The organism is Mycobacterium sp. NPDC006124 (genome assembly GCF_040614235.1).
Lineage (GTDB): Bacteria > Actinomycetota > Actinomycetes > Mycobacteriales > Mycobacteriaceae > Mycobacterium.
The window spans coordinates 445594-559415 of sequence record NZ_JBEXUA010000002.1; the positions used below are offsets into that span (position 1 = coordinate 445594).

Genomic DNA, 113822 nt, shown 5'->3' on the forward strand with positions numbered 1-113822 from the left:
CGGTGCGGCTGCCGCGCCAGATCCCGTACACGATTGCGTGCGACCTGCTGCTGACCGGCCGCCACATCACTGCCGCCGAGGCACTGTCCTACGGGTTGATCGGCTACGTGGTGCCCGACGGGTCGGCGCTCGACAAGGCACTCGAGATCGCCGAGTTGGTCAACGCGAACGGGCCGCTGGCCGTCCAAGCCATCCTGAAGTCCATCCACGACACCGAGGGCATGCACGAGCTCGACGCGTTCCAGGTCGACACCAAGCTCGGCATCGGGGTGTTCATGTCCGCCGATGCCAAGGAAGGTCCGCTGGCGTTCAAGGAGAAGCGGGCGCCCAACTTCCAGATGAAGTAGCAAGATGAGCGCGTGGCCCAGACGAACGACGCGCTACTCGCCGACATCGGTCAACGCCTCGACGACCTCTCGGTCGGTCCGATGCATCGCAGGGTGGTCCTCGCCGTCGGTCTCGGCCTGTTCTTCGAGATCTACGAGATCTTCCTCTCGAGCACCATCAGCACGACCCTCAAGACGCAGTACGACCTCGGCGGCACGGAGCTCAAGCTGCTGCTGGCGTCGACGTTCCTCGGCATGTTCATCGGTTCGGCGGCGCTCGGCGGGCTCGCCGACCGCATCGGCCGCCGCCGCGCGTTCCTGTTCAACCTGACCTGGTTCTCCGTGTGGACGCTGATCGGCGCGTTCTCCCTCAACCCCGCAATGCTGGTCGCCACTCGGTTCCTGGCCGGCCTCGGCATCGGCGCCGAATACCCCGTCGCCGACGCCTACCTGTCCGACGTGCTGCCGAAGTCGGACCGCGGCCGACTGGCGGCGTGGGCGTACACCTGCTCGTTCGTCGCGGTGCCGGTGCTGGGGTTCATGTCGCTGGGCCTCACCGAACACGGACTGCTTGGCGTACCCGGCTGGCGCTTGCTGCTCGTGATCGGCTCGATCGGCGCCGTGGCGGTGGCGCTCCTGCGGCGCGGACTCCCGGAGTCGCCGCGCTGGCTCGCCGGGGTCGGGAGGTCCGACGACGCCATGGCCGCCCTTCGGCGGTTCGAGACGGACCCGACGACGGCGCCCGTCGCCGCGACCCGCGAGCCGGATTCGCCCCCGCCCGCGGTGGTCACCAAACCACTGCAGCGGCTCGGCATCTCGCCCTACCGCCAACGACTGGGCATGCTCGCGGTGTTCCACGTCTTCCAGTCGTTCGGCTACTACGGCTTCGGCACGCTGGCCGCGCTGGTCCTGGTGAGCCGCGGCTACGACGTCACCACGTCACTGCTCTACACGTCGCTGTCCTACCTCGGCTACCCCATCGGATCGGTGCTGGCGATTCCGCTGCTGAGGTGGTTCGAACGCAAGTACCTCGTCATGGGGTCGATCGGCGCCCTGGCGGCCTTCGGTCTGCTGTTCGCCACCGTGCACCAGACGGCCCTGATCGTCGTGTTCGGCTTCCTGACCACGGCGACGAGCAACGTGTTCTCGAACTGCTATCACGTGTACCAGGCCGAGATCTTCCCGACCGACGTGCGGGCGACGGCCGTCGGGTGGACCTACTCGCTGTCGCGGTTGTCCAGCGCGGCACTGCCGTTCGTGCTGATTCCCGTGCTCGACGAGTACGGCGCCACGGCGATGTTCACCGTCGTGCTCGTCGCGCTGGCGATTGCCACCGCCGCTGTCGCCTGGGTCGGTCCGAAGACCTCACGACGCAACCTCGAGGAGATCAACCCCGTGTGACGGGTCTGTCCTCGTGAATCCTCTGCGATTTGACGGCCCTTTCGCCGCGGAGAGTTCACAACCGACGGCTGTCGGTACCCCTCGGCAGACTCCGGCCATGAATCAGCCGTTCATTGGTCGTGAAGCGCTCGATGCGGGCCGGCTCACGTCGCACCGACTGCGCACCGGTCATGTGATCCTCTTCCCCGGCGTGTACGTCGAGTCAGGCGTCCCGGTCACGGCGCACACGAAGGCGCGGGCGGCGTACCTGTGGTCCCGACGTCGCGGCATCGTCGCCGGCCGGTCGGCGGCGGCGTTGCTCGGAGCCAAGTGGGTGGACGCCGCCGCACCGGCGCAGTTGATCCATCCCAACCGGCACCGACCCGCGAACGTTCAGACCTGGGCGGATCGCATTGGCGACGACGAGATCGAGGTCGTCGACGGGATGCGCGTGACGAGCGCAGCGCGCACGGCCCTCGACATCGCGAGCCGTCAACCGCCCGACCGAGCCGTACCCGCAATCGACGCGTTGGCCAGAGCCACCCGCCTCACGATGGCCGACGTCGGCCTGCTGGTGAACCGCTACCCGGGGCGCAACGGGATACGACGCGCGAGAGCGACGCTCGAGCTCGTCGACGCCGGCGCCGAGTCACCGCGCGAAACGTGGTTGCGGCTGCTCATCGTCCGATCGGGGCTACCCCGTCCGCAGACTCAGATCCCGGTGCTCGACGAGTACCGCCAAGTCGTCGCGCGCGTCGACGTGGGCTGGGAGGACTGGAAGATCGCCGTCGAGTACGACGGCGAGCATCACTGGACCGACCGCCGACAGATGACCCGCGACATTCGGCGCACCGAACAGCTCGCCGAGCTTGGGTGGATCGTCATCCGGGTTACCGCCGAGGACCCTCCGGGAGCCATCTTGCACCGGATTGGCAAGGCCGTGGCTCGCCGGTCGTGAATCCTCGGCGGTTCAGCCACCCATTTTCCGCAGAGGGTTCACGCCGCAAGAGGCCATGGTCAACCGAGCACGCGGGCGGTCGGCGTGAAGACCACCGGCATCGCCTCGGGCCCGCTCACGAAGTTGGCCGGCCGCAGCGGTACCGCGGCGTCGTCGGCCAGCCGCAAATCGGGCAACCGCTCCAGCACGCGCTTGGTCATCATCGACAGCTCGAGACGGGCCAGTTGGTTGCCGAGGCAGAAGTGGGAACCAAAGCCAAAGGCCAGGTGGCTGTTGGGGTTTCGGTCGATGCGAAAGTTCTCCGGGTCACCGAAGACGGCTTCGTCGAAGTTCGCGGACTCGAACATCAGCATGATCTTCTCGCCCGCGCGCAGATCCGTGCCGTGAAAGGTGGTGTCCGCGGTGAGCGTGCGGCACATGTTCTTCACCGGGGAGGTCCAGCGCAGCATCTCCTCGATCGCCCCGGACAGCAGATCGCCGTTCGCCACCAGCGCCTCCCACTGATCACGATGCCGCAGAAGCTGTTCCGTGCCGCCGGAGAGCGTGTGCCGGGTGGTCTCGTCGCCGCCGATGAGGATCAGCAGGGTCTCCATGACGATCTCGTCGTCGGCCATCCGCTGACCCTCGACCTCGGCGTTGACCAGGATCGAGAACAGGTCCTCGGTCGGCTCGGCCCGTCGCTTGCCGATGATGTCCATCGTGAACGCGGTGTAGCCGGCGAACGCCGCCATCATGGCCTGGGCGGAGGTCTCGTCGATGTGCGAGCTAAGACCCGTGACCAGGTCGTCGGACCATTCCAGTAGCAGGCTGCGCTCCTCGGGCAGCACACCGAGCATGTCGCCGATGACGGCCATGGGCAGCGGCGCGGCGATGTCGCGGACGAAGTCGCACTCCCCCGCCTCGCACACCGAGTCGATCAGGGTGTCGCACAGCGCAGCGATCGACGGCACCTTGTCCATGACCCGCTTACGGGTGAAGCCGGCGTTGACGAGCTTGCGCCGCAACACGTGTGCGGGATCGTCCATGTCGATCATGTACGGCATGCCTGGCGTCTCGGGCCGGATGCCGCCGGTGTTGGAGAACAGTTCGGGTTTGCGTTCCGCGTCGAGCACGGCCTGGTAGCTAGCGGCGGCGGCCAACCCGTTGCGGTCGCGGAACACCGGTTGGTTGGCCCGCATCCACCGGTATGCCTCTCGCGCGCCACCGTCGGCGTAGAAGGTGCCGTCGGTGAAGTCGACGTCGGGTCTGGTGCTCACGACCTGGGTCATCGAATCTCCTTGGCATCGGCGAAAGTCATCTCGACGTTGGCGGCGGAACTCGAGATCATGGCGCGTTTGGGAAACCCTAGCGACGCCAACTCCTTGGCGTAGGGGTGTTGGCCCAAACGGACCCGCACCCCACCCGGCCGGTAGCGGACCCCGGAAGTCGTCATCTCCCCTGCGGTCTCCCGCGTCACGCCGTCGAGGTGCGAGTAGGTCGGATGCACCTGGGTCTTGGAGGTCAGGGCCGACGGCACCGCCAGCCCGGGGCGGAAGTCCATGCCGACCGCGAACTGACCGTCGATGGTGACGTCGAAGCCGAACCGGTGGCCGTCTCTAATCGTGAAGTCCGCCAACACCTTCGGATAACCCCAGATGCTGCGCCCCGCCTCGCACGTGAACGCCCCGTCGACGGGCAGGTGATGGATGAACGCGCCTGCGGACTGCAATGCCTTGAACCCGGTGGCCGACGACCCCGGCGGGTTGACCATCACGTTGGTGCCGTATTCGAGGTACTGCCCGAGATCGCCGTCGACGTAGTGCATGAGCATCAACACGACGACGGCGCGCCGCGGCCGGTAGCGGCACACCTGCAGGCCGCTGTAGTCGATCATCCGTTGCGCGGCGTCGGCGTCGACCGAGAACATCGCCATGTGCTGCGTCGCCGCTCGGATCCGAACGGGCATGGTCACGACGGATCCTGCGATGGTGTGATCGGTCACACGCCAAATCTAGAACGCGTTCTAGACAGTTTGCAAGAAGTGTCTACACCAGCGCGGCGAGATCCTTGATCTGCTCCGACGAGCGGGCGCCCACCACCATCATGGTGACGCCCGAGGCCTCCCACGCCGTGATCTGCTCGCGCACGTAGTCGAGGTTGCCCACTATGGCCGAATCGTCGACCAGTTCGTCGGGAATGATCTTCGCCGCCTCGTCCTTGCGGTCTGCGCGGAACAGCTTCGTCACGTCGTCGACCACCTCGGAATAGCCCATCCGCCGGTAGACGTCGGCGTGGAAGTTGGTGTCTTCGGCGCCCATTCCACCCATGTAGAGCGCCAGGTGCGGCTTCATCAACTCCATCACCTCTGGCCGGTCGTCGGTCACCACGACCTGCGCCGTCGCGCAGATCTCGAAGGTCTCCCGCGTGCGACGGGCACCCGGCCGGGCGAAGCCCTCGTCGAGCCACTCGTTGTACATGGCACCTATCCGGGGCGAGTAGAAGATCGGCAGCCAGCCGTCGCAGATCTCGGCGGCCAGCGCGACGTTCTTGGGACCCTCGGCGCCAAGCATGACCGGGATGTCCGCGCGCAGCGGATGGGTGATCGGCTTGAGGTTCTTGCCAAGACCGGTGGTGCCCTCACCGGTCAGCGGCAGTGGGTAGTGCGGGCCGTCGCTGTGCACCGGGGCTTCGCGCGCCCACACCTGGCGCAGGATGTCCACGTACTCGCGGGTGCGAGCCAGGGGCTTGGGGAACTTGGCCCCGTACCAGCCCTCCACCACCTGCGGACCCGAGACGCCGAGCCCGAGGATGTGCCGCCCGCCGGAGAGGTGGTCGAGGGTCAACGCCGCCATCGCGCACGCGGTGGGGGTGCGGGCCGACAGCTGGACGACCGACGTGCCCAGCCGCATCCGGCTCGTCTCGCGACCCCACCACGCCAACGGGGTGTAGGCGTCCGAACCCCAGGCCTCGGCGGTGAAGACGGTGTCGAAACCCGCTTCCTCGGCCGTGGCGACGAGTTCGGCGTGGTTGGTCGGCGCCTGCGCGCCCCAGTATCCGAGCTGGAGTCCGAGTTTCACGAGGCCACCTTTCGGGACATTCTTGCGACGATTGTTAGAACCTGTTCTACTCGATGCGTGAGCGCCAGCCAAAGTAGCCCGGCCAGTATCGATGAGCACGAGCCGCCTCTTTCGGCTCCTCTGAAACTGTCATTCGACTACACCCGTTCAGTAGGCACCGTGCTCGGTCGATTCTTCACCGAACTGCGCGGGCAACATGTCGTCGGCGTGCGCGGGTCGGACGGTCGAGTGCTGGTGCCGCCCGCCGAGTTCGACCCCGTCACCTACGAGCGGCTGTCGGAGATCGTACCGGTGGCCAGCGTCGGAACGGTGTTGTCGTGGACGTGGCAGCCGGAACCGTTGGACGGGCAGCCGCTGGACCGCCCGTTCGCGTGGGCGCTGGTGAAGCTGGACGGCGCGGACACGCCACTGATCCACGCCGTGGACACCGGAGACGCCGGTTCCGCCGGCATCGAGACCGGCGCGCGGGTGCACGTGCACTGGGCCGACGAGCCCGTCGGCTCGATCACCGACATCGCGTACTTCGCACTCGGTGACTCCGAGGAGGACCTACCGGAGGTCGCCGACGCGCCCGATCCCAGAGACCCGGTCACCATGATCGTCGTCCCGACGTCGATGGAGATTCAGCACACCGCGTCCCATCCCGAGAGCACCTTCCTGCGGGCGCTCGAGGAGGGCAGGCTGGTCGGCGCCAGGACGGCCGGCGGCAAGGTGTACTTCCCTGCGCGTGAGGCGGATCCGGCGACCGGCCAGCAGCTGACCGAGTACGTCGAGCTACCCGACAAGGGCACGGTCACCACGTTCGCCATCATCAACATTCCGTTCGCCGGACAGCGCATCAAGCCGCCCTACGTCGCCGCCTACGTGTTGCTCGACGGTGCCGACATCCCCTTCCTGCACCTCGTCACCGAGATCGACGCGGCCGAGGTCCGAATGGGCATGCGGGTGGAGGCGGTGTGGAAGCCCCGCGAGGAGTGGGGACTTGGCATCGACAACATCGACTACTTCCGGCCGACGGGTGAGCCCGATGCCGACTACGACACCTACAAGCACCACCAGTGAGGCGGGCTCGATTCAATGACTGAGGTAGCAGTGGTCGGATTCGCGCATGCTCCGCATGTTCGCCGCACCGAGGGCACCACCAACGGCGTCGAGATGCTGATGCCGTGCTTCGCCGAGTTGTACGCCGACCTGGGCATCGAGCAGACCGACATCGGGTTCTGGTGCTCGGGTTCTTCGGATTACCTTGCCGGACGCGCATTCTCGTTCCTCTCGGCGATCGACTCGATCGGGGCCGTGCCGCCGATCAACGAGTCGCACGTGGAGATGGACGCCGCGTGGGCGTTGTACGAGGCGTACATCAAGATCTTGACGGGGTCAGTCGAAACGGCCCTGGTCTACGGCTTCGGCAAGTCCTCGGCCGGCGTGCTGCGCCGGGTGCTGGCGCTGCAGACCGATCCGTACACCGTCGCTCCGCTGATGCCGGACGCCGTCTCGACCGCCGGCTTGCAAGCGCGGCTCGGACTGGACTCCGGCAAGTGGACGGCCGAGCAGATGGCGCAGGTGGCGCTGGAGTCCCTGGCCGCCTCGCCCCGCAACGATCGCTTCGAACCCGGCACGACGATCGAAGAACTCCTGGATCAGCCGTACTTCGCAGATCCGTTGCGCCGCCACGACATCGCGCCGATCACCGACGGCGCGTCGGCCATCGTGCTGGCCTCCGGCGACAAGGCGCGCGAGCTTCGCGAGAACCCAGCGTGGATAACGGGTTTCGAGCATCGCATCGAAACCCCCGTCCTGGGTGCCCGCGACCTCACCACCTCCCCGTCGACCGCGGCCTCCGCGGCGGCGGCCACCGGTGGCGACGTGGGTTCGATCGACGTGGCCGAGCTCTACGCCCCGTTCACCCATCAGCAGCTGATCCTCACCGAGGCGATCGGTCTGAACGGCTCGACGAAGGTCAATCCGTCGGGCGGTGCGCTCGCCGCCAACCCGATGTTCTCGACCGGCTTGGAGCGCATCGGCTTCGCCGCCCGGCACATCTTCGACGGCGGTGCCCAGCGGGTGCTCGCTCACGCGACCAGTGGCGCTGCGCTGCAACAGAATCTCGTGGCAGTCATGGAAGGGAAGAGCTAGTGGCAGGCACTCTCGCCGCGGTGCTCGGCACCGGGCAGACCAAGTACGTGGCCAAGCGCAAGGACGTCTCGATGAACGGCCTCGTTCGCGAGGCCATCGACAAGGCACTCGAGGACTCCGGCTCGACCTTCGACGACATCGACGCCGTCGTAGTCGGCAAGGCGCCCGACTTCTTCGAGGGCGTCATGATGCCCGAGCTGTTCATGGCCGACGCCGTGGGAGCGACCGGCAAGCCCCTGATCCGGGTGCACACCGCCGGTTCGGTCGGTGGGTCGACGGCCATCGTGGCGGCCAGCCTGGTGCAGTCGGGCAAGTACAAACGCGTGCTGACGATGGCCTGGGAGAAGCAGTCGGAGTCGAATGCCATGTGGGCGTTGAGCATTCCGGTACCGTTCACCAAACCGGTCGGCGCGGGCGCAGGCGGCTACTTCGCGCCGCACATCCGTTCCTACATCCGCCGCTCGGGCGCCCCGAACCACATCGGCGCCATGGTGGCAGTCAAGGACCGGCTCAACGGCGCCAAGAATCCCCTGGCCCACCTGCATCAGCCCGACATCACCCTGGAGAAGGTGATGGCCTCGCAGATGCTGTGGGACCCGATCCGCTTCGACGAGACCTGCCCGTCGTCCGACGGTGCCTGTGCGCTCGTGATCGGGGACGAGGAGGTCGCCGACCGTCGCGTCGCCGACGGTCACCCGGTGGCATGGATCCACGCCACCGCGCTGCGCACCGAACCGCTCGCCTACTCCGGGCGCGACCAGGTCAACCCGCAGGCGGGCCGGGACGCGTCCGCCGCACTGTGGCGTGACGCCGGCATCACCTCGCCCATCGACGAGATCGACGTCGCGGAGGTCTACGTCCCGTTCTCCTGGTTCGAGCCGATGTGGTTGGAGAATCTCGGATTCGCGGCCGAGGGCGAAGGCTGGAAGCTCACCGAGGCGGGCGAGACCGCGATCGGCGGCCGCATCCCGTTCAACCCGTCCGGCGGGGTGCTGTCGAGCAACCCGATCGGGGCCTCGGGCATGATCCGGTTCGCCGAGTCGGCCATCCAGGTGATGGGCAAGGCGGGTGACCATCAGGTCGAGGGCGCCCGCAAGGCGATGGGGCATGCGTACGGCGGAGGGTCGCAGTACTACTCCATGTGGGTGGTGTCGGCCGACAAGCGGTGACGCGTCGCCCGTGAGGGCGTCGCGTACGTTGGAGGGGATTCCTCGTTCTCCAACCCCTTCACATTGATGACTCTTAGACACTTCATGCCCAAAACGTTCGTCACACCCAAAACGCTCGTCGCCGCCCTCTCCACCGTGCTCGTCGTCGGAACCAGCGGCTGTACGCCGCCCGACGGCAGCAGCGGCACCACCGCGCAGAGCAGCAGCGCACCGACCCTGCCGACCATCCCCTATGCGCCGTCCACGACCAAGACCTCCGAGGCGCCCGCGGCCGTCGACTACCGCGGCCTGCTGTTGTCGGCCGCCGACCTCACCGACGCCGAGGACACCTTCGTGGAGCGCTCCCGCGAGTCGCAGCCCGACGGCAGCCCGGGAGCCAGCGCGTTCTTCGTCAACGACGAGGACAGCCGGGCGATCGTCGACACGTTCATGGTCTATCCCGACGCCGCGACGGCCACCGCCACGCTGAAGCAGGCGGCCGGCACCCTGCCCACCCTGGTGACGGGTGGCCAACCGCAACCCTTCCCCGTCGGCACCGACGGCGTGGTCGTGTCGGGCACGGCCCCCGACGAGGACAAGGCCGTCACCCTGGTCTTCTTCGCCGAGGGCCGGGCGTTGGTCCGGCTGGAGTTTCAGAGCGCGGTCGGAGACAACACGACCAGTCAGTTCGTGACCAACGTCGCGAAGATGCAGCAGATTGCCCTGCGGGTCGGGTTGCCCGACGCGAAATAGGGGCTACTCGCCGACGGGCTCCAGGCCTTTCAGGTAGCGCTGCGCCAGTTCTCGATAGGCGGCCGGGTTGGCGTCGACCCACATCTGGGCGCCCGTGCCGGCGATCGGACCGCGGACCTTCGCCGGGGAACCGGTGACGAACACCTCGTCGGGAATCTTGGTGCCGCCGGTGACCAGCGAGTGCGCGGCGACCAGGCTGCGCCTGCCGACCACGGCCCCATCCAGCACGGTGGCGTGGTTGGCGATCACCGCCTCCTGGCCGACGTGCACGCCGTGGATGACGCAGGCATGGGCAATCGTCGCCCCGGGTCCGATGTCGACCGGGATCCCGGGCGGAGCATGCAGAACGCTGCAATCCTGAACGTTGGCGCCCTCGCGGACGATGATCGGCGCGAAGTCGGCCCTCAGCACGGCGTTGAACCACACCGACGCGCCTGCCGCCACGTGGACGTCGCCGATCAGGGTGGCGGTCGGGGCGACGAAGGCACCCGGGTCGACGACGGGTGATCGACCCTCGAACGCGAACAGCGGCATCGTCTAGATATACCGCAGCCGAGAACGGCCACATTGCGCGCACGACGGGAAAAACTGTAACGTGTTCTAGTTAGAGGGCAATCGAACGGAAGGCCGACCGTGAGTACCGAGACAACCGCGGTATCTGCGAGCATTCGCGAGATCGACACCGGAGCACTGCCGGACCGCTACGCGCGGGGCTGGCACTGCCTCGGACCGGTCGCGAACTTCGCCGACGGCACACCGCACTCGGTGGAGATCTTCGGCACCAAGCTGGTCGTCTTCGCCGACTCCCACGGAGACCTGAAGATCCTCGACGGCTACTGCCGGCACATGGGTGGTGACCTGTCTCAAGGCACGGTCAAGGGCGACGAGGTCGCCTGCCCCTTCCACGACTGGCGCTGGGGTGGCGACGGCAAGTGCAAGCTGGTGCCCTATGCCAAGCGCACTCCGCGACTGGCGCGCACGCGCGCCTGGGAGACCGACGTCCGCAACGGGCTGCTCTACGTCTGGCACGACCACGAGGGCAATCCGCCGCCGCCGGAACTGCGCATCCCCGAGCTTCCCGAATACGGCAGCGACGACTGGACCGAGTGGCGCTGGAATTCGATGCTCATCGAAGGCTCCAACTGCCGCGAGATCATCGACAACGTGACCGACATGGCGCACTTCTTCTACATCCACTTCGGCTTGCCGACGTACTTCAAGAACGTCTTCGAAGGCCACGTCGCCTCGCAGTATCTGCACAACGTCGGCAGGCCCGACGTCGACGACCTCGGCACCGCCTACGGCGAGGCACACCTCGACTCCGAGGCGTCCTACTTCGGCCCGTCGTTCATGATCAACTGGCTGCACAACAACTATGGCGGATTCAAGGCCGAGTCGATCCTGATCAACTGCCACTACCCCGTCACGCAGGACTCGTTCGTGTTGCAGTGGGGCGTCATCGTCGAGAAGCCCAAGGGCATGGACGAGAAGATGACCGAGAAGCTGTCCAAGGCGTTCACCGAGGGCGTGAGCAAGGGCTTCCTGCAGGACGTGGAGATCTGGAAGCACAAGACCCGGATCGACAACCCACTGCTGGTGGAGGAGGACGGTGCGGTCTACCAGATGCGCCGTTGGTATCAGCAGTTCTACGTCGACGTCGCCGACGTGACACCGGACATGACCGACCGCTTCGAGATCGAGGTCGACACCACGGCGGCCAACGAGAAGTGGGCCGTCGAAGTCGAGGAGAATCTGCGCAAGCGCGCGGAGGAACAGCCGGCGACATGAGTGGCGCGCCAGATGCCGATCGGCTGGCGCGCTCGATGCTGGCCCTCCTCGGTCACGACGACGACGAACATCCCGCCGCCACGCGCGAGGCCTCTGGAACCTGGTCCAAGGCACCGGACTTCGCCTCCGACCCCGAGCGGGCGGCTGCGGTCAAGGCAGCCTCGGCACGAGATCGCGAGCGCTACCTGACCGCGGGACTGACGCCCGTGGACTGCCGCTTCTGCCACGTCACCGTCGCGGTCAAGAAGCTCGGCGCGGGACACACTGCCGTGCAATGGAGTTCCGACGCCACGCAGCGCTGCGCGACGTTCGCCGAGGTACGGGCGAACGGCGGTGACAGCAGCAGGAGCAAGTCGTGCCCCCGGCTCTCCGACAGCATCCGACATGCCGTCGCCGAGGGCTGTCTGGAGGAGGAGTCGAGCGCGCCGTCACCCGGTGACGGCTAGCGCGTGCGCAGCTTGGGGGCGATCCTGGTCGTCGGGTTGCTGCTGTGCGGGTGTACGCGGACCATCGACGACGCCCGACCTCAGAGGGCGCGTCCGGTCGCTCCCATCGCCGCCAGTCAAGTCGAGGACTTGCTGAGCACCAATGCCGATCCCACCGAGTTCCCCAGCCCGTATGTCTCAGCCGAACCCGCCGAATGTGCCGCCCTCGCCCAGGAACGCCAGGCGCCCTTGATCTTCGATCCCAAGCCGGTAGCCCACAGCGGCGGGTACTGGCTCGACGAAGCAGGACCCCGGGCCAACGTCATCGAAATGGTCGGCGTCTATCACGACGACTACGACCCCAGGGCAGCGGTGGACGACGTACGGCGCACCGTCGACGCCTGCCGGGACCGCCCATTGAAGGCGGCCGGTGAGGACGGCACGGCCGACGAATTTCGTCTCCAACCGTCGAAGGACTCCGGCTCACCCCAGATCGCACTCTGGTCCATGGCAGATCCCGGCGACGCCTGGAACTGTGAGAACGCCTTCATCTCCGCGCACAACGCAGCCGTTGAGATCACGGCCTGCTCGGAGAACACCGGCTACGACACGCTCACGTTGGCCAAGGGCGCCCTGACACGCATCGAGGCACTTGCCAACGTGACGCACTGACGCCTCACAGCCCCCTGAAACGCTCCTTGACCACGTCGTCGGTCAACCCGTAGTCGGCCAGCGAGTAGGTGTGCTTGGGCGCCCGCGGCCCCTGCTGACTCTCGGCGTGCATCGCGGTCATCGAATCCCTTGCCGCGTCGGTGAATTCGATGCCAAACTGCTCGTAGACCTTCTGGACGACCGGGATCGGGTCCTTGATGAACTCGAAGTAGTCCAGATCGTAGAACTGCGCCGGATCATGCTTGGCGCGTTCGGCGTTGAACAACTCCAGCCCGCGCGACCAGGTCTCCAGCGAGTCCTGCCCGATGACGTCACCGGTGAAGACGGTCGACCAGCCCTCGGTGGTGTGCTGCGCCAGCGAGCACATCGAGGCCATGATCGTCTCGGGCGGGCGGTGACACTGCACCACCAGCGCGTCGGGATACGTGGCGAACAGCGCGTCGAGGGCGAACAGGTGGCTGGGGTTCTTGAGCACCCAACGCTTCTCGGCGTCGTCGAGCCCAATCAACTGCAGGTTCTTGCGATGGCGCTCATAGGGTTTCGTCCAGTCCTGCTCCGACAGCCACCTCGAGTACGTCGGCACGTGCGCCAGCGTCTCGTAGGACACCGAGTGCAGCGACTGGCGTAGCAGTTGCCAGCACTCCTCCACCTCGTCGGCGGTCATGTAGTGCAGCCCGGTGTAGTCGGGGTTCTCCTCGTGCGCCTTGCTGAACTGCGCGTCGATCCGCTGAAAGACCGGGTTCTGCGACCAGGTGTCGCGCGGCGGACGCGGTTGCGGGAACTCCGCCAGCCACAGCTCGAGCCCCTGGTGGGCCGGATCGGCAGTGAGCAGTCGGTGGATGGCGGTAGTCCCGGTGCGCGGTAGACCGGTCACGAAGATCGGCCGCTGGATCGCCACGTCCACGTGCTGCGGGTACTGCTTGAAGGCCGCTTCCGAGACGAGCCGGGCGACGAGAGCATTGCGGACGAAGAATCGTTGCATCTTGCTGCCGAACTCCGTGAGCTCGGCGTCGCGGCCGAACGAGTCGAGCAATACCCCGAGAGCCTCGCGGTAGTTGTCGTCGTCGACCCCGAAATCGTCGAGCCCACAGGCCTTCGTCGCCGAGGCATGCAGGTCGTCGACGGTTCCTACGTTGGTCCTCATGCCTTGTACTCTCCGCAGTTGACGTCGAGGGCTTGCCCGGTGATGCCACTGGACAGATCGCTCGCCATGAAGAGAATGGCCGAGGCGACCTCGTCCTCGGTGGGCAGCCGCTTGAGGTCGCTGTTGACCGCGGCGGCCTCGTAGATGTCGTCGACGGAGGTGCCGTACTTGCCCGCCTGGTGTTCGAAGTAGCTTTTCAACGTTCCGCCCCAGATGTAGCCGGGAAGAATCGAATTGACGCGAATTCCCGCTTCGCCGAGCTCGGTCGCCAAGGACTGCGACATCGCCAGCAGCGCCGACTTGGCCATCTTGTACGCCCCGTACTTGGCCTGCGAGTGCCGGACCACCATCGAGTTCACGTTGACGATCGACCCGTTCGCCTCGGCCAACGCCGGAGTGAAGCCCTGAATCATGCGCAACGCGCCGAACACCGTCAGCTCGATGGCGTCGCGCATGTGCTCGAAGGTGGTGTCGGCGAGCGGCCTCATCGAGGGCACCCGAAAGGCGTTGTTGACCAAAACGTCTACCTTGCCGAACGCCTCGAGCGACTCCTCGACGAGGTTGTGCACCTGAGCCTCGTCGGTGATGTCGGTACCCACCGAGAGGGCTCGACGGCCCAGGTCGGTGACCTGCTTGGCGACGTCGTCGAGTCGCTCCACGGTACGGGCGGCCAACACCAGGTCGGCGCCCTGCTCGGCGCACCGCCTTGCGAGCGTCGTTCCCAATGCCGGTCCGACGCCGCTGATGACGACGACCTTGTCCTCCAGAAGTCCGGCCATGCTATCCCACCATTCTTTCGCCAATTTGCCGTTGCCGGAGAGCAATCCGTGCTCGCCAGTCGTCATCGGAGATGAGGTTCGACTCGTAGTACGGGAGCGCGCCGGCGACGTCGCCGACGTCCACCAACTCGACGGTCGGACCATCGGCCTCGGTCAGTTGCCGCGACACCCGCTGCCATCGGAACTGGAAATATCCCTTGCGATGGCCGAGCGTCTCCACCCAGTTGGTGACGCCGGGGTTGCGGTCGGCGACCACGATGCGGATCTTGCCGTCCGGATCAGCCTGCGCCTGAGTGCCGTTCAGGGAGGTCTGGTGGTTGATGTAGTCCAGCGAGATGTACCAGAGGCTGCCCAGCTGGAAGCCAAGGTAGGGCGCGTCGGTGACGGGCAGGGTGATGACCAGCGCCCGGTCTTCGGTCAGGTCGAATTGGCCGGCCGAGGAGTACTGCGTCGCCAGCCCACCGGGAGTCAGCCGGGGCGAGACCATGGTGTTGGCCGGCGCGTCGGTGTAGAACCACTGCGGAAACTGCAGCCACGTCTTCACGCGCTGCACGAGTTGCTTGCCTGCGACGGCGTAGCGCTTCTCGATCAATTCCTTGGTCAGTGCCGGTGGTGCCGTGCCCTCGGTGTCAGTGCGGGCGATGGCGAAGGTGCCCCGCTGCGCGGACCAGTCGTTGTATACCTCGCGAATCACCAACTGCGCCGGCACGGTTGGCGTGAATCGCCACTCGAAGCTGCCGTCGTCGGCGATGTCGAGCTTGCGGTCGTCGAACGCAGTCTCGCTGTCGGGCACGTTGTCGTCGGTGTACTCACCGCCCAGCAACTGGAAGCTGACGTCGGTGGTGGTGCCACGTGAGCCAGTGACGACGTACTCGTGTCCGGGCTGGACGCGAGTGCCGAAGTACATGGTGTCGGGATTGTCGAGGCCCATCTTGGTGAACGGCCCGGTGCCACTGTGCAGGAATGGGTGGTCCCTGTCGTAGTCGAAGGCCACGTGCGTGCAGCCCGAGATGCAGCCGGCGAGGTACTGCAGCCCCTCGAGCAGATCCGCGTCGGATTCGATGAACGGTGCTGCGGCGACGAGCTTCTCGGCTTCGGCGATCGCGTCGGCCAACGGCTGTGAATACATGTGGACTGCGGCCTCCCGGTGATCCAAACCCGCCCAGCGCGGTCCATTATTGGACCGCGCTGGTACATTTACCGACCTGACACTAGAACGTGTTCTAATTCGAGTCAACGTCGGCGGAGGAGGCGCGATGACCGACAGAGCCTCGCCGCCAACTCAGCGGGTCGTCGCGATCCTCGACTTCCTGGCCCGCCATCCGCACGACCGATTCGGACTGTCCGACCTGGCCCGACGCGTCGAGCTGAGCAAGCCCACGTGTCTCGGCATCCTGACCACTCTCGCCGATTCGGACTACCTGATTCGCGACGCGCAGGACAAGACCTACCGGCTTGGACCGCGCCTCATCTCGCTCGGACACACCGCGCAGGAGTCGATGCGCGTCAGCCCCACTGCCCGCGAGGAACTGGCTCGTCTGGCCGGGGCCTACGACACCACCGCGGCGCTGTCGGCGGTGATCGAGGACCGAATCACCCTGCTGGAGCTGGTCGGTCCGCAGAGCGCCGACGTCGGAGTGCGGGTGGGTCAGAGTTATCCGTTCGCGCCACCCGTCGGCTTGATGTTCGTGCTGTGGGACGACGAGGCGCTGCGCAGTTGGCTGGGCAAGGAGCCGACGATCCCGCTGCGCACCGATTCCGAACGCCTCGACCGGGTGGTGGCCGAATGTCGCCGGGAGGGGTACCTCGTCGAGCGACTGACTCCCAGCGGGCGCCGGCTCTACGCGCTGATGGCGGGCATGTCGAGCACCCTTCCACAGGAGTTGCGCGCACTGCTGGGCGAGATGATCTCCGACATCGGTGAACGGGTCTACCTCAGCAGCGAGGTGGCGACGGGTGCGGGACGGTCGAAGAAGCGTCAGGACATCAGCGTCATCTCCGCACCGGTCTTCGATCATCATCGCAGGCAAGCGATGGTGATGTCGTTGCAGATCGGGCGGGCGCTCACCGACGCCGAGATCGCCAAGCGGGCACGCAGCCTGGTGGCGAGTTCCCGGGTCCTCACCGCGCAGCTTGGCGGGCGGGCCTAGCACTCCCGTCCGACATTTTCAGCGGCATGGGCCTGGTTGTCCACAGACTGACGTGTTATCCACAGAACGCTTGTAGCAGAACGCTTTTCGTCAGACCCGCGCCATAGACTGGACTCATGTTCGATCAGTTGGTGGACGCCACGACCGGCACCCGCGGGGCAGGAGCCCTGTCGGCGTGGGCCCGGGTGGAGAACGCGGCGTGCGCCCGTCGGGTGGCGACGATGGCGGCCATGCTCGACGAGGCCCATGCCGCGTCGGGATCCGCGGATCGCGACCAATGGTGCCTGGACGATTTCGACGCCGTCGCCGCGCATATCGGCGCCGCCCAACGCATCACCCCCGGCGCAGCGGGCAATCAACTGCTGATCGCGGTCGCACTGCACGAACGCTTCCCTCGCGTCGCCGCGGTCTTCGCCGACGGGCTCATCACCTACCAGCTGGTCCGCACCGTGGTGACGCGGGCCGCTCTGGTCGTCGACCCCGACGCCCTACGGACGTTGGACGCTTTACTGGCCGAGGCGTTCGGTTCATGGGAGCCGATGTCGGTGGACAAGACCGAGAAGGCGATTGACGCGCTGGTGGCGCAGGTTGACCCGCTGGCGGTGCGGCGGACCGAGACCAAGGCGCGGAGTCGATCGGTGGAGATCTCCATCGACGAGGACGGCAGCGGTATGGCCACCCTGTACGCCACCCTGTTCGCCCATGATGCGAAGGCGTTGCAGGCCCGACTGCGAGCCCTGGCCGCCACCGTGTGCCCCGCCGACCCGCGGACCGCCGACCAACTCCGCGCCGACGCCTTCGGCGCTGGTGGGAACGACCGCATGGCCTGCCTCTGCGGCACCGACGACTGCCCCGCCGCCCAGAACCCACCCGCCACCGGAGTGGTGGTCTACGTCATCGCCAGCGAAGAGACACTGACCGATCCGGCACCCGAATACGAGACGCCCGCACCGCCACCGCCGGCGCCGCCGGCGCCGCCGGCGCCCGAGACGCCCGCACCGCCACCGGAAGTACCCGCCGCCGAGGCCGCACCAGAACCCGACGTCGCATCGGAGCCCGACGAAGCTGCGCCACACGACGACTCGAGGCCGACCACGACTCCGACGCCCACCGACGAATCCGCCGCCCTCGACGGCGACCACCCACCGCTTATCGACACGCCCCTACGCGACCTCACCCTCACCGAGGCCCTCACCCCGACACCCGGCACGCTGGCCAACCTGCGCCCCGCGGCCTTGATGGGCGGTCAATTCCTCCCCGGGGCGATCGCCCGCCGCGCCACCATCGGAGCCACCCTCACCCCGATCGTGCACCCCGGGCAAGCCCCACCCGAACAGCGGTACCGACCATCCAAGAAGCTGGCCGACTTCATCCGCTGCCGCGACATGACCTGCCGCTTCCCCGGCTGCCGCATGCCCGCCACGAATTGCGATGTGGATCATACGATTGCGTGGCCACACGGACCGACCACCGCATCCAACCTCAAATGCCTATGCCGTCGACACCACTTGCTCAAGACGTTCTGGGGTGGCGAGAATGGTTGGCGCGACAGACAACTCGACGACGGCACCGTTCTGTGGACTGCACCGGATGGCCAGGAATTCATCACCACACCGGGCAGCCGACTGCTCTTCCCCGAACTGTCCAGACCCACTGCCACGGTGACGACGACCGGCCGACCCACACCGCACACCGCGGGACTCACCATGCCGCGCCGGGCGACCACCCGCGCCCAAGACCACGCACACCGCATTCAGCGGGAACGTGAGCCGGACGCGTACTAGCTGGTGCTGGCAAGAGCGAACGGCAGCACCTCCGGCGCACCGGCAGCGGCGACCACGCGCGCCGCCATGGTGATCGTCCAGCCGGTGTCGGTCATGTCGTCGACCAGCAGCACCGGCCCACCGGCGCCCGCTATGACGGCCGGATCTGGCGCGAGCCAACCACCCTCGAGCGAGGCGACCCGGTAGGCGGAGTTGGCCGCCGTCACCGGTCGACGTTCCGGTGCGTACTGAAGCGTCCCGAGATCGGTCAGCCGTCCGAGTCGCGCCAGCTCGCGCGCCAACGAACCGATGAGCACGGGATGGCGGGCGGAGTCCATCGCGAGCACGGCGGTCGGCCTGGTCGCCCAGTCCCACGACGCCAGCACCTTCACCGCCGCCTGGACGACCTCGTCGGGTACCTCGGCGTCCGGCTCGTCGAGCAGTCTCCGCAGCCGCGCTCCCCAGCCCAGGTCGGTCAGCCGGCCGATCACCCGACCGGCCGCAGGTCCGTCGCCGATCTTGCCGCTGAGGCTGACTCCGAGCTTCACCAACCCCGAGGGCCACTGCCTTCGAGGGGCGATCTCGACACCCGGCCGCATCAGCCGCTGGCGGGTGTCCTCGGCCGAGGACGGATCGACCGACGCGTCGTACCGTGTGCCGGTGCAGTTGTCGCAGCGCCCGCACCGCTCACCCTCGGCGAGCTCCGGGTCGTCGAGCTGCCCGCGCAGGAACGCCATCCGGCATCCCTCGGTGACCTGGTAGTCGAGCATCGCCTGCTGCTCGCGCTTGCGGGCCTCGTCGAGCTTTCGGTACCGCGCCTCGTCGTACTCCCACGGCACCCCGGTGCCGACCCAGCCGCCCTTCACCCGCCGCACCGCCCCGTCGACGTCGAGCACCTTCAGCACCATCTCCAGCCGGGTCCGCCCCAGATCCACCAGCGGCTCCAGCCCAGGCGTCGACTGCGGCCGCTCGGACTCGAGGGCGTCGATCACGTTGCGCACCATGGCCTCCGACGGAAACGCCACCGACGAGAAGTAGCGCCAGACGTCCTGGTCCTCGTGGCCCGGCAACAGCACCACTTCGGCACTCGCCGTCGACCGGCCCGCGCGACCGACCTGCTGGTAGTAGGCGATCGGTGACGACGGCGCGCCCAGGTGGACGACGAACCCGAGGTCGGGCTTGTCGAACCCCATCCCGAGTGCGGAGGTGGCGATCAGCGCCTTGACGCGGTTGCCCAAGAGGTCGGCCTCGAGTTGTTCGCGCTCGGAGGTCTCGGTCGCTCCGGTGTAGGCCGCCACCGGATGCCCCTGATCGCGCAACAACGCCGCGACGTCGTTGGCCTGCGCCACGGTCAGCGTGTAGACGATGCCCGACCCCGGCAGCGAATCGATGTGCGCGGCGAGCCAGGCCGCGCGCTGGGCCGGGTTGCCCGCCTTGACCACCGACAGCCTCAACGACTCGCGATCCAAGCCGCCGCGCAGCACCAGCGTGTCCTGACCGCCGACGCCGAGCTGGCTCGCCACGTCGTCGACGACGCGGTCGTTGGCGGTGGCGGTGGTCGCCAGCACCGGAACGTCGGTGCCCAGTTCGGCGATCAGCGTGCGAATGCGTCGATAGTCCGGCCGGAAGTCGTGGCCCCAGTCCGACACGCAGTGCGCTTCGTCGACGACGACCAGGCCAGCGTCATGGGCGAGAGCGGGCAGTACCTGATCGCGAAAGTCGGGATTGTTCAGTCGTTCCGGACTCACCAGCAGGACGTCGAGGTCTCCGCCGCGCACCCGCTCGTGGATCTCGGACCAGTCGGTGACGTTGCTCGAGTTGATGGTGGCCGCACGGACACCGGCCCGGTCGGCGGCCTGCACCTGGTTGCGCATCAGTGCCAGCAGGGGCGAGACGATGACCGTCGGACCGTGCCCGCTGGCACGCAGCAGCTTGGCCGCGATGAAGTACACCGCCGACTTGCCCCACCCGGTGCGTTGCACGACCAACGCGCGACGCCGCTGCACCACCAGCGCCTCGATCGCGATCCACTGGTCGTCGCGCAGCACCGCCTCGGGTCCGGCCAGCTGCTCGAGGATGGTCTGCGCCTGCTCGCGGGTGGCCTCCATGCCCTACATCGTGCCGGTACGGTCCGACGAGCTAGAGACCGAGGCAGCGTCTCAGCGCCGCGGTCAGGTCGTTCGCGCGATGATCACGCGGCGCGATGAGGTTGTTGACGTAGCCAAAGCCCGTCCCGCTGTCGGCGTCGGCGAACCCCAGGCTGCCGCTGGCACCGTCGTGCCCGAACGACGACGCCGACAGCAGTGGCCTGAACGGTATGCCGTCGACCAGGAACCCCGTCGAGAACCGGATCCCCGGCGGGCTGAGCGCACCGGACCAGCCGTCCCCCGCCGAGCGCACCGTGACCGCGTCGGCGATCGACGCGGCGGAGAGCAGCGGTTCACCGGTAATGGGTGCGACCGCCGAGGCGTACATCGTCGCCAACGCGCGGGCGTCGAGGATGCCGTTGGCGGCCGGGATCTGCGCGGTGTGCACGGCAGAGGTGTTGAAGTCGCCCGCGCACCCGTCGATCAACGAAAAGGGAAACGCCGATCCCAGCGTGACGGCGCGAACCGCAGACGCCTTCCCGATGCGTCGCAGGATCGCGGGCATCGCGCGGTAACCGGTCCGCAGTAGCCGCGAGCGCGGAGCGTGCATCCGGGCCACCCGATGCTCGATCCCCGACGGCACGCCGATCCACGCGTCGACCCCGAGTGGTTCGGTCAGGTACGCGCTCAGCAGGGCCCCCGGCATCATGCCGGTGGTACGGCGCAGGATCTCTCCGGTGAGCCAACCGAACGTCAGCGGGTGATAGGCGAAGGCCGTCCCCGGTGTCCAGAGCGGACGCTGCGCCTCGATGGCGCGGATCACCGGATCCCACGCCAGGACGTCGTCGAGGGTCAGATCGGCGTCCAGCGCCATCAGGCCGGCCCGGTGGGCGAACACGTCGCGAATCACGATGTCCTGCTTGCCTTCTGCGGCGAACTCCGGCCACACCGATGCCACGGGCGCGTCGAAGCCGAGCAGTCCGCGCTGCTGCGCGAGGTATCCGCACAGCGCCATCAGACCCTTGGTGACCGAGAAGCCCACGGTCAGGGTGTCGGCCGTCCACCGCCGGCCCGTGGTCGCATCGGCGACGCCGCCGTACACGTCCACCACCAGCCGGCCGTCATGGTGCACCGCGCACGCCGCACCCATCTCCGAGCCGCGTCGGAAGTTGTCGGCGAACGCGTCCGCGACGGGACCGAAGCCCTCGTCGGCGAACCCCGAGACGTCAGTAGGCATACGTGTTGGCCGGCTTGTCGATTGGCGTGACGCTGGTGACCGTCATGGTCGGGATGTACCCGTCATTCGCGTGTGAGGACCCGGGCACGATCTGACCTTCGATCTTGAGCCAGGTGTCCTCCGGGCGCTCGGCCGCGGTCGGTGCGGCGGGACCAGTCAGGTGGACGCGGGCGAGCTGCGCGTCGGCCGCGCAGCACACGATGACGACGCGCCCGAGGTCGACGCCGCCCGCCTGGTGCAGGGTGAAGCCGGTGAGCGTGATCGACCTTCCCGCAAGGGAATTCGTCGAATCGGCGGCAGCCCGCATCACCACCTCGGGTAGCGACACCGTCGGCGCGTCCCCCGGGGGCAGGGGCGGGAACGCGCGCCGTTGCGGTGCGCTGACCGCCGCCGGTGTGGCACCGCGGGCATCCAGCGCCGGCGGGACGACGAAGGCCACCATCGCAATGGGGATCAACAGCAGCCAGCCCAGCCACGGCTGGTGCCGGTGCCCGTGGTCGTCGTCGCCGTGCGGGTGCGCATGGCGACTCGACCGTAGATCTCGCACGACGGCCACCAGACCGAGGGCCACCAGCGCGGCCGCCGCGAGCGCGAGCCAGGGCAGCAGGCCCGGCCTCACGTAGTTCAGGTAGGTGCCCTTCACCAGCATCACCGCGGTGCTCAACCCGACGAGCAGCAACATCAGGTTCTGCGTGCTGCGGCTCACGACCCACCCCCGAGGATGGCCACGCCGACGACGGTCGCGACGACGCTGGCCACCACCAACGTGGCCGGGCCGAAGCGCATCGCGAACGGGCGGCCGAACATGCCCGCCTGCATCGCGGACAACTTCACGTCGAACGCCGGGCCCACCACCAGGAAGACCAACCGCGGCACCAACGGAACCATCGTCAAACTCGCGACGACGAACGCGTCGGCCTCCGAACACAGCGCCAGCACCGCGGCCAGCAGCGCCATCGTCACGACCCCGACGACGAGGTTGCCAGCCAGGTGCTCGAACACCCACGCGGGCACCAGCACGTGCAGCGCCGCCGCGGCTGCCGCTCCCACCACGAGGTAGGACGCCGCCTGCAGGAAGTCGTGCCGGGCCGCCTCGGTGAACACGACCCATCGCGACGACCCGTCGGGCGCGGACGCGGGCAGATCCCTGGTCACCCACTCGTCCTTGCCGAACCGCGACCACAGCAGCCCCATGACGACCGCGGTGACGAGGGAGGCCACGCACCGTGCGAGCACCATCGCCGGCTGGCCGGGAAACGCGACGGCGGTCGCGACCAACACCACCGGGTTGATCGCCGGCGCCGACAGCATGAAGGTCAGGGCAGCCGCGCCGTTGGTGCCCGGGCCAAAGAGCCTGCGCGCCACGGGCACCGAACCGCATTCGCACCCCGGGAGGGCTGCGCCGCCCACGCCGGCCACCGCCACCGCGAGGGCCGGCCGCCGCGGCAGCCAACGCTGCAACCGCTCGGCGCTGACGAAGGCGGCGATCAGCCCGCTGACCACCACCCCGAGAACCAGGAACGGCAGCGCTTGGACGAACACCCCGCAGAACACCGTCGCCGCGGTCCGCAACGCCGAGCTGTCGGCGACGAAACCGCTGACCAGCCCCGCCGAGGACGCCAAGCCAATCAGACCGAGCAGCAGGACCTCGAGGGAACCGACGCGTCGCCTGGTGTGGGCTGGGGCAGCGGTCACCCGGGCCATGATGCCCCGCCCGACTGTGAATCCGGCGTCAGGCCGTGGCGGCGGCCGCGTCCATTTCGCGTTTGATCTCCAGCGCGATGTCGATGAGTTGGTCTTCTTGGCCGCCGATGAGTTTGCGTTGACCGGCGCGGTGAAGAAGTTGATGTGCGGGCACGCCGTACCGCTCGGACTGCCGGATGGCGTGCTTGAGGAAGCTGGAGTACACCCCCGAATACCCCATCACCAGTGCGTTGCGGTCGAGGAGACACTCGGCGGGCATGGCCGGGCGCACCACGTCCTCGGCGGCGTCGGCGATCTCGAAGAAGTCGATCCCGGTCTTGACCCCGATCTTGTCGAACACCCCGATCATCGCCTCGACCGGCGCGTTACCCGCACCCGCGCCGAAACGCCGGGTGGACCCGTCGATCTGCTTGGCCCCCGCCCGCACCGCGGTCACCGAATTCGCCACCCCCAGACCGAGGTTCTCGTGACCATGAAAACCCACCTGCGCGTCGCCACCGAGTTCGGCGACCAACGCCCCCACCCGGTCGGCCACCCCTTCCAACACCAACGCACCCGCCGAATCCACCACGTACACGCATTGGCAGCCCGCATCGGCCATGATCCGCGCTTGGGCGGCGAGCTTCTCCGGGGAGATGGTGTGGGCCATCATCAGGAACCCGACGGTCTCCAACCCCAGGTCGCGAGCGAACCCGAAATGCTGGACCGACACGTCGGCCTCGGTGCAGTGCGTGGCGACGCGGCAGATCGAGCCACCGTTGCCCTGCGCCTCCTTGATGTCGTCCTTGGTGCCCAGACCCGGCAGCATGAGGAACGCGATCTTGGATTCGGTGACCGTCTCGGCGGCCAGCTTGATCAGCTCCTGCTCCGGGGTCTTGGAGAATCCGTAGTTGAAGCTCGACCCGCCGAGCCCGTCGCCATGGGTGACCTCGATGACCGGCACGCCCGCGGCATCCAGCGCGGCCACGATCGACCGCACCTCCTCGGCGGTGAACTGGTGGCGTTTGTGATGAGACCCGTCACGCAACGACGTGTCGGTCATCCGGACATCCCAGACCGGGTTGAAGAAGACGCCCTCGCTGACGCTCATGCGTGACCTCCCGACCGGACCGTCTGCTCTTCGCGCAAGCGCTCATCGCCGCAGCCAGCAATTTCCTTGGCGATCTCCTCGCCCACCTTCGTCGCCGCGGCGGTCATGATGTCCAGATTCCCCGCGTACGGCGGCAGGTAGTCCCCGGCACCCTCGACTTCGACGAAGACCGTCACCAACGCCTGACCGCCCGAGTGCACCGACGGCGGGTCGAACTGCGGTTCGTTGAGCAACCGGTAGCCGGGCACGTAGGTCTGCACCTGCGCTGCGACGTCCTTGATCGACGCCGTGATCGCGTCCTGGTCGGCGTCTTCGGGGATGGCGCAGAAGATGGTGTCGCGCATGATCATCGGTGGTTCCGCCGGATTCAGGATGATGATCGCCTTGCCGCGCCGGGCACCACCGATCACCTCGATGCCCCTGCTGGTGGTCTTGGTGAATTCGTCGATGTTGGCCCGCGTCCCCGGTCCCGCCGACGCCGAGGACACCGACGCCACGATCTCGGCATAGGGCACCTCCACGACGCGACTCACCGCGTAGACCATCGGAATGGTGGCCTGCCCACCACAGGTCACCATGTTGACGTTCGGAGCGTCCAGATGCTCACGCAGATTCGCCGGCGGAATCACCCCCGGCCCCACCGCGGCCGGCGTCAGATCGATCGCCCGGATCCCGGCGGCCGCGTACTTCGGTGCGGCGTCGCGGTGCACGTACGCACTGGTCGCCTCGAACACCAGGTCCGGTTTCTCGTCTCGGGCCAGCAGCCAATCCACGCCTTCGTGCGAGGTCTCCAACCCCAACGTCCGAGCCCGCGCCAACCCCTCACTGTCGGGGTCGATGCCGATCATCCAGCGCGGCTCCAGCCAGTCCGACCTGAGCAGTTTGTACAGCAGGTCGGTGCTGATGTTGCCCGACCCCACGATCGCGACGGTTGCCTTGTCCGGCATGCCTTCTCCTTATTCGAATGACAGTCGGACTGAACCCAGCCCGATGAAGTCCGCGACGAAGTCGTCGCCGGGGCGGGCGTCGATCGCCCGCGTGCACGACCCCGGCAACACGACGTCCCCCGCCCGCAACCGCACCCCGAACTGGTCGACCTTGCGGGCCAACCACGCCACCGCGGTCACCGGGTTGCCCAACACCGCGTCGCTGCGCCCCTCGGCCACCACCTCACCGTTGCGGGTCAACACCGCCTCGATCGCCCGGACGTCGACGTCCTTCGGCGACACCCGATCGGCACCCAGCACCCACCCCGCCGAGGACGCGTTGTCGGCGATCGTGTCGCACAACTTGATCTTCCAGTCGGTGATCCGCGTGTCGATCAACTCGATCGACGGGGCGAACGCCGCCGTCGCCGCCAGCACGTCGTCCTCGGTGCACCCCGCACCAGGCAGGTCGTCGGCGAGGATGAACCCGACCTCGACCTCCACCCGCGGATACAGGAACGTCCCCGCCGGCACCGGCCGGTCCTCGAAGACCTCCATGTCGTCGAGCAAATGACCGTAATCCGGCTCGTCGACGCCCATCATCTGCTGCATCGCCTCCGACGACAAACCCACCTTGTGCCCGATCACTCGGGCCCCGTCAGCCACCCGCGCCCGGATGTTGACCAACTGAATCTCGTAGGCGTCGACCACGTCGATCTCGGCAAACCGATCGGTCAACGGCGTGATCGCAACCTTGCTGCGCTCAGCCTCAGCCAACTCGGCAGCCAACTCGGCACGCGCTGCAGACGACAACATCGGTGAAGTCCCCTCGTTTCGTCGACCGGCACAGTTGTGGGTCGGCCGGGCAATTCTATAACGTGTTCTACATGACTCAACAGGAGTACGACGTCGTCGTGGTCGGAAGCGGCGCCGCCGGCATGGTGGCCGCACTCACCGCCGCCCACCAGGGACTCTCGACAGTAGTCGTCGAGAAGGCTCCGCACTATGGAGGTTCCACCGCCCGATCGGGAGGTGGCGTCTGGATTCCGAACAACGAAGTGCTCAAACGTGACGGGGTCAAGGACACCGCCGAGGCCGCGCGCACCTACCTGCGCACGATCATCGGCGACGTCGTCGAGCCGGAGAAGATCGACACCTATCTGGACCGTGGACCGGAGATGCTGTCGTTCGTGCTCGAGCACTCGCCGCTGAAGCTGTGCTGGGTGCCCGGGTACTCCGACTACTACCCGGAGGCCGCCGGCGGCAAGCCGACCGGGCGATCGGTCGAGCCCAAGCCGTTCGACGCCAAGAAACTCGGACCGGACGAGTCGGGCCTCGAGCCGCCGTACGGCAAGGTCCCCATGAACATGGTGGTGATGCAGCAGGACTACGTGCGGCTCAATCAGCTCAAGCGCCATCCTCGAGGAGTGCTGCGCAGCCTCAAGGTCGGCATCCGTGCGACGTGGGCGAAGGCCACCGGCAAGAATCTCGTCGGCATGGGCCGCGCCTTGATCGCACCGATGCGCATTGGCCTCCAGAAGGCCGGGGTGCCAGTGCAACTCAACACCGCGCTGACCGATCTGTACGTCGAGGACGGTGTCGTCCGCGGCGTCTGGGTGCGCGACACCACCGAACCGGAGAGCGCCGAGCCCCGGCTCATCAAGGCCCGCCGCGGCGTCATCCTCGGCAGCGGTGGCTTCGAGCACAACGAGCAGATGCGGCGCAAGTATCAGCGCGCCCCCATCACCACCGAGTGGACCGTCGGCGCAGTCGCCAACACCGGCGACGGCATCGTCGCCGCCGAGAAACTCGGGGCGGCACTGGAATTGATGGAGGATTCCTGGTGGGGTCCGACGGTCCCGCTGGTGGGGGCACCGTGGTTCGCCCTGTCCGAGCGCAACTCCCCCGGCTCGATCATCGTCAACACCTCGGGCAAGCGATTCATGAACGAGTCGATGCCCTACGTCGAGGCCTGCCACTGGATGTACGGCGGCGAGTTCGGCCAGGGTGACGGCCCCGGTGAGAACGTGCCCTCCTGGCTGGTGTTCGACCAGCAGTACCGCGACCGCTACATCTTCGCGGGACTTCAACCGGGACAGCGCATTCCGAAGCGATGGCTGGAGTCCGGCGTCGTCGTCAAGGCCGACACCATCGAGGAGCTGGCCGAGAAGACCGGTCTGCCGCTCGGTGAGTTCAACGACACCGTGGAGCGGTTCAACGGCTTCGCCCGCACGGGCGTCGACGAGGACTTCCATCGCGGCGAGAGCGCCTATGACCGCTACTACGGCGATCCGACCAACAAGCCCAACCCCAATCTCGGCGAGATCAGTCACGGGCCGTTCTATGCGGCCAAGTTGGTGCCCGGCGACCTGGGCACCAAGGGCGGCGTCCGCACCGACGTCCACGGCCGTGCGCTGCGCGACGACGGTTCGGTGATCGACGGGCTCTACGCGGCGGGCAACGTCAGCTCGCCGGTGATGGGTCACACCTATCCGGGTCCCGGCGGAACCATCGGCCCCGCCATGACGTTCGGCTACCTCGCCGCGCTGCACCTGGCCGGAACGGCCTGACGTGCCGATCGACCTCGACGAGGCAATCGGCGCCGAACTCCCGCCGGTCGAATTCTCCTGGAGCAGCAGCGACGTACAGCTCTACCACCTCGGTCTCGGAGCAGGGGCCGACCCGATGGATCCGCGCGAGTTGCGCTACCTCGCCGACGACGTGCCCCAGGTGCTGCCGACGTTCGGCTGCGTCGCGCAGACGTTCCACGCGACCGAGGCGCCGACGGTCAAGTTCCCCGGCATCGACGTCGAGCTGTCGAAGGTGCTGCACGCCAGCGAGACCGTCACCGTTCCCGGGCCCATCCCGGCCTCGGGGTCCGGCCGGGCAGCCACCCGCATCACCGACGTGTGGGACAAGGGCAAGGCAGCGGTCATCTGGTCGGAGACGACGGTGACCACGCCCGACGGCAAGCCGTTGTGGACCCAGCGGCGCTCCATCTTCGCTCGTGGCGAGGGCGGCTTCGGCGGAGAACGTGGTGCGTCGACCTCGGTGGAACCGCCGAACCGCGCTCCGGACGTCGAGCTGACGATCCCGACGCTGCCGCAACAGGCGCTGTTGTATCGGCTCTGCGGTGACCGCAACCCGCTGCACTCCGATCCCGACTTCGCTGCGGCGGCAGGCTTTCCGAAGCCCATCCTGCACGGGTTGTGCACCTACGGCATCGGCGCCAAGGCTCTGGTGGACCGATTCCTAGACGGCGACGCGTCCCGCGTTGGTTCCTACGGCGCCCGTTTCGCCGGCGTCCTGTTTCCCGGCGAGACCCTCGTCGCACGCGTGTGGGAGGAGGGCGGCCGACTGCTCGCCGTCTTCGTGGCACCCGGGCGCGACGACGCGGTGGTGCTCTCGGGAGTGGAGCTGACGCCGGCCTGAATCCGGCGCCGTCACACGCCGTCGAATTGGTGTCCGGCCCGCCCCCCCGGCAGCTGATAGCTTCGATGCACGACTGTTTCCGTAGGGGGGACGTCGCAGTCTGGACTTACTGGGAGGCACGTCACGTGAAGATCACCTCAGCCTTGGTGGCAGCTGCCGCCGCTGCCGCGGTCGGTTCCATTGGTTTCATCGGCGCGCCCATCGCCGCCGCCGACGACCTGACCACCACCACGTTCGGCAACGAGGGCAGGCTGACGAACGGAGACGTGGTCCAGGGCTGGACGATCAGCAACCTCAAGCCCAGCACCGACGTCATCCCCCACCCGGTCACCGGCACGCTGTGGGAGGCCACGGCGACGGATCAGGCCATCGAGGGCAACGTCACCCCGATCGTCTCGAACCTCAACGCGCGCGCCAAGAGTGGCGAGACCTACCGCGTGTTGTTCGGAGCTGCGACCCCGCAGGGCGTCAACCCGGCGACCATCGCCCAAGGCGAGAAGACCAGCGGCAAGGTCTACTTCGACGTCACCGGCGACGTCCCCGACAGCGTCGTCTACAACGCCGTCGGCCAAGACCTGCTGGTGTGGGTGCAGCCGCCGCCGCAACTTCCCACGCAGCGCGGCGGCGGAAGCTACTCCTCGTCGTCGCCTGCCTCCACCGCCACGCCCGCGACCCCGGGAGCAGTTCCCGGCGCGCCGGTCGGCGCCGAGGCCGTGCCGGGCGCCGTCCTGCCGGCTGGCAGCGCGGGCACGCCGATTCCCGCCGGCAGCCAGGGAACCCCGCTTGCGCCGGGTAGCCAGGGCACGCCGGTCCCGGGTGCCACTCCGATGGCCCCCGCTCCCGCCGGAACCGAGGGTGCGCCGCTACCCGCCAGCGTTCAGGGGGGCTCCGCGCCCACCGGCAGCCAGGGCACGCCGTTGCCCGCTGGCGCTCCGTCAGCCGCACCAGCCGCCGCAGCCGCGCCGACCGCGGCAGGCACGCCGGCCGTGGCGCCTGCCGCACCGACGACGACTCTGATCGCTCCGCCGCCGGCCTGACCCGATCAGGAGTGGCTCGACCACCACACGTAGAGCTGGTCGAGGTTGGGGCCACTCTGCGCGCCGTCGACGGAGGCCAGCGTCAGCTTGCCGGTGTCCGTCCAGGCCAGGGTCGGCACGTCGTCACGGTAACCGCAGACGAGCGTGCCGCTGACCAACTGTGGCGTGGCGTTGCGGCGCCACGCCCCTGGTGACTGAATGTTGCCGGGACAGTTGACCACTCGCATGTCGCCGACCACCGCGCCGAACGCCGCCTGCAATCCCGTGACGTCTGCGAACGAGGTGAACGTCGACGCCGGCGGGCCACCGGCATCGGTGTTCTGCGTGCATCCGAACTTCGCCAGGGCGGCCTGCGGCACGTCCACCGCCGTGCACGCCGCGGAGGGGTAACCCGGGGGTAGCGCACTTCGAAGACGTTGCTGCGCAGCGGCATTCACTGATGACGTCGTGGTCGACACCGACTCCGTCGAGGAGGATTCGGTGCGATCGGACGACGGCCACAACGCCCACACCGCCAGCGCGATCACCGCCACTCCCGCCACGCCCGCCGCCCCCACCGGTCCGACGGGGAACTGCTTGCGCTTAGGTCTGGGCGCCCGGGGGTCGACCGTCAACGGCTCGGTGTAGAGATTGGCGAAGGTGTCCCCCACGGGCGCCGGACCGTAGTTCGGCGGCGCGACCGCCGACCGCGGACCCATCGCCTCGATCTTCTCGGTGAGAGCTCGCGCGAAGTCCGAGCAACGTGCGAAACGACTTTCGGGCCGCTTGGACAGCGCCACCGTCAGAACGGGGTCCAGGGCGGCGAGTTCCGGTTGCCGCGCCCCCAGCGTCGGCGGCTTCGAGTTGAGGTGGTCGTGGATCACCTCGGCGGGATCCGGGCTGGGGAACGGCGGTTCGCCGGTCAGGAGCTGATACGCCGTCGCCGCGAGCGCATACTGGTCGGCCCGCGGGCCGACTTCGTCGCCCGACAACTGCTCCGGTGCGCAGTAGGCGACCGTGCCGATCGCCGTCGTCGACGCGGAGACGTCGTCGACTTCGTTGATGTCGCGGGCGATGCCGAAGTCGGTCAACAGGATTCGCTGTTCACCGTCGTCGTCGAGGTGGGTCAGCATGATGTTGGCCGGCTTGACGTCACGGTGCAGCAGACCACGCTTGTGAGCGCTGTCGAGGGCACTGGCGACGGCGGTGACGATGCGGGCCACGTCGTCGGCGGGCATGCCGGCGGGGTGTCGTTCGGCGATCAGCCGGGACGCGTCGAGTCCGTCGACGTAGTCCATCGAGATCCACAGCTGGCCGTCGGCCTCACCGCGATCGTGAACCCCGACGATGTTGGGGTGCCACAACGTCGAGGCAAGGTCGGCTTCGCGGTTGAAGCGAGCGCGGTACTCGGTATCCGCCGACCACGCCGAGGGAAGCAACTTGAGTGCGTCACGTCTCGGCAGCCGGGGATGCTGGGCGAGATAGACCCGGCCCATTCCACCGGATCCCAACAGGGCGATGATCTCGTAACCGGCGAAGGTCTGACCGATCGTCAGCTCGTCGTCCGGCAAGGGCGGGAGAGAAGGCCACTCATCGGGCGGTGGCGAACTCATTGCCGTACCTCCGAGTCGCTCAGTCTGACCTCGTGATGCTCACGCGTCGCCAATGAGCGTAGTGCTCGGCGCCGCCCGAGGTCGCGTACGCCTCGGCGCGGGATCACATGTTTCGTTCGACGCCGTCTGCGCGCTGCGGCGGTGCGACGGGCGCGGGACCGGCGCCGTGCGGCGCCGGACCGGCGACGGCATGATCGAGCGGCGGCCGCGCCTCCCTGGTCTCGCGTTCGCGTTCCCGGTCGTCGCGTTCCCTCTGCTCCGGTGACTGCTCCTGGCTCGTCGACGCGTCGTCCCGGGCCTGCTGCGGTGGTGCCGCCGCGCCCGAGCCGCCGGCGCCCTGGGCACCTGCCGACTGACCGCCCGCCGGCTGACCGGACCCGCCATGCGAGCCGCCACCGCCCTGAGCCGATCCCATGGCCTGCTGAATCATCTGACCGAATTGGCCTGCCTGCTGGCCGAGCTGCTGGGCGGGCCCGCCCGCCTGCTGCGCCATCTGGCCGAGCTGTCCCAGCATCTGGCCGAACTGACCGACGGACTGCCCGCCCTGATCGTCGGCGTTCTCATACGCGCTCTGCGCCGATCCCAGCTTGCCGGCGAACATGGTCTCCTTGGCCTGCAGCGCGGCGACGCTGGCCGCCATCGGCGCGGTCAGGGTCGGCAGCACGCCGGCGATCGTCATGCTCATCGCGTCCTCACCGGGCGGCAGCATCGGTACCTCGGGCAGCTGCACACTCGCCGGATCCCAGTTCAGGGCACCGGGTGTGTGCATCGGATCCATCGACATCAGCACCCACCTCCTTCACGCTCACCAGTCATCGTCGACCTCGTCCTCGCCGTAGTCCAGCGGGGGCGGCGCCGCCAGCGACGAGCCGGTACCGCCGCTCTCACCACGCTGCTGGCCCATCATGCCCATGCCGCCGCCCATCCCACCGGCTCCCGCGCTGACCGGCGCCAGGCCTGCGATCGCCCCACCGCTCGCGCCCGCCGGGCGCACCGACACGTCACCGGAACTGCCGACCAGATTGGCCAGCGCCGGCGACTGCGGCGACAGGCCACCGGATCCCGGCAGTCCTGCGGCCTTCACCATCCCGCCGCCCGCACCCGCACCCGCACCACCGGCCAGGGGGTGGTTGGAGAACGCCGAGAAGGGCGACACCGATCCAAGCCCCGTACTGCCCTTGCCGCCCGCCGACATCAACTGCTGCAACGGCTGCATGATCTGCTGAAGCGGCTGCATCAGCTGCTGGGGGGCTTGGGCCAGCATGCCGCCGATCTGCTGCGGCAGCTGCATCGCCATCTGGCCCATCTGCATCATCATCTGCATCGCCTGCTGCGAGCCCTTGTCCGCGGCCTGCGACGCCTGAGCGGTGCCGGGAGGAGCACCCGGATTGGGGATGTTCGGTGGCACGCCCAGACCCGAGGCCAATTCGGTCGAGTTCGCGTTGACGATCGCGATGTTCTGCGACAGCCCCATCTTGATCCGGCTCTGCACCAGCTCCTGGGCATTGCCGAACGGCATCGCCGACAACGCCTCGCACTCCTGCTGCACCTCTTGGGCGGTCACGTTCACCAACATCTTGGTCTTCGCGACCGTGGCCTCCATGGTCCGCAGCTTCAGCGCGATCGCCGCGGCCTGGGCGCCGTTGGCCTCGTGGCCGGCGACGATCGTGGTCGCCTCACCCCCGGCGGCCAGGGCGCTGGCGCCCTTCCACTGGTCGGCCATCTGCATCATCTGCCCCTGCTGCTGGGGCACCACCGAACCGGTGATCTTGGCCGCCAGCGCCTCGTACTGCGCCGCGGCGGCAGCCAGCGATTCCTCGTCGACGTTGGGCCAGCCAGGGCCCGTCACCGTCTGTGAACCAAACGGGCTGCTGTCGGGTGGCACACCCACGACTCGGCTCTCCTCCCGGGCGATTTGCTACCTGGGTCGAGATTACCGCCGCATCGGGGGGTGAGTGCGCACGAACTAACCCAGGATCAATCCCGACGTCGGCACGCCGGTGCCGGCGGTGACCAAGACGTGCTCGACGTCGGGCACGGGGTTGACCGACGTGCCCCGCAACTGCCGAACACCCTCGGCGATGCCGTTCATTCCGTGGATGTAGGCCTCGCCGAGCTGGCCGCCGTGGGTGTTGATGGGCAACCGCCCGCCGATCTCGATCGCGCCGTCGGCGATGAAGTCCTTCGCCTCACCCCACCCGCAGAATCCGAGCTCCTCCAGCTGGATCAGCGTGAACGGGGTGAAGTGGTCGTAGAGGATCGCGGTCTGGATGTCGGTGGGCTTCAGCCCGGATTGCGCCCACATCTGCTTGCCCACCAGGCCCATCTCGGGCAGACCGTCGAGTTCGGGACGGTAGTAACTCACCATCGAGTACTGGTCGGGGCTGGCGCCCTGGGCGGCGGCCTCGATGACGGCCGGCCTGTTCTTCAGATCCTTGGCCCGCTCGGCCGAGACGATGACCAGTGCCACACCGCCGTCGGTCTCCTGGCAGCAGTCGAGCAGGCGTAGCGGTTCGGCGATGAACCGGGAGGCCTGGTGCTCCTCGATGGTGATCGGCTTCTCGTAGAAGTAGGCCTTCGGATTCTTGGCGGCGTGCTTGCGGTCGGCGACCGAGATGGCCCCGAAGTCCCGGCTGGTCGCGCCGGACAGGTGCATGTAGCGTTTGGCGATCATCGCGACTTGGGCGGCGGGAGTGGACAATCCGTGCGGATAGGAGAACGAGTTGTCGACGCCGGTTGAGTCGGCGTTCTCGACCAGTCGCATCTGCACCTGGCCGAATCGCATCCCGGACCGTTCGTTGAACGCACGGTAGGCCACCACGCAGTCCGCGATTCCGGTGGCGACGGCCATCGCGGCTTGCTGCACGGTCGCGCAGGCCGCGCCACCGCCGTGATGGATCTTGGAGAAGAACTTCAGATCACCGATGCCGGTGGCTCGGGCCACGGCGACCTCGGTGTTGGAGTCCATCGTGAACGTGGTCATGCCGTCGACGTCGGCGGGCGTCAGGCCGGCGTCGTCGAGTGCGTCGAGGACGGCCTCGGCGGCGAGCCGCAACTCGCTGCGCCCGGAGTTCTTGGAGAAGTCGGTGGCACCGATCCCGACGATCGCCGCCTTGCCGGACAGTTCACCGGGCATCACGCACCTCCCGTCACGAACGTGGCGGTGGCGATCACGTGATCGCCGAGGCTGTTGGCGCCCACGATGTTCAGAGTGACGACCTCGCCCTCCACCGCGGTGACCTCACCGGAGAACGTCACCGTGTCGTAGGCGTACCAGGGCACGCCGAGCCGCAACTTGATGGACGTGATCCGCGCGTTTGGCCCCGCCCAATCGGTGACGAACCGCTCGACCAGGCCGGTGTCGGTGAGGATGTTGACGAAGATGTCCTTCGACCCCTTGGTCTGAGCCTTGTCGCGGTCGTGGTGCACGTCCTGGTAGTCGCGCGTGGCGATCGCCGTCGACACGATGAACGTCGGGTCGCCGTAGAGCTTGAGTTCGGGCAACTTGGCTCCTACGTGAATGGCTGGCGCGGCGCTCACGCGACGGGCTCCCATGCGTAGTTGGTCCAGGCGGGTCCGACGTCGTTGGCCGGGAAGTCGACGAACATGGCGCGCACGGGCATTCCGATCTCGACGCGAGTGGGGTCGACATTGCGCAGCTCGCCGAGCATCCGGACGCCCTCCTCCAGCTCGACGAGCGCGATGACGAAGGGCGGGGTACGGCCGGGCACCTTGGGGGCGTGGTGCACGACGAAGCTGAACACCGTGCCGGTGCCGGTGGCGACGACGTAGTCGGTGGTCTGCTCGCGGTCGAGCCAGAGCGCGGGCACCGGCGGGTGCTGCAACGTGCCGTCGGCGCGCTTCTGAACGCGAATCTCGTGTGCGTTGACGCCGTCCCAGAAGAACTTGGTGTCCTTCGACGAGGCGGGCCGCATGGCGTTGTCCGGATCGAGGTCCGCGGGCACGGATGATTCGCTCGACTCGTCCGCCTGTGCGGGGATGAACTTCATGATGCGCCACATCATCTCGGCGACTGGCTCGTCACCCACCGACCACGTGATGGTTTGGGTGATGAAGAAGGCCTCGCCCAGCGCGGTCCTCTTGGGGCCGACCACGTCGGTGAGCTCCGCGGTGACGCTCACCTCCTCACCGGGGAGCAGGTAGCGGTGGTAGGTCTGCTCGCAGTTGGTCGCGACGACGCCGACATAGCCTGCAGCGTCGAACAATTCGAGGATCTTGCCCAGTGGGTCGTCGTCGGGGCGTACCCCGCCCAGACCCATCATCGTCCACACCTGGATCATCGCTGGCGGGGCGACCACACCGGGATGGCCGGCCGCCCGGGCAGCGTCGTCGTCGTGATAGATCGGGTTGGCGTCGCCCAGGGCGTCAGTCCAGTGGTCGATCATCGGCTGGTTCACCGGATGGCGTCCCGCCCGCGGCGCGCTCCTGCCCTCGGCCTTGACCCGCTCGGCGGCCGCCCGGATGTCGTCGACGGCGCCCACTACCGTGTCGAACTTTCTTCGCGCAAGCGGCTCATCGCGGAACCCGCGGCACGTTGAGGCCAGACGCCGCGATCATCTCCCGCATCACTTCGTTCACACCGCCACCGAAGGTGATCACCAGGTTGCGCTTGGTCTGACTGTCCAGCCATTCGAGCAACTCGTGGGTCGACGACTCGGCGGGGTTGCCGTACTTGCCGACGATCTCCTCGGCGAGTCGACCCACCCTCTGAATGCGTTCGGTGCCAAAGACCTTCGTGGCCGCGGCGTCAGCGATGTTGATCTCCTCGCCCCCGGCGGCGACCTGCCAGTTCAACAGCTCGTTGACGCGCCAGATGGCCTTGATCTCGCCGAGCATGCGGCGGACGTCGTCGTGCTCGACCGGAGTCACGCCGTTGCCGCCCGGCTTCGACGCCCAGGCGTGCACCTTGTCGTAGATGGCCGCGACCTTGCCGGCCGGTCCGAGCATGACGCGCTCGTGGTTGAGCTGCGTGGTGATCAGACGCCAGCCGGCGTTCTCCTCGCCGACCAGCATCTCGACGGGCACGCGAACGTCGTTGAAGTACGTGGCATTGGTGTGGTGTGCGCCGTCGGACAAGATGATCGGCGTCCACGTGTAGCCGGGGTCGGACGTGTCGACGATGAGAATCGAAATGCCCTTGTGCTTCACGGCTTCCGGATCGGTGCGCACGGCCAGCCAGACGTAGTCGGCGTCGTGCCCTCCGGTGGTCCAGATCTTCTGGCCGTTGACGACGTATTCGTCGCCGTGGCGGACCGCACTGGTGCGCAGCGACGCGAGGTCGGTGCCCGCCTCCGGCTCGGAGTAGCCGATGGCGAAGTGCACGTCACCCGACAGGATCCCGGGCAGGAACTTCTTCTTCTGCAGTTCGGTCCCGTACTTCTGCAGCGTCGGGCCGACGGTCTGCAACGTCACCGCAGGCAGGGGGACGTCGGCGCGAGCCGCCTCGTTGACGAAGATCTGCTGCTCGATCGGCCCGAAACCGTGGCCTCCGAACTCCTTTGGCCAGCCGACGCCCAGCTTGCCGTCGGAACCCATCCGTTTGATGATCGCGCGGTAGGCCTTCCCGTGCCGATCGGTCTCCATCTCCGCGGCCTCTTCGGCAGAGATCAAATTCGTGAAGTACTGCCGCATCTCAGCCTGCAGCTCGCGCTGCTCGGGGGTCAGTTCGATGTACATGTCTAGCTCCCGTCGCTTCGCTCGCCCAGCACGGCTCCCACCAGTTCGAGCCGATGTGATGGACCACCCAGCAGCCGGGTGAGGTCCTTGATCGAGGAGTAGTACCGGTTCATCGGGTAGGTGATGTCCATTCCCATGCCACCGTGCAGATGGTGGCACGTCTGCATCACCGGCGGCGCCTGTGAGGCAAGCCAATACCCGAGGACGTCGAGATCGTCGTCGGCGTCGCGTCCCTCGGCGAGCCGCCACACGGCCGAGGTCGCAGCCAACGAGAGGGTGCGCGAGGCGATGTAGACCTCGGCCAACTGGGCCGCCACCGTCTGGAACGTCGACAGCGGCCTGCCGAACTGCTCGCGCTTGGCGACGTAGTCCGCGGTCAACCGAAGCGCACCGGCCACCAAGCCCGCCGCGAACGCGCCGCTGGAGGCCAGCACCAGCTGGTTGACCCGGTGCACGGCATCGACGCCGGTCAGCACGTCGACTTCCGGCACTGTGACGTCGGCGAACGTGACGGCGTATTCGTCGGACCCGTTCGCGGACGGCGTCTTGGTCAGCGTGACGCCCTCGGCGGTGGACGATACGACGACGACACCGTCGTCGGTCGTCACCAGGATCCAATCCGCCTGTGCCGCATAGGGCACGCCGATCTTGGTGCCAGAGAGCTTGCCGCCGTGCAGGTTCGTCGACGGCCGTTCCGGCAGGGAGGACCCCGGCTCGTTGAGCGCCGCGGTCAACACGCCACCGCCCGCCACGCCGGAGAGCCAACGGTCCTGCTGGTCATCGGAAGCCAACGCCAACAACGGAATGAGGCCGTAGCCGAGCGTCGCCAAGGCCGGGCTCACCATGCCGTGCCGTCCGATCTCGGTGAGCGCGGTGGTGATCTCGGGTAGCCCCAATCCGTCACCACCGAGTCTGTCCGGAACGCCGAACGCGAGGACGCCGCCCGCGACGAGCGCATCCCAGGTGTCGTCCCGCTCGAGTGCCGACGTCACCACGTCGGCGACGGCCCGTTGTCCTTCGTCGGGACTGAAGTCCACCTGAAACCCTCCTCGATCCGTCTAGCTCGACGCGCCGGTGTAGTCGACCTGCCAGTGCTTGATTCCGTTGAGCCATCCCGACCGTAGCCGCTCGGGTTCGCCGACGGGCGTGAGATCGGGCATGTGGTCGGCGACCGCGTTGAAGATCAGATTGATCGTCATGCGGGCCAGATTGGCACCGATGCAGAAGTGGGCACCCGTGCCGCCGAACCCCACGTGCGGGTTGGGGTCACGCCGGATGTCGAACGTGTGCGGATCGTCGAAGACGTTCTCGTCGAAGTTCGCCGAGCGGTAGGACATCACCAGCCGCTGGCCCTTCTTGATCGGCACGCCCGCGAGCTCGGTGTCCTCCAGGGCCGTCCGCTGGAATGCCGACACCGGTGTGGCCCAACGGATGATCTCGTCGGCAGTGGTGGACGGCCGGTCCTTCTTGTACAGCTCCCACTGGTCGGGGTTGTCCGCCATCGCGATCATGCCGTGGGTGATGGAGTTGCGGGTGGTCTCGTTGCCGGCGACCGCGAGCATGATGACGAAGAAGCCGAACTCGTCGTCGGAGAGCTTCTCGCCCTCCACATCGGCCTGGATCAGCGTGGTGACGATGTCGTCGGTCGGGTTCTTGCCCCGCTCGTCGGCCATGGCCATCGCGTACATGATCAGTTCCATCGACGACTGGGCCGGGTCGACGTCGGCGAACTCGGGGTCCTCGCCGCCGGTCATCTCGTTGGACCAGCGGAACAACTTGTCGCGGTCCTCCTGCGGAACACCGAGCATGCCGGCGATCGCCTGCAGCGGCAGTTCGCAGCTCACCTGCTCGACGAAGTCACCGCTGCCCTCGGCCGCCGCGGTCTTCGCGATGTTCTGGGCACGCTGGCTCAGTTCCTCCTCCAGCCGCCCGATGGCCCGCGGGGTGAAACCCCGGGAGATGATCTTGCGCAGTCGGGTGTGATGCGGCGCGTCCATGTTGAGCATCACGGCGCGCTGCATCTCGACCGACTCGCGCGTCATCTCCTTTGGCCACGTCGGGATGGCGCCGTTCTGCCAACTGGAGAAGACGTCACTGCGACGCGACACCTCCTTCACGTCGGCGTGCTTGGTGACGAGCCAGTAGCCGTTGTCCTCGAAGCCTCCGGCACCGCCGGGAATGTCGACCCAGTGGATCGGTTCGGACTTGCGCAACTCGGCGAGCTCGTCGACGGGCAGACCAGCCAGGTTGACGTCCGGATCGAGGAAGTCGAAGTCGGCGGGGAAATTCAGGGGGGCCATATATGTGCACTCCTAATTGCAACGTGTTCTAGTGCCAGTAAAACATGCCTTCACTGCAGATCAAAGGCGCAGGCGCATCGCAGCTTGTCAGAGTAATGAAACGTGTTCTAGCCTGACGGAATGGGCAACCCCGTCATCGTCGAAGCCACCCGCAGCCCCATTGGCAAGCGCAATGGGTGGCTGTCCGGACTACACGCCACCGAGTTGCTTGGCCTGACTCAGAAGGCCCTCGTCGAGAAGTCCGGGATCGATCCCGGGCTCGTCGAACAGGTCATCGGAGGCTGCGTCACGCAGTTCGGCGAGCAGTCGAACAACATCACCCGGGTGGGGTGGCTGGTCGCCGGCCTGCCCGAGCACGTCGGAGCGATGACCGTGGACTGCCAGTGCGGCAGTGGCCAGCAGGCCAACGGTCTGGTCGCGGGTCTGATCGCCGCGGGTGCCATCGACGTCGGTATCGCCTGCGGCATCGAGGCGATGAGCCGGGTCGGCCTCGGTGCGAACGCCGGTCCCGATCGCAGCATCATCCGCCCCGCGTCGTGGGACGTCGACCTGCCCGACCAGTTCACCGCGGCGGAGCGAATCGCCAAGCGCCGCGGCATCACCCGTGAGGACCTCGACGCCTTCGGGCTCGCCTCGCAGCAGAAGGCCAAGCAGGCCTGGGCCGAGGGCCGCTTCGACCGCGAGATCAGCCCCATCGAGGCGCCCGTCCTCGACGAGAACAAGCGCCCGACCGAGGAGCGTGCCCTGGTGACGCGCGACCAGGGACTGCGCGACACCACCCTCGAGGGGCTGTCGCAGCTGAAGCCGGTGATGGAGGGCGCCCTTCACACCGCGGGCACGTCGTCACAGATCTCCGACGGCGCCGCCGCCGTGTTGTGGATGGACGAAGACCGCGCCAAGGCGCTGGGCCTGACGCCCCGGGCCCGGATCGTCAGTCAGGCACTGGTCGGATCAGAGCCGTACTACCACCTCGACGGTCCCGTGCAGTCGACGGCCAAGGTGCTCGAGAAGGCCGGGATGAAGATGGGCGACATCGACATCACCGAGATCAACGAGGCCTTCGCGTCAGTCGTCCTGTCCTGGGCCCAGGTCCACGAGCCGGACATGGACACCGTCAACGTCAGCGGCGGTGCGATCGCCCTCGGACATCCCGTCGGCAGCACCGGCAGCCGGCTCATCACCACGGCCCTGCACGAGTTGGAGCGCACCGACAAGACCACCGCGCTGATCACGATGTGCGCCGGCGGGGCACTGTCCACCGGCACCATCATCGAGCGGATCTAGTGGATCCCGACCCCCAACGGGTGGCGGCCGCGCAGGCCTACATCAGCGCGCTCGCCAACCACCGGGCCGACGACGTCCCGTTCGCGCCGGACTGCACGCGGGTCGAGGTCGGCCTCAAGACCGGTTTCTCGGGAGATCATCTGCGGCGCAGCCTCAACCGTGGTCCGCAGTACCGGATCATCGAGACCACCACCGAACCGGAGTTCACCCTCGTCGGCGACGCATTGCGGGCCAGATTCGACGTCATCACCAAGCCCTCGCTCGCCGGCCGGCGAGTATGTGCCCACGTCGACGAGACCTTTCACTTCACCACCGACGGCACGATCCAACACATCCGGGCCAACATACGGCCGTTCATCAAGCGATAGCGTGCGACCCGTGCCCAATGCAGAGCCCAACCCCTCCCGCCCTCTGAGCGCCAAGCAAATCGACGGCCTGAACTCGGCCAAGGTTGGCACGGCCATCAAGTGGATGTCCAAGGCGCAGACCTTCGTCTTCAAGAAGACCAAGGGCAAGCTCGGCAACAAGTTCCTCAAGGGCACCGAGGTCGGCATCCTCACGACGATCGGCCGCAAGTCGGGCGAACCCCGGGACAGCCCTCTGCTCTTCCTTCAGGAGGGCGAGCGCATCGTGCTGGTCGCCTCGCAGGGCGGGCGGGCGACCAACCCGATGTGGTATCTGAACCTGGTGGCCAACCCGAAGGTGACGTTCCAGACCAAGAGCGGGGTCCACGCGCTCACCGCCCGCGAGGCGACCGACGAGGAACGTGAGCAGTACTGGCCCAAGCTCGACGCGATGTACCCGGACTTCGTCAATTACCGGTCCTACACCGACCGTAAGATTCCGATCATCATCTGCGACCCGTAGCGACGTTTGCGCGGGCTCGGTCCCGGCTAAGTAGGGGTCATGATCGACGTCTCCGAGAAGATTCGGAATTCGGGGGCCCTGGCGTTGGCGCTGAAGTACTTCTCTCGCGCACACATCGCGGTGTATCAACGCACCAACGGCAAACTGGGCGCGCAGCTGCTGTGGTTTCCGGCCGCGTTGCTGACCACCACCGGCCGCAAGTCGGGCCAGCAGAGGACCACCGCGACGCTGTGTCTGCGGCACGGTGAGAAGGTCGTCCTGCCAGCGTCTTTCGGTGGCCGCGACGGCAACCCGGCGTGGTACCTGAATCTGAAGGCCAATCCGGCCGTCCAGGTGCAGGTCCGCGACGAGCACCTGTCGATGACGGCCCGCGACGCGACCGAGGAGGAACGCCGCCGCTACTGGCCGGTGCTGATCAAGATGTACCCGCCCTACAAGGGATACCGTGACGCCACCGACCGGGTGATTCCGCTGGTGGTCTGCGAACCCGCTCAGGCCCCGTAGACGGGAACCGGTGGCCGGGCCTTGCCGAGCAGTTCGGTGACGACGGGGGCCAACTCCGCGGGATCCCAGCGGGCGCCCTTGTCCACCTGCGGTCCGTGCGCCCAGCCCTCGGCGACCCGGATGATGCCACCCTCGACTTCGAAGACCTTGCCCGTGACGTCGCGAGATTCGGTGCTGCCCAACCACACCACCAGCGGCGAGACGTTCTCCGGGGCCATGGCGTCGAAGTCGGCGTCCTGGGTGGACATCATGTCCGCGAAGACGGTCTCGGTCATGCGGGTGCGAGCCGAGGGGGCGATCGCGTTGACGGTGACGCCGTAGCGGCCCATCTCGGCCGACGCCACCAGCGTGAGCGCCGCGATGCCGGCCTTGGCCGCGCTGTAATTGGCCTGTCCCACACTGCCTTGCAGACCGGCGCCGGAACTGGTGTTGATGATGCGGGCGTCTACGGTCTCGCCCGCCTTGGACTTGGTTCGCCAATACGCCGCGGCGTGCTTCATCGTCGCGAAGTGGCCCTTGAGGTGCACGGCGGTGACGGCGTCGAACTCCTCCTCGCTGGTGTTGGCGAACATCCGGTCCCGCACGATGCCGGCGTTGTTGACCAACACGTCGAGCCCGCCGAACGCGTCCACGGCGGTCTGGACGAGACCCTCGGCTTGTGACCAGTCGGCGACATTGGCTCCGCTGGTGACGGCTTCGCCTCCCGCAGCGGTGATCTCGTCGACGACGCTCTGGGCGGCACTGCCGCCGCCCGCGGGCGACCCGTCGAGGCCGACCCCGATGTCGTTGACGACCACGCGTGCACCCTCTGCGGCGAAGGCCAGCGCGTGGGCGCGGCCGATCCCCCCGCCAGATCCCGTCACGATGACCACCCGGCCGTCAAGCAAACCCATGTACGTCGTCTCCTCTTGCTCAAGTGATGGCACTGGTAGTGGACAGATAATGGGGCGGTTCTCCACCGCCGTGCACCTCGAGTGAGGCACCGCTGATGTAGGACGCGACGTCGCTGGCCAGGAAGGCGGCCGCCCAGCCGACATCGGCCGGGGTCGCCAACCGACCCAGGGGGACGTTGGCCGAGATGGCGGCGATCGACTCGGCATCGCCGTAGAAGAGTTCGGACTGCTCGGTCTCCACCATGCCGACGACCAACGAGTTGACCCGCACCTTGGGCGCCCACTCGACCGCCAGTGTGGCGGTGAGGCTTTCGACGCCAGCCTTGGCCGCGCCGTAAGCTGCCGTGCCCGGTGTCGGTCGGCGTGCGCTGACGCTGGAGACGTTGACGATGCAGCCGCCACTGGACTGGCTCTGCATGTGATCGTTTGCGTGATGCGAGACCGACAGCGGTCCCAGCAGATTCAGCTCGACGATCTTTCTGCTGAACTTGGCCGAGGCATCGGCGGCGAGTACGTACGGCGATCCACCGGCGTTGTTGACCACCACGTCGAGTCGGCCGTGGCGATCGACGATGCCGTCGACCAACTCCTCGACCGCGTCGTCGTCACGGACGTCGCACGGCACGAATTCATACGGCAGGCCGTCGACCGGTCGGCGAGCGCAGGTGACCACGGTGGCGCCCTGGGCGGCGAAGACGGCGCTGATGCCGGCGCCGACCCCTCGCACGCCACCGGTCACCAGAACCACGCGGCCGGCGAGTTGCAGATTGACTTCAGCCGCATCGGTCACTGTGCTAGCGTACCAAGCAAGTGCTTGCTTAGGTAGCCATCCCAGGAGTTTGGTATGACGATCACCACCAAGACCGTGGAGCCGGGCATCGTCGCGGTCACCGTCGACTACCCACCCGTGAACGCGATTCCCTCACGCGGATGGTTCGAACTCGGTGACGCCATCACCGCCGCCGGGCGTGACATGGACACCCACGTGGTGATCCTGCGCGCCGAGGGCCGTGGGTTCAACGCCGGCGTCGACATCAAGGAGATGCAGAACACCGAGGGCTTCACTGCTCTCATCGACGCCAATCGTGGCTGCTTCCATGCCTTCCGGGCCGTCTACGAGTGCGAGGTGCCCGTGGTGACCGCCGTCAACGGATTCTGCGTCGGCGGCGGAATCGGACTGGTCGGCAACTCCGACGTCATCGTCGCCTCCGACGACGCGAAGTTCGGCCTTCCCGAGGTGGAACGTGGCGCACTCGGTGCGGCGACGCATCTTTCACGGCTCGTGCCGCAGCACATGATGCGGCGGCTGTTCTTCACCGCCGCGACGGTCGACGCCGCGACGCTGCACCAGTTCGGTTCCGTGCACGAAGTGGTGCCCCGCGCCGACCTCGACGAAGCCGCGCTGCGCGTCGCCCGCGACATCGCCGTCAAGGACACCCGCGTGATCCGGGCGGCGAAGGAGGCCTTGAACCTGATCGACGTGCAGCGCGTCAACGCCAGTTATCGCATGGAGCAAGGCTTTACCTTCGAGCTCAACCTTGCCGGCGTGGCAGACGAGCACCGGGACGCGTTCGCGGGCACCTCGAAGGGGGACAAGTGAACAAGACGACCACCCTGGACGAGGCCGTCTCCTCCATCGAGAGCGGTATGACGATCGGCATCGGTGGCTGGGGCTCGCGCCGCAAGCCGATGGCACTGATCCGCGCGCTGTTGCGCACCGACGTCACCGACCTCACCGTCGTCACCTACGGCGGCCCCGACCTCGGCCTGCTGTGTTCGGCGAACAAGGTCAAGCGCGTCTACTACGGCTTCGTGTCACTGGACTCGCCACCGTTCTACGACCCGTGGTTCGCCAAGGCCAGGACCACCGGTGCGATTGAGGCCAGGGAGATGGACGAGGGCATGCTGCGCTGCGGCTTGCAGGCTGCCGCACAACGACTTCCATTCCTGCCCATCCGCGCCGGCCTCGGCAGCGACGTCCGCACGTTCTGGGGTGAGGAGCTGAAGACCGTCAGGTCCCCGTATCCCACTCCCTCCATCCCCGAGTCGCTTCGCTCCAGCCCGCCGGAAGACGGTTACGAAGAACTCGTCGCCATGCCCGCCCTGAACCTCGACGCCGCGCTGGTGCACCTCAACATCGGTGACGCGCACGGCAACGCCGCCTACACCGGTATCGACCCCTACTTCGACGACCTGTTCCTGATGTCGGCCCGGAAGCGGCTGATGAGCGTGGAACGCGTGGTTTCGACCGAGGAGCTCGTCAGTTCCGTTCCGCCGCAGGCCTTGTTGGTCAACCGGATGATGGTCGACTCCGTCGTCGAAGCGCCCAACGGGGCACACTTCACCACCGCCGAACCCGACTACCGCCGCGACGAGAAGTTTCAGCGCCACTACGCCGAGTCCGCCGGATCAGACGAGGGGTGGGCTCAGTTCGTCGCCACCTATCTGTCGGGCAGCGAAGCCGACTACCAGGCGGCGGTCCACCAGTTCCAGGAGGCCAACTGATGTCCGTGACCCGCGCCGAGGTGTGTGCCGTCGCCTGCGCCGAGTTGTTCCGCGACGCAGGCGAAATCATGGTCAGCCCGATGGCCAACATGGTGTCGGTCGGCGCGCGACTGGCCCGGCTGACGTTCTCCCCCGACATCCTGCTCACCGACGGTGAAGCCCGAATCCTGGCCGACACCCCCGCACTCGGCGCCACCGGCGCCGTCGAGGGCTGGATGCCGTTCGGCCGGGTCTTCGAAACGCTCACCTGGGGTCGGCGCCACGTCGTGATGGGCGCCAACCAGGTCGACCGTTACGGAAACCAGAACCTCTCGGCATTCGGCCCCATCCAGCATCCCAAGCGCCAGATGTTCGGCGTTCGTGGGGCACCGGGCAACACGATCAACCACGCCACCAGCTACTGGGTGGGCGCCCACTCGCCGAGAGTCTTCTGCGACTCGGTCGACATCGTGTCCGGCATCGGTTGGGACAAGGTCGACGCCGACAATCCCGCCTATCGCTTCACCTGCGTCTACCGCGTGGTGAGCAATCTCGGCGTCTTCGACTTCAACGGCCCCGACCACCAGATGCGCGCGCTGTCCCTGCATCCCGGTGTGCAGCCCGAACAGGTCGCCGAGAACACGTCGTTCGAGATACACGGCCTGGACGCCGCTGGTGAGTCCCGCCTTCCGTCGGAGGAGGAACTTCGACTCATCCGCGACGTCGTTGACCCGAAGTCGCTGCGCGATAGGGAGATTCGATCGTGAGTCACCTCCGTACGCCGCTCACCGAGCTGCTCGGAATCGAACATCCCGTCGTGCAGACCGGCATGGGCTGGGTGGCCGGCGCCCGACTAGTCGCCGCGACGTCGAATGCGGGCGGCCTCGGCATCCTCGCCTCGGCGACGATGACACTCGACGAACTGGCGACCGCCGTGACGAAGGTCAAGGCCACCACCGACAAACCATTCGGCATCAACATGCGTGCCGACGCGGGCGACGCCGGAGATCGCGTCGACCTCCTGATCCGCGAAGGAGTCAGCGTCGCCTCCTTCGCCCTAGCCCCGAAACCGGAGCTGATCGCAAAGCTCAAAGAGGCTGGCGTGGTGGTCATCCCATCCGTCGGAGCGGCCAAGCACGCGAAGAAGGTCGCCGGTTGGGGCGCCGACGCCGTCATCGTCCAGGGCGGCGAGGGCGGTGGTCACACCGGCCCGGTCGCCACGACGCTGTTGCTGCCGTCGGTGCTCGACGCGGTCGACATCCCCGTCGTCGCCGCGGGCGGCTTCTTCGACGGCCGCGGTCTGGCTGCGGCGCTGTCCTACGGCGCCGCGGGCGTGGCGATGGGCACCCGCTTCCTGCTGACGACGGATTCGACCGTGCCCGACGACGTCAAGCGGCGCTACCTCGACTCGGCGTTCGACGCCACCGTCGTGTCCAAGCGGGTCGACGGCATGCCACATCGGGTGCTGCGGACCGGACTCGTCGAGAAGCTCGAAAGCGGTTCACCGGTACGCGGTTTCACAGCGGCGGTGCTGAACGCCCAGAAGTTCAAGGACATGTCCGGCATGACGTGGCGCTCCATCGTCAAGGACGGCCTTGCGATGCGACGGGGCAAGGAACTGACCTGGTCGCAGATCGTGATGGCGGCCAACACGCCGATGCTGCTCAAGGCCGGACTCGTCGACGGCAACACCGACGCCGGCGTGTTGGCATCGGGGCAGGTGGCCGGCATCCTGGATGACCTGCCGTCGTGCGCGGAACTCGTGCCGGCGATCGTCGACGAGGCAGTGACACACCTGAGGGCGGCATCCGGCTACGTGCTCTAGTACGCAGCATCCACAGCTGCCGGGGGTAGCGTCGCGACCGTCATGAGCGAAGACGTCACCCAATCGGATACCCCGTTGCGCCGTCAGCGGTTGCAGGATGGGTACCGGCGACTGGCAGAGACCCGTCGACTGCGACCCGTCACCGCGATCGTCGCGCGCTTCAGCGAGATCGAGGGCGGCACGCTGGGCGCCATGGTGTCGGTGCAATTGTTCACCACCGTGATTCCCCTGATGATCATGGGCTTCAGCTATATGCGGGGATTCGCGGACAATGCCAGCCCCGGCACGCTGATCATCCGCGAACTAGGGCTGGTGCACCCGGCGTCGGACCACGTGCGGTCGGCATTCGGCGACTCGGCGGCGCTGCGGTCGAGCTGGACCTTCGTCGGAGTAGCGGGCTTCCTCATCTGGGGCGTACCGATGGGCATCATGATCGCCGGCCTGTTCGCGAAGGCCTGGCGCCGCGAACAGTTTCCGCTCTCGGGCCGGCTGTGGCGCGGCGTGCTGTGGTTTGCGCTCTACCTGGTCATGATCGGCTTTCGCGACCGGATTGCGTTCGGCGGCGATCACCACGCCGGGATGCGGGTCGTGCGCTTCGTGACGTCCCTCATCCCGGTGTGGATCTTCTGGTCGGTGACCCCGGCGCTGCTGGTCAGGGACGGTGGACGCGGACGCCAGTATCTGATGCTCGCCGGGCTTGCCGGGGTGGTCATCGACGGCGTGGTGCTGCCACTGGGTTCGCGGTGGTTCTTCCCACCGGTGCTGGCCGGCTGGGACGAACTCGGTCCGATCGGCGTGGCGATGGCGCTGCTCACGTGGTGCGGCGCGGTGGGCACCGGGTGGGTGCTGACCGCATGCGTCGGGGCGGTGCTGTGGGAGCGCAACGCTCCGTCCAAGACGGTGGTCGAATCGCAGACCGAGGACCAAACGGCTGCATGAGTGTGAATCTCACGACGCCAGCCGCTGGTGACCGGTCATGGGATTCACAGTCGCGGAGAGGTCGAAGCCACGCTCGCGCAGCGCGCCCTCGACGCGTGCGACATAGGTGGGCCGACGGTAGCGGAGGAGGTCACGGCTGACCCGTATGACGAGCCACCCCAGCTCGGCCAGCGCGAAGTGCCGGTCGATGTCGCGCTGGCGGACGGCCGGGTCCGTCCAGTGCTGTGCTCCGTCGTATTCGATCGCGACCTTCGCCTCGCCGTAGGCCATGTCGAGGCGCGCGATGAACTCACCGGCGTCACCGAAGACCCGCAGCTGCGTTCGCGGCGCTGGAAGTCCGGCGTCGACGAGCGCCAATCGCGCGACCGTCTCCTGCGGCGACTCGGCGCCGCCGTCGACCAATTCGAGGACGCTGCGCAGTTGCCGCAGGCCACGGACGCCGGGATGGGCGGCGGCGACGGCGTCGACCTCGGTCACCGTCACGCGGGTGACATTGGCGAGGGCGTCGAGCCGCTGGACCGCTTTCACCCGAGAGGTGGTGTGTCGGCCGACGTCGAATGCCGTTCGGGCAGGAGTGGTGACCCGCATCGATCCAAGCGCGAGCGTCTCTCCGGCAGCAAGCCGTTCGGTTCGCACGACCAGTTCCGAAGGCGCCTTGCGGTTGTCGTATATCAACTCAGCCGGTGCGCGGCCGTCCACCCACCTGACGCCGAGCAGTGCGGCGGCCGACTGACCAGCCACGACTCCGCGGCGCTTGGACCACAGCCACGCCGCCTCCGCCCTCTGTTGCGCCGACGGCTCGGCACCGCGGGGCACGAACACGCCGGGATAGAGCTGCTCGTAGTCCCGGCGCATCGCACGGTCGGCGACGACGGCGCTCGACCTGGCTTCGGCGCCGATGAATGGCCATGGTGCTGCGGGCATGACCGCATCATCGGGCCGCACACCGACGGCGACGACGGCCCGTGGCTGGTTGTCCACAGGCGAACGCACTGCGAGTGTGAATCTGACGGCGAAAGCGAGCTCAGAGCGCGGTGAGGTTCACACTCGCCACCGCGAGCAAGCTCTAGAGCCGCTCGATGATCGTCACGTTGGCCGTGCCGCCGCCCTCACACATGGTCTGCAGACCGTAGCGACCACCGGTGCGCTCCAACGTGTTCAGCATCGTGGCGAAGAGCTTGGCGCCCGTCGCCCCGAGCGGATGACCGAGCGCGATCGCACCGCCGCTGGGGTTGACCTTCGCGGGGTCGGCGCCGGTCTCCTTCAGCCATGCCATCACCACGGGGGCGAACGCCTCGTTGATCTCGACGGTGTCGATGTCCGCCATCGACAGACCGGTCTTCTCGAGCGCGTAGTGCGTCGCCGGGATGGGGCCGGTCAGCATGTAGACCGGATCGGCCCCGCGGGCGCTGACGTGATGGATCCGGGCGCGCGGCGTCAGCCCGTGATCCTTGACGGCTTGTTCGGAGGCGATCAGCACCGCGCTGGCGCCGTCGGAGATCTGGCTGGCCATCGCAGCGGTCAGCCGGCCACCGTCGATGAGGGTCTTGAGCCCGGCCATCTTCTCCAGGGAGGTCTCACGGGGACCCTCGTCGGTGACGAAGCCGTCGACCGGGATGATCTCGTTCTCGAAGTATCCGGCCCGGATGGCCTCGATCGCCCGCTGGTGACTGGTCAGCGCGTACTGCTCCATGTCCTCACGCGAGAGACCCCACTTCTCGGCGATCATCTCCGAACCGCGGAACTGCGAGATCTCCTGATCGCCATAGCGATGCAGCCAACTCTTGGACTCGTTGGTCGGCGAGGTGAAGCCGAACTGTTCGCCGACGATCATCGCCGAGCTGATTGGAATCTGGCTCATGTTCTGCACGCCGCCCGCCACGATCATGTCGGCGGTGCCGGACATGATGGCTTGCGCACCAAAGGAAATGGCCTGCTGGCTGGAACCGCACTGCCGGTCGACGGTGACTCCGGGGACCTCCTCGGGGAAGCCCGCGGCCAACCACGACAAGCGGGCGATGTTGCCGGCCTGGCCGCCGATCGCGTCGACGCACCCGGCGATGACGTCGGTGACGGCGCCCGGGTCGACGTCGTTGCGGTCGAACAATCCGCGCCACGCGGCGGCGCCGAGGTCGACGGGGTGAACGCCGGAGAGCCCGCCGTTGCGCTTGCCGACGGCAGTACGCACGGCGTCGACGATGTAGGCCTCGCCCATTTCAGACTCCTTCGTTGGTGATTCCGCCGAGCACGATGGCCAGGTACTGCCTGCCCACCTGCTCGGCGGTGAGGGGTCCACCCGGCTGATACCAGCGGACGGACACCCAGGTCGTGTCGCGGATGAATCGGTAGACCAGGTCGACGTCGAGATCGGCGCTGAAACAGCCCTCGGCGACACCCTGCTTGAGCACGTTCACCCACATGGTGCGCTGTTCTCGGTTGCGCTCGTCGACGAATCCGAACTGCGGCAGGGCGGAGAGCCGCTTCGCCTCGTCCTGGTAGATGACCACCTGGGCGTGCCGTCGTTCGATGGCCTCGAACGACGCCATGAAGAGGCCCTCGACGCGCTTGAGCGGATCGGTCTCGCTCTCGACGATCTCCGCATAGCGGCCGAAGAGCCAGTCGAGGAAGTCCCGCAGGACCTCCTCGACCATCTGCTCCTTGGACTTGAAGTGGTGATAGAGACTGCCGGAGAGGATGCCCGCGGAGTCCGCGATGTCCCGCACGGTGGTCGCGCGCAGACCGCGATCGGCGAACATGGTCGCGGCGAGGTCCAACAGCTCGTCGCGGCGAGTCGGAAGCCCCTTGTCCACCCGCACAGCCTATCAACCAAGCGCTTGCTCGGCTAGCTGCGGTCAGGCGCGTTGGCTCGACACCGAGATGACTTCGCCCGTCAGATAGCTCGAGTAGTCACTGGCCAGGAACGCCATGGTGGCCGCCACCTCCCATGGCTCGGCGGCCCGGCCAAATGCCTCGTCGGAGGCCAGCTGGTCGAGAAGCTCGGAGCTGCTGGTCTTCTCGAGGAATTTGTGTCGGGCGATGCTGGGCGACACGGCGTTGACCCGGACCCCGTACTCGGCAGCTTCGATTGCGCTGCAACGGGTCAGGGCCATCACGCCGGCCTTCGCCGCGGCGTAGTGCGACTGCGAGTGTTGCGCGCGCCAGCCGAGCACGCTTGCGTTGTTGACGATGACGCCGCCGTGCTCGACACCGCGGAAGTAGCGCAGGGCCGCCCGGGTCGCACGCATGACCGAGGTCAGCGTCACGTTGAGAACGCGGTCCCACTCGTCGTCGGTCATGTCGACCACCGGGGTCTGACCGCCGAGTCCGGCGTTGTTGACCAGCACGTCGAGCCGGCCCATCTTGGTGACGGTGTCGGTGATGAGGGCGTCGACGGCCGCAGTGGACGTGACGTCGCAGACCACGGCGTCGACCCGCCCAAGACCGAGCGCGGCCAGTTCGTCCCTGGTCTCGCCGAGACGACGTTCGTGGAAGTCGGACACGACGACGTCCGCGCCTTCGGCCAGCGCCCGTCGCGCGGCGGCGGAGCCGATGCCGGTGCCGGCCGCGGCCGTGACGAGGACGACCTTGCCCGCCAGCAGGCCGTGACCGTCGATCTCCTTGGGCGCAGTCGAAAGATCCACTATTGCCGTCTCCTCTTCGTGCGAGCGCTCATCAGTCGTCTCCTCTTCGCGCAAGCGCTCATCAGTCGCCCCGCGGTTCTCGGGGTAGCCCGAGCACCCGCTCGGCGATGATGTTGCGCTGAATCTCGTTGGAGCCGCCGTAGATGGTGTCCGAGCGCGAGAACAGGAACAGCCGCTGCCATTCGTCGAACTGGCCGCCGTCGAGCAGCAGCCCGGCCTTGCCCTGGACGTCCATCGCGATCTCGCCGAGTTCGCGATGCCAGTTGGCCCACAACAGCTTCGACACCGAATCCTGCCCGGGACGCTCGACGTCCATGGTCGCCATCGCGTACGAGCGCATGGTCTTCAACCCGACCCAGGAGCGCACCAGCTTCTCCCGGATCACCGGATCGTCGACGGCGCCGGTCTTCTTGGCCAGGTCGACGATGCCGGAAAGCTCTCGTGCGTAACGGATTTGCTGGCCGAGGGTGGACACGCCGCGCTCGAAGGTCAAGGTGCCCATGGCCACTCGCCAGCCATCCCCCGGCTCGCCGACCACCATGTCGGCGTCGGTGCGAGCGTCGTCGAAGAAGACCTCGTTGAACTCCGAGTCGCCGGTGAGCTGGATGATCGGTCGAATGTCGACGCCGGGTTGGTCGAGCGGGACCAGCAGGTAGGACAGACCCGCGTGCCGCTTGGAACCCCTCTCGCTGCGGGCGATGACGAAGCACCACTGGGCCCAGTGCGCCAATGACGTCCACACCTTCTGCCCGTTGAGCACCCAGTGATCCCCGTCGAGTTCCGCGGTGGTCGACACGTTGGCCAGATCGCTGCCCGCACCCGGCTCCGAGTAGCCCTGGCTCCACAGTTCGGTGACGTCGAGGATCTTGGGCAGGAAGCGCTGCTGCTGCTCGGGGGTGCCGTAGGCGATGAGCGTCGGCCCCACCAGTTCCTCGCCGAGGTGGTTGACCTTGTCGGGAGCGTTGGCGAGGGCGTACTCCTCGTAGAAGGCGACGCGGTGCGCCACCGACAATCCGCGACCGCCGTGCTCTCGTGGCCACCCGAGACAGGTCAGCCCGGCTGCGGCCAAGTGCTGGTTCCACGCCCGCCGTTCGTCGAACGCCTCGTACTCTCGCCCGGGCCCGCCAAGGCCCTTGAGCGCGGCGAACTCGCCGACGAGATTCTCGGCGAGCCACTGCCGGACCTCGGCCCGGAACTCCTGGACCTCTATCACCCCTGTAGGCTAACCTACCAAGCACTTGCTTTGTTAGAGGAGTCTCGATGGAGAGCCAGCCGTTCGGCGGGCAGGAGCGCAGCGACTCGGGAATCGGCAGGACCATTCCCGGCGTTCTGGACCGGATCACGGCCCAGTTCTCCGACCACGAAGCACTCGTCACCGACGAGCGGACCTTGACCTACGCCGACCTACGGACCGAGGTCAGGCGCGCGGCCGCGGCCATCGTCGACGTGGGCGTGAACGCCGGGGATCGGGTGGCGATCTGGTCCCCCAACACCTGGCACTGGGTGGTCGCGTGCCTGGCGACGCACTACGTCGGCGCCGTCGTCGTCCCGCTCAACACGCGCTATACCGCCAGCGAGGCCACCGACATCCTCGCGCGTACCGCCGCGCCGCTGCTCATCGGCATGGGGCGGTTCCTCGGTGCCGACAAGACCGCCGAGCTCGACCGCGCCGCACTGCCCGCGCTGCGGCACGTCGTGCGGGTGCCCGTCGAAGACGACGACGTGGAGGCATCCGCCTCCTGGGCCGAATTCATCGGGCGGGGAATCGATCTCGATACCGTCCAAACCCGGGCTGCCTCCGTACGACCGGACGACGTCTCCGACATCCTGTTCACCTCGGGTACGACCGGGCGCAGCAAGGGGGTGCTGAGCGCGCACCGCCAGTCGCTCGACGCACCCGCGGCCTGGGCGGCCTGCGGTCAGCTCACCAGCGCAGACCGCTACCTCTGCATCAACCCGTTCTTCCACAACTTCGGCTTCAAGGCCGGCATTCTCGCGTGCTTGCAGGCCGGGGCGACGCTGATCCCGCAGCTGACGTTCGATCCGGAACGAGCGATGCGCGCCGTCCAAGATCAACGAATCACCGCGCTCCCCGGGCCACCCACCATCTATCAGACGCTTCTCGACCATCCCCGACGCGGCGACTACGACCTGTCCTCGTTGCGATTCGCCGTCACCGGCGCCGCCGTCGTCCCCGTCGTCCTCATCGAGCGGATGCAGGACGAGCTCGACATCGACATCGTCCTGACGGCCTATGGACTCACCGAGGCAACCGGTTTCGGCACGATGTGCCGCGCCTCCGACGACGCCGTCACCGTCGCCACCACCTGCGGCCGACCGATCGCCGACTTCGAGCTCAAGATCGACGGAGCACACCAGCCCTCCGACGAGGGGGAGGTTCTGCTCCGCGGGCCCAACGTGATGCTCGGTTACCTCGACGACCCGGAGGCCACCGCCGCCGCCGTCGACTCCGACGGTTGGCTGCACACCGGTGACGTCGGAAGACTAGATGCAGCAGGCAATTTGAGCATCACCGACCGCCTGAAGGACATGTACATCTGCGGCGGCTTCAACGTGTACCCGGCCGAGGTGGAGCAGGTGCTCGCCCGGCTCGACGGTGTCGCCGACAGCGCCGTCATCGGGGTGCCCGACGACCGCCTCGGCGAGGTAGGAAAGGCCTTCGTGGTCGTCAAGACGGATCGCCAACTCGACGAGGAGACGGTGATCGCCCATACCCGTCGACATCTGGCGAACTTCAAGACCCCGCGCTCGGTGGCCTTCGTCGACGTGTTGCCACGCAACCCTGGAGGAAAAGTGGTCAAACCCATGCTGCGAGAGATGATCTGATGGACCTGATCATCGACGACGAGACCGCCGACTTCCGCGCCGAGGTTCGCGAGTTCCTCGCCGCCAACGCCGAGCACTTTCCTCGCGTGTCCTACGACCTCGCCGAGGGATTCGAACAGCATCGCCACTGGGACGAGGTGTTGTTCGACGCGGGCCTCTCGGTGATCGCATGGCCCAAGGAATTCGGCGGCCGCGACGCGACACTGCTGCAGTGGATCGTCTACGAGGAGGAGTACTTTCGGGCAGGCGCACCGGGACGTGCCAGCGCCAACGGCACCTCGATGCTCGGGCCGACGCTATTCGCGCACGGCACCGACGAGCAGCGTCGGCGCATCCTGCCCAAGATGGCCAGCGGTGCCGAGATCTGGGCGCAGGCGTGGTCGGAGCCGGAGTCCGGCAGTGACCTCGCCTCCCTGCGGTCGACGGCCACCAAGACCGACGGCGGTTGGCTGCTCAACGGCCAGAAGATCTGGAGCTCGCGAGCTCCTTTTGGCGACAGGGCCTTTGGCCTGTTCCGCTCGGATCCGTCGGCGCAGCGTCACAAGGGTCTGACCTACGTCATGTTCGACCTGCATGCCGACGGCGTCACCGTGCGGCCCATCGCCCAGCTGGGCGGGGCTACCGGCTTCGGTGAGATATTCCTCGACGACGTGTTCGTGCCCGACGACGACGTGATCGGCGAGGTGGGTGCCGGTTGGGCGGCGGCGATGAGCACCTCGAGCAACGAACGCGGCATGTCGTTGCGCAGTCCGGCCCGCTTCCTGGCGCCAGCCGAACGCCTGGTGCAAGCCTGGCGATCCGAGCGCAATCCCGCCTTCGCCGACCGCGTGGCAGACGCCTGGATCAAGGCGCAGGCCTACCGACTCCACACCTTCGGCACCGTCACCCGGCTGGCCGCCGGTGGCGAACTCGGGGCCGAGTCCTCCGTGACGAAGGTGTTCTGGTCCGATCTCGACGTGGCCCTGCACCAAAGCGCGCTCGACCTTCGGGGAGCCGATGCCGAGCTCGTGGACGACTGGACCGAAGGCCTCCTGTTCGCCCTCGGTGGCCCGATCTACGCGGGCACCAACGAGATTCAGCGCAACATCATCGCCGAGCGGCTGCTCGGCCTGCCCAGGGAGCCGAAGTGAGATTCGAGCTGGACGACCAGCAACGCGACTTCGCGGCCAGCATCGACGGCGCCCTGGCCGCGGCCGACGTACCCCGTGCCATTCGCGCCTGGTCGACCGGCGACGCCGCGCCGGGCCTCCAGGTGTGGGCTACGCTCGCCGATCTGGGTGTCACCGCACTGATGGTGGCCGAGGAATTCGACGGCATCGACGCCCATCCCGTCGACCTGGTAGTGGCAGCAGAACGGCTGGCGCGCTGGGGAGTTCCCGGCCCCGTCGCCGAGTCGATCGCCGTCGCCCCGCTGCTTCTCGCCGGCGACGAACGCAGTTCGTCACTCGCCTCCGGGGAGCTGATCGCCACCGTCGCGATGCCACCGCTCGTTCCCCGCGCGGTCGACGCCGACATTGCAGGAGTGACGCTCGTGGCCGCCGACGGCGAGGTCCGAGACGCCGAGGCGGGAAACCGGCACGACTCGGTCGACCCGTCCAGACACCTCGTCGACGTCATCGCCACGGGTGAGGCGCGGACCGCCGACACCGCGAGGGCCTTCGAGTTCGGCGCGCTGGCCACCGCCGCCCAGTTGATCGGCGCCGGGCAAGCCATGCTGGTTGGCTCGGTCGACTATGCCAAGCAGCGCAGCCAGTTTGGCCGGGTCATTGGCTCGTATCAGGCGATCAAGCATGCCCTCGCCGACGTGCACATCGCCGTCGAACTGGCCCGCCCCCTGGTCTACGGCGCCGCACTGTCACTCGCCGACGATTCGCCCGACACCGCACGCGACGTCAGCGCGGCCAAGGCGGCAGCCTCGGACGCGGCTCTGCTGGCGGCGCGCACGTCGCTGCAGACCCACGGGGCCATCGGTTACACCCAGGAACACGATCTCTCCCTGCTGATCCTGCGCGTTCAGGCGCTGCACTCGGCCTGGGGCGATCCGACCTGGCATCGCCGTCGAGTCCTCGAGGCGCTGGCCGGGAGCCCGTCGTGAACGAAGAACGGGAGATGCTTCGCGACACCGTCGCGTCGATCGTCGCCAAGCACGCCGATCCCGAAGCGGTCCGTCGGGCAATGGAATCCGAGCGCGGCTACGACGAGAACCTGTGGACTCTCCTCTGCGAGCAGGTCGGTGCCGCCGCGCTGGTCGTCCCGGAGGAGCTCGGCGGCGCAGGCGGTGAACTCGGCGACGCGGCCGTCGTCGTCGAGACACTCGGGCGTGGCCTGGTCCCGACTCCCCTGCTGGGCACCACCCTGGCGGAGCTGGCGCTGCTGGCCGCCGACGAGCCCGACGGCGACGCGCTGGAGGGGCTGGCGGCGGGCACCTCGATCGGCACGGTCGTGTTCGATCCGTCTTACGTGCTCAACGGGGACGTGGCCGACGTGGTGCTGGCGTGCTCCGACGGTCGGATCGACCGGTGGACGAACGTCACCGCCGAGCCCCTCCTCACGATGGACCCCACGCGTCGGCTAGGTCGCGTCCAGGCGGGCGGGACGGTGACGATCGGGACCGACCCCGGTCTCGCGGACACCGCGGCAATCCTGTTGGCCGCCGAACAGATTGGCGCTGCGACCCGATGCCTGGACCTGACAGTCGCCTACACGAAGGAGCGCGTGCAGTTCGGCCGGCCGATCGGCAGCTTTCAGGCGCTCAAGCACCGGATGGCCGACCTGTACGTCCTCGTGCAATCGGCCCACGCCCTCGTGGACGACGCAGTCGCCGACCCGTCGCCGACGTCGGCGGCGCTGGCCCGGGTCGCGGCCACCGAGGCGTTCGACGCCGTCGCCGGCGAGTCGATCCAGATGCACGGCGGCGTAGGTATCACCTGGGAATACGACGTGCAGTTGTACTTCAAGCGGGCGCACGGCAGCGCACAACTACTCGGTCCGCCGCGGGACTTCCTGCGCATGCTCGAGTCCGAGGTGTTGTAAGCCGAGTTTTCAGGTGGGTCACGCCACCCGGCCGCACCACCCACCGCCACGGCAGCGTCGAAGTGGCCTTCGCCGACCACCCCGCCTGGCACGACGCCGCCTGATCGGCGTTCGACGGACCCGCTAGCCTGGCTTGGATGAGTGATCGCATTGCGGTGCGGGCGGGCATTGCACCGTTCTACGTCATGGACGTGTGGTTGGCCGCCGCCGAACGGCAACGCTCCCACGGTGATCTGGTGAACCTGTCGGCGGGACAACCCAGCGCGCAGGCTCCGGCAGCGGTTCGCGCCGCCGCAGTCGACGCACTCGCCACCCACAACCTGGGTTACACCGTGGCACTGGGGATTCCGGAACTACGCGAGGCGATCGCCAAGTCCTACCCGCAGCGCTACGGCATCGAGGTCGACCCCGCGAACGTCGTCGTCACGACCGGTTCCACCAACGGATTCCTGTTGGCGTTCCTGGCCTGCTTCGACGTCGGAGACCGCGTCGCAGTGCCGAGCCCGGGTTATCCCTGTTATCGAAACATCCTCTCGGCGTTGGGGTGTGACGTCGTCGAGGTGCCCTGTGGGCCGCAGACCCGGTTCCAGCCGACGGTCGAGATGCTGGCCGCCATCGACCCGCCGATCACGGGCGTCGTGCTCGCCAGCCCCGCCAACCCGACCGGCACCGTCATCCCACCCGCGGACCTCGCCGCCATCGCCGCCTGGTGTGAACGATCCGGGGTGCAACTGGTCAGCGACGAGCTCTACCACGGGCTGGTCTACGACGGCGCGCCGCCGACGAGCTGTGCGTGGGAGACCTCGCGCGAGGCCATCGTGGTCAACAGCTTCTCGAAGTACTTCGCCATGACGGGCTGGCGGCTGGGCTGGCTGTTGGTGCCACCCGACCTGCACCGCGCAGTCGACCGCCTGGCCGGCAACTTCGCGATCTGTCCCCCCACGCTGCCGCAACTCGCGGGCGTGGCCGCGTTCACGCGAGGGTCCGTGGCCGAAGCCGACGCCCTCGTCAAGACATACGCCGCCAACCGGCACATCCTGCTCGAGGGCCTACCCAAGATCGGCCTGCCCCGGCTGGCGCCGGCCGACGGCGCGTTCTACGTCTACGCCGACGTCTCCGACTACTCGACCGACTCCCTGGACTTCTGCGCCCGCCTCTTGGCCGACACCGGCGTCGCGATCGCGCCCGGCATCGACTTCGACACCGTGCACGGCGGCGGCTACGTGCGAATGTCGTTCGCCGGCGCCACCTCTGACGTCACCGAGGCATTGCGTCGGATGGGGCCGTGGCTCGCCACGGCTACCGTCCGACCCTGACCGACCGATCCGCGACCGTGCGGCCATGTAACCAACGGTCCAATTCGTCCGGGGGTAGCGGCGGGCAGTGCACGTAGCCCTGGGTGATGTCACAGCCAATCTCACGAAGCGCGTGCAGGGTGGCGACGTCCTCGACCCCCTCGGCGACGAGCGAGGCTCCCAAGCTGTGCGCGAGCGCCACGGTCGACCGCACGATCGCGGTCGAACGAGGGTCTTCCAGCAGTCGCCCCACGAACACCCCGTCGAGCTTGAGTTCGTCCACGGTCATCTCCTGCAGGCGGGCCAGCGACGACCACCCCGTGCCGAAGTCGTCGATGGAGAGCTTCAGCCCAAGATCTTGCAGCGCCTTCACCACGGCGTGTGACCGCTGCGAATTAGAGGTCAGGACCCCTTCGGTGAGCTCCAGGATCAGCGCGCCAGCAGGGACGTCGTAGACGCTCAGCAGATGACCGATGTGGGACACGAGATCGGAGTCGAGGAGGTTGGTTGCCGACAGGTTGACCGCCACGGTCAAGTCGACACCCTGCTCGCGCCAGACGCGCACCTGACCCAGGGCTTGGTGCAGGACGGCCGTCGCGAGGGGGCGCATCAGTCCACCGCGTTCGACGTAGGGCAGGAACTCGTCGGGCTTCATCAGCCCCAGGGTCGGGTGCTGCCAGCGCACCAGCGCCTCGACGCTGTGCACGCTTCCGTCACAGGCGCGAATCTTCGGTTGGTAGTGGCATGTCATCTGTGCAGAGTTCATCGCCGACCGCAGCTCACCGATCATCCTGCGCTCCTCGGTCCGGCGCGAGTCGTAGGTGCTGTCGTACGAGGCGATTCGGGTCGGTAGCTCCTTGGCTCGATACATCGCGACATCCGCACGTTGCAGCAGATCCTCGGGATCATCGCAGTGCGCCGGGCAGAGCGCGACACCGATGCTGGCCTCCACCTCGACGGTCGCCTCGTCCAGAATGAAGGGCGCGGCCAACGCCTCGGCGACGCGCGCGGCCAATCCCTCCGCGGCGGCGAGATCTGCTCCGGCGGGCATCAGAATGGCGAACTCGTCGCCACCGACCCGGGCCAGGAGGTCGTCGGGTCGCACCGACTGGGCGAGCCGCCCGCCGACCTGGCGGAGCAACTCGTCACCGACATGGTGACCGAAGGCGTCGTTGACGGCCTTGAAGCGATCCAGGTCCATCAGGAGGAGTCCGGGTCCCGTGCCGCCCACGGTCCGGGACGCGAAGGCCAACGACGCCGTGGTCAGGGCATTCGACAGTGCCCGCCGGTTGCCTAGTTTGGTGAGGTCGTCCGTCATCGCGTGGCGGTGGCTGTCGACGAGCCTGCTTACTTCGAAGAACGCCATCGCGAATCTGGCGGCGACCATGATTAGCCCGATTGCGGCGAGCAGCACCGTCAACCTGGGCACCCCGCCATCGTCGACGACCAGCAGAACCATCAGAACGAGGGTGAAGAACACCTGGGGAGCCGCGTTACCCCTGAACGTGAGGTGGACATCGGGACGTCTCGGCTGAGGCGGCATCCAACTCGCGACCGCCAACATCAGGGCCGCAGCCGGTCTCAACGCATCGAACCAGCTACCGCGGAAGTAGGTGCCGTCCGCGACGTGAAACATGAACAGGACGTCGGCCACCGCGTAGAACACGAAGCCCGAGACGAGGAGGACCCAGCGCCGCTCGGCACGCCAACCAAGCACCGCGAGCGCACCGCCGGCGAGCGCGACGAGCAAGAGGTCGCCCGCCGGAAACGCCAGCGCCAGGATCACCTCGGCCGACGAGCCATTGGTCGCGGTGCGGTAGGGATCGAAGGCGATTGCCGCGACCGCGGCCACCGCCGAGCCGGCGATGAGCGCATCCAGCGACAGGGCCAGGGGACGGCGGCCCACCCGTGTCCGAAGCAGCACCAGTAGACCGGCGAGCAGCAGCAGATAGAAGACGAGCCACAGTGGCCGCAACGAATTGAGCGAGCCGAACGTCGAGTACAGCAGATTGCGGGCTGCCGGTAGGAACATCCCACCGGCGATCAGTCCCCAGGCCCAGCGCTCTTCGCGCACCGACCACGCCCGGATGGCTACCAGCGCGGCGGCCGCAACCATGAGCACCGGGTACAGCCAGCGGCCGGTCATCACGACGACGCCGATATTGCTGCGCACGATCGTCATGAAGCCGTATCCGATTACGCCGACCAGGAGCGTGGCCAACGCGACCTGAGCCCAGCGCGGGACATCAAATGACGACGACGTCAAATCGCGGGAATCTCGGCGCGACCAAACCCGTTGCGAAAATACGCTCCTCGATTTGGCAGCCGACGTCGACGCCAGCGGAACCTGCATGAACACCCACCTCGGCTCGTTCGCGGATCCAGCTTGCCCCGACCCTTCGACACGCCGTTCGTAGGATATTCACACAGTTTGCCAGAATCATGATCACAAGCACAACCGCTGAGCCAATGAGCACGCAAATGTCACACTTCGACGCTGCGGCTCCGATCGCCGACTTTCGCCAGATGCGCAACCAGGCGACTAGCGCGCGCTCCAACCGCCGTCCATCGTGTAGGACGCGCCGGTGACCATGCCCGCATCGGCCGACGACAGATAGCCGACCAGGGCCGCCACCTCCTCGGGCTCCACCAGTCGTTTGATCGCGCTCTCCGACAACAGGATTCGCTCGAGCACCTCCTGCTCGTCGATGCCGTGAGTACGAGCCTGGTCGGCGATCTGCTTGGTCACCAGCGGCGTCCGCACGTAACCGGGGTTGACGCAGTTACTCGTCACCCCGTGCGGCCCACCCTCGAGGGCCGTCACCTTGGACAGTCCCTCCAGGGCATGCTTGGCGGTGACGTAGGCGACCTTGAACTCCGACGCGCGCAACCCGTGCACCGACGAGACGTTGACGATCCGACCGAAGCCGGTGTCGTACATGTGCGGCAGAGCGGCGCGAATCAACAGGAACGGCGCCTCGACCATGAGCGCGAGCATGGACCGGAAGCGACCCGGGTCGAAGTCGGGGATCGGGTCGATGCTCTGCACGCCGGCGTTGTTGACCAAGACGTCGACGTCGAGGCGCAGGTCTTCCAGCGCCGTGACGTCGAGAAGGTCGACGTTCCAGGACTTACCGCCGATCTCCGAGGCAAGGGTCTCGGCCGCCGCGGCGTCGACGTCGGCGATCGTCACAGTGGCTCCGCGGCGCGCGAGCTCCCGCGCGCAGGCCGCGCCGATGCCGCTCGCGCCACCGGTGACCAGGGCGGTCCGTCCGGCGAGACCGGTCATCCGACCGTGGCCTGACGCTCCTCGGCGACCTCGACGGCGTCACGGTCGTCGAGCGACTTGAGGTCGATGCCCTTGGTCTCCCGGGTGAAGACGACCGCGATCAGCGTGATGCCACAGGCCAGGGCGAGGTAGATGGCGATCGGCACCGACGAGTCGTACACGTCGAGCAGCTTCACGGCGATGATCGGCGCCAGCGATCCGGCGACGATCGAGGTCACCTGATACCCCAGGGAGACACCGGAATACCGCATCCGGGTCGGAAACATCTCGGCCATGATCGCCGGCTGCGGCGCGTACATGACGGCGTGGAAGACCAGCCCGATGGTGACCGCCGCGGTGACCACCGCGTAGTTGCCGCTGTTCATCATCGGGAAGGCGAAGAAGCCCCACGTAGCACCCAGGACCGCGCCGGCGAAGTACACCGGGCGCCTGCCGATGCGGTCGGCGAGCTTGCCGACCAACGGAATCACCGCGAAGTGCACCGCATGCGCGACGAGCAGGTACCAGAGGATCGAACTGGTGTCGGCACCCACCTGAACCTTGAGGTAGGTGATCGAGAACGTCACGACCAGGTAGTACATGATGTTCTCGCCGAAGCGCAGGCCCATCGCGGTGAAGACGCCGCGCGGGTAGCGCTTGAGCACCTCGACGACGCTGAGCGACGTCGCCTTGAGTCGCTCGGCCTCCTGCTGCGCCTCGACGAAGATCGGCGCGTCGGTGACCTTGGTGCGGATGTAATAACCGACCAGTACGACGACCGCGGACAGCCAGAACGCCACCCGCCAGCCCCACGACAGGAAGGCGGCGTCGGACAACGTCGTGGTCAGCACCAGCAGCACGATGGTCGCCAACAGGTTGCCCGCCGGCACGCCCGCCTGCGGCCAGCTCGCCCAGAAGCCGCGTTCCCGGTTGGGGCTGTGTTCGGCGACCAGCAGCACGGCCCCGCCCCACTCCCCGCCGACGGCGAAGCCCTGGATGAAGCGCAGCGCCACCAGCAGCGCCGGCGCCCAGTAGCCGATCTGCCCGAATGTCGGAAGACAACCCATCAGGAACGTCGCGGCCCCGACCAGCAACAGGGAGAATTGCAGCAGCTTCTTGCGGCCGTACTTGTCGCCATAGTGGCCGAACACCACGCCGCCGAGCGGGCGGGCGATGAAGCCCACCGCGTAGGTGACGAAGGCCGCGAGGATGGCGTCGAGATCGCTGGTGGTCGGCGAGAAGAACACCTTGCTGAAGACGAGAGTGGCGGCGGTGCCGTAGAGGAAGAACTCGTACCACTCGACCACCGTGCCCGCCATGGATGCGGCGACGACGCGACGCAACCCGGTCGGTACTGGCTTGCCCATCTGACTTCTCCCACTCCCTGTGACGCGGCCCACACTGGTCTTCTGAGTATTCCTGCACCTCGGCGCGGTCGCAATGCCCATCGGTGCAGTCGCCGTCTGCGAAAATGCAGACGTGTCCGAGTCGAAACGCCCGAGCGCCGACGACCTACTGATCCTGCTGGCCGTCGGTCGATCGGGGCGCTTCGTCTCCGCCGCCGACGAACTGGGCCTCAACCACACCACGATCTCGCGCCGCATCGCCGCTCTCGAACGATCCGTCGGCGGCCGACTTCTGGTCCGCAGCGCCTCGGGGTGGGAGCTGACTGAACTGGGCCGGGAGGCACTCGCCGCGGCCGAGACCGTCGAATCCGCCATGCGTTCGCTGGTCGGCCCCAGAGGCGCGCGGGCACTGGAGGGCGTGGTGCGCATGTCGGCGACCGACGGGTTCAGCGCCTACGTCGCGGCCCCGGCGGCAGCCGACGTCCAACGGCAGCACCCGCTGGTGTCGGTGGAGATCGTCGCCGCCACCCGCCGGGTCACTCAGCAACGCTCGGGCCTCGACCTCGAGGTCGTCGTCGGCGAACCACAGGTGCACCGCGCCGAGGCCACCCGCCTCGGTGACTACCGGTTAGGTCTGTACGCATCACGCGGCTACCTCGCCGCACACGGCGCCCCGTCCGACAGGGCCGATCTCGCCGCTCACCCGCTGGTCTACTTCATCGACTCCATGCTGCAGGTCGACGACCTCGACCTGGCCCGCACGTTCGCTCCCGCGATGCGGGAGTCGGTCACCTCGACCAACGTCTTCGTCCACGTCGAGGCGACGCGTGCGGCGGCCGGGCTTGGACTACTGCCGTGCTTCATGGCCGATCGCCACGACGACCTGGTTCGCGTGCTCGCCGACGACGTCGGCCTGCTGCTGAGTTATTGGCTCGTGGCCCGGTCGGAGACCCTGCGCCGGCCCGAGGTCGCGGCTCTGGTCGACGCCATCCGCGCCCGCATGGACGACCAGCGCGACGTGCTGCTCGGCACGCAGGCCCCCGTCACGTAGCGACCGACTCCATGGGCGCGTCCACGCGAAATCCCAAGGCCGCCAATTGCGCACGCATCAACGTCTCCTGATGGGCCGACGGGAGTCGCTGGGGAAACAGCTCCGCGTGCACCGAGATGCCGTCGATGACCGCGATGAGCAACTCGGCGACGTCGGCGTCGGTCAGCTCGCTGTCGAGCCGCCCGGCCCGGCGGACGTCGGCAATCAGACCGCGCAGCTTGGTGAGCAGTTCACTGGCCGCCTCGCGCTGGAATTCCCGCAGCGCCGGGTTGGACAGGGCACGCGGCCAGAACGTGATCTCCATCAATGTCTCCACGCGGCGTTCACCGTCGAGGGGAAGGTTCTGCATCAACATCGCCCACAGCTGGCCGACCTCGTCCTTGCCGCGCATGCTCTCGGCCAGCCGGTCCATGAACTCGCGGTGAGTCTTCACCAGGATGGACTGCAGGATGTGGTCCTTGTCCTGAAAGTAGTGGCTCAGCACCCCGTTCGAGTAACCCGACTCGTGCGCGATCGCCCTCGTCGTCGTGTGGTCGAGACCCACGTCGACGATGACCCGGATCGCGGCGCTCAGGATCTCCTCGCGACGTTCGTCGTGGTCGACGATCTTCGGCATGGCGTCCCCTCGGGTGGTGTCTGACCCGAGTGTATGGCGCGCGCGATTCAGCGACCGTAGGACAGTCGACTGGACTGCTCGGCCACCGCCGCCAGGTCATCGTCGCTCAGCAGCGCGGGCGTGCCAAGACTGCTGGCCGCGAGGTGCACGTCGCATAGCCACTCGATCAGGCACGCGTGCTCGACGGCCTCGGCGACCGACCGCGCACTGCTCACCGCGCCGTGGTTGCGCAGCAGGACGGTGCCGAAGCCCTCGGCGATGCGGTCGCCGACGGCCGCGGCGAGCTCGTCGCTTCCGAAGAGGTGGTACGGGACAGTGGGAATCGAACCGCCCAGCCGCGCGAGGTTGTAGTGCACCAACGGCATTCGATCGCACACCAGACCCACGGCGACCGAACTGCGGCCGTGGGTGTGCACGACCGCCCGAGCCGAGGAACGTCGGTAGACGCCCAGGTGCAGCCCGGTCTCCGACGACGGTCGAGCACCGCGCAGCACCTCACCGTCGAGGGTGAGGACGGTGACGTCCTCCGGCACGGCGGTCTCGAAGCGCAGGCCCGCCCGGGTGACCAGGACGTGCTCGGCGGTTCGCGCGCTGACGTTGCCTGCGCCCGCCAAAGCCACCCCCCGGGTTGCCAATTCGCGACAGGCCAGGGCGACCTCACCCTGCAGCTCGCGAAGCTCGACCACCGACTCCCCCACTAGGCCAAGCCACGTTGGTGACGGGCGCGCAGTCCGGCGAAGGCCCCCTCGAGTCCGGTCAGCGCCATGTCCAGGTCGTCCGGCGTCGTCGCAGCCGAGACGAACCAGTTGTGCTTGGGGTGGACGTAGACGCCACGGGCCTGCGCCTCGGCGCTGAACGCGATCGACAGCTGGTAGTCGACGTCGTTGGCGAACAACAGGTTTGGCATCTGAGCCGGCCCGGTGTAGCGGACGTCGAATCCCCATCTGGTCGCGGCCTCCAGGACACCGGAACGCAACTGCAGGCCGACGTCCCTCATCGTCGCCACCGCGTCACGACGCGCCAGTTCGTTCAACGTCGCCAAGCCCGCGGCCATGGCGACCGCTCCCATCCAGAACGACCCGGTGACGAAGATGCCGCCCGCCGCGTCGCGGTAGCGATCGGTGCCGGTGACCGCCGCCAGGGGGTACCCGTTGGCGATGGCCTTGCTCCACGGCGTCAGGTCCGGGTAGACGCCGAACGCGTCCCAGCTGCCCCCGTGGTTCAGGCGGAAGCCGGCGCGCACGTCGTCGAGGATCAACGCCGCACCGATCTCGTCGCAATACGCCCGTACGTCGCGCGCGAAGGTGGGATCGGCGAGTTCCTGGTCGAATCCGGCGTCATGCCGGAACGGGCTGACGATGACTGCGGCGACGTCGGCCGCACGCTCGCCGACCGCGTCGCGAATGGAGGCAATGTCGTTGTACCGGTAGCGCAGGAGGTTCGCGCGATCCGCGGCGGTGACGCCCGCCGGGAACGGCGTGCACCAGGGCGCGGCCCCGTGATAGGCGCCCTCGGCGACGAGGATGACGTCGCGCTTGGTCTCGGCGCGGGCGATGGTGCAGCACATGGTCGTCGCGTCCGTGCCGTTCTTGGCGAACATCGCCCAGTCGGCGTTCTCGACGGTCCGCACCAGCTCCTCGGCCAGTTCGACCATGATGGGCGCGGGGCCGTTGAGGCAGTCGCCCCGGCGGCGCTGATCCTCGGCCGCCTGCTCGACCACCGGATCGTGGTGGCCGAGGATGACCGGGCCCCAACTGCACATCAGGTCGACGTACTCGTTGCCGTCGACGTCCCAGAGGCGCGCTCCGCGCGAGCGCGCGACGAACTGCGGGATGGCCGGCAGCGCGTTCATGTTCTGGTGGCCGTACATGCCGTTCGGGACGACGGCGTGGGCGCGCCGACGCAGTTCGGCGTCGACGCTGCGCTGGCGCCGGTCGACGTTCGTGCCGAGTTCGGTGGTCATGGTGTCCTACTCCTCCGGTCGAGCATGGATGTCAAACGTGGTCGACGGTGCGCCGAATGCGTTCGGCGGCATCGGGTTCGCGTACGGCGATCACTGCGAGGACGCCGGCGAGGTCCTCGATGCCCGCGTCCGAGCCCAGACCGGACGCCACGAGGGCTCCGCAGGCGCACCCCAGCAGCGCGGCATCCTCGGGGTCACAGCCGGCCAGCAGGCCGGTGATCATGCCGGCGTTGAAGGAGTCCCCGCATCCGGTGGTGTCGACGACCGTCGTCGGGAACGCGGGCACCCGGGTGGGGGCCGCGTCGGGGCGCACCAGCAGCGCGCCGTCGGCGCCGACGGTCACGGCCACCGCACCGACCCCGCGGGCGAGCAGCACCCTCGCCGCGTCGACCAGATCGTCGACGCCGGTCAATCCGCGCAGCTGCTGATCGTTGGGCATGAACCAATCGACCAGCAGCAGAAGCGAACCCAGTAGGTCGAGAGTCGCCGGTGTCGCCGGGTGCAGCAGGTCGACGAAGATGGGCTTACCGGCGGAATGCACCGCCTCGAGCAGGGCGATGCCGGCGGGCTCGAGAAGCCTCGGCATGGTCTCCGGCCCGCCGAACAGAACCGCGTCACAGGCCAGAAGGTCGGCACCGCGGACGTCGTCTGCGCACGTCGACGGCGTGACCCCCGGGACGTGCAGGGCCGGCCGTTCGCCGTTGGGGCGGATCGGCAGGATCGTCGACGACGTCACCCCGCCAGGTCGCGTCACCAGCCCGGCGACGTCCACCCCGTGTGCCGAGAGCTGCGTCTGAAGCAGGTGGCCGAGCACGTCGTCCCCGATCGCGGCGAACGAGGAGACCGCACACCCGAGCTTGGCCAGGTCGACGGCGGCGCCGCCGCCGGTGCCCGCGACCGTCACGCGGATCTCGTCGAGCAGGACACTGCCTTGGCCGTCTGGAATGTGCGAGACCGGCCGCCCGAGCACGTCGATGAGGTGCGGTCCGACGACCGCGACGGAACCCGGCGTCCTCATGCGTGCCCGTGCGGTACGGGCACTGGGTCGAAGTCGACCACGGCGTCGCGGCGGAGGCGGTGCACCACGAATCCGACGACGAACGCGAGCGGAATCAACCACGGCAGCAGGTTGGGGACGGTGTCCTCGGTGCCCGTCAGGACGGAGTAGTTGGCGATGATCAGGCCGGTGGCCACCAGCAGACCTGCGGCCCCGATCAGGGGCGCTGCCAACGTCTTCCAGAGCCGGCGGTCCTTGCGCCGACGGAAGAACACCACCACGGTGACGGCCACCGCGCCCTGCATGGCGACGATGCCGACGGTGAACAACCCGCCGAGGCTGGTGTAGACGCCCAGGTAGGGATCGGCGCCGAGGAGGACGAAGACCGCCACCAGGACCGCCGTCAGGACCGAGAGCGCCTCGCTGGCCCGGGCCGGCCCCTGGTACCGGGCGTGCAGTCCGCCGAGGAATTTCGGCATGGTGCCCTGCGTACCCATCGTCTGCAGATACCGGGTGGTCGCGTTGTGCAGTGCGACCAGCGACGCCAGCACGCTGGTGAGGAAGAAGACCTGCATCAACGTCGTCAGGAGGGGGCCACCCTGTTGACCGGACAGCACGAACAGGAGGTCGCCTTGGGATTCGTTGGCCGTCGGCACGATCTGGTTCACGCCGATCGAGCCGACGATGAGCCAGACGGTGAGGAAGTAGAACACCGAGATGACGCCGACGCAGAGGTAGATCGCGCGGGGCACGGTCTTGCCGGGGTTGCGAGCCTCGTTGGCGTAGATGACCGCCGACTCGATGCCGATGAACGAGGTGAAGGCGATCATCAACGCCGGACCGATGCTGCCCGAGAACACGTGCTGGGGCGTGAATATCTCCAACGGCAGTGCAGACAGGCCGTCGTGCGCGAGGATCAGGACGTCGAGCACGACGAGCATCGCGAATTCGGCGACGATCATCACGAGCAGGACGCTGGCGCTCAGGTCGGCAGCGTGTCTGCCCAGCACCCCGACGATGAGCAGCGCCACCACGGAGTACAGCCACCAGGGCAGATGCAGACCGTGTCCCTGGGCGATGACGTCGGCGAAATATCCTGCGGCCGCCGTGATTCCGATGGTGCCAGCCCCGTAGGCAAGAGTGGTGGCGTAGGCGGCACCGAGTCCGGCGCCGGGCCCGAACCCCGCGTGCACGTAGCGGGCGAACCCGCCGCCGCCGGGAACCGCGCGGTTGATCGCCACGTATCCCACCGCGAAGCACCCGAGTACCAGACCGGCGACGACGAAGATGATCGGGAGCCCCGCGCCGTTGCCCAGCGTGAACCCGATCGGGGTGTTTCCGATGACCGATCCCAGCGGGGCGGACCAGGCGATGACGAGCAGTGCCACTCGCCCCGTCCCCAGGTTGGCCTTGTATTGCGTTGCGCCCGGCCCTGATTGCGGCGTGGTGTCGTCGACGGTGGCGGCGGGTGGCGTGGGTGATGACATTCGGGCTTCTTCCCTGTGGTCGCGCAGGATTCATGCCGGATGGCTCGGGCGTCGGCGCCCGGTGATTAAAGTATGCGGACGTCCGAAATAAAACAATGGCCGGGCGAAATCCTTAACGCGTTGGCAACACACGGCGCGACCGCTTGCGGGATCGCCAGCCGCCTGATGGGCTCGACCAATGCCATTCCTGGACACCGACGACGGTCGCGCCTACTACCGGCATTGGGCCGCCCCCGACCCCCGGGCGGCGGTCGTCTTCCTGCACGGCTTCGGCGAACACACCGGCCTCTACCACCGGTACGGCTTCGCCCTCAACGCCGCGGGCGTCGACCTCTGGGCCGTCGACCAGTTCGGCCACGGCCTGACGCCGGGCGAGCGCGGAGACTTCGGATCTCTCGAGGCGAGCATCGCACTCGCCGACGGGCTGGCCGAACTGGCACGTACCGAGACACCCGGCGTGCCACTTATCGCCCAGGGGCATTCCTTCGGCGCGGTGGCGACGCTGTGGAAGGTGCTGTCCGCACCAGACGCGTACCCTGCCGCGGTGATCTCCGGAGCACCGCTGGTCCCGGTGCCCGGCCTGGTCGACGTGGACTCGACCTTCGAGATCGCGCCGACCCAGCTGTCGGCCGACCCGTTCTATCTCGACGCGATGGAGAACGACCCCCTGGCCTTCGTCGACGCCGACGGCGGCCCGCTGGCCCGCGAACTGGACCGGGGCTGGGACGCGTTCGGAGGCACCCTGCCCACGCTGGCCATTCCGGTGCTCGCCGTCCACGGCGTCGACGACCCGATCGCCCCCATCGGGGCGCTGCGGGCATACGCCGAACGGGTCGAGCCGTTGTCGCTGGTGGAGATGCCCGGCGGCGGCCACGACATCCTCAACGACACGAGCCATCGCGAGGTCGCGGATCACGTCGTCGGCTTCATCCACAGGAGTTGTGCACAGTGTGGATGAATTACACCGGTGTAGTTCCCGCCTAGAGCCAGGTGTCAGCCGTCGTCGCCGTCAGGAACGCGTCGAGGTCGTCGCGCCACTGCGCCGGCGTGTTCTTGTCCGGCTCGATGCCGGTGTACTCACCGCGGTAGAACAGCAGCGGACGGGGCTTCTCCTTCGCGGGCTCCGACATGTCGTGCACCGCGCCGAACACCACGAAGTGGTCGCCGCCGTCGTGCACGGAGGCCACGGTGCAGTCGATGTGCGCCAGGGCTCCCGCGAGAACCGGCGAGCCCAGGTGTGACGGCGTCCAGTCCACGCCCGCGAACTTGTCCGGCTCCCTGGACCCGAAGCGCGCCGAGACGTCCTTTTGGTCCTCGTGCAGGACGTTGACGCAGAACTTCCCGCTGGCTTCGATCGCCTGCCAGGAACGCGACTGCTTCGTCGGGCAGAACAGCACCAGCGGCGGATCCAGCGAAAGAGCCGCGAACGACTGACACGCGAAGCCGACGGGCTCGTCGTCGTGCACGGTGGTGATGATGGTGATGCCCGTGCAGAACTGCCCGAGCACGTGGCGGAACGTGCGGGCGTCGATGGGCTGGGACACGGTCGGCGCTACTTGAAGCCGACGCTGAAGTCGTGTCCCCACAACGACACCGCGGTGCTCTCCCGAGCCACCCAATTGGTGTCTTCGACTTCGAGCCCCTCACAACCGAATTCGACGTCGAACCCGCCGGGCGTCTTCATGTAGAAGGACAACATCTTGTCGTTGACGTGCCGACCCAGCGTCGCCGACATCGGCACCTTGCGGCGCAGCGCGCGATCGAGGCACAGGCCGACGTCGTCGGCTTCCCCGACCTCCACCATCAGATGCACGATGCCGGTCGGATTGGGCATCGGCATGAAAGCCAGCGCGTGATGCCTCGGGTTGCAGCCGTAGAAGCGCAGCCAGATCGGATCGGCATCGGCAGGACGGCCAGCCAGTTGCGGCGGCAGGCTCATCGAATCCCGCAGCCGGAAGCCCAGCACATCCTGATAGAACGCTTGGGCCTCGGCATCGTCGTCGCAGGTCAGCACCACATGCCCGAGGCCCTGCTCGGCGGTGACGAACTCGTGGCCGTACGGGCTGACGAACCGGCGACCCAGATACTGGGCACCGTGGAACGCCTCCAGAACGTTGCCCGCGGGGTCGACGAACCGGATCAACCCCTCGACGCGTCGTTCGAGCTTGTCCTCGCGGGTGCCTTCGGTGAAGTCGACGCCGGCCTTGGCCAACGTCTCGCGCAAAGCCTGAAGAGCAGGCGCGTCGGCGACCTCCCAGCCGGAAACGAGCAGACGGTCGTGCTCGCCCGGCACGATCACCAGCCGGGCCGCCATCTCGTCCATCCGTAGATAGAGCGCGCCCTCGGTGGCTGCCATGTCGGGAGCGGAGCCTTCCACCATGCCCAGCACCTTCAGCGCAAACTCACGCCATGCCGACACATCGGTTGCCTCGATGCGCATGTACCCCAGCGCCTTGATGCTCATCGGCCAACCCCCAGGAAATCAATGGTCAGCTGGTTGAATTCGTCGAACTTCTCCAGCTGCGCCCAGTGCCCGCACTGTCCGAACACGTGCAACTGCACGCGTTGAATCTGCTTGAGCGCCACCAGGGCTCCGTCGATGGGGTTCACGCGGTCCTCACGGCCCCAGATCAGCAGAACCGGCTGGCGCAGCTTGTACACGTCGCGCCACATCATCCCGAGCTCGAAGTCCGCGCCGGCGAACGACTTTCCCATCGCCCGCGCCGCAGCCAACGACTCCGGCTGACTGGCGATCGCGAAACGTTCGTCGACCAACTCGGGCGTGATGAGGCTCTGGTCGAAGACCATGATGCGCAGGAACTTCTCCATGTTCTCGCGCGTCGGGTCGACGGTGAACTTGCCCAGCAGTTTGACGCCCTCGGTCGGATCGGGGGCGAAGAGATTGACGCTGAGGCCGCCGGGGCCCATCAGCACCAGTCGGCCCGCACGCTTCGGGTTGTCGAGCGCGAAGCGCACCGCGGTACCACCGCCGAGCGAATTGCCCACCAGCGCAGCACGTTCGATACCGAGATGGTCGAGCAGCGCCAGCAGGGCCAGTGAGCTGTACCGGTTGTACTGCTCGTGCTCGGTGTGCTTGTCGGAGAGCCCGTACCCGGGCTGGTCGACGGCGAGGACATGGAAGTGCTGCGCGAGCACGGCGATGTTCTTCGAGAAGTTCGACCAGCTCGACGCACCGGGGCCGCCACCGTGCAGGAGCACGACGGTTTCCGGATTGCCCACGCCCGCTTCGTGATAGTGCAGGCGCATGTCGCGCCCGTCCCCCGTCGCTCCGCTCGCCCCAGAACGCACCTGTGCGAAGCGCGACGTCGACTCGAACGTGATCTCCTGCAACGCAGTCATCGAGTCAGACCATCGTGTCGGCCGGCGGCAGCCCGAAGGCCTCGTTCCCGAAGATGAGGTAGGCGCGTTCCGGCTCGTTGGCGGCGTGCACCCGACCGGCGTGGGCATCACGCCAGAATCGCTGCACCGGCTTGTCGGTCTCCAATGCGGTGGCACCGGACGCCTCGAACAGAAGGTCGATCGACGCGATGGCGCGGGCCGTCGCACGCACCTGGTCGCGACGGGCGCGAGCCCGCAGTTCGAATGGAATCTCCTGCCCCGCCGTCAGCAATGCGTACTCCTCGCCGACGTTGCCGATCAACTGACGCCAGCCGGCGTCGATGTCGCTGGCGGCCTCGGCGATGCGCACCTTGGCGAACGGATCGTCCTTGGACTTCTCGCCGGCGAAGGCGGCGCGGACGCGCTTGCCCTGGTGCTCGACGTGCGCGTCGTAGGCGCCGTAGGCCATCCCCATGATGGGGGCGGTGATGGTCGTCGGATGCATGGTGCCCCAAGGCATCTTGTAGACCGGAGCCGTGTTGGTCTGCAAACCGCCCGCGGTCCGGTCGTTCATCGACTTGTAGGACAAGAAGCGGTGCTTGGGCACGAAGACGTCCTTGACCACGACCGTGTTGCTGCCGGTGGCCTTGAGTCCCACGACGTGCCAGACGTCGTCGATGCGGTAGTCCGACCGCGGGATCAGGAAGCTGCCGAAGTCGACTGGCCGACCGTCCTTGATGACCGGCCCGCCGAGGAACGCCCACGTCGCGTGGTCGCACCCGGAGGACCACTGCCACGCGCCGCTGACCAGGTAGCCGCCGTCGACGACGGTGCCCGCGCCCATCGGGGCGTAGGACGAGGAGATGCGGACGGAGCTGTCGTCGCCCCAGACCTCCTCCTGCGCCTGCTGGTCGAACAGCGCGAGGTGCCAGTTGTGGACGCCGATGATCGAGCTCACCCAGCCGGTGGAGCCGCATGCGCTGCCGAGCCGGCGGACCGCCTCGTAGAACGAGGTGGGGTCGCACTGCAGGCCACCCCACTGTTCGGGCTGCAGCAGCTTGAAGAATCCGGCCCGGTCGAGCTCGTCGATCGTCTCATCCGGGATGCGGCGGAGATCCTCGGCCGCCTGGGCGCGCTTGGCGATCAGCGGCAACAAATCGTCGATGCCGTCTAGGACCGATTGCACGTCGCGTTGTTCAATAGACGTCACTGGTTGCCTCCGGGCATGGTGGAGCGGATCAAGGACTTCACCAAGATTAGAACACGTTACGATTTGTGTCGAGCAAGTCGTTCCTATGATGGCTAGACCTGCGAAAGTGCATTTTTGTAACATGTTCTAGTTTTGCGCCTCGGCAGCGATGCAGACTCAACTACTGATGGAGGACCGACCGTGACGGACGAGCCGCTCGGCACCCACGTGCTCGAGCTGCGACTGGCCGACGTCGTCGAGGAGACCGCCGACGCGCGGTCGCTCGTCTTCGAAGTACCCGACGGATCGCAGATCCCCGCCGAACGGCTCCGCCACCAACCGGGCCAGTTCCTCACGCTGCGGGTGCCCAGCGACCGCACGGGATCGGTCGCCCGCTGCTACTCGCTGTGCAGCTCCCCGTTCGGCGACGAGGCGCTGACCGTCACGGTCAAGCGCACCGCGGGTGGGTACGCCTCCAACTGGCTGTGCGACAACGCGCACCCCGGCATGACGATGCACGTGCTGGCGCCCTCTGGCACGTTCGTGCCCACGACCCTCGACACGGACTTCCTGCTGCTGGCGGCGGGCAGCGGCGTGACACCGATGATGGCGATCCTCAAGTCAGCACTGTCGGAGGGCACCGGCAACGTCACCCTGGTCTACGCCAACCGCGACGAGAAGTCGGTCATCTTCGCCGGTGCGCTGCGCGACCTGGCCACGAAGTACCCCGACCGCTTCACCGCAGTGCACTGGATCGAGACGGTCCAGGGACTGCCGAGCGCCACCGCCCTGGTCAACCTGGTGGCCCCGTACGCCGAGCGTGAGACGTTCATCTGCGGGCCGGGTCCGTTCATGGTGGCGGCACGGGAGGCCCTCGACGTCGCCGGCGCCGCTCCCGAACGAGTCCACCTGGAAGTGTTCAAGTCCCTTGAATCCGACCCGTTCGCCGCGGTCGTCATCGAGGAGGACGACGGCGACGAGGAACCCGCGCGGGCGGTCGTGACCCTCGACGGCGAGACCCAGGACATCCGCTGGCCCCGCAACGCCAAGCTGCTCGACGTGCTGCTCGACAAGGGTCTCGACGCGCCCTTCTCGTGCCGCGAAGGCCACTGCGGCGCATGCGCGGTACTCGTCAAGAGCGGCGAGGTGCACATGGAGGTGAACGACGTGCTGGAGGCCTCCGACCTCGCCGAGGGATTGATCCTGGCCTGCCAGGCCAAGCCGGCATCCGATTCAGTCGAAGTCACCTACGACGAATGACCTGCGGGCTAACATTCGCTGGACCGCAGAGGAGCAACGTGAAGCGCAGGGCTGGAACTCTCGCGGCGATGTCGGCCACGATGCTGACGCTTGGCGTCCTCACCCCGACCGCGGAGTCTGCCGCAGCGACGAACACCGCCACCCGTGGCATCGCCATCGACGACACCCACACCGTCCAGATCCACGTCACGGCCAACTGCGTCAAGGCCGAGAACCGGTGCTACTTCGACACGCTGGCCGACGTCCTCACACCCGACGGCACCACCGGCTTCCCGTCGGACTTCTACGGCAAGCAGAACACCACCATCCGGTCTACGAACCGGTTGGTCTACATGGACGCGGACTTCGACGCCGCCAACACCCGGATGTTCAAGTCGATCAGCGACACCGAGTTCGCGACGGTGTACTTCGCGGGCAACCCGCCCGTCATGCGCGGCGACGCCCGCACCGTCCAAATCGAGACCGGGCAGCCGAACACCGACGCCGGCTTCATCGCCTGCGCCTACATCCAGGTGGTGTACGGCGGAATCAACCTGACCACGCCCACGGCCTGCGCGCAGACCACGTACTCCTGAGACTCAGCCGAGGTTGCCGACGAGAACGGGCTGTGCCCGGTACTCCGAGGAGAACAGCTCCTTGAGCGCGTCGACCTTCGGCATGTCGTTGGCCGCGATGTAGGCACTCGTCGGATGTGAGTTCAGGTAGTCCTGGTGGTACTGCTCGGCCGGGAAGAACCCCGTATTCGGCTCGACCTTCGTGACGATCGGGGCAGGGAACGTCTTGGCCGCCGACAGCTGCGCGACGTAGGCGTCGGCGATGCGCTGCTGAGTGGGGTCCTGGGCGAAGATCGCCGAGCGGTACTGCGTGCCCTCGTCGGGGCCTTGCCGGTCGAGTTGCGTCGGATCTTGCACCACCGAGAAGTAGATCTGCAGCAGCCGACCGAAGGTCACCTGCGACGGGTCATAGGTGATGCGCACCGACTCGGCGTGTCCGGTGGTGCCGGTGCTGACGGTCTCGTAGTCGGCAGTCGCCTGCTGCCCGCCCGCATATCCGGACTCGGCCATGGTCACGCCCTTGACGTGCTGAAACACCCCCTGAACGCCCCAGAAGCAACCCCCGGCGAGCACGGCGGTCTCCGAGGTGCCCGGTGTCGCCGTCGGTTCGTCGACCGCCGGTGCGGGAACCACGACGGGAGCCGCCGTCCCGATGCCGGCGAGCACCGCAGGGCTGGTGATCGCACCCGATTGCACCCCGATGAACACCGCGGCGACCACCCCGAGTGCGCCGAGACCACTGCCGAGGGTCAGCCTCGTCCGATTCGCCATCTCACCAGTGTCCCGCGGTCGCGGCGCCCGTGGTGGACGCGGTTGTTACCGGGGCCTGACGGAAGGCGGCTATCGCGGCAAGCCCAGCAGCCGCTCGCCAGCAAGATTCAGGAGGATCTGTTCGGTGCCGCCGGCGATCGACAGGCACCGGGTGTTGAGGAAGTAGCGCACGTCGGGCGAGTCCACGATGCCGGCGCCGTCGCGGGAGTCCATGATCGCCTCGGCGAGGTTCTGCCGGTAGCGCACCCCGATCAGCTTGCGCACGCTCGACGCGGCGCCCGGGTCGTGACCGCCGACCGCCATCTGCGCGATCAACGCATCCAGGAGCGCGCCGACCTGAGCCGCCACGATGAGCACGCCCAGGCGATCGGCCTCGGCCGGGTCGAGATCGCCCTCGAGCACCTCCAGCAGGTGTTCCATCCCCCGGTCGAGCGCCCCGCCGGTGGCGATCGCCACCCGTTCGTTGGCGAGCGTGGTGCGAGCCAGCGGCCACCCGCCGTCCACCGGGCCGACCACCATCTCGTCAGGCACGAAGAGGTCGTCGAAGAAGACCTCGTTGAAGAGGGCCTCGCCGGTGATCTCGCGCAGCGGCCGGATGTCGATGCCCGGTGACTTCATGTCCACCAGGAAGTAGGTGATGCCCTTGTGCTTCGGGGCGTCCGGGTTGGTCCTCGCCAGGCAGATGCCCCAGTCGGCGCGGTGCGCGTTCGACGTCCACACCTTTTGACCGGTGAGCGACCAACCGCCGTCGGTGCGAATAGCCTTGGTGCGCAACGCCGCCAGATCGGATCCGGCACCGGGCTCGCTGAACAGCTGGCACCAGTACACGTCGCCGTTGAGCGTGCCCGGGATGAACCGCTCGATCTGCTCGGCGCTGCCGTGACCCAGGATCGTCGGGGCCGCCCACCATCCGATCGAGATGTCCGGACGCACCACGCCCGCCGCCTCGAGCTCCTGGTCGATCACCAGCTGCTGCGCGGGTGAGGCGGCGCGGCCGTACGGCTCGGGCCAATGCGGCGCCATCAGGCCTGCCTCGGCCAGGGCGGTCTGCCGCTGCTCCTCGGGCAGCGCGGCGATGCCCGCGACGGTCTCGGCGACCTCGGCCCGGACGTCCTCGCCCCCGGTGACGTCGACGTGGAGCTGACGGCGGATGCCGTCGCGCGTGAGCGTGGCGCACCGCCGCAACCAGGTCGACCTGCCGCCGAGGAACTGGGCGTTGGCGTAGGCACGACGCATGAAGAGATGCGCGTCGTGCTCCCAGGTGATGCCGATGCCACCGAGCACCTGAATGCAGTCGCGGGCGTTGACCTTCTCGGCCTCGATGCCGATCGCCGAGGCGACCGCGGCCGCGATCGACAACTGGTCGGCGTCGCCGTCGACCACGGCGCCGGCGGCATCGGCCGCGGCGACGGCGACTTGCTGTGCGCGCAAGAGCATCTCGGCACACATGTGCTTGACCGCCTGGAAGCTGCCGATGGGCTTACCGAACTGCTCGCGCACCTTCGCGTACTCGGTGGCCGCCTCGAGACACCACCGCGACAGCCCACTGGCCTCGGCGGCCAGCACCGTCGCGGTCAGGTCGACGACCCGCTGGTGCGGTAGGTCGATTCTGGTGGCCGGCGCCGAGGACAACTCGACGCGGGCCAGGGGGCGGGAGAAGTCGGTGGCCTCCAGCGGCTCGACCGTCACCCCCGCGGCGGTCGCGTCGACGTGAACCCAGCCGTCATCGGACGGCAGCACGAGAATCCCGTCCACCACCGCACCGAGGACGTACTTCGCCGAGCCGGTCGCGGTCGCGCCGTCGAACGCGATGTCGGATCCGAGCGCCACTCCGGCGGTGCGCTGCCCGGAGATCAGGGCGTCGAGGAGCTTCTCGTCGGTGATCACCAGGGTCGCCAGCGCGGTCGTCGCGACCGGACCGGGCACCAACGCCGCGGCCGCTTCGTCGACCATCAGGCAGAGGTCCTCGACGCTGCTGCCGGCACCGCCGAGCTCCTCGGGCACGGCCACCCCGAACATGCCGAGTTGAGCCAGACCGTCGTACACCGGCCGCCACGATTCGGGGTCACCCGCCTCGACGCCACGCACCGCCGCGACGGCCCCCGACGAGGTCGCCCAATCCCGGACGAGCTCCCGCACGGCAAACTGATCGTCGGTGATGCTCGCGGACACCGAACCTGTCGAAGCCATCGTCGGGCCCTCCTGGGTCTTGGAGAGAAGACGGTGCTTCTCACTAGAACGTGTTCTAATGGTGACACTGTTCGAACGTCAAGTCGACTGCCATTACTCCAGGACAGGTCGGTGACCCGGGGGCACGGAGGTGGGACATTCCTGATTCGCGTGCGTATCGTTTTCACCTAATGCGTACTACGAAGGAGATGCCCACCGCATGTCCGGTTCATCCGTGCCAGCAAGCGATCGAGCACCAACTAGTTCGGGGCCTGGGTCGTCGTCGTCGACCGGCCCGCGCCAGGTGACCAAGGTGGCCGTCCTGGCCGAGTCCGAGCTCGGGTCCGAAGCGCAGCGCGAACGGCGCAAGCGCATCCTCGACGCCACCCTGGCCATCGCCTCCAAGGGTGGTTACGAGGCAGTTCAGATGCGTGCGGTCGCCGAGCGCGCCGACGTCGCCGTCGGAACCCTCTACCGCTACTTCCCCTCCAAGGTGCACCTGCTGGTTTCGGCGCTGGGCCGGGAGTTCGAACGCATCGACGCCAAGACCGACCGGGCGTCGCTGACGGGCGGCACGCCCTATCAGCGGCTCAACATCATGGTCGGAAAACTCAACCGCTCCATGCAGCGCAACCCGTTGCTCACCGAAGCCATGACCCGGGCGTTCGTCTTCGCCGACGCCTCGGCCGCGGGTGAAGTCGATCACGTCGGCAAGCTGATGGACTCGATGTTCGCCCGCGCGATGAGCGACGGCGAGCCCACCGAGGACCAGTTCCACATCGCTCGCGTCATCTCCGACGTCTGGCTGTCCAATCTGCTGGCCTGGCTGACCCGACGCGCCTCGGCCACCGATGTCAGCAAGCGTCTGGACCTCGCCGTCCGGCTGCTCATCGGCGACGGGGAACACCCTAAGATCTGACCCGTGGGTGACCTACCGGCAGACCTCGTCCGCGCACTCGACGAGGCGGCCGCCACCGAGCGGTTGCTCGTCGCCTCCGACTTCGACGGCACCCTTGCGCCTCTGGTCGACGACCCCGCCGACGCCCGGCCGCTGCCGCGCGCGGCCGAGGCACTGCTCGCGCTGGCCGACCTGCCGTCCACCGAGGTCGCCCTGGTGTCCGGGCGGGCTCTGGCCACCCTGCGGGAGTACTCCGGCATGCCGGCGAGCGTGCACCTGGTGGGTAGTCACGGGGCTGAGTTCGACACCCGCGGGCAGGAGCGAAGCGACTCGGGGAACGTGCCTGGTTTCGCGCTGGAGATCGACGAGGCACTGCTGGCGTCCATCGCCTCCGAACTCGACGCGATCGCCGCGGACCGGGTCGGGGTGACGGTCGAGACCAAGCCCGCCAGTGTCGCGATCCACGTCCGAAACGCCTCGGCGGCTGACGGCGCGGCGGCCCTCGACGCGGCCCGCACGGTGGGCGTCGCCTCGGGCGTCGAGATCACCGCGGGCAAGGACGTACTGGAGTTCGCCGTCATCTCCACCGACAAGGGCGAGGCGCTCGACGTGATTCGCACGCAGAGCGACGCGACGGCGGCGGTGTTCTTCGGCGACGACGTCACCGACGAGAAGGCCTTCCGCCGGATGGTCGGATCCGACGTCGGCGTGAAGGTCGGGCCGGGCGAGACCCTCGCTGCCTACCGAGTCGACTCCCCGGACGACGTCGCGGAGTCGCTGCACCACCTTCTCGAGCGACGGCGCGGCTAGGCCGGCGGGCCCGACGTACGTCCGCGCACCAGCTCGGTGCCGAGGATCTCCACCACGGGCAGGCCAGATCGCGGAGGGTTGTGCAGCAGCTCTCCTGCCCGACGGCCCTTTTCGACGCTGGGCTGGCGCACCGTGACCAATCCACGCGCCAAGGCGTCTGGGACGCCGTCGAATCCGGTGACGGTCATCTGCCCCGGCACGTAGATGCCTCGGCCGCGTAGATAGTCCATCGCCGAGAGCGCCAACACGTCGGTGGTGCACATCAACGCGGTGATTCGCGGGTTGATGTCCAATGCCACCTCGGCCGCCGCACCGCCAGATGTCGGCAGGTGTTCGCGACTCTCCACCACTGTCAGCGAATCCGCTTGCAGGCCTGCGGATTCCATCGCCTCGCGAGTTCCACGGATGCGTTCGCGCTGAACGTAGAAGTGCGGGTTGTCCATTCGGTCGTGATCGGCCTTCGCGGCCGCGGCATCGCCATGCGGCCATCCCCGTCCGAGACGCATCGTCAGCACGCCGATGTGGCGGTGGCCGAGCCCGATCACGTGGTCGGCGACGCTGCGCATCGCGGCGCGGTCGTCGATGCCCACGCACGAGGCGTCCGGGACGTCCCGCGGCTGGTCGACGACCACGATCGGCAACGCGCGTTGCTCGAGCACCTGCAGATAGGGATCGTCGTCGGAGGCCGAGTAGACGACGAAGCCGTCGACGCCGGCGGACAGCACTGCGGCGGTCCCGTCGCTCACGCTCCGGTTGGGACCCGCGGCCACCAGCAGCAACCCCTGCCCCACCGCCTCGCACGACTCTGCCAGTCCCGCCACGAAGTCCAGGGCAGCCGGATCCCGGAACGAATAGTTGAGCGGTTCGGTCAGAATCAGGCCGACCGCGCCCGCACGACGGGTGCGAAGCGAACGGGCGACGGGATCGGGTCCGGCGTACCCCAGCTGCTTGGCCGTGGCCAGGACGCGCTCGCGGAGGTCAGCCGACAGCTGATCGGGCCGGTTGTAGGCATTGGAGATGGTGGTGCGCGACACCTTCAGCTCGGCGGCCAACGACGCCAGGGTTGCGCGCCGGCGTGGCGCAGGTCCTCTGGACATGAAGTATGACGCTAGCTGATCCGATGCAGTTCACGCCGCCGACTGGGCTGCGTGGCGCACGCTGGTGATCACTCGCACCGTGCCGCCCATGACGTCGGAGACGTAGACGGTGCGACCGTCGCGGCTCGCGGCCATCAGCCCGGGCTGGATGCCGACCCCGACGTTCTCGACGGCGCGGTTGGTGGCGACGTCGACCACGGTGACGGTGCCACAGTGAATGTTGCTCAGGTACAAGCGATCACCACGCACGATCATGTCCACCGGCGTCGCCTCCGGCGGGATCGCGTCCAGGGCACGGGTGTCGGGGGCGACGTCCACCGCGGTGCTGGTGGACCGGTCGACGACGGTCAGCGCGTTGGTGGCGACGTTGACGACGTACAGCCGCTTGCCCACGACGGCGGCGTAGTACGGATAGCCGGCCGTCTCCGCGTCGTCGGCGGTGTTGGTCGTCTGGTCGAGCACCGCGACCGTGCCTCCGCCGTAGTTGGTGACGTACACGCGGTCGGCGGTCGCGGCGAGGGCGAACGGGTCTCCGCCGACGGGGATGCGGACGAGTTCGGTGTTGTCGGTCAGGTCTATCACCGACACGGTGCCGGCGAGATCGGCGACGTAGAGGTGGTCGTCGGTGACCTCCAGACCGATCGGGTTGGCGCCGACGTCGACGACATCGACGACCGCGTTGGCCCGGGCGTCGATCACCGACACCGTACCGTCGTCGGCGTTGCCGACGTAGAGCATCCGGCCACTGGCGGCCAACGCGAAGGGCATGCTGCCGACCTCGACCGAACCGATGACCGTCTTGGTCGACGCGTCGACCACCTTCACCGCGCCGTTGCCGGCTGCGTCGTCGGACCCGTTGAGCACGTAGAGCCGATCCCCGATGACCGCCATGCCGTAGGTCAGCCCCGTGCCGACGTCGATGGTGCCGCTGACGACGGCTTCAGCCGGGTCGACGGGCGCACGCACGCCGATCGTCCGTCCGTCGGACGTGCCGACGGCGAACGCCACGACACCGTCGCCCACACCGAGGTGGGTCGCCAACCGGGCGGCAGGGGTCGGGGTGAACGTCCAGTGCCCGGTGTCGGGGTCGACGGTGCAGGCGCCCAACCGTCGGTCGAGTTGGCCGACCAACGAATGCGTGGGCGGGGCAACGTCGTTCGAGTCGCCGAGGTCGACGTGCCCCTGGACGCGCCCCGTCGTCCGGTCGACCCGGTCGACCACGGCGCGGGGGGCCGTGGGGTCGGCGAGGACCATCTCGGTCTGCCTCGGCGCGGCGACCGCGGGCCGTCCTCGGTCCGCGAGACCGCCCTCGGATTGACGCCGCACCCAGGCGAGCATCGCCCAGAGCGACGGCGCGTCGACGGGGCTGCCCGGCACCGGCAGGACGAAGGGCGCCAATGCCGCGGCCAGGACGCCGGCGAAGGTCGCGATCGGTTCCCGCGCGGAGGTGTCCTCGGCGGGCGACGTGGCCACCGGGCGGGCGGCGACGGGCGCCGGCGCGGTTTCCCCACGGCCCCCGACGACTGCTCGTTCGTCGGCGCCGAACGAGTTTCGGACGGCGCCTCCGACGATCGAGACGACGGCTGTCACGGGAGACCGCATCGCCGACGCGAGAACGTCGGACGCGGTGCCGAGCAGATCGACGTCCGTCGACGGGGTCCTTTCACCACGCGCGGCGACGCGGGCCGTGGCCGGGGTCTCGATCTCGACGGCCTCGACCACGGGGACCGGTTCGACGGTGGTGGTCGGCGTGGCCGCGGTGGGCGCGGTGGGCGTGGTGGGCGTGGTCGCGGCGACCGACGAGTCCACCGGCGTCGTCGATTCCGGATTTCCCGGATCCGCGTCGTACTCGGTCGAGGTGAGCGCGCCGCCCGAACTTCGAATCGAGACGCCGGGCGTGGGCTCGAGCGTCGAACCCGTCGAACCAGCCGACCCGGAGGCCTGACCGGGGCCCGACGACACGTCCGACCCCGGCCCGGCAGCGACAGAGCCCTCCCCCGCAGGTGGTGTCGACCCCCCGGACGACACCACCTCGGGCTCCGTCTTCGAGTCTGGATCCCCCGATCCCAAACTCTCTACCTGTGACGCGCCGGGTGCCGGTTCGGCCGACGGATCGGCCAGCACGATGCCCGGGTGGATCATCGCCGCCGTACCGAGCCCGAAGGCAGCTGCGAGGCTCCCCGCGTATCGGAGGCGTTTCATCTTGCTCACCGCCGATGCCCCTCGCCGCTTCGCGCCCGACGTTGTCCTTCCGACGTCGTCTGCACCGATGATCGCCCCAATCGGCGGGCGGGCGCATCGGGGATTCCCCTATGGTTCTGCGCGCCGCGACCCCATGCGGGCGGCTCCTTTGCCGTCAGCAGGCCCCATGCCCTAACATTTTGGAAACGGTTTTCATTAAAGTCAGGGAGTCATCCGTCGTGTCTCGTCGCCACCTCGTCCGATCCGTGCTGACGCTGGCAGTCGCCGTGACCACGCTCGTCGCTTCGGCATGCGGGAGCGGCGACGCCCCGGGTCGGGACTCGCGACCGACCGTCGTGGCCTCGACCGACGTCTGGGGTAGCGTCGCGACCGCGGTAGCGGGCGACCACGCGACGGTCCACTCCATCCTGACCAGCGCCTCGGCCGATCCGCACTCGTATGAGGCGAGCGCGTCCGACGCCGCCGCCATCACCGACGCGACGCTCGTCGTCTACAACGGCGGTCACTACGACCAGTGGGCCGACGACGTCCTGCTGGCCCATCCGGACGTCACCACAGTCGACGCGTACTCGCTGACTGCCAAGCCGTCGGACGGTCAACCTGCCAACGAGCACGTGTTCTACGACCTCGCGACCGCCAAGGCCGTCGCCGGGAGCATCGCCGACCACCTCGCCGGCGACGACCCCGCCAACGCCGCCGCCTACCGCGACAATGCGGCCAAGTTCGGCGCCCAGGCCGATGCGATCGCCGAGACCGAACGCGCGATAGGTCGCAAGCATCCCGGGGTGGCCGTCGTCGCGACCGAACCCGTTGCGCACTACCTTCTGGCCAACGCCGGCATCGCAGACCGCACGCCCGCGTCGTTCGCCAGCGCCGTCGAGGAGGGTGACGACCCCGCACCGGCCGACGTCGCCGCCATGCTCGACCTGATCTCCGAACACGACGTGTCCGCGGTCGTGCTCAACCGGCAGACCGAGACACCCGTCACCAACCAGATCCAGGACGCCGCCCGCACGGCCGGAGTCCCGGTCATCACCGTCGACGAGACGCTGCAGGACGGCCTCGACTACCTCGGCTGGCAACGCAAGACCGTCCAGGAGTTCGCCGACCAATTGGACCGCGCCCCCGCCGTGGCCCGATGACGGTCGTCGCACTGGCCGACGCCCGCCTCGCCTTCGGCGACCGCGTGCTGTGGGCCGGCCTGGACCTCGACGTGCGCGCCGGCGAGTTCATCGCCGTGCTCGGCCCCAACGGCACCGGCAAGACGTCGCTGCTGAAGGTGCTGCTCGGCCAGATGCCGCTCAGCGGCGGCACCGCCACGGTCTCCGGTCGGATCGGCTATGTGCCACAACATCGTTCGATGGACGGCAACCTGACGCTGCGGGGACGCGACCTGGTGGGCCTGGGCTACGACGGGCACCGGTGGGGCCTCACCGGCCCTCGTCAACGCGCCGCCAAGAGGGCCGTCGTCGCGACCGCACTCGACCAGGTGGACGGCGCTCACCTCGGCGACCTGCCGGTCGGCGTGATGTCCGGCGGTGAGCTCCAGCGGGTCCGGATCGCCCAGTCGCTGGCCACCGATCCAGCCCTGCTGCTGTGCGACGAGCCGCTGCTCAACCTCGACCCGGCCAACGCCCGGCTGATCTCCTCGCTGATCGACCAGCGGCGGCGCGAGTCCGGCACCGCCGTCCTGTTCGTCACCCACGAGGTCAACCCCGTGCTGCCCTACGTGGACCGGGTGCTCTACCTGGTCGACGGTCGCTTCCGCGTCGGCACCGTGGCCGAGGTGATGACCTCGGAGACGCTCTCGGAGCTCTACCGGTCCGACATCCAGGTCGTGAAGATCGGCGAGCAGTACGTGGTCGTGGGCGAACACTGCGAGACCCCACACGACAACTCCGAGCACGCGAGCGGACACCACCATGGGTGACCGTCTGACCGAACTGCTCTCGCAGCTGTTCGCCTTCGACGTCACGGCGGACCTGCTGCGGCGCGACTTCGTCCAGCAGGCGCTGCTCGCGGCGGCGCTGCTGGCACTGCTCGCCGGTGCGATCGGACCGTTCATCGTGATGCGGCAGATGTCCTTCGCGGTGCACGGCTCCAGCGAACTGTCCCTGACCGGGGCGTCGTTCGCGCTGCTCACCGGCTTCAACGTCGGCCTCGGTGCGCTGGTCGGCAGCGCGCTGGCCGCCGTGCTCTTCGGCTTCCTGGGGCAACGGACCCGCGAGCGCGACTCCGCGATCGGCGTCGTCCTGGCCTTCGGCCTCGGCCTCGCGGTGCTCTTCATCCACCTCTATCCCGGGCGGACCGGTACCAGCTTCGCCCTGCTGACGGGACAGATCGTCGGCGTCGGCTACTCGGGTCTGGCGCTGCTGAGCGTCATCACCGTGCTGGTGGTGGCCGTCCTCGCGGTGAGCTACCGCCCGCTGCTGTTCGCGACCGTCGACCCCGAGGTGGCGGCCGGCCGCGGGGTGCCCGTGCGCGCGCTGGGCATCGTGTTCGCCGCGCTGGTCGGCGTCGCGGCCGCGCAGGGCGTTCAGATCGTCGGCGCGCTGCTGGTGATGTCGCTGCTCATCACGCCCGCCGCGGCGGCGGCCCGCATCTTCACCTCTCCGCCGGCCGCCATCGCCGCGTCAGTGGTGTTCGCGGAGATCTCCGCGGTCGGCGGCATCCTGCTCTCACTCGCCCCCGGCGTTCCGGTGTCGGTGTTCGTGACCACGATCTCCTTCGCGATCTTCCTGCTGTGCTGGGCAATCGGGAGCCGCCGCCGCGTCAGCCGCTAGCGACCGGTCGCGTTTCGCCGCACCACTGCGACCACGACCCGGGGAACAGGGCGGCGTCCACGCCGGTGACGGCCAGGGCGGCGACCGCCACGGCGGCGGTGACACCTGACCCGCAGTACGCACCGGTTGCATCGCCGAGTGCGTCGGCGAGCTCGGCCGTCGGCAGGAACGCACCGTCGGCGTCCAGCAGCGACGTAAACGGCACGTTCACCGCGCCGGGGATGTGACCTGCCACCGGGTCGAGGGGCTCGACCTCTCCGCGGAAGCGCTCCGGCGCCCTCGCGTCGGCCAACCGGGAGCCCAGTGCGGCCGCGTCGTCGGCACTCAGCGTCGGAAGCGCACCCGCGTAGAGATCGTGGTGAGCGAACACGACGTCACCAGGCTCCGCGCGCACGATCCCGGTCTCCAGCGGTGCCGTCCACGCCGCCAGGCCGCCGTCGAGGATGCGCACGTCGGTCAGCCCCGCCGCCGTCAACACCCACCAGGCCCGGGCGGACCCCGCCCGGTTCCAGTCGTCGTAGACCACCACCGCGTCGCCGGTGCCGATGCCCCACCGCCGCGCCGCGACCTGCAAGGCGGCGCCGGACGGCAGCGGGTGCCTGCCCCGGCCGGCGACGTCGTGGTCGGTCAACTCGTCGTCCAGCGAGACGTACACCGCACCGGGCAGGTGACCGGCCTCGTAATCCGCCCGGCCGTCCGGAGCGGTCAGCTGCCACCGGACGTCGAGGATCCTCGGCGGTGCGCCGGAGGCGATCAGTTCGTCGAGTTCGGTTGCCGTGACCAGTACCTCGGATCTCACCTGAGTGAACGTACGCTGACCCGCGTGGCCGAGCAGCACGCGTTCAGCGAGACCGAGAGACGAGCCGTCTACCGGGTCATCGCCGAGCGCCGCGACATGCGCCGGTTCGTCCCCGGCACGGTGCCCGAGGACGTGCTGGCCCGGCTGCTGGCCGCCGCCCACGCCGCGCCCAGCGTCGGCCTGATGCAGCCGTGGCGCTTCATCCGCGTCACCGACACCGGTCTGCGCCACCGAATTCACGACCTCGTCGCCGAGGAACGGCTACGGACCGCGGCCGCGCTCGGGCCACGCGGCGACGACTTCCTGCGACTCAAGGTCGAGGGCGTACTCGACTGTGCCGAGTTGCTGGTCGTCGCGCTCCGCGACGACCGCGACCGCCACGTCTTCGGACGCCGCACCCTGCCGCACATGGACCTCGCCTCGGTGTCGTGCGCCATCCAGAATCTGTGGCTGGCCGCCCGCGCCGAGGGCCTCGGGATGGGCTGGGTGTCGATCTTCGACCCGGCCCACCTTGGCGCCCTGCTCGCCATGCCGGACGACGCCGAGCCGGTAGCGATCCTGTGCCTCGGCCCGGTGCCCGAGTTTCCCGACCGGCCCGCACTCGAGATCGACGACTGGACGCATGCGCGGCCGTTGCACGAATTCGTCACGGAGAACGCCTGGGAAACGTCACCCGCCGTAGGCTCGACGCCGTGTCCACCGTGACCGTCGACCTCAACGCCGATCTCGGCGAGGGCTTCGGGGTGTGGACACTCGGTGACGACGACGCCATGCTCGAGGTCGTCACGAGCGCCAACGTGGCGTGCGGATTCCATGCCGGCGATCCCGCCGGCCTGCTGCGGGTGTGCCGCGCCGCGGCCCGCCAAGGCGTGCGGATCGGCGCGCAGGTGAGCTACCGCGACCTCGCCGGCTTCGGCAGGCGCTACATCGACGCGACCGCCGAGGACCTCACCGCCGACGTGGTCTACCAGATCGGTGCCCTTCAATCCCTCGCCACCGCAGCCGGATCCACCGTGAGCTACGTCAAACCCCATGGCGCGCTGTACAACACGATCGTCCACGACGAAGGCCAAGCGGCCGCAGTCGCGGCGGCCGTCCACGCCGTCGACCCGGGCCTGCCCGTGCTGGGGCTGTCGGGGTCCGCGTTCTTCACCGCCGCCGATGCACTGGGCCTTCGCACGGTGTCCGAGGTCTTCGCCGACCGCGCCTACACACCCGAGGGCAGCCTGGTTTCCCGGCGTGAGCCCGGCGCCGTCCTCACCGATGCCTCCGCCATCGCGGCCCGGGTGTCCGCGATGGTCGGCAGCGGGACGGTCGAGGCCGTCGACGGGTCGACTGTCGCGATCACCGCGGAATCGATTTGCGTACATGGTGATTCACCCGGTGCGGTACGCAGCGCGACAGCGGTTCGGGCGCGCCTGAGCGCCGACGGCGTGATGCTGAGGGCGTTCACCGGATGAGGCTCAGGCTCGGCCGGCCGAATCTGTTGGACTACCGCGATTTCTTCGACCAACCCGCCGCCACCTCGTCCTCGCCGTTGACCGTGACGTGGGCCGGCGTCACCACACTGCTCGTCGGCGACGGGCAATCCGCCGTGATGACCGACGGATTCTTCTCTCGTCCAGGACTTCTCGCGGTGGGCACGCGAAGAATCGCCCCCTCGTTGCCACGCGTCGACGGCTGCCTGGCCCGTCTGGGCGTGAAGCGCCTGGAGGCCGTCTTGCCCGTCCACACCCACTTCGACCACGCCATGGACTCTGCGGTGGTGGCCCAGCGCACCGGGGCAAAGCTGGTCGGCGGCATCTCGGCCGTCCACCTGGGCCGTGGCGCCGGGCTGACCGACGACCAGCTCGTCGTCGCGACGCCAGGTGAACCAATCTCCTTGGGATCATTCGAGGTAACCCTCGTCGAGGGCTCGCACTGCCCGCCCGACCGCTTCCCCGGTGTGATCGACGCACCGGTGACTCCGCCGGTGCGCGCCTCGGCGTACCGGTGCGGTGAGGCCTGGTCGACGCTGATCCGCCATCGCCCGTCGGGACGGAGCCTTCTGGTGGTCGGCAGCGCGGGCTTCGTCCCCGGCGCCCTGCGGGGGCAGCGGGCCGAGGTCGTCCACCTGGGTGTCGGACAGCTGGGTCTGCAGCCGGAGCGGTACGTCGTCGACTACTGGAGTGAAACCGTCCGCACCGTCGGCGCCAGGCGGGTCGTCCTCGTCCACTGGGACGACTTCTTCCGTCCGCTGCACGAGCCGTTGCGCGCACTGCCCTACGCCGGTGACGACCTCGACGCGTCGATGCGGACCTTGACCAGGCTGGCCGCCGAAGACGGTGTGGCTTTGCACCTTCCGTCGCTTTGGGAGCGCGCCGACCCGTGGAGCTGACGGCCACGTCCGGCGAACCCGGGCGCCAGCTGGTCGGAATCTGACGACTTCGGGACACCGGGTGCGGGTCGGGATCGGACGCACCGGGGTGCGATAGTTTGCTCCTGCACTCCCGACCCGAACGAGGTGAACGTTGACGACCCACGTGATGCCGTCACGTCAGTCGCTACGCGCGCTGGACGCCGTCAATTTCTTCCTCGCCGACGTCCGCGACGGACTGGGGCCATACCTCGCGATCTATCTCCTCGCGGTCCGCGGACCCGAGCACGGCTGGAACGAGGCCACGGTCGGAACGGTCATCACCATCGCCGGCATCGTCGGGTTGCTCTCCCAAACTCCGGCGGGCGTCCTCATCGACCGCGTGAAGAACCGGCGAGGGATCATCATCGTCGCCGCCCTGGCCGTCACCGCCAGCTCGGTGATCCTTCCGTTCGTGAGCGGGTTCGCCCTGATCGCCATCAGCCAGTCGGTGGCATCCCTCGCCGCGGCGGTCTTCGCGCCGGCCATCGCCGCGGTCACCCTGGGCCTGATGGGCCCGAAGATGTTCGCCCCGAGGATTGGCCGCAACGAGGCCTTCAACCACGCGGGCAACGCCACTGCCGCGGGCGTCGCCGCGCTGTTGGCGTGGTCCATGGGCCCGGTGGTGGTGTTCTGGCTGATGGGTGTGCTGGCCGTGCTCAGCGTGGTGGCCACCTCCCGGATCCGTGGCGACGAGATCGACGACGAACTGGCCCGGGGCCTCACCCCCGACGACGACGGCGGTGCGTCGGTCGGCGCATGGACGACGCTGGTGACCAACCGGCCGTTGCTGATCTTCGCGATCATCGCCTTCACGTTCCACCTCGCCAACGCGGCGATGCTCACCTCGGTCAGCCAGCTGCTGACCCGGGTGGTCGGCAAGGACAGCGCCACCTCGCTGGTCGCGATGTGCATTCTGGCCGCCCAATTGGTCATGGTGCCGGTCGCGATCGTGGTCGGACGCAAGGCCGACGGCTGGGGCCGCAAGCCGATCTTCCTCGTGGCGTTCGCGGTGCTCACGCTGCGCGGCCTGCTCTACACCGTCTCGGACAACGCGGCCTGGCTGCTGGCCGTCCAGGCCCTCGACGGCATTGGGGCGGGAATCTTCGGCGCGCTGTTCCCGATCGTCATCGCCGACCTGACCCGCGGCACGGGCCGATTCAACGTCGCCCAGGGTGCAGTCGCGACGGTGCAGGGCCTCGGCGCCGCCTTGAGTGCGACGGTGGCCGGGTTCATCATCGTCGCCGAGGGCTACACGATCGCGTTCTGGACGCTGGCGGCCGTCGCGGCCGTGGGCCTGGTGCTCTATGCGGTGTTCATGCCGGAGACCAAGCAGACGACTAGCGCCGCTGCCTAGCGATCTCGGCCAACACCACACCCGCGGCCACCGAGGCGTTCAACGACTCCGTCGGCCCCGCCATCGGGATCGACACGATCGCGTCGCAGTTCTCCCGCACCAGTCGCGAGAGGCCCTTGCCCTCGGAGCCGACCACGACGACCATCGGACCGCTTGCGTCGAGTTCGTCGAGTTGGGTGTCACCACCGGCGTCCAGACCCACCACCAGCAGGCCCTCGTCCTTCCAGCTCTGCAGGGTCCGAGTCAGATTGGTGGCCCGTCCGACGCGAAGCCGCGCGGCAGCGCCCGCACTGGTACGCCAGGCGACGGCCGTCACCGACGCCGACCGACGCTGCGGGATCAGCACGCCGTGGCCGCCGAACGCGGCGACCGACCTGACGATCGCCCCCAGGTTCCTGGGGTCGGAGATGTTGTCCAACGCCACCAGCAGCGCGGGCGTCGAATCGGCCCGCGCCGCCCGCAGCAGGTCGTCGGGATGGGCGTAGTTGTACGGCGGCACCTGCAGGGCGATGCCCTGGTGCAGACCGTTGGCGCTGAGGCGGTCCAGGTCGTGCTTCTGCACCTCGAGGATCGAGATGCCCTTGTCGGCCGCACGCTGGACGGATTCGGTCAGGCGCTCGTCGGCCTCGGCTCCGAGCATCACCCACAGCGCCGTGGCGGGTACGCCGGCACGCAGGCACTCCAGGACGGGATTGCGGCCCAGCACGACCTCGGTCTCGTCGGTCTTCTTGTGCCGGCCCTGGTCCTTGCGGGCCGCTGCCGCGGCGCGCTTGCCCGCGGGGTGGTGCGGACGCGCGCTGGCCGGCGGGGTGGCGCCCTTGGCCTCCAGACCGCGACGGCGCACCCCACCGGAACCGGTCGTCGGCCCCTTCTTGGTGCCCGCCTTGCGTACCGCTCCGCGTCGTTGGGAGTTGCCTGCCATTACTGTTTGCTCCCGTCGCCGAGTTCCCACTGTGGTCCGTCGGCGGTGTCGGTGACGACGATGCCCGCCGCCTTGAGTCGATCGCGGATCTCGTCGGCCTTCGCCCAGTCTCGCTGGTCGCGGGCTTCGGCGCGACCCGCGAGGGCCCACTGCACGAGTTCGTCGATCGCGGCGAGTGCCGCCGACGTCTCGTCGCGCGACTCCCACCGCTCGTCGAGGGGGTCGCAGCCGAGGATTCCCATCATCGCCCTGATCGACCTGGCGTGCGTCATCGCCGTGGCGTGGTCGCCTGCGTCGAGAGCGCGATTGCCCTCGGCCCGCGCGGCGTGCACCTCGGCCAGCGCAGCGGGGACCGCCAGATCGTCGTCGAGAGCCGCGCCGAACTTCTCGGTCCAGTCCCCGGGCACGACCGCACCCACCCGGTTGCGCACTCGATGGAGGAAGTCCTCGATGCCGGTGTAGGCCTTCACCGCGTCCTGCAGAGCCGTCTCGGAGAACTCCAGCATCGACCGGTAGTGCGCGGAGCCGAGGTAGTAACGGAGCTCGGCGGCCCGAACCCGTTGCAGCACAGCCGGAATGGACAAGACATTGCCGAGGGACTTGCTCATCTTCTCGCCACCCATGGTGACCCAGCCGTTGTGCATCCAGTACTGCGCGAAACCGTCACCGGCCGCCCGAGCCTGGGCGATCTCGTTCTCGTGATGCGGGAACACCAGATCCATGCCACCGGCGTGAATGTCGAACGCGGGGCCGAGGTAGGTCTCGCACATCGCCACGCACTCGGTGTGCCATCCGGGACGACCGGGACCCCATGGCGTCGGCCACGACGGTTCGCCAGGTTTGGCGCCCTTCCACAGCGTGAAGTCCCGCGGGTCGCGCTTGCCGGTGGCGACGCCCTCGCCCTGATGCACGTCGTCGATCCGGTGACCGGAGAGCTGACCGTAGTCGGGGTAGCTCAGCACGTCGAAGTAGACGTCGGCGCCGCCTTCTCGGGTGTCGCGGTAGGCGTGTCCCGCCGAGATCAGTCGCTCGATGAGCTCGACCATCTGGGTGATGTGGCCGGTCGCGCGCGGCTCGGCCGAGGGCGGCAGCACACCGAGCGCGTCGTATGCGGAGCTGAAGGCGCGCTCGAAGGTCGCCGCCCACTCCCACCACGGTCGGCCCGCGTCTGCGGCCTTGGTGAGGATCTTGTCGTCGATGTCGGTGACGTTGCGAATGAAGGCGACGTCGAAACCCTTGGCGGTCAGCCAACGACGCAACACGTCGAACGCCACGCCGCTGCGGACGTGGCCGATGTGTGGCAGGCCCTGAACGGTGGCGCCACACAGATAGATCGACGCGTGACCTTCGCGTTGAGGCACGAAGTCACGCACCACACCCGTCATGGTGTCGTGAATTCGCAGGGGCTGAACGGTCACGACGGGCCAGCTTACCGGCCCGTCAGTCCTCAACCGTCATCTCCGCTCGTCAACCTCTATCAATGCCGTCGCGATCGCGGCCAGACCTTCGCCGCGGCCCGTCAGGCCAAGTCCGTCGGTGGTGGTCGCCGACACCGAGACCGGAGCCTCGAGCAGCTCGGATAACACCCGTTGCGCCTCGACGCGGCGCGGACCGATCTTGGGCCGGTTGCCGATGACCTGGACGGCCGCGTTGCCGACCCGGAACCCTTCGTCGGACAGGAGGCCGCGCACGTGACGGAGCATGGCGGCCCCGTCGACGCCACGCCATTCGGGACGGTCGGTGCCGAAGACGGAGCCCAGGTCACCGAGGCCGGCTGCGCTGAGCAGGGCGTCGCACAGCGCATGCGCGGCGACGTCCCCGTCGGAATGCCCAGCACAGCCGTCGGCGTCCTCGAACGACAGGCACAGCAGCCAGCACGGCCGCCCTGCTTCGATCGGGTGTACGTCGGTGCCAAGACCGATTCTGATGGTCATTGCTCTAGGCGAGCGTTCATTGCCGCACCGCCGGGGTGCGACCGGAACGTCAGGAAGCGGCGGCCAAGACCTCGTCGAGGATGGTTTCGGCCTTCTCCTCGTCGGTGTTCTCGGCCAGGGCCAACTCGCCGACGAGGATCTGCCGGGCCTTGGCCAGCATGCGCTTCTCGCCTGCGGACAGGCCGCGTTCCTGATCGCGACGCCACAGGTCGCGGACGACCTCGGCGACCTTGTTCACGTCACCGGAGGCCAGCTTCTCCAGGTTCGCCTTGTACCGACGCGACCAGTTGGTCGGCTCCTCGGTGTGCGGGGCGCGAAGCACCTGGAAGACCTTGTCCAGGCCTTCCTGTCCGACGACGTCGCGGACCCCGACGTACTCGGCGTTGTCAGCAGGAACTCGAACGGTGAGATCGCCCTGCGCAACCTTCAAGACGAGGTATTCCCTCTGCTCGCCCTTGATGGTTCGGCTTTCGATCGCCTCGATCAATGCAGCACCGTGGTGTGGATAGACAACGGTGTCTCCGACCTTGAAAATCATCAGATTAGAGCCCCTTTCACAACCCAATGTTAGCACGGGGCCCTGACGGGTGTCGCGCAACGTTGCAGGTCAGGGGCACCGCGACCGAAGACTAGGGGTTGACACGGTCGTGAATCCGTGCAACGGGCGGACTAGTCGGCAAACCTCGGGCGACCGATCCGCCGGCCGGCCAGACCCTTTCGGTGCGGGGTCGACGAGCCCGTCGGTGGCCCTCGGCTTCCGCCGCTCCCCGCCACCTACTACTCTGCATAGTCGACACTCGGGATGCACGTCACCGTCGTCCCGTCGCCGAGCAGGAGGCTTCAGTGACGCTCTCGAAATCGCGGACTTCCGTGGTCGCACTGGCCGCGTGCGGCCTGTCCGCCGCAGTCGTCCTGTCCGGTTGCAGTGCAGGCCAGATTTCGCAGACCGCGTCGCAGCAGCCCGCCGTCAACGGCACGCTTGCCTGGGTCGGCGACCCCACCTCGGGCATCGCGCTGCGCAACGTCCACCTGCGGGCGCCCCAGACCACCGACTTCGTCCGGCCCGGCGACCAGGCCGAACTGCTGTTCGTGGCGGTCAACGAGTCCGCCGAGAACGAGGACCGACTGGTGTCGGTGACATCCGACATCGGCACCGTGACCGTCACCGGCAACCCCCGGGTTCCCGCCGGCGGCACCCTGATCGTCGGCACGCCCGACGGCACCCCGAGCGCCCTGGACGCCACCGAGGGCGCCGACTCGGTCGAGGCCGTCGTACAGCTGACCAAGCCCATCACCAACGGCATCAACTACCCCTTCACCTTCACGTTCCAGCGGTCGGGCCAGACGCAGATCAACGTCCCGATCTCAGCTGGTGAGGCGCCGCGTCGCGAGCCTGCCGTCGAGGCGGGTGCCGAAACCGACACGGGCGGCCACTGAGCATCACCACCGCCGTTCTGTCGGTGCCGACCGATACGGTCGGCTGGTGGCAAAGGTCGGTTCCAAGGCACGTTCGCAGCACCGTTGTTCGGAGTGCCAGCACGTCACCGCGAAGTGGGTCGGACGATGCCCGGACTGTGGCAGCTGGGGCACCGTCGACGAGATCGCCGTCCTCACCCCGATCGCGGGGACGGGGACCAACCGCGCGGTGGCACCCAGCTCGCCCGCCGTCCCGATCACCTCGATAGACCCTGGCACCACCCGACACTTCCCCACGGGCGTCGACGAACTCGACCGTGTGCTCGGCGGCGGTCTGGTCCCGGGTTCGGTGACGCTGCTCGCCGGCGATCCGGGCGTCGGGAAGTCGACGCTGCTCCTCGAGGTCGTCCACCGTTGGGCGCAGTCCGGTCGACGCGCGCTGTACCTGTCCGGCGAGGAGTCGGCGGGACAGATCCGGCTCCGTGCGGAACGCACCGGCTGCACGCACGACGAGGTGTACCTCGCTGCCGAATCCGACCTGCAGACCGCCCTCGGCCACATCGACCAGGTGAAGCCGTCGCTCATCGTCGTCGACTCGGTGCAGACGATGTCGACCACCGAGGCCGACGGAGTGACCGGCGGCGTCACCCAGATCCGCGCGGTCACCACGGCGCTGACGATGGCCGCGAAGACCACCGGGGTGGCGATCATCCTCGTCGGCCACGTGACGAAGGACGGCGCGATCGCCGGGCCCCGCTCCTTGGAGCACCTCGTCGACGTCGTGATGCACTTCGAAGGTGACCGTTCCTCGGCGCTGCGCATGGTGCGCGGGGTCAAGAACCGTTTCGGCGCAGCCGACGAGGTCGGTTGTTTCCTGTTGCACGACAACGGCATCGAGGGTGTCGCAGACCCGTCGGGCTTGTTCCTCGACCAGCGGCCGCAACCGGTCTCCGGCACCTCGGTGACGGTGACCCTCGACGGCAAGCGGCCGCTCATCGGCGAGGTGCAGGCGCTCATCGGATCGGCGTCGGCGGGTAATCCACGGCGGGCGGTCAGCGGTATCGACTCCGCCCGCGCGGCGATGATCACCGCCGTCTTGGAGAAGCGCGCCCGCCTCAACGTCGGGCAGAACGACATCTACCTGTCGACCGTCGGCGGCATGCGGCTCACCGACCCGTCCTCGGATCTGGCGGTGGCCCTGGCGATCGCCTCGGCCTACACCGACATACCGATGCCGACGACGGTGGTGGCCATCGGGGAGGTCGGTCTCGCAGGCGACCTGCGCCGGGTGACGGGCATGGACCGCCGGCTGGCCGAGGCGGCGCGGCTCGGATTCACGTGCGCGGTCGTGCCGCCGGGGGTCACCGACGTGCCCGCCGGTCTGACGGTGCAGTCGGCCGACAACATCTCCGGCGCCTTGCGGGTGCTCAGGAACATTGCCGACAATGTGAGGGACAATGGCGCCCGACGCTAGGAGGGGTGATGGCCGTGAAAGCAGCCAGGGGCGGGCGCGGCAACGTCGTCCAACTCGCTCGACCGACGCTGCGTGAAACCCTCGGCCAGCTCGCACCGGGGACGGCGTTGCGCGACGGTCTCGAGCGCATTCTGCGCGGCCGTACCGGTGCGCTGATCGTGCTGGGCTTCGACGACTCGGTCGAGGCCATCTGCGACGGCGGGTTCGCCCTCGACATCGCCTACGCGCCGACGCGGCTGCGCGAGTTGTCGAAGATGGACGGGGCGGTCGTCCTGTCCAGCGACGGCACCCGCATCCTGCGGGCCAATGTCCAGCTCGTTCCCGACCCGTCGATTCCCACCGACGAATCCGGCACCCGGCACCGCTCTGCCGAGCGCACCGCCGTGCAAACTGGCTATCCCGTTGTCTCCGTTAGCCATTCGATGAGCATCGTGACCGTCTACGTGGCGGGTGAACGTCACGTGGTCCCCGATTCTGCCACCATCCTGTCGCGGGCCAACCAGACGATCGCCACCCTGGAGCGGTACAAGACGCGGCTCGACGAGGTCAACCGGCAGCTCTCCACCGCCGAGATCGAGGACTTCGTGACGCTGCGCGACGTCATGACCGTGGTGCAGCGGTTGGAGATGGTGCGCCGGATCAGTCTCGAAATCGACGCCGACGTGGTCGAACTCGGCACCAACGGCCGTCAGCTCAAGTTGCAGCTCGAGGAACTCGTCGGGGACAACGACACTGCTCGAGAGCTGATTGCCCGGGACTATCACGCCAACCCCGACCCACCCTCGACCGCGCAGGTCCTCGCGACGCTGGACGAGCTGGACACTCTGAGCGACAATGAACTGCTCGACTTCACTGCTTTGGCAAGGGTTTTCGGTTATCCCTCGACTCTCGAAGCGCAGGATTCGGCAATGAGTTCACGTGGCTACCGTGCGATGGCCGGCATTCCGCGGCTGCAGTTCGCCCACGTCGACCTGTTGGTTCGGTCCTTCGGGTCGCTGCAGGGCGTGCTCGCCGCCAGTGCGAACGATCTGCAGTCGGTGGACGGCATTGGCTCGATGTGGGCCAGGCACATTCGCGAGGGACTGTCACAGTTGGCGGAGTCCACGATCGCCGACCAGCTCGCCTGAGCCGGCTGGCACAGCCTCGAATGCCATGAGGCACTGACGTTTTCGGTCCGTGAGCCCTGGTTGTGCACAGGCTGCCGATTCATCCACAGCTTGCGTCATCGGGGTGTCCGACGTCGGTGGCCACCGATAGAATCGAACACGTGTTCGACGTCTTGGTGGATGCCACGACTGGCACCTCGGGTGCCGGGGCGGCGTCGGCGTGGGCCCGGGTGGAGGCTGCGGCCTGCGCGCGGCGGGTCGCAGCGATGGCCGCGATGCTCGAGGAGGCCTACGCCGCCTCCGGGTCGGCGAGTCGGGATCAGTGGTGTGTGGACGACTTCGACGCCGTCGCCGCCCACGTCGGGGCGGCGTTGTCCATCACCCCCGGCGCAGCGGCCCACCGGTTGCTGATCGCGGTCTCCCTGCACGAACGGTTCCCCCGGGTGGCCGCGGTGTTCGCCCAGGGACTGATCACCTACGAGGTGGTCCGGACCGTCGTGAAACGCGGGGCGCTGGTGATCGACCCCGACGCGCTGCATGAACTCGACCGACGATTGGCCGAAGCGCTGAGCACCCGCGAGCCCATGTCGGTGGCCACCCTGGACAAGACGGTCGACGCGGTGGTCGCATCGGTCGACCCGCACGCGGTGCGTCGCACGCAGACCAAGGCCCGGGACCGCTCGGTGGAGATGAGCATCGAGGACGGCAGTGGGTTGGCCAGTGTGCTTGCCTCGGTGTTCGTCACCGACGCCAAGGCGTTCACCGCCCGCCTGGATCTGTTCGCCGCGACGGTGTGTTCTGCTGATCCGCGGACCAGGGCTCAACGTCGCGCCGACGCCTACGGGGCCATCGGTCAGGGCTGGGACCGCCTGCGGTGTCTGTGCGACCTGGAGTCGTGTGACGCCGCGCAGAACCCGCCGGTGCCCGGGGTGGTGGTCTAGGCCGAGGACACCGACGCCGCCGAGGACGACGAGCGCACCGCCCTCGACGGCGACCAGCCACCCCTGTTCACCTCGCCATTGCGCGACCTCACCCTGACCGAAGCCTCACCCCCACACCCGGATACGTCGCAAAGCTTCGGCCCGCGGCCCTGATGAGCGGGCAACTCATCCCCGGCGCAATCGCCTGCCGCGCCGCCGCCGGGGCGACCCGCACCCGGATCGTGCACCCGGGACAGGCCCCACCCGAACACCGGTACCGGCCGTCGAAGAAGCTGGCCGACTTCGTGCGCTGCCGCGACATGACATGCCGCTTCCCGGGCTGCCAGGTGCCCGCCACCCACTGCGACCTCGACCACAGCATTCCGTGGCCCTGCGGGCCGACCGCGGCGTCCAACCTCACATGCCTGTGCCGCCAACACCACTTGCTCAAGACGTTCTGGGGCGGCCAACGCGGTTGGCGGGAACGGCAACTCGACGACGGCACCATACTGTGGACCGCGCCCGACGGCCGCACCCACACCACCACACCCGGCAGCCGACTGCTGTTCCCCGAACTCAGCGCACCCACCGCACCGGTGACCACGACCGGGGTGCCCGTGGCTCACACCGCCGGTCTGACCATGCCCCACCGCAAGACCACCCGCACCCAACACCGAGCCCAGCGCATCCACCACGAACGACAACTCAACGCAGTGGAACTGGAAGATCAGTGAAACTAGTTGCCAGCTGGCGCGGGGGCCGGGACCTCTGGCGGAGGTGCATCGGCGGGAGCAGGGGGCGCTTCGCCTGCGGGCACGTTGGCCGGTGCGGCCAGGGTGAAGGGCACGGTCGCCGACCGCAGGTTGCCCAACTGGACCACCAGGTTGTAGGTGCCGGGACCGATCGGTTGGCGCGGGAGCGGGCAGTTGGCGGCCGAGCCCATCCCCGTCCAGGTCACCTCGGTGGTGACCTGTTCGCCCGGGTTGAACGTCTTCACCAGCGTCTCGTTCGACGGTGCGCAGTCGAGGTTCGACCACAGCCGGTTGTTGTCCAGTCCGTAGACGTAGGCGGCCAGCACCGCGGCGCCGACGTCGCGCTTGCATGCCACCAACCCGATGTTGGTCACCACCATGGTGAACTTCGGCTGGTCACCAACGACGTAGTTCGGCTGGTTGGTGATGCCCTTCACCGCAAGCGTCGAGTCGGGGCAGTCGTCGCCCTCCTTCAACACCGGCGGCGGCACCACGGCCGAGACGGGCGTCGGGGTCGGCGGCGGCGATTGCTGAGCCGGAGGCAGGATCGGCGTCTTGACCTCGGGATTCGCGCCGGGAAGCTGCGTCGCGGACGGCGCCGCAGACGTGGTCGGTTGAGTGGCGGTCGAATCCCCGCCGGTGCTGTTCGCGAACACCACCACGACGATTGCGACGACGATGACGAGGACGAGAGCCCCGACGCCGATCGCGAGAAACCGCCTGCGCCGGTAGATCTCCGGCGGCAGCGGGTGATGCGGTTCAGTTTCCAGCACGAATCTACGGTAAGGCCAGCTCACACGTAGCCGTCTGACCTAGCCCGGCGTGTCGCCCGTTAGCCTGCGCCGATGTCTCCCACCGATTCGCGCAGAACCGCCCGGCCGTCGGCGAGGTGGTAGGTCACGCCGGCGATGGCGAGCTTGCCTGCCTCGATGGCATCGGCCACCACCTTCGACCGACTGACGAGTTGCTTGGCCGTCTCCGTGACGTGGCGCGCCTCGAACTCGTCGACCCTGGTCAGGCCCTCCTTGCGCCCGAGCAAGATCGACGGCGTGACGCGTTCGACGATGTCGAGGACGTAGCCGCCCGGCACCTCGCCGTCGTCGAGGGCGTCGAGCGTCGCCTTGACCGCGCCGCAGCTGTCATGCCCGAGGACCACCACGAGTGGCACGTTCAGGACCGTGATCGCGTATTCGATGGAGCCGAGCACGGCGGAGTCCAGCACGTGACCGGCGGTGCGCACGACGAACATGTCGCCGAGGCCCTGGTCGAAGATGATCTCGGCGGCGACGCGACTGTCGGCACACCCGAACAGCACTGCGGTGGGCTTCTGCCCCTCGGCGAGGCTGGCGCGATGTTGGATGCTCTGGCTCGGGTGCTCGGGGGTCCCGGCGACGAAGCGCTCGTTACCCTCGGTGAGTGCCTTCCATGCGGTTATCGGACTCGTGTTCGGCATGGCCACATTCTGCCTGGAGACAGTCCTGATGGTCGACGCGGGCGAGTTGCTCAAATGGTATTCACATGCGCAGCGCGATTTGCCGTGGCGTCAGCGGGGCGTTTCGGCCTGGCAGATCCTGGTCAGCGAGTTCATGTTGCAGCAGACCCCCGTCGCCCGGGTGGAACCCATCTGGCGGGACTGGGTGGCCCGCTGGCCCACGCCGTCGGCGACCGCCGCCGCCAGTGCGGCCGACGTCCTGCGCGCCTGGGGAAAGCTCGGCTACCCGCGCAGGGCCAAGCGACTGCACGAGTGCGCGACGGTGATCGCCGCCGAGCACGGTGACGTCGTGCCCGACGACGTCGACGCATTGCTGGCGTTGCCGGGTGTCGGCACCTACACCGCGAGGGCGATCGCCTGTTTCGCCTATGGACAGCGGGTTCCGGTGGTGGACACCAATGTGCGTCGCGTCGTCGCCAGGGTCGTGCACGGGCGGGCCGACTCCCCCGCCAGCGTCCGCGACCTGGCCGACGTCGACGCCATCTTGCCCAATGACTCACGCGCACCGGTCTTTTCGATTGCCTTGATGGAGCTCGGTGCAATCGTCTGCACGGCGCGCTCGCCTCGGTGCGGGGTGTGTCCGTTGAGTTCCTGCGCGTGGCGCACTGCCGGCTACCCGCCGTCGACCGAGCCGGCCCGACGCGTACAGAAGTTCGCCGGCACGGACCGTCAGGTTCGCGGACGGCTGCTGGATGTCCTGCGCGCCAACGACGCTCCGGTCACCCGCGCCCAGCTGGACGTGGTGTGGCTGACCGATCCGGCGCAGCGCGATCGCGCCCTGGACTCGTTGCTCGTCGACGGTCTGGTCGAACAGACCGCCGACGGTCTTTTCGCGCTCAGCGGAGAAGGCGGTGAAGCCGGGGCCCCGAACGTCCTGGTGAACTAGCCTGACCTGGTGGCCGTACCCGTTTCGCGGGCTCCGCGGACTCGCTATGCGTCGCGGGGCGATCTGGACATTGCCTACCAGGTGATCGGCGACGGCCCGGTGGATCTCGTCGTCATGCCGGGGCCGTTCGTCCCCATCGACTCGATCGACGCCGAACCCTCGATGTACCGCTTCTACCGCCGTCTGTCGTCGTTCTGCCGGGTCATCCGATTCGACCATCGCGGGATGGGGATGTCCTCCCGCATCGGGGCCGACAAGATCACACCGGCCTGCTGGGCTGAGGATGCCGTCGCCGTCATGGACGCCGTCGGGTGCGAGAGAGCCACCATCCTGTGCTCCGGTTACACCACGATGAGCGCCCTGTTCCTGGCCGCCGACCGTCCCGAACGCGTGGCCAACCTGGTGGTGGTCAACGGCGCCGCCCGCGTGCTGTGGGCATCCGACTACGAGGTGGGGATCCACCCCCACGCCGCCAACTCCTTCGCCACCGCGGCGGTGCAATCCGACGCCGTCGAGCAGGGGGTCGACGTCCTGGCGATGGTCGCCCCGTCGGTGGCCAACGACCAGGCCTTCCGGACGTGGTGGGACGCGGCCGGCAACCGGGCGGCATCGCCGAGCATGGCCAGGAGATCGAGCCAGGCGCTGACCGATGCCGACGTCCGCGACAAGCTCCCCGCGGTCACGGCGCCGACACTGGTCATCCACCGCGCGGGCGCGACGTTCGTCGGCGTCGGCCACGGTCGCTACCTCGCCGAGCACATCGCGGGTGCCCGCTACGTCGAACTTCCGGGGACCGACACCCTGTACTGGGTCGGCGACGCGACGCCCATCCTCGCCGAGATCGAGGAGTTCGTCACGGGGTCGCGCGGTGGTTCGGACGCCGAACGCGTGCTCACCACGATCGTGTTCACCGACATCGTCGGGTCGACGCAGCGTGCCGCCGCCCTCGGCGACGACCACTGGCGCGACCTCCTCGACGGGCACGACAACCTGGTGCGCCGGGAACTGGCCCGCTTCGGGGGCCGTGAGGTCAACACCGCCGGTGACGGTTTCGTCGCCACCTTCAGCAGTCCCAGCGTCGCGCTGGACTGCGCCGAGCAGATCGTGGCTGCGGTGGCGACGCTCGGGGTCGACGTCCGGGTCGGCATCCACGCCGGCGAGGTGGAGGTCCGCGGGCAGGACATCGCCGGTATGGCGGTGCACATCGGGGCGAGGATCACCGCGCTGGCCGGGCCCAGCGAGGTCCTGGTCTCGTCGACGGTGCGCGAGATCGTCACCGGCTCGCACCGGGTCTTCACCGAACGCGGGGAGCATCGGCTCAGGGGTGTGCCGGGAGCCTGGTTCGTCTACGCGCTGTAGAGGTCAGGCCGTTGCGGCGCAAGCGGATTCGTCGCTGGCGAAGCGGCGCCGGTAGTCCGACGGCGTGACGCCGACGATACGGCGGAAATGGTGCCGCAGCAGCGTCGCGGTACCGAAGCCCGCCTTGTCGGCGACCCGGTCGACGTCGAGGTCGGTCTCCTCGAGCAGTCGGCGGGCGTAGAGGACCCGTTGGTCGGTGACCCACTGCATCGGGGTGCGGCCGGTCTCCTCGACGAATCGGCGCGCGAAGGTGCGTGCGGACATGCTGGCCCTGGTGGCGAGCGAGCCGACGGTGTGCGGCGTGTCGAGGTGGGCGAGGATCCAATCCAGTTGGGGGGCAAACCCGTCCGAGCAGCGGACCGGGATGGGCTGCTCGATGTACTGGCGCTGACCGCCGTCGCGCTGCGGCGGTACGACCATGCGGCGGGCGATGGTGTTGGTGACCTCGCTGCCCAGTTCGCGCCGCACCAGATGCAGGCAGGCGTCGATGCCGGCGGCCGTACCCGCACTGGTGATGAGGTTGCCGTCGTCGACGAACAGCACGTTGCGGTCGACCTGAGCGGTCGGGTGCAGTCGGGCGAGTTCGTCGGCGTGCATCCAGTGGGTGGTGCACTTGCGGCCGTCCAGTAGCCCCGCCGCGCCGGCCACGAACGCCCCCGAGCAGACGGTCAGGATGATCGACCCGGAGTCGGCGGCCGCCCGGATGGCGTCGAGCGCCTCCTGCGGATAGTTGGTGCCGTGCAGCGCGGGGATCGCGACCAGGTCGGCGCCGACCAGGGCGTCGAGCCCGAAGTCCGGCGTCAGGTGTGCCCCCACCGACATCCGCAGAGGCCGGCCCGCCTCGGGTCCACACACCTTGAAGTCGAAGTTGGGCACGCCGTCCGCGGAGCGGTCGATGCCGAACACCTCGCAGACGACGCCGAATTCGAATGGCGTGACCCCGTCGAGGACCAGCACGGCGACGCTCTTGAGCATGGCAGCATTTTAGCTAACAGAGTCCGAACTGCCACTGTTGGCGGAATGTTTCCGGTCGAATAATTGCTGCCATGAACGTGATACTCGCCTTCGTGATCCTGTCCGCACCGTTCGCGCTCGCCGCCCTGCTGAGCTGGGTCAGCCACCGCAACGACACTCTGCGTCGCCACCTCGTCGAGCAGTTCGGCGATCCCGACTGGTACCGCGTCGAGCACGACGCCGAGGCTGCGCGCACCCGATTCGAGAACGTGCCCGCCTGGCCGGTGTCGGGCGTGAGCGGCGAACGTCGCTAGGCGAACTGCGCCAGGAACGGCGCCACGGCCTCGCGATACTCCCGGGGTGCGTCGTCGTGGACCAGATGGCCCGCGTAGGGCACCCGCAGGTAGGTCACCCGAGACCCCGTGTCGCGCATCCGCTCCATCTGCCCGGGTGGGGTGACGGAGTTGCCGGCCTCGACCAGCAGCGTGGGCACGCGCACCGCCTGCCACTGCTCCCAGTAGTCCCGAACGCCCCACTGCGCAGCGATCTCGATCCATCGCTCGGGCCGGCCGTGCAGCCGCCACCCGGTGTCGGTCCGGTCGAACGCCTCCGCGAAGTACCGCCCGGCCATTGGTCCGAAGACGTCGAGAACCTGCTGCTCGGAGGCGAACTCCGCCGGCAGCGCACGCAACCACGGCTCCCACGGGCCCGTGGTCCGGCCCCGGAAGTCGGGTGCCATGTCCTCCACCACGAGCGCCGACACGAGCTCGGGTCGCGCCGCGGCGAGACACCACGAATGCAGACCGCCCATCGAATGCCCGACCAGCGCCGCCGGCCGGCCCAGTGAGGCGACGGCCTCGGCGAGATCGTCGACGAAGCGCTCCGTGCTGATGGGATGCGGGTCGGCCACGTCGCGGCCGCGGTGCCACGGAGCGTCGTAGGTGTACACCTCTCCCAGCGCGGTCAGCCACGGCACTTGGCGCGACCACGTGGTCCCGCGGCCCATCAGCCCGTGCACCAGAACGATCGGCTCGCCCGCCCCGCCGCGACCCTCGAGCAATGCCGAACGCATGCCCGACATCCTGGCAGCAGCCCGCCGACTGCAGATAACGGACCGGTAACGTAGAGCCCATGGCAGTGGTGAAGATCAACGCGATCGAGGTTCCGCCCAACGCAGGACCCGAATTGGAGAAGCGGTTCGCCAACCGTGCGCATGCCGTCGACGGCCAACCCGGATTCCTCGGCTTCCAGTTGCTGCGCCCCGTCAAGGGCGACGACCGCTACTTCGTGGTGACGCAGTGGGAGTCCGAGGAGGCCTTCCAGGCCTGGGCCAGCGGTCCAGCGGTCGAGGCACACGCCGGACAGCGCGCAAACCCCGTCGCCACCGGTGCGTCACTCCTCGAGTTCGAGGTCGTGTTGGACGTTCAGCGGTCGGGGGCGTAGCTAGGTGCGACGTAGGGCGACGGCGATCGGGCTGGCCGCCTCATTGATCGCCGCGCTGGCGTGTGGCTGCGCCAACACCGGCCCGACCGGTCCGGCCGAGGCGGCGTACGGCGCGCACATCCAGACCAACACCCCACCGGGTCTGCGCGCGAAGCAGACCGTGGACATGCTCAACTCCGACTGGCCCATCGGCGTCCCCGGTGTGGCGACGCTCGCGGCGGCGCCTCAGGTGAACGACGTCGCATTCATGATGGACCGGATGTGGTGGGACCGGCCGTTCACCGTGTCGGGCGTCGACTACGGCGCAGGACAGGCCACCCTGCACCTGCTGACGTCCTACGGCGTCGGCCAGGACATCGAGCTGCGCACCGACGACGCCGGGATGGTCGACCGTTTCGAGGTCACGCTTCAGAAGGCCACGATCACGCAGTGGTCCGACGTCGACGCCCAGCTGACCAAGTCCGGGGCGCGGTACTCCTATCAGGTCTCCAAGGTCGTCGACGGAACGTGCACGAAGGTGGCGGGCAGCAACGTCGACGACTCGCTACCGCTGGCCTCGATCTTCAAGCTCTACGTACTGCTGGCCCTCGCCGACGAGGTCAACGCCGGCCGGGTCGGCTGGAACGACCAGCTCACCACCACCAAGGAAGACAAGGCGGTCGGGTCGGCGGGCTTCGACACCCTGCCGCCCGGATCCACGGTGTCGGTGAGAGATGCTGCGCAACAGATGATCTCGGCTAGTGACAACATGGCCACCGACCTGTTGATGGCACGGGTTGGCCCGGATGCCCTGCACCGCGCCCTGATTCACGCCGGCCATCACGACCCGGCGAGCCTGACCCCGTTTCCCACCACCCACCAGATGTTCTCGGTCGGCTGGGGCACACCCGACATCCGCGAGCAGTGGAAGACCGGCTCGGCCGCCGAGCGCGCCCGGCTCATCGCTCAGACGGATTCCCGTCACTACGAACCGGATCCGACCCGGACCCACACGCCGGCCTCACCGTACGGCGCCGAGTGGTACGGCACCGCCGGCGACATCTGCCGTGTGCACGCCGCGCTGCAGGGCGCGGCCGTCGGCCCCGCGGCGCCGATCAAGGACGTACTCGCCGCGACACCCGGCATCGAACTCGACAAGACGAAGTGGACCTACATCGGCGCCAAGGGTGGAAACCTGCCCGGCGACATCGGCTTCAGCTGGTACGCCGTCGACCGAACCGGGCAGCCGTGGGTGGTCAGCTTCCAGTTGAATTGGCCGAAGTTCCGCAGCCTGACCGCAGCCAGCTGGCTGCTGTCGGTCGCCCAGGGCGCGTTCGGGCTCGTCCAACCCTCCTGAGGCACCTCAGCCGGTGGACCGCAGCGTCCACGAACCGCCGCGGAGATGCATCACGGTGCGGCAGACGGGTCCGACGTCTACTCGCCAGAAGGATGCCGGCGGTGCACTCAGGGCGTAGATCACCGCGGCGCGGACGACGCCGGGGTGGGTCACCGCGACCAGCCGTCCCCGGCGGTCCGACAGCGACTCCAGCCAGCCCCCGACCCGGGTGACGAGGTCGGCGACCGACTCCCCGCCGTGCGGCGCCCGGGTGGGGTCGGTGAGCCACACCGTCAACTCGCCCGCATCGACGCCGCCGAGCTCGCTGCCCCGCCACGCACCGCAGTTCACATCCGCCAGCAGTGGCTCCGTCTCGGCGCGCAACCCGAGACGTTCGGCGGTCTGCCTGGTACGCGTCTCCGGTGCGCAGACTGCGGCGTCGACCACACCGAGGTCGACGCTCGTGTCCACCTGACGTCGACCCAGTGCGTTGAGGGCCTCGTCCCGCGGAAATCGTCCGGCCGCCATCGCATCGGTCATCGCATGCGACACCAGGGTCAGCCGGACGATCTCACTCACCGTCGGTCACCCCGTGAGGGTGGCGCTCGACTCGCTTCGCTTGCCGTCCAACACCTTCGAGATCGACGTCGCGAACACCAGACCGATCGTCGTCCAGACGATCAGCTGGGTGGCGAAGGTGTAGAGCCGGAATTCGTAGAAGTCCACCGCGGGGAAGCCGGGGAACACGATCACGCCGGCGGCGTCGACGATCGGCCCCGGGGTCTCGTCGATCGACGGCAGGATCGCCATCACCACGAATACCGCGACCAGGTAGGACGCCCCGCCGACCAGCGTCGCGTTCCAGGCACCCAGCCGGGCTCTCAGCTGACGTCCGAGGTACACCGCGGCGACCATCAGCAGCACAGAGAGCCCGACCATCAGCAGATACAGCATGGAGCGCTGGAAGATCGTGGAGTCCTCGCTGGTCGCCGGTGGATTCGGCGGGTACTTCAGGGCCGGGACGATCCACAGCGAGACGAACATGGCCGCAGCGACCAGCACCGACAGCACGCGCGCCGAGACGTCGCCCACCCGTCCGTAGGCCACCGCGAAGACGACGGCGAACAACGCGCCCATCGCGACGCTGAACAGCAGCACGCCGAAGCCCATGCCGACCGTGGATTGGATGCCGCGGCTGAACAATTCGCCACCCTCGCCGTGGCTGTGGCCGCTAGCGCCCATCTCCATGGCCTCGTGCGCGGCCGACGTGCCGTCCTCGAAGTCGACCGCCCGGCCGATGACGGGCTCGAGGAAGATCTTCGCGAAGACGAACGCGAGCACTCCTGCAAGGGCGCCGGCCAGCAGACCGCGCCCGATGATTCTCTTCTCCATCGTGGGGTCTCTCCTGCCGTCAGTGGCAGGGGAACCCGAGGAGGTGGCGCGCGTCGTGGACGAACTCGTGGATGTACATGTTGTCGCCGAACACCGACGTGGCGCCTTGGTCGACGCCGACGAAGTAGAGCACCAACAGAGCGAAGAAGGCCGTCAGCGACAGCCACAGGGCCGCCTTGGTGGCGGTGAAGTCGATTGCGGGAGCTGCGCTCCGGCGAGTTGATGACGTGGTCATGTTTCGAATTTCCTTTCGGGAGTTCGCGTCCCGTATCACGGTTGACGTACGTCGGGTCTGACTTTGACAGTGGCGCGACCGCTCTGGATTTTCACCAGCATTCCTTCGTACGTCGGTACCCGAGCATCATAGGCACAGGCGGGCCCCCGGACACTCCCACACGACGAAATGGGCGGTACCCCCCGCGAGAGGGGTACCGCCCAAGTCGATCGAGCTGAGTCGTGCCGAGCTACTCCGGGGCGCCGGCCGGGGCCAGATCCGGGGCGTCGACGACGGGCCGGGTGGCACCGACGAAGGTGAACACCGCGTCCTCCCCGGCTCCCTCGCCGTCCCAGTTGTCGACGTCGACCGTGACGACCTGACCCGGACCGACCTCGTCGAAGAGGATCTTCTCGCTCAAGGCGTCCTCGATCTCGCGCTGGATGGTCCGCCGCAACGGGCGGGCACCGAGCACCGGATCGAAGCCACGCTTGGCCAGAAGCGACTTCGCCTTGTCGGTCAGCTCCATGGTCATGTCCTTGGCCCTGAGCTGGTTGCCGACACGGGCGATCATCAGCTCCACCATCTGGACGATCTCTTCCTTCGTCAGCTGGTGGAAGACGATGATGTCGTCGATGCGGTTGAGGAACTCCGGGCGGAAGTGCTTCTTCAGCTCGTCGTTGACCTTCAGCTTCATCCGCTCGTAGTTGTTCTCGCCGCCACCCTGGGTGAAGCCGAGACCAACCGCCTTGCTGATGTCGGAGGTACCGAGGTTCGAGGTGAAGATCAGCACGGTGTTCTTGAAGTCCACCGTCCTGCCCTGACCGTCGGTGAGGCGGCCGTCCTCGAGCACCTGCAGGAGCGTGTTGTAGATCTCCTGGTGGGCCTTCTCGATCTCGTCGAACAGAACGACGGAGAACGGCTTGCGGCGCACCTTCTCGGTGAGCTGGCCGCCCTCTTCGTAGCCGACGTACCCGGGAGGGGCACCGAACAGCCGCGACGCGGTGAAGCGGTCGTGGAACTCGCCCATGTCGATCTGGATGAGCGCGTCGTCGTCACCGAACAGGAAGTTGGCCAGCGCCTTGGACAGCTCGGTCTTTCCGACGCCGGACGGGCCGGCGAAGATGAACGAGCCCGAGGGACGCTTGGGATCCTTCAGTCCGGCACGGGTGCGACGGATCGCCTTCGAGACGGCCTTGACGGCGTCCACCTGGCCGATGATCCGCTTGTGGATCTCGTCCTCCATGCGCAGCAGACGCGTGGTCTCGGCCTCGGTCAGCTTGAACACGGGGATGCCGGTCCAGTTGCCGAGTACCTCGGCGATCTGCTCGTCGTCGACCTCGGCCACGACGTCCAGATCACCCGAACGCCACTGCTTCTCTCGCTCGGCGCGCTGCCCCACCAGGGTTTTCTCGCGATCGCGCAGGTTGGCGGCCTTCTCGAAGTCCTGAGCGTCGATCGCGGATTCCTTCTCGCGACGCGCGTCGGCGATCTTCTCGTCGAATTCGCGCAGGTCTGGCGGAGCGGTCATCCGGCGAATGCGCATCCGGGCGCCCGCCTCGTCGATCAGGTCGATCGCCTTGTCGGGCAAGAACCGATCGTTAATGTAGCGGTCGGCCAGCGTGGCCGCCGCGACGATCGCACCGTCGGTGATCGAGACGCGGTGGTGCGCCTCGTACCGGTCGCGCAGACCCTTGAGGATCTCGATGGTGTGCTCGACGGTCGGCTCGCCGACCTGAACTGGCTGGAAGCGACGCTCCAGGGCGGCGTCCTTCTCGATGTACTTGCGGTACTCGTCGAGGGTGGTCGCACCGATGGTCTGCAGCTCACCGCGGGCCAGCTTTGGCTTCAGGATCGAGGCCGCGTCGATGGCGCCCTCGGCGGCACCCGCGCCGACGAGCGTGTGCAGCTCGTCGATGAACAGGATGATGTCGCCGCGGGTGTTGATCTCCTTGAGGACCTTCTTCAGGCGCTCCTCGAAGTCACCGCGGTAGCGGCTGCCGGCGACCAACGACCCCAGGTCCAGGGTGTAGAGCTGCTTGTCCTTGAGCGTCTCGGGCACGTCGCCGTGCACGATGGCCTGCGCGAGGCCCTCGACGACGGCGGTCTTGCCGACGCCGGGCTCGCCGATCAGCACCGGGTTGTTCTTGGTCCGGCGGCTCAGCACCTGCATGACCCGCTCGATTTCCTTCTCGCGGCCGATGACGGGATCGAGCTTGCCCTCCATCGCGGCTGCGGTCAGGTTGCGACCGAACTGGTCGAGCACCAGCGACGTGGACGGATTGCCCGCCTCGCCACCGCGGCCACCGGTGCCGGTCTCGGCGGTCTCCTTGCCCTGGTAGCCGGACAGCAGCTGGATGACCTGCTGGCGCACGCGCGTCAGCTCAGCCCCCAACTTGACCAGGACCTGGGCGGCGACGCCTTCACCCTCGCGAATCAGGCCGAGCAGAATGTGCTCGGTGCCGATGTAGTTGTGGCCGAGCTGCAGCGCCTCACGCAGGCTCAGCTCCAGCACCTTCTTGGCGCGCGGGGTGAAGGGGATGTGTCCGGACGGGGCCTGCTGGCCCTGCCCGATGATCTCCTCGACCTGGCTGCGGACACCCTCCAGCGAGATCCCCAGCGACTCGAGCGACTTCGCCGCGACACCCTCGCCTTCATGAATGAGGCCAAGGAGGATGTGCTCGGTGCCGATGTAGTTGTGGTTCAGCATCCGGGCTTCTTCTTGAGCCAGGACGACGACGCGCCGCGCGCGGTCCGTGAAGCGTTCGAACATCGGTGGTTACCTGCCCTCCGTAGATAGTGCAGTCCTCAACACGGCGAACCGTGCTCTGCACTTGACGTCCACTGTAGTGGGCGGCGGCTCGGGGTGCCCCGCTTGTCCTCTCCTAGTGAAAGACCAAACGGTGACCGTTTCCGAGCCGCACGGATACCAACGCCCGGGAGAACGGCATCGGTTCCGCCGCCGGGCGCGTTAAGGCTTCGCTGCTAGCGAAAGGTGACGGTGCAACCGCCGCCGAATTGGCGACCGGACCGACCGGAATCAGGTTGCGGCGTGAAAGGCGTCGATGACGTCGGCCGGAATGCGGCCGCGAGTCGAGACACTGTGGCCGTTGCGGCGGGCCCAGTCCCGAATGGCGGCGCTCTGTTCGCGGTCGATGGTCGCGCGACCACGGCCCGACCCTGCCGAGCGGCCACGGCGACGACCTCCGACGCGGCGGCCGGCCTCTACCCATTGTTTGAGATCGCCACGGAGTTTCGTGGCATTCTTCGACGAAAGATCGATCTCATAGCTGACGCCGTCGAGAGAGAATTCGACGGTCTCGTCGGCAGAACCCTCACCGTCGAAATCATCGACTAACGTGACGGTCACCTTTTTTGCCATTGGCTCACACTGCCCCTTCTGCACGGGCGCGTAGTCATACTTCGCTTGAAACCCTGAGCAATGTTGGCACAGTAATCCGCGCAATTCAACACAAAAGTATGAAACGCCGTCGGCTAGCCCTGTCGACGGACCAGAGGGAACAAAACCGTCTCGCGAATCGACAAGCCCGTCAGCGCCATCAACAAGCGGTCGACGCCCATTCCCGTGCCGGCCGTCGGAGGCATGCCGTACTCCAACGCCGCCAAGAAGTCCTCGTCGAGGACCATGGCCTCGTCGTCACCGGCGGCGGCGGCCCTGGCCTGGGCTTCGAACCTCTCCCGCTGCACGACGGGATCGATCAATTCGGTGTACCCCGTGGCCAATTCGAAGTTTCTGACGTAGAGGTCCCATTTCTCCGTCACGCCCGGAATGCTGCGGTGCTCCCTGGTCAGCGGCGAGGTCTCCACGGGGAAGTTCCGGACGAACGTGGGCGCCCACAGGTCGGCCCCGACGGCGTCCTCCCAGAGTTCCTCCACCAATTTGCCATGTCCGAATCCGCGGTCGCGTGGGATTTCGACGCCGCGCGCCTCGGCAATCCCCCACAGGTAATCGGCCGGGGTATCGGGGGTGATTTCCTCACCCAGCGCCTCGGACAGTGAGGGGTACATTTCCAACGTCGACCATTCGCCGTCGAGATCATAGGTGGTGCCATCGGGCAGTGGCACGATTCGGGTGCCAATCGCCTCATCGGCGACCTCTTGAATAACCTCGCGCGTCACGACCGCACAGTCGTCATAGGTTCCGAAGGCCTGATAAGTCTCGAGCATGGCGAATTCCGGCGAATGCGTGGAATCGACGCCTTCGTTTCGAAAGTTCCGATTCATCTCGAACACCTTCTCGAAACCGCCCACCAGGCACCGCTTCAGGAACAACTCCGGGGCGATGCGCAGGAACAGGTCGACGTCGAGTGCATTCGAGTGCGTCACGAACGGTCGCGCCGCGGCGCCCCCGGCCAACGTCTGCAGCATCGGGGTCTCCACCTCGAGGAAACCGCGTCGCTCGTAGGCCGACCGGACCGCCCGGACCACCGCGATGCGTTGCCGGGCGATGGTGCGGGCCTCGGGACGGACGATCAGGTCGACGTAACGCTGCCGGACCCGCGTCTCCTCGCTGAGCTCCTTGTGCGCGACCGGCAGGGGGCGAAGCGCCTTGGAGACGATCTGCCACGCATCGGCGAGCACGGACAATTCACCGCGGCGCGAACTGATCACCTCACCGTGGACGAACACGATGTCCCCGAGGTCGACGTCGGCCTTCCACGCGTCCAGCGACTCCTTGC

General features: G+C 68.0%; 113 protein-coding genes (2 of these 113 only partly in view). 52 read left to right on the top strand and 61 right to left on the bottom strand.

The genetic code is table 11. The features are described 5' to 3' along the window. From ABZ195_RS05960 to ABZ195_RS05970, 3 genes are all read left to right on the top strand, one after another. Positions 1-347, top strand: partial view of a crotonase/enoyl-CoA hydratase family protein gene (locus ABZ195_RS05960; protein ID WP_355215721.1) — the 3' portion only. It extends 454 nt beyond the left edge of the window; only the last 347 of its 801 coding nucleotides appear in the window; its start codon lies beyond the left edge, outside the window; its stop codon occupies positions 345-347. Between the two features lie 12 nt (positions 348-359). Further along, positions 360-1727, top strand: coding sequence for an MFS transporter (locus ABZ195_RS05965; protein ID WP_355215722.1), 1368 nt, complete (start codon positions 360-362; stop codon positions 1725-1727). Between the two features lie 97 nt (positions 1728-1824). Beyond that, positions 1825-2664 carry a DUF559 domain-containing protein gene (locus ABZ195_RS05970; protein WP_355215724.1) on the top strand — a complete coding sequence of 280 codons (840 nt, stop codon included), beginning with the start codon at positions 1825-1827 and terminating at the stop codon, positions 2662-2664. A gap of 59 nt (positions 2665-2723) precedes the next feature. Here the strand turns inward: ABZ195_RS05970 and ABZ195_RS05975 are convergent, their stop codons facing one another. Genes ABZ195_RS05975 through ABZ195_RS05985 form a run of 3 tightly spaced genes read right to left on the bottom strand, consistent with a single transcriptional unit; the run spans position 2724 to position 5720 of the window. Beyond that, positions 2724-3920: a cytochrome P450 gene (locus ABZ195_RS05975; RefSeq protein ID WP_355216108.1), complete on the bottom strand. Its 1197-nt coding sequence runs from the start codon at positions 3918-3920 to the stop codon at positions 2724-2726. A gap of 8 nt (positions 3921-3928) precedes the next feature. Next, on the bottom strand, positions 3929-4645 hold the full coding sequence (locus ABZ195_RS05980) for an acetoacetate decarboxylase family protein (protein ID WP_355215726.1): 717 nt from the start codon (positions 4643-4645) through the stop codon (positions 3929-3931). A 43-nt stretch (positions 4646-4688) separates the two neighbouring features. Next, entirely contained in the window at positions 4689-5720 is a 1032-nt protein-coding gene (locus tag ABZ195_RS05985; RefSeq protein WP_355215728.1) for an LLM class F420-dependent oxidoreductase, read from the bottom strand. Positions 5721-5777: 57 nt separating this feature from the next. Here ABZ195_RS05985 and ABZ195_RS05990 point away from each other — a divergent pair, with 57 nt between their 5' ends. From ABZ195_RS05990 to ABZ195_RS06005, 4 genes are all read left to right on the top strand, one after another. Further along, positions 5778-6782, top strand: coding sequence for an OB-fold domain-containing protein (locus ABZ195_RS05990; protein WP_355215730.1), 1005 nt, complete (start codon positions 5778-5780; stop codon positions 6780-6782). Between the two features lie 15 nt (positions 6783-6797). After that, positions 6798-7856: a thiolase domain-containing protein gene (locus tag ABZ195_RS05995; protein WP_355215732.1), complete on the top strand. Its 1059-nt coding sequence runs from the start codon at positions 6798-6800 to the stop codon at positions 7854-7856. Next, complete coding sequence (locus ABZ195_RS06000; protein WP_355215734.1) at positions 7856-9025, top strand: thiolase domain-containing protein; 1170 nt, start codon at positions 7856-7858, stop codon at positions 9023-9025. The genes ABZ195_RS05995 and ABZ195_RS06000 overlap by 1 nt, the downstream gene beginning before the upstream one ends. Positions 9026-9109: 84 nt before the next feature. Next, positions 9110-9757 (top strand): hypothetical protein, encoded by a 648-nt coding sequence (locus ABZ195_RS06005; RefSeq protein ID WP_355215736.1) that lies wholly within the window; start codon positions 9110-9112, stop codon positions 9755-9757. 3 nt (positions 9758-9760) lie between these two features. On the opposite strand, the gene ABZ195_RS06010 is transcribed toward ABZ195_RS06005, so the two are convergent. After that, the gene (locus tag ABZ195_RS06010; protein ID WP_355215738.1) at positions 9761-10291 is read right to left on the bottom strand and encodes a gamma carbonic anhydrase family protein; all 531 of its coding nucleotides are present in this window, start codon (positions 10289-10291) and stop codon (positions 9761-9763) included. Between the two features lie 99 nt (positions 10292-10390). Here ABZ195_RS06010 and ABZ195_RS06015 point away from each other — a divergent pair, with 99 nt between their 5' ends. The 3 genes from ABZ195_RS06015 to ABZ195_RS06025 are packed head-to-tail and all read left to right on the top strand — an operon-like array spanning position 10391 to position 12642. Further along, complete coding sequence (locus tag ABZ195_RS06015; RefSeq protein WP_355215740.1) at positions 10391-11545, top strand: Rieske 2Fe-2S domain-containing protein; 1155 nt, start codon at positions 10391-10393, stop codon at positions 11543-11545. Further along, positions 11542-11991, top strand: a complete 450-nt coding sequence (locus tag ABZ195_RS06020) for a hypothetical protein (RefSeq protein WP_355215742.1) — start codon at positions 11542-11544, stop codon at positions 11989-11991. Before ABZ195_RS06015 ends, ABZ195_RS06020 begins: the two co-directional genes overlap by 4 nt. Before the next feature lie 3 nt (positions 11992-11994). Beyond that, the gene (locus tag ABZ195_RS06025; RefSeq protein WP_355215744.1) at positions 11995-12642 is read left to right on the top strand and encodes a sensor domain-containing protein; all 648 of its coding nucleotides are present in this window, start codon (positions 11995-11997) and stop codon (positions 12640-12642) included. A gap of 4 nt (positions 12643-12646) precedes the next feature. Here the strand turns inward: ABZ195_RS06025 and ABZ195_RS06030 are convergent, their stop codons facing one another. From ABZ195_RS06030 to ABZ195_RS06040, 3 genes are read right to left on the bottom strand one after another with little or no spacing between them, the layout of a single operon-like run. Next, a complete protein-coding gene (locus ABZ195_RS06030; RefSeq protein ID WP_355215746.1) occupies positions 12647-13786 on the bottom strand; it encodes a sulfotransferase in 1140 nt (379 codons plus the stop codon). Then, on the bottom strand, positions 13783-14565 hold the full coding sequence (locus ABZ195_RS06035; protein WP_355215748.1) for an SDR family oxidoreductase: 783 nt from the start codon (positions 14563-14565) through the stop codon (positions 13783-13785). Before ABZ195_RS06035 ends, ABZ195_RS06030 begins: the two co-directional genes overlap by 4 nt. Position 14566: 1 nt before the next feature. Continuing rightward, positions 14567-15694 (bottom strand): hypothetical protein, encoded by a 1128-nt coding sequence (locus tag ABZ195_RS06040; protein WP_355215750.1) that lies wholly within the window; start codon positions 15692-15694, stop codon positions 14567-14569. A 127-nt stretch (positions 15695-15821) separates the two neighbouring features. Between ABZ195_RS06040 and ABZ195_RS06045 the strand changes: the two genes are divergently transcribed. Continuing rightward, positions 15822-16715, top strand: a complete 894-nt coding sequence (locus ABZ195_RS06045; RefSeq protein ID WP_355215752.1) for a helix-turn-helix domain-containing protein — start codon at positions 15822-15824, stop codon at positions 16713-16715. A 116-nt stretch (positions 16716-16831) separates the two neighbouring features. Then, positions 16832-18499, top strand: a complete 1668-nt coding sequence (locus ABZ195_RS06050) for a DUF222 domain-containing protein (RefSeq protein WP_355215754.1) — start codon at positions 16832-16834, stop codon at positions 18497-18499. Here ABZ195_RS06050 and ABZ195_RS06055 read toward each other — a convergent pair. Genes ABZ195_RS06055 through ABZ195_RS06085 form a run of 7 tightly spaced genes read right to left on the bottom strand, consistent with a single transcriptional unit; the run spans position 18496 to position 26338 of the window. Continuing rightward, on the bottom strand, positions 18496-20586 hold the full coding sequence (locus ABZ195_RS06055) for a RecQ family ATP-dependent DNA helicase (RefSeq protein WP_355215756.1): 2091 nt from the start codon (positions 20584-20586) through the stop codon (positions 18496-18498). The two genes, ABZ195_RS06050 and ABZ195_RS06055, sit on opposite strands and share 4 nt — an antisense overlap. A 31-nt stretch (positions 20587-20617) precedes the next feature. After that, entirely contained in the window at positions 20618-21802 is a 1185-nt protein-coding gene (locus tag ABZ195_RS06060) for a serine hydrolase domain-containing protein (RefSeq protein ID WP_355215758.1), read from the bottom strand. After that, entirely contained in the window at positions 21792-22508 is a 717-nt protein-coding gene (locus tag ABZ195_RS06065; protein ID WP_355215760.1) for a TIGR03943 family protein, read from the bottom strand. The genes ABZ195_RS06060 and ABZ195_RS06065 overlap by 11 nt, the downstream gene beginning before the upstream one ends. Next, positions 22505-23497, bottom strand: coding sequence for a permease (locus ABZ195_RS06070; RefSeq protein ID WP_355215762.1), 993 nt, complete (start codon positions 23495-23497; stop codon positions 22505-22507). The genes ABZ195_RS06065 and ABZ195_RS06070 overlap by 4 nt, the downstream gene beginning before the upstream one ends. Before the next feature lie 37 nt (positions 23498-23534). Beyond that, the gene (gene dmpG, locus ABZ195_RS06075) at positions 23535-24596 is read right to left on the bottom strand and encodes a 4-hydroxy-2-oxovalerate aldolase (protein ID WP_355215764.1); all 1062 of its coding nucleotides are present in this window, start codon (positions 24594-24596) and stop codon (positions 23535-23537) included. Then, a complete protein-coding gene (locus ABZ195_RS06080) occupies positions 24593-25543 on the bottom strand; it encodes an acetaldehyde dehydrogenase (acetylating) (RefSeq protein WP_355215766.1) in 951 nt (316 codons plus the stop codon). The genes dmpG and ABZ195_RS06080 overlap by 4 nt, the downstream gene beginning before the upstream one ends. A 9-nt stretch (positions 25544-25552) precedes the next feature. Further along, on the bottom strand, positions 25553-26338 hold the full coding sequence (locus ABZ195_RS06085; protein WP_355215768.1) for a 2-keto-4-pentenoate hydratase: 786 nt from the start codon (positions 26336-26338) through the stop codon (positions 25553-25555). A gap of 71 nt (positions 26339-26409) precedes the next feature. On the opposite strand from ABZ195_RS06085, the gene kstD reads away from it, so the two are divergent. The 3 genes from kstD (at position 26410) to ABZ195_RS06100 (ending at position 29991) form a co-directional block, all read left to right on the top strand. Further along, positions 26410-28092, top strand: a complete 1683-nt coding sequence (kstD, locus tag ABZ195_RS06090; protein ID WP_355215770.1) for a 3-oxosteroid 1-dehydrogenase — start codon at positions 26410-26412, stop codon at positions 28090-28092. A 1-nt stretch (position 28093) separates the two neighbouring features. Further along, positions 28094-28954, top strand: a complete 861-nt coding sequence (locus tag ABZ195_RS06095) for a MaoC/PaaZ C-terminal domain-containing protein (protein WP_355215772.1) — start codon at positions 28094-28096, stop codon at positions 28952-28954. A 125-nt stretch (positions 28955-29079) separates the two neighbouring features. Next, complete coding sequence (locus ABZ195_RS06100; RefSeq protein ID WP_355215774.1) at positions 29080-29991, top strand: DUF1942 domain-containing protein; 912 nt, start codon at positions 29080-29082, stop codon at positions 29989-29991. Positions 29992-29996: 5 nt separating this feature from the next. Here the strand turns inward: ABZ195_RS06100 and ABZ195_RS06105 are convergent, their stop codons facing one another. From ABZ195_RS06105 to ABZ195_RS06145, 9 genes are all read right to left on the bottom strand, one after another. Further along, a complete protein-coding gene (locus ABZ195_RS06105) occupies positions 29997-31541 on the bottom strand; it encodes a serine/threonine-protein kinase (protein WP_355215776.1) in 1545 nt (514 codons plus the stop codon). A gap of 145 nt (positions 31542-31686) precedes the next feature. Further along, positions 31687-32367, bottom strand: a complete 681-nt coding sequence (locus tag ABZ195_RS06110) for a hypothetical protein (RefSeq protein ID WP_355215778.1) — start codon at positions 32365-32367, stop codon at positions 31687-31689. A gap of 21 nt (positions 32368-32388) precedes the next feature. Beyond that, on the bottom strand, positions 32389-33474 hold the full coding sequence (locus tag ABZ195_RS06115) for a hypothetical protein (RefSeq protein ID WP_355215779.1): 1086 nt from the start codon (positions 33472-33474) through the stop codon (positions 32389-32391). Positions 33475-33549: 75 nt separating this feature from the next. Beyond that, positions 33550-34719: a lipid-transfer protein gene (locus tag ABZ195_RS06120; RefSeq protein ID WP_355215781.1), complete on the bottom strand. Its 1170-nt coding sequence runs from the start codon at positions 34717-34719 to the stop codon at positions 33550-33552. Next, a complete protein-coding gene (locus tag ABZ195_RS06125; RefSeq protein WP_355215783.1) occupies positions 34719-35138 on the bottom strand; it encodes a MaoC family dehydratase in 420 nt (139 codons plus the stop codon). Before ABZ195_RS06125 ends, ABZ195_RS06120 begins: the two co-directional genes overlap by 1 nt. Then, entirely contained in the window at positions 35120-36085 is a 966-nt protein-coding gene (locus ABZ195_RS06130; protein WP_355215785.1) for a bifunctional MaoC family dehydratase N-terminal/OB-fold nucleic acid binding domain-containing protein, read from the bottom strand. The genes ABZ195_RS06125 and ABZ195_RS06130 overlap by 19 nt, the downstream gene beginning before the upstream one ends. Before the next feature lie 31 nt (positions 36086-36116). Next, positions 36117-37280: an acyl-CoA dehydrogenase FadE29 gene (fadE29, locus tag ABZ195_RS06135; protein WP_355215787.1), complete on the bottom strand. Its 1164-nt coding sequence runs from the start codon at positions 37278-37280 to the stop codon at positions 36117-36119. 2 nt (positions 37281-37282) lie between these two features. After that, positions 37283-38317, bottom strand: a complete 1035-nt coding sequence (locus ABZ195_RS06140; protein WP_355215789.1) for an acyl-CoA dehydrogenase family protein — start codon at positions 38315-38317, stop codon at positions 37283-37285. 21 nt (positions 38318-38338) lie between these two features. Then, positions 38339-39580, bottom strand: coding sequence for a cytochrome P450 (locus ABZ195_RS06145; protein ID WP_355215791.1), 1242 nt, complete (start codon positions 39578-39580; stop codon positions 38339-38341). Between the two features lie 120 nt (positions 39581-39700). Between ABZ195_RS06145 and ABZ195_RS06150 the strand changes: the two genes are divergently transcribed. From ABZ195_RS06150 to ABZ195_RS06165, 4 genes are read left to right on the top strand one after another with little or no spacing between them, the layout of a single operon-like run. Beyond that, positions 39701-40864, top strand: a complete 1164-nt coding sequence (locus ABZ195_RS06150; RefSeq protein ID WP_355215793.1) for a steroid 3-ketoacyl-CoA thiolase — start codon at positions 39701-39703, stop codon at positions 40862-40864. After that, on the top strand, positions 40864-41232 hold the full coding sequence (locus tag ABZ195_RS06155; RefSeq protein WP_355215794.1) for a hypothetical protein: 369 nt from the start codon (positions 40864-40866) through the stop codon (positions 41230-41232). The genes ABZ195_RS06150 and ABZ195_RS06155 overlap by 1 nt, the downstream gene beginning before the upstream one ends. Before the next feature lie 10 nt (positions 41233-41242). Beyond that, positions 41243-41731, top strand: a complete 489-nt coding sequence (locus tag ABZ195_RS06160) for a nitroreductase family deazaflavin-dependent oxidoreductase (protein WP_355215795.1) — start codon at positions 41243-41245, stop codon at positions 41729-41731. Between the two features lie 39 nt (positions 41732-41770). Beyond that, positions 41771-42235: a nitroreductase family deazaflavin-dependent oxidoreductase gene (locus ABZ195_RS06165; RefSeq protein WP_355215797.1), complete on the top strand. Its 465-nt coding sequence runs from the start codon at positions 41771-41773 to the stop codon at positions 42233-42235. Here the strand turns inward: ABZ195_RS06165 and ABZ195_RS06170 are convergent. Both ABZ195_RS06170 and ABZ195_RS06175 read right to left on the bottom strand, forming a co-directional pair. Continuing rightward, positions 42223-43128: an SDR family oxidoreductase gene (locus ABZ195_RS06170; protein WP_355215799.1), complete on the bottom strand. Its 906-nt coding sequence runs from the start codon at positions 43126-43128 to the stop codon at positions 42223-42225. The two genes, ABZ195_RS06165 and ABZ195_RS06170, sit on opposite strands and share 13 nt — an antisense overlap. Before the next feature lie 19 nt (positions 43129-43147). Beyond that, complete coding sequence (locus ABZ195_RS06175; protein WP_355215801.1) at positions 43148-43918, bottom strand: SDR family oxidoreductase; 771 nt, start codon at positions 43916-43918, stop codon at positions 43148-43150. Between the two features lie 54 nt (positions 43919-43972). Here ABZ195_RS06175 and echA20 point away from each other — a divergent pair, with 54 nt between their 5' ends. Genes echA20 through ABZ195_RS06200 form a run of 5 tightly spaced genes read left to right on the top strand, consistent with a single transcriptional unit; the run spans position 43973 to position 48376 of the window. Next, positions 43973-44728 (top strand): (7aS)-7a-methyl-1,5-dioxo-2,3,5,6,7,7a-hexahydro-1H-indene-carboxyl-CoA hydrolase, encoded by a 756-nt coding sequence (echA20, locus tag ABZ195_RS06180; protein ID WP_355215802.1) that lies wholly within the window; start codon positions 43973-43975, stop codon positions 44726-44728. Next, positions 44725-45633 (top strand): CoA-transferase, encoded by a 909-nt coding sequence (locus ABZ195_RS06185; RefSeq protein ID WP_355215804.1) that lies wholly within the window; start codon positions 44725-44727, stop codon positions 45631-45633. Before echA20 ends, ABZ195_RS06185 begins: the two co-directional genes overlap by 4 nt. Next, positions 45633-46379 carry a cholesterol ring-cleaving hydrolase subunit IpdB gene (ipdB, locus tag ABZ195_RS06190; RefSeq protein ID WP_355215806.1) on the top strand — a complete coding sequence of 249 codons (747 nt, stop codon included), beginning with the start codon at positions 45633-45635 and terminating at the stop codon, positions 46377-46379. Before ABZ195_RS06185 ends, ipdB begins: the two co-directional genes overlap by 1 nt. Further along, positions 46376-47437, top strand: coding sequence for a (3aS,4S,5R,7aS)-5-hydroxy-7a-methyl-1-oxo-octahydro-1H-indene-4-carboxyl-CoA dehydrogenase (gene ipdC / locus ABZ195_RS06195; RefSeq protein ID WP_355215808.1), 1062 nt, complete (start codon positions 46376-46378; stop codon positions 47435-47437). The genes ipdB and ipdC overlap by 4 nt, the downstream gene beginning before the upstream one ends. A 42-nt stretch (positions 47438-47479) precedes the next feature. Further along, positions 47480-48376, top strand: a complete 897-nt coding sequence (locus ABZ195_RS06200; RefSeq protein ID WP_355215809.1) for a hypothetical protein — start codon at positions 47480-47482, stop codon at positions 48374-48376. A gap of 9 nt (positions 48377-48385) precedes the next feature. On the opposite strand, the gene ABZ195_RS06205 is transcribed toward ABZ195_RS06200, so the two are convergent. The 5 genes from ABZ195_RS06205 to ipdE1 form a co-directional block, all read right to left on the bottom strand. Then, on the bottom strand, positions 48386-49300 hold the full coding sequence (locus tag ABZ195_RS06205) for a DUF559 domain-containing protein (protein WP_355215811.1): 915 nt from the start codon (positions 49298-49300) through the stop codon (positions 48386-48388). A 142-nt stretch (positions 49301-49442) separates the two neighbouring features. Beyond that, positions 49443-50591, bottom strand: coding sequence for a steroid 3-ketoacyl-CoA thiolase FadA6 (fadA6, locus tag ABZ195_RS06210; protein ID WP_355215813.1), 1149 nt, complete (start codon positions 50589-50591; stop codon positions 49443-49445). Position 50592: 1 nt separating this feature from the next. Beyond that, positions 50593-51186, bottom strand: coding sequence for a TetR family transcriptional regulator KstR2 (gene kstR2, locus ABZ195_RS06215; RefSeq protein WP_355215814.1), 594 nt, complete (start codon positions 51184-51186; stop codon positions 50593-50595). 42 nt (positions 51187-51228) lie between these two features. Then, positions 51229-52017 (bottom strand): (5R,7aS)-5-hydroxy-7a-methyl-1-oxo-2,3,5,6,7,7a-hexahydro-1H-indene-carboxyl-CoA reductase, encoded by a 789-nt coding sequence (gene ipdF / locus ABZ195_RS06220; RefSeq protein ID WP_355215816.1) that lies wholly within the window; start codon positions 52015-52017, stop codon positions 51229-51231. Between the two features lie 61 nt (positions 52018-52078). Then, positions 52079-53230, bottom strand: coding sequence for an acyl-CoA dehydrogenase IpdE1 (gene ipdE1 / locus ABZ195_RS06225; protein ID WP_355215818.1), 1152 nt, complete (start codon positions 53228-53230; stop codon positions 52079-52081). Positions 53231-53277: 47 nt separating this feature from the next. Here ipdE1 and fadD3 point away from each other — a divergent pair, with 47 nt between their 5' ends. The 5 genes from fadD3 (at position 53278) to ABZ195_RS06250 (ending at position 59213) form a co-directional block, all read left to right on the top strand. Further along, entirely contained in the window at positions 53278-54864 is a 1587-nt protein-coding gene (fadD3, locus tag ABZ195_RS06230; RefSeq protein WP_355215820.1) for a 3-((3aS,4S,7aS)-7a-methyl-1,5-dioxo-octahydro-1H-inden-4-yl)propanoate--CoA ligase FadD3, read from the top strand. After that, a complete protein-coding gene (locus ABZ195_RS06235) occupies positions 54864-55994 on the top strand; it encodes an acyl-CoA dehydrogenase family protein (RefSeq protein WP_355215822.1) in 1131 nt (376 codons plus the stop codon). The genes fadD3 and ABZ195_RS06235 overlap by 1 nt, the downstream gene beginning before the upstream one ends. Beyond that, positions 55991-56959 (top strand): acyl-CoA dehydrogenase family protein, encoded by a 969-nt coding sequence (locus ABZ195_RS06240; RefSeq protein ID WP_355215823.1) that lies wholly within the window; start codon positions 55991-55993, stop codon positions 56957-56959. The genes ABZ195_RS06235 and ABZ195_RS06240 overlap by 4 nt, the downstream gene beginning before the upstream one ends. Further along, entirely contained in the window at positions 56956-57897 is a 942-nt protein-coding gene (locus tag ABZ195_RS06245; RefSeq protein ID WP_355215825.1) for an acyl-CoA dehydrogenase family protein, read from the top strand. The genes ABZ195_RS06240 and ABZ195_RS06245 overlap by 4 nt, the downstream gene beginning before the upstream one ends. 137 nt (positions 57898-58034) lie before the next feature. Then, the gene (locus tag ABZ195_RS06250) at positions 58035-59213 is read left to right on the top strand and encodes a pyridoxal phosphate-dependent aminotransferase (RefSeq protein ID WP_355215826.1); all 1179 of its coding nucleotides are present in this window, start codon (positions 58035-58037) and stop codon (positions 59211-59213) included. Here the strand turns inward: ABZ195_RS06250 and ABZ195_RS06255 are convergent. The 3 genes from ABZ195_RS06255 to ABZ195_RS06265 all read right to left on the bottom strand — a co-directional run bounded on the left by ABZ195_RS06255 (position 59197) and on the right by ABZ195_RS06265 (position 63827). Next, complete coding sequence (locus tag ABZ195_RS06255) at positions 59197-61374, bottom strand: EAL domain-containing protein (RefSeq protein WP_355215828.1); 2178 nt, start codon at positions 61372-61374, stop codon at positions 59197-59199. The two genes, ABZ195_RS06250 and ABZ195_RS06255, sit on opposite strands and share 17 nt — an antisense overlap. A gap of 360 nt (positions 61375-61734) precedes the next feature. Continuing rightward, a complete protein-coding gene (locus tag ABZ195_RS06260) occupies positions 61735-62481 on the bottom strand; it encodes a 3-hydroxybutyrate dehydrogenase (RefSeq protein WP_355215830.1) in 747 nt (248 codons plus the stop codon). Continuing rightward, entirely contained in the window at positions 62478-63827 is a 1350-nt protein-coding gene (locus ABZ195_RS06265; RefSeq protein ID WP_355215832.1) for an MFS transporter, read from the bottom strand. The genes ABZ195_RS06260 and ABZ195_RS06265 overlap by 4 nt, the downstream gene beginning before the upstream one ends. Before the next feature lie 73 nt (positions 63828-63900). Here ABZ195_RS06265 and ABZ195_RS06270 point away from each other — a divergent pair, with 73 nt between their 5' ends. Then, complete coding sequence (locus ABZ195_RS06270) at positions 63901-64857, top strand: LysR family transcriptional regulator (RefSeq protein WP_355215834.1); 957 nt, start codon at positions 63901-63903, stop codon at positions 64855-64857. On the opposite strand, the gene ABZ195_RS06275 is transcribed toward ABZ195_RS06270, so the two are convergent. Genes ABZ195_RS06275 through ABZ195_RS06295 form a run of 5 tightly spaced genes read right to left on the bottom strand, consistent with a single transcriptional unit; the run spans position 64850 to position 69920 of the window. Then, a complete protein-coding gene (locus ABZ195_RS06275) occupies positions 64850-65473 on the bottom strand; it encodes a TetR/AcrR family transcriptional regulator (RefSeq protein WP_355215836.1) in 624 nt (207 codons plus the stop codon). The two genes, ABZ195_RS06270 and ABZ195_RS06275, sit on opposite strands and share 8 nt — an antisense overlap. Before the next feature lie 47 nt (positions 65474-65520). Continuing rightward, positions 65521-66159 carry a class II aldolase/adducin family protein gene (locus ABZ195_RS06280; protein ID WP_355215838.1) on the bottom strand — a complete coding sequence of 213 codons (639 nt, stop codon included), beginning with the start codon at positions 66157-66159 and terminating at the stop codon, positions 65521-65523. Between the two features lie 11 nt (positions 66160-66170). Next, the gene (locus ABZ195_RS06285) at positions 66171-67436 is read right to left on the bottom strand and encodes an aminotransferase class III-fold pyridoxal phosphate-dependent enzyme (RefSeq protein WP_355215839.1); all 1266 of its coding nucleotides are present in this window, start codon (positions 67434-67436) and stop codon (positions 66171-66173) included. A gap of 31 nt (positions 67437-67467) precedes the next feature. Next, the gene (locus tag ABZ195_RS06290; protein ID WP_355215841.1) at positions 67468-68454 is read right to left on the bottom strand and encodes a carbohydrate kinase family protein; all 987 of its coding nucleotides are present in this window, start codon (positions 68452-68454) and stop codon (positions 67468-67470) included. After that, positions 68451-69920, bottom strand: coding sequence for an APC family permease (locus ABZ195_RS06295; RefSeq protein WP_355215843.1), 1470 nt, complete (start codon positions 69918-69920; stop codon positions 68451-68453). The genes ABZ195_RS06290 and ABZ195_RS06295 overlap by 4 nt, the downstream gene beginning before the upstream one ends. A 178-nt stretch (positions 69921-70098) precedes the next feature. On the opposite strand from ABZ195_RS06295, the gene ABZ195_RS06300 reads away from it, so the two are divergent. Then, entirely contained in the window at positions 70099-70878 is a 780-nt protein-coding gene (locus ABZ195_RS06300; RefSeq protein ID WP_355215845.1) for an alpha/beta fold hydrolase, read from the top strand. A 22-nt stretch (positions 70879-70900) separates the two neighbouring features. On the opposite strand, the gene hsaB is transcribed toward ABZ195_RS06300, so the two are convergent. From hsaB to hsaA, 4 genes are read right to left on the bottom strand one after another with little or no spacing between them, the layout of a single operon-like run. Then, the gene (gene hsaB / locus ABZ195_RS06305) at positions 70901-71464 is read right to left on the bottom strand and encodes a 3-hydroxy-9,10-secoandrosta-1,3,5(10)-triene-9,17-dione monooxygenase reductase subunit (RefSeq protein ID WP_355215846.1); all 564 of its coding nucleotides are present in this window, start codon (positions 71462-71464) and stop codon (positions 70901-70903) included. Positions 71465-71472: 8 nt separating this feature from the next. Continuing rightward, positions 71473-72384, bottom strand: coding sequence for an iron-dependent extradiol dioxygenase HsaC (gene hsaC / locus ABZ195_RS06310; RefSeq protein WP_355215848.1), 912 nt, complete (start codon positions 72382-72384; stop codon positions 71473-71475). Further along, the gene (hsaD, locus tag ABZ195_RS06315) at positions 72381-73280 is read right to left on the bottom strand and encodes a 4,5:9,10-diseco-3-hydroxy-5,9,17-trioxoandrosta-1(10),2-diene-4-oate hydrolase (protein WP_355215850.1); all 900 of its coding nucleotides are present in this window, start codon (positions 73278-73280) and stop codon (positions 72381-72383) included. The genes hsaC and hsaD overlap by 4 nt, the downstream gene beginning before the upstream one ends. 4 nt (positions 73281-73284) lie before the next feature. After that, complete coding sequence (gene hsaA / locus ABZ195_RS06320) at positions 73285-74469, bottom strand: 3-hydroxy-9,10-secoandrosta-1,3,5(10)-triene-9,17-dione monooxygenase oxygenase subunit (protein ID WP_355215852.1); 1185 nt, start codon at positions 74467-74469, stop codon at positions 73285-73287. A 180-nt stretch (positions 74470-74649) separates the two neighbouring features. Between hsaA and ABZ195_RS06325 the strand changes: the two genes are divergently transcribed. Then, positions 74650-75708 (top strand): ferredoxin--NADP reductase, encoded by a 1059-nt coding sequence (locus ABZ195_RS06325; protein ID WP_355215854.1) that lies wholly within the window; start codon positions 74650-74652, stop codon positions 75706-75708. Between the two features lie 38 nt (positions 75709-75746). Continuing rightward, the gene (locus ABZ195_RS06330; protein WP_355215856.1) at positions 75747-76283 is read left to right on the top strand and encodes a hypothetical protein; all 537 of its coding nucleotides are present in this window, start codon (positions 75747-75749) and stop codon (positions 76281-76283) included. A 3-nt stretch (positions 76284-76286) separates the two neighbouring features. Here the strand turns inward: ABZ195_RS06330 and msrA are convergent, their stop codons facing one another. Beyond that, a complete protein-coding gene (gene msrA, locus ABZ195_RS06335) occupies positions 76287-77033 on the bottom strand; it encodes a peptide-methionine (S)-S-oxide reductase MsrA (protein ID WP_355215858.1) in 747 nt (248 codons plus the stop codon). A gap of 69 nt (positions 77034-77102) precedes the next feature. Beyond that, positions 77103-79223, bottom strand: coding sequence for an acyl-CoA dehydrogenase (locus tag ABZ195_RS06340; protein WP_355215860.1), 2121 nt, complete (start codon positions 79221-79223; stop codon positions 77103-77105). Between the two features lie 292 nt (positions 79224-79515). Between ABZ195_RS06340 and kstR the strand changes: the two genes are divergently transcribed. Both kstR and otsB read left to right on the top strand, forming a co-directional pair. Beyond that, positions 79516-80121 carry a cholesterol catabolism transcriptional regulator KstR gene (gene kstR, locus ABZ195_RS06345; protein WP_263997519.1) on the top strand — a complete coding sequence of 202 codons (606 nt, stop codon included), beginning with the start codon at positions 79516-79518 and terminating at the stop codon, positions 80119-80121. Between the two features lie 3 nt (positions 80122-80124). Continuing rightward, complete coding sequence (gene otsB, locus ABZ195_RS06350; protein ID WP_355215862.1) at positions 80125-80910, top strand: trehalose-phosphatase; 786 nt, start codon at positions 80125-80127, stop codon at positions 80908-80910. Here otsB and ABZ195_RS06355 read toward each other — a convergent pair. Together ABZ195_RS06355 and ABZ195_RS06360 are read right to left on the bottom strand one after the other, a co-directional pair. Then, entirely contained in the window at positions 80907-82007 is a 1101-nt protein-coding gene (locus tag ABZ195_RS06355; protein WP_355215864.1) for a LacI family DNA-binding transcriptional regulator, read from the bottom strand. The genes otsB and ABZ195_RS06355 overlap by 4 nt on opposite strands. Positions 82008-82037: 30 nt before the next feature. Then, positions 82038-84209 carry a hypothetical protein gene (locus ABZ195_RS06360; RefSeq protein ID WP_355215866.1) on the bottom strand — a complete coding sequence of 724 codons (2172 nt, stop codon included), beginning with the start codon at positions 84207-84209 and terminating at the stop codon, positions 82038-82040. 218 nt (positions 84210-84427) lie between these two features. Between ABZ195_RS06360 and ABZ195_RS06365 the strand changes: the two genes are divergently transcribed. From ABZ195_RS06365 to ABZ195_RS06375, 3 genes are read left to right on the top strand one after another with little or no spacing between them, the layout of a single operon-like run. After that, complete coding sequence (locus ABZ195_RS06365; RefSeq protein ID WP_355215868.1) at positions 84428-85351, top strand: zinc ABC transporter substrate-binding protein; 924 nt, start codon at positions 84428-84430, stop codon at positions 85349-85351. Beyond that, a complete protein-coding gene (locus ABZ195_RS06370) occupies positions 85348-86139 on the top strand; it encodes a metal ABC transporter ATP-binding protein (RefSeq protein ID WP_355215870.1) in 792 nt (263 codons plus the stop codon). The genes ABZ195_RS06365 and ABZ195_RS06370 overlap by 4 nt, the downstream gene beginning before the upstream one ends. After that, positions 86132-86992, top strand: a complete 861-nt coding sequence (locus ABZ195_RS06375; RefSeq protein ID WP_355215872.1) for a metal ABC transporter permease — start codon at positions 86132-86134, stop codon at positions 86990-86992. Before ABZ195_RS06370 ends, ABZ195_RS06375 begins: the two co-directional genes overlap by 8 nt. On the opposite strand, the gene ABZ195_RS06380 is transcribed toward ABZ195_RS06375, so the two are convergent. After that, positions 86982-87791 (bottom strand): sulfurtransferase, encoded by an 810-nt coding sequence (locus ABZ195_RS06380; RefSeq protein ID WP_355215874.1) that lies wholly within the window; start codon positions 87789-87791, stop codon positions 86982-86984. The two genes, ABZ195_RS06375 and ABZ195_RS06380, sit on opposite strands and share 11 nt — an antisense overlap. A gap of 15 nt (positions 87792-87806) precedes the next feature. Here ABZ195_RS06380 and bluB point away from each other — a divergent pair, with 15 nt between their 5' ends. The 4 genes from bluB to ABZ195_RS06400 all read left to right on the top strand — a co-directional run bounded on the left by bluB (position 87807) and on the right by ABZ195_RS06400 (position 91543). Beyond that, the gene (gene bluB, locus ABZ195_RS06385; RefSeq protein WP_355216110.1) at positions 87807-88496 is read left to right on the top strand and encodes a 5,6-dimethylbenzimidazole synthase; all 690 of its coding nucleotides are present in this window, start codon (positions 87807-87809) and stop codon (positions 88494-88496) included. Beyond that, the gene (locus ABZ195_RS06390) at positions 88484-89251 is read left to right on the top strand and encodes a 5-oxoprolinase subunit PxpA (protein WP_355215876.1); all 768 of its coding nucleotides are present in this window, start codon (positions 88484-88486) and stop codon (positions 89249-89251) included. Before bluB ends, ABZ195_RS06390 begins: the two co-directional genes overlap by 13 nt. Continuing rightward, entirely contained in the window at positions 89248-90168 is a 921-nt protein-coding gene (locus ABZ195_RS06395; RefSeq protein WP_355215877.1) for an MBL fold metallo-hydrolase, read from the top strand. The genes ABZ195_RS06390 and ABZ195_RS06395 overlap by 4 nt, the downstream gene beginning before the upstream one ends. Positions 90169-90301: 133 nt before the next feature. Further along, the gene (locus ABZ195_RS06400; protein WP_355215879.1) at positions 90302-91543 is read left to right on the top strand and encodes an MFS transporter; all 1242 of its coding nucleotides are present in this window, start codon (positions 90302-90304) and stop codon (positions 91541-91543) included. Here the strand turns inward: ABZ195_RS06400 and rlmB are convergent. Genes rlmB through carD form a run of 4 tightly spaced genes read right to left on the bottom strand, consistent with a single transcriptional unit; the run spans position 91527 to position 94937 of the window. Further along, entirely contained in the window at positions 91527-92465 is a 939-nt protein-coding gene (rlmB, locus tag ABZ195_RS06405) for a 23S rRNA (guanosine(2251)-2'-O)-methyltransferase RlmB (protein ID WP_355215881.1), read from the bottom strand. The genes ABZ195_RS06400 and rlmB overlap by 17 nt on opposite strands. Then, positions 92465-93883 (bottom strand): cysteine--tRNA ligase, encoded by a 1419-nt coding sequence (cysS, locus tag ABZ195_RS06410; protein WP_355215882.1) that lies wholly within the window; start codon positions 93881-93883, stop codon positions 92465-92467. Before cysS ends, rlmB begins: the two co-directional genes overlap by 1 nt. Before the next feature lie 36 nt (positions 93884-93919). Then, the gene (ispF, locus tag ABZ195_RS06415; RefSeq protein WP_355215884.1) at positions 93920-94399 is read right to left on the bottom strand and encodes a 2-C-methyl-D-erythritol 2,4-cyclodiphosphate synthase; all 480 of its coding nucleotides are present in this window, start codon (positions 94397-94399) and stop codon (positions 93920-93922) included. 49 nt (positions 94400-94448) lie between these two features. Beyond that, entirely contained in the window at positions 94449-94937 is a 489-nt protein-coding gene (carD, locus tag ABZ195_RS06420) for an RNA polymerase-binding transcription factor CarD (RefSeq protein WP_149481142.1), read from the bottom strand. Between the two features lie 305 nt (positions 94938-95242). Between carD and ABZ195_RS06425 the strand changes: the two genes are divergently transcribed. The 5 genes from ABZ195_RS06425 (at position 95243) to ABZ195_RS06445 (ending at position 100049) form a co-directional block, all read left to right on the top strand. Continuing rightward, complete coding sequence (locus tag ABZ195_RS06425; protein WP_355215887.1) at positions 95243-95836, top strand: hypothetical protein; 594 nt, start codon at positions 95243-95245, stop codon at positions 95834-95836. 46 nt (positions 95837-95882) lie between these two features. Then, the gene (gene radA / locus ABZ195_RS06430; protein ID WP_355215889.1) at positions 95883-97289 is read left to right on the top strand and encodes a DNA repair protein RadA; all 1407 of its coding nucleotides are present in this window, start codon (positions 95883-95885) and stop codon (positions 97287-97289) included. A gap of 8 nt (positions 97290-97297) precedes the next feature. Further along, positions 97298-98416, top strand: coding sequence for a DNA integrity scanning diadenylate cyclase DisA (gene disA, locus ABZ195_RS06435; protein WP_355215891.1), 1119 nt, complete (start codon positions 97298-97300; stop codon positions 98414-98416). Positions 98417-98556: 140 nt separating this feature from the next. Then, positions 98557-99336, top strand: coding sequence for a DUF222 domain-containing protein (locus ABZ195_RS06440; protein WP_355215893.1), 780 nt, complete (start codon positions 98557-98559; stop codon positions 99334-99336). Positions 99337-99488: 152 nt separating this feature from the next. Beyond that, the gene (locus ABZ195_RS06445) at positions 99489-100049 is read left to right on the top strand and encodes an HNH endonuclease signature motif containing protein (protein WP_355215895.1); all 561 of its coding nucleotides are present in this window, start codon (positions 99489-99491) and stop codon (positions 100047-100049) included. 2 nt (positions 100050-100051) lie between these two features. On the opposite strand, the gene ABZ195_RS06450 is transcribed toward ABZ195_RS06445, so the two are convergent. Both ABZ195_RS06450 and ABZ195_RS06455 read right to left on the bottom strand, forming a co-directional pair. Beyond that, complete coding sequence (locus ABZ195_RS06450) at positions 100052-100840, bottom strand: hypothetical protein (RefSeq protein WP_355215897.1); 789 nt, start codon at positions 100838-100840, stop codon at positions 100052-100054. 59 nt (positions 100841-100899) lie between these two features. Beyond that, positions 100900-101520, bottom strand: a complete 621-nt coding sequence (locus tag ABZ195_RS06455; RefSeq protein ID WP_355215898.1) for a carbonic anhydrase — start codon at positions 101518-101520, stop codon at positions 100900-100902. On the opposite strand from ABZ195_RS06455, the gene ABZ195_RS06460 reads away from it, so the two are divergent. Next, on the top strand, positions 101519-102445 hold the full coding sequence (locus ABZ195_RS06460; RefSeq protein WP_355215899.1) for an A/G-specific adenine glycosylase: 927 nt from the start codon (positions 101519-101521) through the stop codon (positions 102443-102445). The two genes, ABZ195_RS06455 and ABZ195_RS06460, sit on opposite strands and share 2 nt — an antisense overlap. A gap of 9 nt (positions 102446-102454) precedes the next feature. Beyond that, entirely contained in the window at positions 102455-103804 is a 1350-nt protein-coding gene (locus ABZ195_RS06465) for an adenylate/guanylate cyclase domain-containing protein (protein WP_355215901.1), read from the top strand. A 3-nt stretch (positions 103805-103807) separates the two neighbouring features. Here the strand turns inward: ABZ195_RS06465 and ABZ195_RS06470 are convergent, their stop codons facing one another. Beyond that, complete coding sequence (locus ABZ195_RS06470) at positions 103808-104779, bottom strand: helix-turn-helix domain-containing protein (protein WP_355215903.1); 972 nt, start codon at positions 104777-104779, stop codon at positions 103808-103810. Between the two features lie 71 nt (positions 104780-104850). On the opposite strand from ABZ195_RS06470, the gene ABZ195_RS06475 reads away from it, so the two are divergent. After that, entirely contained in the window at positions 104851-105072 is a 222-nt protein-coding gene (locus tag ABZ195_RS06475) for a hypothetical protein (protein ID WP_355215905.1), read from the top strand. Here the strand turns inward: ABZ195_RS06475 and ABZ195_RS06480 are convergent. After that, a complete protein-coding gene (locus tag ABZ195_RS06480) occupies positions 105069-105830 on the bottom strand; it encodes an alpha/beta hydrolase (protein ID WP_355215906.1) in 762 nt (253 codons plus the stop codon). The two genes, ABZ195_RS06475 and ABZ195_RS06480, sit on opposite strands and share 4 nt — an antisense overlap. A gap of 59 nt (positions 105831-105889) precedes the next feature. Here ABZ195_RS06480 and mhuD point away from each other — a divergent pair, with 59 nt between their 5' ends. Together mhuD and ABZ195_RS06490 are read left to right on the top strand one after the other, a co-directional pair. Further along, positions 105890-106201 (top strand): mycobilin-forming heme oxygenase MhuD, encoded by a 312-nt coding sequence (mhuD, locus tag ABZ195_RS06485; protein WP_263997097.1) that lies wholly within the window; start codon positions 105890-105892, stop codon positions 106199-106201. 4 nt (positions 106202-106205) lie between these two features. Further along, entirely contained in the window at positions 106206-107537 is a 1332-nt protein-coding gene (locus tag ABZ195_RS06490; protein WP_355215908.1) for a serine hydrolase, read from the top strand. A 6-nt stretch (positions 107538-107543) separates the two neighbouring features. Here the strand turns inward: ABZ195_RS06490 and ABZ195_RS06495 are convergent, their stop codons facing one another. The 6 genes from ABZ195_RS06495 to lysS all read right to left on the bottom strand — a co-directional run. Continuing rightward, the gene (locus ABZ195_RS06495; protein WP_355215910.1) at positions 107544-108095 is read right to left on the bottom strand and encodes a histidine phosphatase family protein; all 552 of its coding nucleotides are present in this window, start codon (positions 108093-108095) and stop codon (positions 107544-107546) included. Positions 108096-108101: 6 nt separating this feature from the next. Continuing rightward, positions 108102-108908 carry a CbtA family protein gene (locus tag ABZ195_RS06500; RefSeq protein ID WP_355215912.1) on the bottom strand — a complete coding sequence of 269 codons (807 nt, stop codon included), beginning with the start codon at positions 108906-108908 and terminating at the stop codon, positions 108102-108104. Between the two features lie 19 nt (positions 108909-108927). Next, positions 108928-109143, bottom strand: a complete 216-nt coding sequence (locus ABZ195_RS06505; RefSeq protein WP_355215914.1) for a CbtB-domain containing protein — start codon at positions 109141-109143, stop codon at positions 108928-108930. Positions 109144-109372: 229 nt separating this feature from the next. Further along, positions 109373-111895: an ATP-dependent protease ATP-binding subunit ClpC gene (gene clpC1, locus ABZ195_RS06510; RefSeq protein ID WP_264041414.1), complete on the bottom strand. Its 2523-nt coding sequence runs from the start codon at positions 111893-111895 to the stop codon at positions 109373-109375. A 267-nt stretch (positions 111896-112162) separates the two neighbouring features. Then, the gene (gene lsr2 / locus ABZ195_RS06515) at positions 112163-112504 is read right to left on the bottom strand and encodes a histone-like nucleoid-structuring protein Lsr2 (RefSeq protein ID WP_263997523.1); all 342 of its coding nucleotides are present in this window, start codon (positions 112502-112504) and stop codon (positions 112163-112165) included. 113 nt (positions 112505-112617) lie between these two features. Next, on the bottom strand, positions 112618-113822 hold the 3' portion of the coding sequence (gene lysS, locus ABZ195_RS06520) for a lysine--tRNA ligase (protein ID WP_355215916.1). It continues 322 nt past the right edge of the window; the window shows 1205 of its 1527 coding nt (coding positions 323-1527); its start codon lies beyond the right edge, outside the window; the stop codon is at positions 112618-112620.

What these genes read in the sequence shown, in the direction of transcription:
- ABZ195_RS06255 (WP_355215828.1), bottom strand. Translation starts at nt 61,374, where the DNA reads ATGACGATCGTGCGCAGCAATATCGGCGTCGTCGTGATGACCGGCCGC.
- ABZ195_RS06005 (WP_355215736.1), top strand. Translation starts at nt 9,110, where the DNA reads ATGCCCAAAACGTTCGTCACACCCAAAACGCTCGTCGCCGCCCTCTCC.
- ABZ195_RS06200 (WP_355215809.1), top strand. Translation starts at nt 47,480, where the DNA reads ATGAGCGAAGACGTCACCCAATCGGATACCCCGTTGCGCCGTCAGCGG.
- hsaC (WP_355215848.1), bottom strand. Translation starts at nt 72,384, where the DNA reads ATGAGCATCAAGGCGCTGGGGTACATGCGCATCGAGGCAACCGATGTG.
- ABZ195_RS06235 (WP_355215822.1), top strand. Translation starts at nt 54,864, where the DNA reads ATGGACCTGATCATCGACGACGAGACCGCCGACTTCCGCGCCGAGGTT.
- echA20 (WP_355215802.1), top strand. Translation starts at nt 43,973, where the DNA reads ATGACGATCACCACCAAGACCGTGGAGCCGGGCATCGTCGCGGTCACC.
- hsaD (WP_355215850.1), bottom strand. Translation starts at nt 73,280, where the DNA reads ATGACTGCGTTGCAGGAGATCACGTTCGAGTCGACGTCGCGCTTCGCA.
- ABZ195_RS06030 (WP_355215746.1), bottom strand. Translation starts at nt 13,786, where the DNA reads ATGAGGACCAACGTAGGAACCGTCGACGACCTGCATGCCTCGGCGACG.
- ABZ195_RS06270 (WP_355215834.1), top strand. Translation starts at nt 63,901, where the DNA reads ATGCCCATCGGTGCAGTCGCCGTCTGCGAAAATGCAGACGTGTCCGAG.
- ABZ195_RS06120 (WP_355215781.1), bottom strand. Translation starts at nt 34,719, where the DNA reads ATGCCCGGTGAACTGTCCGGCAAGGCGGCGATCGTCGGGATCGGTGCC.
- ABZ195_RS06125 (WP_355215783.1), bottom strand. Translation starts at nt 35,138, where the DNA reads ATGGGAGCCCGTCGCGTGAGCGCCGCGCCAGCCATTCACGTAGGAGCC.
- ABZ195_RS06110 (WP_355215778.1), bottom strand. Translation starts at nt 32,367, where the DNA reads ATGTCGATGGATCCGATGCACACACCCGGTGCCCTGAACTGGGATCCG.
- fadD3 (WP_355215820.1), top strand. Translation starts at nt 53,278, where the DNA reads ATGGAGAGCCAGCCGTTCGGCGGGCAGGAGCGCAGCGACTCGGGAATC.
- ABZ195_RS05970 (WP_355215724.1), top strand. Translation starts at nt 1,825, where the DNA reads ATGAATCAGCCGTTCATTGGTCGTGAAGCGCTCGATGCGGGCCGGCTC.
- carD (WP_149481142.1), bottom strand. Translation starts at nt 94,937, where the DNA reads ATGATTTTCAAGGTCGGAGACACCGTTGTCTATCCACACCACGGTGCT.
- ABZ195_RS06455 (WP_355215898.1), bottom strand. Translation starts at nt 101,520, where the DNA reads ATGCCGAACACGAGTCCGATAACCGCATGGAAGGCACTCACCGAGGGT.
- ABZ195_RS06500 (WP_355215912.1), bottom strand. Translation starts at nt 108,908, where the DNA reads ATGGAGAAGAGAATCATCGGGCGCGGTCTGCTGGCCGGCGCCCTTGCA.
- ABZ195_RS06050 (WP_355215754.1), top strand. Translation starts at nt 16,832, where the DNA reads ATGTTCGATCAGTTGGTGGACGCCACGACCGGCACCCGCGGGGCAGGA.
- ABZ195_RS06470 (WP_355215903.1), bottom strand. Translation starts at nt 104,779, where the DNA reads ATGCTCAAGAGCGTCGCCGTGCTGGTCCTCGACGGGGTCACGCCATTC.
- ipdB (WP_355215806.1), top strand. Translation starts at nt 45,633, where the DNA reads ATGTCCGTGACCCGCGCCGAGGTGTGTGCCGTCGCCTGCGCCGAGTTG.
- ABZ195_RS06020 (WP_355215742.1), top strand. Translation starts at nt 11,542, where the DNA reads ATGAGTGGCGCGCCAGATGCCGATCGGCTGGCGCGCTCGATGCTGGCC.
- kstD (WP_355215770.1), top strand. Translation starts at nt 26,410, where the DNA reads ATGACTCAACAGGAGTACGACGTCGTCGTGGTCGGAAGCGGCGCCGCC.
- ABZ195_RS06165 (WP_355215797.1), top strand. Translation starts at nt 41,771, where the DNA reads ATGATCGACGTCTCCGAGAAGATTCGGAATTCGGGGGCCCTGGCGTTG.
- ispF (WP_355215884.1), bottom strand. Translation starts at nt 94,399, where the DNA reads ATGACCATCAGAATCGGTCTTGGCACCGACGTACACCCGATCGAAGCA.
- ABZ195_RS06035 (WP_355215748.1), bottom strand. Translation starts at nt 14,565, where the DNA reads ATGGCCGGACTTCTGGAGGACAAGGTCGTCGTCATCAGCGGCGTCGGA.
- ABZ195_RS06170 (WP_355215799.1), bottom strand. Translation starts at nt 43,128, where the DNA reads ATGGGTTTGCTTGACGGCCGGGTGGTCATCGTGACGGGATCTGGCGGG.
- ABZ195_RS06355 (WP_355215864.1), bottom strand. Translation starts at nt 82,007, where the DNA reads ATGTCCAGAGGACCTGCGCCACGCCGGCGCGCAACCCTGGCGTCGTTG.
- ABZ195_RS06475 (WP_355215905.1), top strand. Translation starts at nt 104,851, where the DNA reads ATGAACGTGATACTCGCCTTCGTGATCCTGTCCGCACCGTTCGCGCTC.
- ABZ195_RS06285 (WP_355215839.1), bottom strand. Translation starts at nt 67,436, where the DNA reads ATGACCACCGAACTCGGCACGAACGTCGACCGGCGCCAGCGCAGCGTC.
- fadA6 (WP_355215813.1), bottom strand. Translation starts at nt 50,591, where the DNA reads ATGGGCGAGGCCTACATCGTCGACGCCGTGCGTACTGCCGTCGGCAAG.
- ABZ195_RS06055 (WP_355215756.1), bottom strand. Translation starts at nt 20,586, where the DNA reads ATGGAGGCCACCCGCGAGCAGGCGCAGACCATCCTCGAGCAGCTGGCC.
- ABZ195_RS06460 (WP_355215899.1), top strand. Translation starts at nt 101,519, where the DNA reads ATGGCCACATTCTGCCTGGAGACAGTCCTGATGGTCGACGCGGGCGAG.
- ABZ195_RS06080 (WP_355215766.1), bottom strand. Translation starts at nt 25,543, where the DNA reads ATGCCGGACAAGGCAACCGTCGCGATCGTGGGGTCGGGCAACATCAGC.
- fadE29 (WP_355215787.1), bottom strand. Translation starts at nt 37,280, where the DNA reads ATGTACATCGAACTGACCCCCGAGCAGCGCGAGCTGCAGGCTGAGATG.
- ABZ195_RS06395 (WP_355215877.1), top strand. Translation starts at nt 89,248, where the DNA reads ATGAGGCTCAGGCTCGGCCGGCCGAATCTGTTGGACTACCGCGATTTC.
- ABZ195_RS06445 (WP_355215895.1), top strand. Translation starts at nt 99,489, where the DNA reads ATGAGCGGGCAACTCATCCCCGGCGCAATCGCCTGCCGCGCCGCCGCC.
- ABZ195_RS06370 (WP_355215870.1), top strand. Translation starts at nt 85,348, where the DNA reads ATGACGGTCGTCGCACTGGCCGACGCCCGCCTCGCCTTCGGCGACCGC.
- ABZ195_RS06040 (WP_355215750.1), bottom strand. Translation starts at nt 15,694, where the DNA reads ATGTATTCACAGCCGTTGGCCGACGCGATCGCCGAAGCCGAGAAGCTC.
- msrA (WP_355215858.1), bottom strand. Translation starts at nt 77,033, where the DNA reads ATGGCGAATCGGACGAGGCTGACCCTCGGCAGTGGTCTCGGCGCACTC.
- ABZ195_RS06145 (WP_355215791.1), bottom strand. Translation starts at nt 39,580, where the DNA reads ATGGCCCCCCTGAATTTCCCCGCCGACTTCGACTTCCTCGATCCGGAC.
- ABZ195_RS06085 (WP_355215768.1), bottom strand. Translation starts at nt 26,338, where the DNA reads ATGTTGTCGTCTGCAGCGCGTGCCGAGTTGGCTGCCGAGTTGGCTGAG.
- ABZ195_RS06295 (WP_355215843.1), bottom strand. Translation starts at nt 69,920, where the DNA reads ATGTCATCACCCACGCCACCCGCCGCCACCGTCGACGACACCACGCCG.
- clpC1 (WP_264041414.1), bottom strand. Translation starts at nt 111,895, where the DNA reads ATGTTCGAACGCTTCACGGACCGCGCGCGGCGCGTCGTCGTCCTGGCT.
- ABZ195_RS06275 (WP_355215836.1), bottom strand. Translation starts at nt 65,473, where the DNA reads ATGCCGAAGATCGTCGACCACGACGAACGTCGCGAGGAGATCCTGAGC.
- lsr2 (WP_263997523.1), bottom strand. Translation starts at nt 112,504, where the DNA reads ATGGCAAAAAAGGTGACCGTCACGTTAGTCGATGATTTCGACGGTGAG.
- disA (WP_355215891.1), top strand. Translation starts at nt 97,298, where the DNA reads ATGGCCGTGAAAGCAGCCAGGGGCGGGCGCGGCAACGTCGTCCAACTC.
- ABZ195_RS06205 (WP_355215811.1), bottom strand. Translation starts at nt 49,300, where the DNA reads ATGCCCGCAGCACCATGGCCATTCATCGGCGCCGAAGCCAGGTCGAGC.
- rlmB (WP_355215881.1), bottom strand. Translation starts at nt 92,465, where the DNA reads ATGGCAGGCAACTCCCAACGACGCGGAGCGGTACGCAAGGCGGGCACC.
- mhuD (WP_263997097.1), top strand. Translation starts at nt 105,890, where the DNA reads ATGGCAGTGGTGAAGATCAACGCGATCGAGGTTCCGCCCAACGCAGGA.
- ABZ195_RS06480 (WP_355215906.1), bottom strand. Translation starts at nt 105,830, where the DNA reads ATGCGTTCGGCATTGCTCGAGGGTCGCGGCGGGGCGGGCGAGCCGATC.
- ABZ195_RS06060 (WP_355215758.1), bottom strand. Translation starts at nt 21,802, where the DNA reads ATGCCTACTGACGTCTCGGGGTTCGCCGACGAGGGCTTCGGTCCCGTC.
- ABZ195_RS06360 (WP_355215866.1), bottom strand. Translation starts at nt 84,209, where the DNA reads ATGAAACGCCTCCGATACGCGGGGAGCCTCGCAGCTGCCTTCGGGCTC.
- ABZ195_RS06010 (WP_355215738.1), bottom strand. Translation starts at nt 10,291, where the DNA reads ATGCCGCTGTTCGCGTTCGAGGGTCGATCACCCGTCGTCGACCCGGGT.
- ABZ195_RS06265 (WP_355215832.1), bottom strand. Translation starts at nt 63,827, where the DNA reads ATGGGCAAGCCAGTACCGACCGGGTTGCGTCGCGTCGTCGCCGCATCC.
- ABZ195_RS06505 (WP_355215914.1), bottom strand. Translation starts at nt 109,143, where the DNA reads ATGACCACGTCATCAACTCGCCGGAGCGCAGCTCCCGCAATCGACTTC.
- ABZ195_RS06045 (WP_355215752.1), top strand. Translation starts at nt 15,822, where the DNA reads ATGACCGACAGAGCCTCGCCGCCAACTCAGCGGGTCGTCGCGATCCTC.
- ABZ195_RS06375 (WP_355215872.1), top strand. Translation starts at nt 86,132, where the DNA reads ATGGGTGACCGTCTGACCGAACTGCTCTCGCAGCTGTTCGCCTTCGAC.
- ABZ195_RS06250 (WP_355215826.1), top strand. Translation starts at nt 58,035, where the DNA reads ATGAGTGATCGCATTGCGGTGCGGGCGGGCATTGCACCGTTCTACGTC.
- dmpG (WP_355215764.1), bottom strand. Translation starts at nt 24,596, where the DNA reads ATGAGCGTCAGCGAGGGCGTCTTCTTCAACCCGGTCTGGGATGTCCGG.
- ABZ195_RS06150 (WP_355215793.1), top strand. Translation starts at nt 39,701, where the DNA reads ATGGGCAACCCCGTCATCGTCGAAGCCACCCGCAGCCCCATTGGCAAG.
- ABZ195_RS05995 (WP_355215732.1), top strand. Translation starts at nt 6,798, where the DNA reads ATGACTGAGGTAGCAGTGGTCGGATTCGCGCATGCTCCGCATGTTCGC.
- ABZ195_RS06300 (WP_355215845.1), top strand. Translation starts at nt 70,099, where the DNA reads ATGCCATTCCTGGACACCGACGACGGTCGCGCCTACTACCGGCATTGG.
- ABZ195_RS06290 (WP_355215841.1), bottom strand. Translation starts at nt 68,454, where the DNA reads ATGAGGACGCCGGGTTCCGTCGCGGTCGTCGGACCGCACCTCATCGAC.
- ABZ195_RS06340 (WP_355215860.1), bottom strand. Translation starts at nt 79,223, where the DNA reads ATGGCTTCGACAGGTTCGGTGTCCGCGAGCATCACCGACGATCAGTTT.
- ABZ195_RS06260 (WP_355215830.1), bottom strand. Translation starts at nt 62,481, where the DNA reads ATGACCGGTCTCGCCGGACGGACCGCCCTGGTCACCGGTGGCGCGAGC.